Here is a 115343-nt window from a genome sequence, read left to right as displayed (position 1 = left end):
TAAATAACAAGCCGCTGACAAAGAGGCAAACCCAGAACCAATGACAATTATTTTTTTATCCATTATTACTATTTATGTAGTAAACAATTTATACTTAATTTTTATATGCTTAATAGCAAACTCTCAATGCTGGAATAAAAAGTTATGCTCTCATATTTGTTAGCTACATGTTCAATTTGTCTTCCTAAAACATAAAATTTATTTTTAGAATCTCTCAAAATAGTTTGTTGAAATTCAGCCAAATAAGCATCAACCTCATCTGCAGAAGGCTGAACTGTAAAATAGGATATAAAATGAACCTCGTCAAAATAAATTTTCATATCTTCTAAATCTTTCATAGGAACACTTTCTCCTAAATATAAAGTACTATGACCTTTATTAAGAAGAAGATAATTAATAAAAATTAACCCAAGTTCATGTATTTCATTTAAAGGCAAATACAATACAAAAACTTTCTTTCTATCATAATTTATTTTCTGATGCACCGCTTCTATAGCTGTATATAGTTTTTGTCTAATTAAAGAACTTATAAAATGTTCATGTATAGGTTTAAGAGTTGAAGTTTGCCAAAGCACCCCTATTTCGTCTAAAAAAGGAATAAAAACCTCATAGAAAATTTCTTCAAAAGATTTTGTTTCTGTTAACTTATTATAAGTGTCATGAAATAATTTTGCATCAAAATTAAACATCGCATATTTAAACGAAGATATAGCTAAAGAAGAACTGTTTTTATTAGAATATATTTGCTTGACTAAGCTATTCATCTCTTCATTGGAAAGAGAAGATATTTTTGAAATTTTATATCCAAAATTATTAAGAAAGGTAATATTAAGTAATTTTAATAAATCTTCAGAATCATACGATCTTACATTATTCTCATTCCTATCAGGAGAAAAGATAGAATAGCGTTTTTCCCATATTCTTATAGTATGAGCCTTTATCCCTGAAAGGTTTTCAAGGTCTTTTACACTAAAGGAAGTTTTAATATTGTTCATCGTTTTTTAAAATTCGTTAAACAAATATAAAACTATTTTTTAATTATGGTTTAGTTGTATCAATAAATTTAACAAAATCCCCATTAAAAACATTCAAATCAATCATTCCTTCAACACCTTCAACTTTGGCCTTTTCTGTAAATTGCCATAACAACCATTCTTTTTCAGGTTTTTTCTTCCAAATATTATAATTGGCTATCCAAAAAGGATAATCTGAAAACTCTCTCTTCAAAAAATCATTGTAATAACTTTCTCCTGAATAAATAATGGGTTTAATCTTATAATGTTTTTCTATTTTTGTAAGCCAGCGTCTTAAGCCTACCTTCAAACTATCTAAAGATTGCGATTTAGGTAACTTTTCAATATCTAAAACAGGAGGAAAATCGCCCTTGTTTAAATGAACCGTTTTTATAAAATTATTGGCTTGAAGAATAGAATTTTCATTAGGTCTATAATAATGATAAGCACCTCTAATAATGTCATTTTTTTTGGCACCATTCCAATTGCGTTTAAATTCAGAATCGATTTTATCTTTTCCAGCAGTAGCACGAATAAAAACAAATGATAATGCGAAAGTATCTTCTATTTTACCTAATTTATCCCATTCTATTTTGCCTTGGTATTCCGAAACATCTAGTCCAAAAAGACAGTCTTTATGCTCACTCAAAACTTCATAAATTCGAATATCTGCAATTTTTCTTTCTTCTTTAGACAAATCATCAACATTCTTACTTGTTTTAAAACCAAGATAATACAAAACTCCATCTTTAAATTGATAGACTCCTAAACCAAGAATACTAATTAGTAAGAAAAAAAAAGAATAAAATACTATTCTTCCAGAAGACCATCCTTTTTTCTTTTTGATTCTCTTTTTTGGAGTAGCATAAGTATTTTTTGATGGCACAGGAAGTTTATTTTTTTTGAAATGTATTTACCAATAATGAAATAACAATATAACTAAGTATAATTAAAGGTATAGCAATAAAATTAAGCATCAGAATTAAAACAAGTGCAAAAAGTAAAAATAGAATTTGAAGTTTAGCGTCTTGCCAACTGAATTTTTTAAATTTCAATGAAAATAAAGGTATTTCTGCATTTAAAAGATAACAACTTAAAAGTGTAATAACCAACAATAAGTAAGGGTTATTCAAGGCATCTGTCAACCAGTGATAAGTATCTACATATTGTATCATAGGAATACTCATGATAAATAAAGTATTGGCAGGTGTGGGCAAACCAATGAACGAATTGGTTTGTCTAGTATCAATATTAAAATTAGCCAAACGATAACAAGAAGCTAATGGTATTAAAAGACCTAAATAAGGAACGATGCCCATATAGTAAGTTTCTTCAGTAAGCATATACTCCGTTTGATTTTGTTGAATAGTATCAAACAATTTGAACATTAATAAACCGGGTGCAACTCCACTTGTAACCATATCTGCTAAAGAATCTAACTGCAAACCTAAATCACTTTGTGCATGCAGTTTTCGTGCTAAAAATCCGTCCCAAAAATCAAAAAATATCCCTAAACATACAAATAAAAAAGCATGGTCATAATAACCATTAAAAATAGAAATTATAGCGATTAAGCCACTTAATAAGTTTAAAAGTGTGAAAGTATTTGGTATTGTTTTTTTAATGCTCATAATGTAATGCTTAAAAATTGCCCTTTGATTGTTTTCTAACCCTGATGGTAGTAAAAATCCTTTTATTGCTTGAAAAAAATTGAATTTAGTAGCACATTTATCTAGCAATAAAAGATTGTAACGAACAGCAGGAATAGGATTTAAAAAGAGCCTATTGTTTGGTTTTAACTAATTTTAGAACAAATGTAATACAATAAGTTAATACATTTAGAGTTTACTAATTAAGAATTTTATCTCATCTTTGTAAAAAATTTAATTTGCCTTGAAAAAGAACTTATTAGTAGTTTTATTTTTATACGCGTTAACCACAAGTAGTCAGACTTTTAGAAAGTATTCTAATGAGTTTTTAAGCATTGGAGTTGATGCAGCTGCTCTTGGTATGAGTAATGCGGTTACAGCTCATACAGGTGATGTGAATTCAGGTTACTGGAATCCAGCTGGATTATTAAAACTAGAGGACAAACAAATAGCTTTAATGCATGCCAATTATTTTGCCAACATAGCACAATACGATTATGCTGGTTTTGCAATGCCTATAGATGACAGAAGTGCATTGGGCATTTCATTAATTCGTTTTGGTGTAGATGATATCTTAAATACCACTCAATTAATAGACAGCCAAGGCAATATTGACTATAATAGAATTTCTTTGTTTTCTACAGCAGATTATGGTTTAACTGTTTCTTATGCAAGAAGTTTGCCTATAGACGGAATTAATTATGGTGTTAATGCTAAAGTTATTCATAGAATTATAGGTGATTTTGCTAGTTCATGGGGTTTTGGTTTTGATATAGGAATCCAATATGAAAGTGATAGCGAATGGCTTGTAGGTTTAATGCTAAGAGATATTACTACAACTTATAATACATGGTCGTTTAATCAAGAAGAATATGAAAAGATTAAAGATGCAATTCCTGGTGAAAATCAAGAACTTCCAGAAACAAGTGAAGCTACACTTCCAAAAGCACAACTAGGCGTAGCTAAAAAATATATTTTTAGGTATGATTACAGTTTAACGGCTGCTGCCAATTTGAACATGCAGTTTACACAAACAAATGATATTATTTCGAGTGATATTGTGAGTATAGATCCTGCTCTTGGTTTTGAATTTGGATATATCGATTTGGTTTTTTTAAGAGCTGGTGTAGGCAATTTCCAGCAAATTACTCAAATTGACAATTCTAATAAGCTGAGTTTCCAACCAAACATAGGTTTAGGGTTTAAATACAAAGGCATTCAAGTAGATTATGCATTAACCGATTTAGGAGATCAGAGTGCCGCTTTGTATTCTAATATTTTTTCTTTGAAAGTCGATTTTGAGATTTTTAGATAATTTAAAGAGTACAGAGAATAGATAAAAGAAAATAGATTTAAAAAAATGATGCAAAAACTACTTTTCCCTTTTTTTATAATACTCTCTTTTATTGGCTATGGCCAAAATATTCAATTATCAGAAGAAACCGAAGTGAGTATTCTTACTTGTGAGACTGGCAATGTGTCTTATTCTTTATATGGTCATACTGGAATACGAATTAAAGACCAAATTAATAATTTAGATATCGTTTACAATTACGGAACATTTGATTTTGACACTCCTAATTTTATTTTAAAATTTGTAAAAGGCGATTTACAATATTTTATGTCAGTTAGTACTTATCCCAACTTCGAATATGGATATCAATATGAGAATCGTTCCATTTACCAACAAACATTAACTCTTTCTAAAGAAAAAAAACAACTTCTATTCAATTCATTGAATGCAGATTTAAATAGTGAAAAACGATTCTACACCTACAAATTTATTGATAGAAATTGCACCAATATGGTGATTGATAAAATAAACACCTTATTAGAAGATACTATCATAACCACAAAAAAACCAGTAGACATTACCTACAGAGAAATCTTATATCCTTATTCTAAAAATCATTTTTTCGAACAACTAGGAATCAATATTATTTTTGGAACCAAAGTCGATCAAAAAGCGGAACGTTTATTCTTGCCTCTTGAACTATTAAACGTTTTAAAAACCACCAAACTAGAGGACAAACCACTTGTATCTGAAACCAAAACACTTTTTGAAGCAAAACCTGCTAATTATAAACCTTCCCTTTTAAATAGTATTTATACAATAATACTACTGCTGACATTAATTCTTTTAGCCAATAAAAAGTGGTTAAATACAATTTACTTTACCCTTATAGGCTTTGTGGGCATATTTCTATGTTCTGTCGGTTTCTATTCCTTTCACGAAGAAGTTATGTGGAATTACAATGCTCTTTTATTTAATCCACTTTATCTTGTTTTACTATTCTATTATTATAAAAACGACAAGAAAAAAATAATCATTTGGGGTAAAATTATTGTAGCAATACTACTCGCTTACGTAGTGTACATGTTAAATAAAATTCATTTATACCTCATGTCTCCGTTTATTATTACTCATTTTATTTTCCTAAGCAGAATAATACTAAAAAATAAAAAAGCAACACAATTTAAAACAGACTACAACAAGTAACAAAAACTTATTGCCCTCTAGCAAAAAGTATCGTACTCAAAGTCTTCATTACAATATTAATATCTAAGAATAAACTTCTATGTTTTATATAATATAAATCATATCGGAGTTTCATCAAACTATCTTCCAAAGTAGCTCCATAAGGATAATTTACCTGAGCCCAACCCGTAAGTCCTGGTTTAATAACATGTCTGGTTTGATAAAGAGGAATGTTTTTAGCTATTTCATCAACAAAAACAGGTCGCTCTGGTCTAGGTCCAATAATTCCCATTTGCCCCTTTAAAACATTTATAAATTGAGGCACTTCATCTAATCTCACTTTACGTAAAAATTTACCAAAAGGTGTAACTCTAATATCATTCACTTTGGCAAAAACAGCACCTTCTTGTTCCGCATTTACAATCATCGTGCGCAATTTGTAAATTTGAAAAGGAATTCCGTTTTTACCTACTCGTTCTTGTGTATACAATAAAGGACCTTTATTCCAGAAAATATTAAGAAAATAAACAATTGGCATAATAATTAGCAAGCCTACTAATCCTATTATAGAAAGTAAAATATCAAAAAAACGAATGTAAAAAGCATACAACGCGTTTTGATTACTTCTACTAAACGGAAAAAATTTATATAATTCTTTGTCTTCAAATTGAATAGGAAGTCTATTAGTACTATATTCATACACCTCAGAATATTGACGTATAACCACTCCACGTTCTAAAAGTCTTAAAAGTTGAGAATATAAATTAACAGATATCACTTTACTATTTTCATTAGTCACTACAATTTCAGAAATATAATTTTTCAAAAAAACAGCATCTAATTCTTTTACCGCAATCCTTCTTAAATTTGTTTCAATCTTTTTTTCGTCTGTGGGTATATATCCTATTACTTGATAATGCGGATTTACTTTAGTTAGTTCTTCCACTAAAGATTCAATTTTTTTACTACTTCCTACAAATATTACTTTTTTAACAAATCGATTCGCTGCTAAAAAAAAGATATAAAAATTTCTCCACAATAATAGAGCAACTAAAATGGCAAAAAAGAACAATAGAATTTGCAATCTGTTAGAAGGCAATATTGGAGTGTAAAAAGGAGTTAACAAATATAATAGTGTAGTAACTGCTGCCGTTAAAATGGTACTTCTTAAAATTAAAAGTTTATTATTAGCGATTTGCAAATTATACATCTCAAAAATTGTTCCTACACTATTGATATATAAAGCCAAAACTATAGTCCAATAATAATTATCAGCAGTAATCTTAAAATAATTAAAATCAAAATATTTACCAATAAGGAAAAGAATTAACAAGACGAAAAAAACATCAAAAATTCTAAGCAAGATTTTTCTTTCCGATATTTCAAAATGTATTTTTTTTGAGCTCGTCATAATTTAGGGAATTAACCATTTGCAAATTAAAGAATTTTCTATTGCAATAAAGAAGACCATTGCTTTTTTATTACTTCCCAATCCATTTTTTCCACAAGTTCTCTTGCATTTTTTGTCATTATAGTTGAATCCAATGAATTGGAAATAATTTTCTCAATAGCAGTACTCATTTCTGCTACATTAGCATTTTTTACCAATAAAGCATTTTTTGAATGAGTTAACAAATAAGGTATTCCACCTACATTAGTCGAAACAACAAGTAACCCTAATGCCATAGCTTCCATAATACTAACAGGAGTATTGTCAAAATGAGTTGTATTAATAAAAACATCATGTTCAGAAGCTAATTGCCACCATGCTTCTTTTGAAAGCTGACCAGTAAAACTAACATTTACCCCTGATTCATTTGCTTTTTTTTGAGTTAGTATCAAACTACCATCTTTATCAGGACCAACCATCGTTAAAGTAGCTTCAGGATATTTTTTTTGTAATTCATATAAAACTTCAACAGCCATTATTGGATTGTAAATAGAAGCAAACGCTCTTACCCAAAGCAATTTGGGTTTAAAAACTTTTCTTTCTTTAAAAGTATATTTTTCAATACTAATAGCATTTGGAATAAGAATCACATTAGTAAAACCTTTCTTTTCAAATTCACTTTTTAAATAATTAGACGGAGCAACATTAGCATAAGCATTATTAAAAATAAGTTGGCATAAAAAAGGTTTTTTTTGTAATCTATCTGGCAAGTTACCACCATGAAGAATAGGAATATATTTAATTTTAAAGAGTCTTGCTAGCTGACTTATAATAAAAGCATACCAAAAAGCTTTTGTACTATAAGTATCAATAAGTACATAATCTATTCTTCTAGATAGTTTAATAAGTGTATAAACCATATCACCTATTCTAAAGAAAAAATTCTTTTTATCAGAAACAGCATACACATCATAACCTTCCTCTTCAAAAGATTTTCCTAAAGTTTCTACTGTAGTTTTATTCAAACCATGTTTAGACAGTTTATTCCCTATGTAAAGAAGGCTTTTCATGTTCAGTTTCAAATTTAACTTTTAAAAGAGATAGAGCATAAATAAAAGCTGGTGCAGCCAATCGCATAGCTGCATGGTTGATTGTTAGTAGCCAAAAAATTAAAAAAGAAAACAAAAAAATATTTTGCTTGTTGTTTAAATATAAAACTAATGGTGTAATTAATAAAATTAATAAGGCAAATAACCCTAACGAACCATGCTCTGCTAACATTCTAGAAATTTCGTTATGTGATGCTGCTTCTATTCCTGTTGTCTGTTCCCTATATTCTTTATTTTTCCCTACTCCAATTCCAAAAATTGGATTATCCAAGAACATATTAAATTCTGATTCAATTAATCTTTCTCTTCCAGTTAATTGACTTACTTTTTCTCTTCCTCTAGCATCTTGATTAGCATAACGTTTATCTATAAGACCTCCTGTTTGCATTGAGCTATAAAACCAAACTACCATTAAAAAAAAGAAGGATAAAAAAAATGAAATTAATAACCTAAATTTTGCAGTTACTTTAAGTGATAAAAAAACTATTCCAAAAAATAAGATTACCATAATAAAACCCGTTATTACTCCACCTCTAGAAAAAGTTACTATTCCTCTAAAAGTCATAGCAATCAAAAAAACAGCATTTATTATAAAGTTAATTTTATTTTTTTTACTAAAAACAAGTTTAACAAAAAACAAAAAAATACCTAATCCTAATATAGTTGATACTTGATTCGGTCCAAAACCTCCAGATGTTTGAAAATTTGATTCTGTATTCGTAACAACATCTTTTATACTAGGTGTGTAAAGAAACATATATGCTAACATTCCTATTAATGGATATGCCAATAAGTCTATAACAGTTCTAATTTGATTAAATGTTATTTTTCTTTGATAACAATATACAGCTGACACCATTAATGTAACTGGACCAATAATATTGAATGTGATGGCTTTTCGAATATCAGTATCAAAATTTAAAGTAAAAAAAGAAATAAATACACCTGGTAATAGTAGTAAACCATATAACCAATATATAAAACTATTTTTTGAAAAACCTTTAAAATAAACACCTATAAATAAAACACCTATAACACCATATTTAGCATATTGTTCAAAAAAATTTCCATGGGTCATTCGCAAAAAAACTTCAGCACCTACTATATATGCTGCAACATATAGAGCTTCGTTATTTGCATTTTTTCTTAAAAAAACATAACGATATCCTACAACAATAATAGTAATAGCATATACTTTTGAAATAAAAGGAACAAAATAAACTGCTAATCCAATTACTAGATGAATGAGTACAAATTTAATATAATCACTTGTTGCGCTTTCTTTCATATGTTATTGTTCATAAACGGTAAGTAGCTTCTCTATAACTACTTTTGCAGAATAATTATGTGCAACAAAAGTATTCAAATTAGAAGCTAAAAAAATATTCCTTTCTGAATTATTCTCTAAATTTTTAAAAAGTGTCATTAATTCTTTCTCATTACCAGATTCAAAGCAAACACCAGTATCTTCATTTTTAATAATTTGATTACAGTAACCTACATTAGAAGTTATAACCATCAAATTTGCTTTGCCATACTCTAATAAAGTAACTGGAAAACCTTCATAAGTTGAAGTTAACAAACCCACATTCGCTTGACTTAAAATATGTGGTATATCAATACAAGAGCCATAAAGAAAAACAAATTGAGATAAATTTTCGTTAATTATTTTGGATTTCAATTTTGATGAATAATCATCAAAATTGTCTTTACCTATAAAATGTAAAGTCCATCCAAATTTAGCAATACCACTTTTAGAGAAAGATTCCAAAGCCAGCATATGATTCTTAGGTGCTCTTAAATTAGCTAATAATACTATTCTTTTGTCTTTAATCCCTTTTAAGAATGTATTTTTATTTACAATTGTATTTTCTTCTACATAGTTTGGTAAAAAAACAATGTTTGTCGTTTTTAGATTTTTTAAAGCCCAATCTCGTAACTCTAAATTCACCGTAAAAACACCCCTAAAAAAAAAAGAAGCCAATTGAATCATTTTATTTGAAATATTATTTTGGAGTCTGTTTCCAAAATGATCATGCCAAAAAACTTTAATTGACGGAAAGGTAAATTTTAATAGTATAGCAAAAAAATAAGAACTTCCATGAGCGTGAATAATGGTCACTTTATTTTCCACCACAAACTTCCTAAAACGTAATAATGCAACAAAATCTAAAGTTTTATTTTTTTGCAAATAAAGATACTTTACATTAGAATTTAATGTTTTCATTAATTCTCCTTCTAAACGAGTAACTATAATTCCAGAAAAAGCAACTCGATTTGCAAGAGTATTAGCTATTGTAACAGCCATACGTTCAGCACCACCTACTTCTAAACTATCTATTAATTGAATTACTCTTATATCTTGAATTGATTTCACTCTTAAAAATTAATGTTATTGTAAAAATAGAGAAAAGCACTTAGTTAAAATCATCAATTATCTAATAACTTTTTAATTTCAGTTTCAAACTTATCTGTTGTGAATTGTCTAGACCAGTTTTGACCTTCTATAGTCATTTTTTGAAATAACTCTTCATTATTTATCACTTCAAGTATTTGATTTACATCTATTTCAATTTTTTCACACAATAAAACCCCTCTACTACTATGCCCTAACATATAAGGCACACAGGAAATTGGAGTTACTATTGGAACACAACCCCAAAACATAGCTTCAGCCACTACTTTAGGCCAACCTTCACTTTTTGAAGGCAAAACTAAAAAATGACTCTCTTGATAGGCCTTTAAAACCGTTTCTTTAGGTTGATTCCCTTTTAAAACAACCTTTCCTTGTAAATCTTTTGCAACAACATACTGTTCTAATTCACTCCTCAAAATTCCATCCCCATACAATTCTAGTAGTACACTTTTCCCTGTTCTAGCTAATGCTTCAACCAATTGAATCGCATATAAAGGTTGCTTTCCCTTAGATAAAGTACCTATAAATAAAAATTTAATTTCTTTATCTAAACCCCTTATTTGAATTTCTTTCTTATCAGATTCCTTATAAGTAGCCGTAAAAAATGGTCTAACATTTTTTGTTTGATTGGACCATTCTCCATAAACTAATACTTGCATATTTTTAGTTAAAAAAGTATTAGATAAAATCCAGCGTTGTAATTTATAGGTAAATGGTTGTTTCGCATTAGAATCCCAATTTCCTGCATACTTAGCCGTTTTTTTCTTTTTAGGAAAAAAAATTTGAACTACAGCACCAATTAATCCCATATTTCCTGGACAACGTAAATGTATATGATGTGCCTGTTTAATAGCTTTAAAGATTATAAAAAAATTGATAATAGAATAATAAATACTTTTTACAACATTGGTAATCGTTTTAACATTGAATTCTTTTAGAGGAAAAACAGTATGAATTTTAAACTTTACTTCAGAGTTCAATAATCCTTTATCTTCTTGCCAAATAGGACAACAAAATTGTATTTCTTCAGAATACTTAGCCCAAATTTGCATTTCATGTTCATAGGGACTATAAGCAAAATAATTGCCTTTTTTAAGGATTAATGGAGCTGAAGAAATAACTAATAACTGTTTCATTTTAAATATAGCCTCTTGAACCATTATTGGAAAGTTTTATTGCAGGAACTCCAACTAAAACAGAACTTTCTTCTGCACTTGATGTTACTAAAGAACAAGCTCCTATTAAAACATCATCAGCAATTTCAATTTTTCCTGCTACAACTGAATTAGCTCCAATGTAAACATTATTCCCTATTATAGGTATACCTCTCTTTTCTCCTAAACCAGAAACGCCAATAGTTACTCCTTGAGAAATATTACAATTATTACCAATTACTGCTCTAGCATTAATAATAATTCCACCAAAATGACCTATATAAAAGGAATGACCTATTGAGACAGAAGCAGGAATAGAAATTCCAGTCAAAATTTCAATATTTTTTTGCCAAATAAGACAAATCAATTGCAAAAATTGTTTAAGAATAGGAGTTCTCATTCTATATATACTATTAGCAATTCTATATTGAAAAATAGCCCAAAAACCTTGTGTAAAAAATAAGATAGAAATAAAATTTCCTCCATATTTTTTATACTTTTTATAATCGCTAAGAAGAAGTGCAAACATTTTTAATTATTTCAAAAATTGATTATAAAATTGAATATTTTTTTCTACTAAAATAGAAATATCAAACATATCTAGTACTTTCTTTCTTCCTTTTTTTGCCATTTCTATAGCTTTTTCTTCATTTTCTAAAACCCAACAAACTTTTGAAGCAATATCTTCTGGTTTAAATGGATTACACAATAAACCAGTCTCATTATGAGTGATTACCTCTGGTCCTGGACCTAATGCAGTAAATACAACAGTTTTTTCCATAGACATCGCTTCTGGAGCAACCAATCCTAAAGTTTCCATATGCGATGGAAAAACACAAACCGCTGCTTTAGCATAGGCATCTGGAATTTCTTGAAAGGAAACCGCACCATGAAAAATCACATCACTTGCAATAGTTCCTAATTTAGGCAACTCTTTCTCTTGTAGCATTTTTACATAAGAACTTCCATCAGGAAATTTCCAATCTCTGCCATATAAATGTAAAATTACATTTGGAAACTTCTTCTTAATATAAGAAAATGCTTGTATTAAATGACGAACTCCCTTTTTTTCGCATATAGTTCCTGCAAAAGTAACATTATTGCAATCTATTGCAATCGCTTGCGGTTGAAATAATTGACTATTTATTGGATTAAAAATAACTTTAATAGGTTTATTATGATAACTTAAATAATTTGCAGTATGATTTTTCACATACTCAGAAACTGCAATAAATGCATCAGCTTTTTTAAAAGAACGTTTTTCCTGAAAACCTTTCCACCAATTAATAGTTCTATTTTCAGCTTCAGCAAAAAAATGATGACCACCGTGCAAGCGGATAACATATTTTACCCCTTTTATTTTAGGTAAAAAAGCAAAAGTCAATTCGGCTCCTTCTACTATGCTTATTGGGTTTTTAGCATGCAATTCATTAAGATTTTTTGCAATTGCTTTTGAATTGAAATACCAAGCAACACCCTTTAAATTGTTCCTTTTTAAACGTATGACTGTTACACTATTTTCTTCAGTTTGTTCATATATTTCTATATAATTTAATCCTAAAACAGTAACTTGAATCCCTTTTTGAACCAATGCTTCAGCCATAGTCTTTACAAAACTACCTAAACCTCCATGTGGAAAGCCTGCTTTGGGATACTCATTAGTTAAAAAACAGATATGCATTATTTTATCTAAATTAGACTAGTTTTTATTTTATTAGAAGCATTTTTATAATCAGACAATACTGTTTCTTTCCAATTAACCATTGCAATTTCATTAGATTCTTGTTTAATTAAATTTTTCAAATCTTCCTTATTATTCCACCATATAACAGCATTGGGATATTGCATGCTCTTGAAATGCTGAAATTGATAAATTGTTTTAACAGACCAATTGGGGTTAACTTTATTTTCCTGATCATAATTAATATAAATACAAGGCTTTTGAAACATACCAAAATCAAATGCCATAGTGGATCCTAAATTAACTACAATCTCCGAATAATAAACCGTAGATACTAATAATTTTACATCTTCAGGTAATGGATAAATGGTTGTCCAATTGCTATTGGGTTCAAAATTCCATAGTGGTGGAGCTTGTTTAATTAGTGTAGTATGCTTTTTAATTATGGATTCAAATCTCCCTGAAATGTCTACAGGACATCTTCTTAATAAAATTTGATAATCCTTCTCCAATCCGTTTAGAACTATCTCATTTGCTAAATCATCTAAATATTGAGGGTCATCAGGACAAGTTAATACATCATCCCCCGAATAACAAATAATTTTTTTATCACTATCTAAATTATATCGCTCATAGAATTCTTTTTTGGGTATAATATTCTCTGATTTTAAATAACATTCAAACTGAGGTGTACCTGTTATAAAAATTTGTTCCTTTTTTATTTCTGGATAATATAACTCTAATTCCTTTTTCATGTAATCAGACCAAACCAAATATTTATCGGCCTTTAAAGCCATTCTTGCTTTTGGCAAATTATCCCATGAATAAATTACAGTTATAGTTTCAATTCCTAAATCCTGAGCTACAGCAAAAATAGGAGCACATTCTACCCCTCTTTGATGGGAACAAAATATTTTTTCAGGAGCAATACTTAATAGATTTTTTCTTACTTCACTATAAAAACTTGTTGTTCTAATGGATTTTTGATACAATTTTTCAAGTCTTAAAATATTCTCATAACTTGTAAATCCATATGATGCTATTTCAATGAACTTATAAAAAAACTTCTTAAAAAAACCTTTATGATTGGTTTTCCAATTTGTTAAAATAGTTTTGTTGTCAACTAACTTGGCATTATATTTTAAACGAGATAAACAAATTAATTCTCTTAAAAACTTTTCTTTTAAAGATTCAGTATATTTAGGAATACTTTGAAAATTTTGAATTTTAGTAATCTCTTTAACAGCTTCTTCCGTTTTTGCATCAAAAGCATGAAGTACTATCAATTCCTTTTCTCTCCCTTTAAATACGTCGGAATACAGGTAATTACGTATTCCAACTCCATCAGGAAATAAAAGCAATATTCTGTTTTTTTTATTCATTTTTCATATGATTATCAAAAATTATATGAGTAAACTCTCTAGCACCTTTATCATTTAAATGACTACAATTACTAAAAAAAACATCATTCATAGCTTTAGAATAATTATTCAAATCAGGATATCTCATTTTTAAATTATCTATATAAGATAAATCTTTTGTAAAAGAACAAAATGGAGCACAAAATAATACTATTTTAATATTATTTTCATTACACAAGTTAATTATTTCATCTACAAAAATATTATTATCAACAATTTTTTTTGGAAACTTTTCGAAAGTGGTTATATCACCTTTATCAAATTTCGGTATATAACCATAATTAAAATCAACTTTTGGTTTCTTGTTAATTAAACTCATAGAGAATTCTCTAAAACCTATTTTAAAATCTGCTGATTGATATCTATAAAATGGAAAATAGTAATAAAAACAATATCGTTTATCATACTTTTTAAAATGAGCATTAACTACTTCATTTCTAATAAAAGGAAGAGCATCAGAATTAGCAATTGCTGACATTTCATTATATTCATAAAAATGATCTAATTGAAGAAAGATTTTGTTAACCTTATTATTATTCTTAATAAATAATTTCAGCATTAATAAATTATCCGCATAATTAGCTCCTTCAACACCTAAATTTAAATTTTTTTGTTCTGAAAGTGAATCCAAGTATTTTACGTCTATATGATTTGCTACTCTTGATGAGCCTATAAACATGTTGTCGTATTCATTATTATTACTTTTTAAAACATATTGCAATTTATTTCTTGGAATACATTTATAAAAAACATAAGTATAAGTTAAATCGCATATAATTAGGATCAATAAACTAATCCCTATTAACTTGATTGTATATTTTATAAAACTTTTCATTAAAATTGAAAATAAATAAAATCATTAGCTTGAGAGTAAACCCCAAATAAAAACAATGCAATTAGTGCAATACAAATTTTTAAAGTAATATATTTTCCAAAAAATGGATGTTGTTGCTTTCTTGAAAACCATTCCCATACAACAAACATAAAAATTAAAAGTAAATTTTCTACAGCATATCTCTCAATAGATAAAAAATTAACACCTCCTTGTATATTAAATCTAAAAATGTTTGAAATATAGTCAACAGCTATTACAATAGAATTTGCCCTAAAAAAAATCCATGCAAAAACAACAATTAAAAAAGTATAAAGTATTTTAATGAGATCTTTTAAAGTAGGCAAACCAGAATTGTATGCCACAATTTCAATATTATTTCTATTTCTATTTGTTATTAATAATGGAATAAAAAAAAACGCATTTATGAGTCCCCAAAACACAAATGTCCAATTGGCACCGTGCCAGAACCCACTAACAATAAATATAATAAAAACATTCCTTATTTGCTTTAATTTATTCCCATTTGACCCTCCAAGCGGAATATATAAATAATCTCGAAACCAAGTTGAGAGAGAAATATGCCAACGACGCCAAAATTCTGCAATATCTCTTGAAAAATAAGGATAGTTAAAATTCTTCATTAAGTTAAATCCAAAAAACTTAGATAATCCAATTGCCATATCGGAATAACCAGAGAAATCACCATAAATTTGAAAAGCAAAATAAACAGCTCCAAGAAAGAGACTTAATGAATTTAAATTTTCATAATTTTCAAAAATAGTATTTACATATACAGCACAACTATCAGCTATAACAATTTTCTTAAAAAGTCCCCATATAAATAGATGTAATCCATCAATAGCTTGTTCTTTATCAAAAAATCTTCTCTTATAAAATTGAGGTAATAAATTAGTAGCTCTTTCTATTGGTCCTGCAACTAATTGAGGAAAAAAACATACAAAAGCTGAAAAAGCAATAAAATCTTTTGTTGGTTCTAGTTTATTTTTATACACATCAATAGAATAACTTAACGTCTGAAAAGTATAAAAACTAATACCGACTGGCAAAATAATTTTTAAACTGTTTCCTGATATTGATTGTCCAAAAAAAGAAAAAGCAGCTACAAAATTGTCTAGAAAAAAATTATAATATTTAAAAAAACCTAGGAAACCTAAATTAATAACAATACTAACCCACAAATAAGCTTTTCTTTTAGTTATACTTTTTTCTTTTGAAAGTAACACTCCGACAGTATAATCTATTATAGTACTAAAAACAATTAATGATAAAAATCGGTAATCCCACCATCCATAAAAAATATAACTTACAACAACAATAAGTAAATTTTGCAACCTCAAGTTATTTTGAGCTACAAACCAATATAATAAAAATACTATTGGCAAGAATATGGCAAAATCAATAGAATTAAATAACATTAAATATCTCTAAATTGTTTTTGATGGTTTAATAACCAAATCTCATTATTTAAAAGTGACTTCAAAAATAATTGAGCACTATTCCCTTTTCCAAAATCTCCACTCGTTTTAACAACATTATGAGTATCTATTCTTTTTAAAGCATCCGAAATACTTTCTTTAGAATAATTCGTATGAATAATATCTGCGTGAATGGCTCTATTTTGTTGACGTGTTCCAATATTAATAATTGGCAAACCATAATATGGAGCTTCCCTTATTCCTGCACTACTATTTCCTATAATGAATTGTGCATTTTTTAATAATGTTAAAAAATACTCAAAACGTAAAGATGGAAAAATTCTAAACCTTGAATTTTCCTTTAATTTTTCATATGCTTTTAAAATAGCTTTACTTCCTAAATCATTATTAGGAAAAACAACGATATAATTATGCATATCTTGCAATAAAGCTTCTACAAAATTTGTAGCATATTCTTCCATTTGCTTTGCTTCAGTAGTAACTGGATGAAACATTACTACTCCATATTCTTTATAAGGAATTTCATAATACTTTTTAACATCACTTAAGTTAGGCAAATTTGCTGAAAACATAATATCAACATCTGGAGATCCTATAACAAAAATAGAATCTTTTATTTCTCCCATTTGAATAAGTCGTTTTTTTGCTTGATTATTTGAAACAAAATGTACATGACTCATTTTACTTGTAGAATGTCGAATTAACTCATCAATTGTTCCTGAGACTTCTCCGCCTTCAATATGAGCTACTAGAATATTATTTAAACTTCCTACAATTGCTCCTGCTAATGCTTCTACTCTATCTCCATGAATGACAATCATATTTGGATTGCATTCTTTTACATAAGTAGATAAACCTTCAATAGTTTTAGCTAATGTCAAATCCATTGTAGTTTCATGCGTGTGATTTTCAAATGTGTATATATTTGTAAATCCGCAACGTTCTACTTCTAACAAAGTATAACCATATTCTTTTTGTAAATGCATTCCTGTAACAAAAACAAAAGGTTCAAAATTTGAATGTTCTTCCAAAATTTGAAGTAATGATTTTATTTTACCGAAATCAGCTCGAGTTCCTGTAAGAAATAATATTTTTTTTATTTTACTCAAAATCAGAAAAATCTAATTGTTCATCATTTTCGATATCTCTAGTCGCCTTCTTCCCTAATAATGATTCAAAATGTTCGGCTAAGATTTTACCTGTTCCTGGTCTCTTTACCCAAATATTTTCTTTGGTAAAAATTTCATCTTTTTTAATTTTTTTTATAGAACAAACTGTTGCGAAAGCAAAATCGATAGTTACTTGTTCTTCTTTCGCAGGTTTTTTGGTTCCACCTCGCATAAGTGCAATTTCAGCCGAACTAACAATCAATTCCTTACAAGCTTTCTCATCCATACTGCAAATAATATCTGGTCCTGTTCTTTGCATATAATCTGTAAAGTGACGTTCTAAAATAGAAGCTCCAAGAGCAACCGCACCTAAACAAGCATTATTATTTAAAGTATGATCGGATAAACCAAAAACTTTATCTGGAAAAGCATTATGCATCTCTACCATAGCACCAAAACGAACCAAATGAATAGGCGTTGGATATAAATTAGTTGTATGCAATAATGCTACTGGAACTTTATGCTTATCAAAAACAGCAACTGCTTTTTGAATGCTTTCAATAGTATTCATTCCTGTACTTAAAATAACAGGTTTACCAAATGAAGCAATATGCTCTAATAAAGGATAATTGTTACATTCTCCCGAACCAATTTTATAAGCTGGAATATCAAATTTCTTCAATCTTTCAGCAGCAGCTCTTGAAAAAGGAGTAGAAATAAAAATCATGCCTTTACTTTCAACATAGTTTTTTAGTTCTAACTCTTCTTGTTCATTTAAAGCGCAACGCTCCATTATTTCATAGATAGAAACATCTGCATTTCCTGGAATTACTTTTTTTGCAGCACCACTCATCTCATCTTCAACAATATGCGTTTGATGTTTTACAACTTCAACTCCTGCTTTATATGCAGCATCAACCATTTGTTTCGCTACTTGTAAAGAGCCTTCATGATTAATACCAATTTCGGCAATAACTAAAGGAGGAAAATCTTGTCCGATTTTTCTTCCTGCAATTTCTATATAAGGGTTCATTCTCAATTATATTTTTATATATTTACTATACAGGTATTCTGCATATTCAAAGTCTTCTTTTGTATCAATATCTACAGTTGCAAAAATATGATTTATTTGAAAAGGGAAGGCATTTTTACTAATAATGATATCCTCAAGAATTAAATGAGCTTTGGTTATATACAATAGTCCATTTTCGTAAAACAGAGGATCTAAATCTTGGCTTCTTTGACCAAATTCATAATTAAAAGGTTCAAATTTATTGTTTTTAATTTTACCTAATTTGTGATGATCTTGAGAAACGGTAAATAAACTTTCACAATTATTATCTTTAAAAACCTGATAAGCATTTTGCAACAAATCAGCTTGTCTTAATGGATTTGTTACTTGTAGTAAAACAACATTTTCAATTTCTACACTTATAGTTTCCAAAACATGTTTTAATGCTGAAACAGTTGGTTCATTATCTCCCGAAATTTCCTTTGGTCTATCTATAACTTTTGCTCCATATTCTAAAGCTATTTTTTTTATTTCTTCATCATCTGTAGAAACATAAACATCTTTTATAAAGGAATGTTTTTTTGCATATAAAATGCTATGAGCAACAAGAGGAGTATCTCCTAGCAATTTAATATTTTTCTTTGGTAATCTTTTTGAACCACCACGAGCTGGAATTATAGCAATAGTATTAGTACTCATTTAATTAATTTTATGACTGTAGAACAAATTAAAAAATTTTATAATAATTCGTTGCTTAAGTAAGAATTGTTTTTTACTCTGCCTTTTGGGTTTAAAAATAAGCTTAGATATATCTACACTTTTAAATTTATTATTTTCTCTTTTTTTAATATTTTCTTCTTGAATTCCTATCATCCAATTCTCAACTTTATTTCCCATATGGAAAGCAAAGTTATTGTATGTTGCTAATCTCATTCCGCCTGAAATATCTACTGGTTCATCGCAATATAGAAACTCAGAGTTATTACCTACTAAGGTTAAAGAAGGTTCAATAGGAACTGTATTATGAAAAATTAAACGGTTTAAAGTCATGATTTGATGACCACTTCCCAAAATTGCTTTTACTCCATTTTGAGAAATAATTGGCCATTTTAAATTTTCTTCATTTTCTATTTCCCAGTTAATACTCTTTAAATATTTATTATGATCATCAAAATTAGCTTTAATTGATTCAAAAGTTAATTTAACTTTACCTGTAAAAATATTTTGCAAGGTAGATGTTGTTCCATAGCGCATTGATTTTCTAACAGGTATTGGAGATACCGAACCTACATTTTTCATAGAGGCAAATATGTTTTCAATTTCATTTTGCCAACCATATTTAAATAAAATATCTACATCTGATAGTGTTATTAATGGTTCACGACTTCCTTTCGCAGCACCAATTAGTGCGTCCATTTTACCTATATTTTCTTTGTGATGAATCAAAGTGTTTATCTTACCCTTCTTAAAACTTTCATTAAGATAATTTGTTGTTTCTTCACAAGAAGCGTTATTAACAATAGTTATTGCGCATTTATCATTAACTGTTGTTATTGCAGATTCTAAACACAATTTAAAAACTTCAAACACATTTTGATAATATCCTTCTAAATTAGGAATAAATACCACAATTATTAACCTATGTTGGTATTTTAAATCTATTTTTTTTGACTGTTTTTGTGGATTCATTCCAATTCTCATACAAGTATCATTTTTTTAAAAATGGTTCTATTACATCTATATATTGTTGTTCTATTATTTGCCTAGAATAGTGCTGATTATACTTTAATCTATTTTCATTCGCTATTTTTATTAATTCTTCTTTTTCTATATTTTGTAACTTCAAAATTAAATTTTTAAAAGAAGAAAAGTCGTTAATGGAAAACCAAAATTGATTTTTCAAACCATAAAATCGTTCTTCCATTGCTCCAACTTTCGTAGAAATTACTACTCTAGCAGATGCCATAGCCTCTAATCCTGTTAAAGGTCCTGATTCTTCATAAGATGAAATTATTATTGCATCAGACAATTTTATATAGTCTATAATTTCTCTCTGCGTCTTAAATCCTAATAATTTTATATTATCTAATTTTTCAACCCTATCTTTTAGCTTTTTCATTAAAAACCCGTCACCTACTATATCTAATGAGATTGTTTTAATTTTTGAACAAAAATCAATTAACTCTTGAATTCCTTTTTCTTCAGACAATCTTCCTATAAATAATAATTTATTCATTTTTTGAGTTGGATTAACCTTTAGTAGCTCTGTTTCATTTATACAACATTGATCAATTATTAAATAATTACATTCTTTAATAAAATCAAATCTGGTGGCATTACTAATAGAATGATGAATAAAAACTGATACTTTTTCCAACGAATCTTTATACTGACAATCTGTTTTTTTAATAGTATTTGACGGTCTAAAAATAACTGGAATATTATGTTTAGTACTATGTTCAATTATATCTTTAATATAGGTACTTGATGGTTGTGCACAAATAAAAATTAAATCATAATCTTTCAAAAGGGATAAAATTATTTCTTTTGATATTTCAGCAAATCCCCTTTTCCTAGATATTGAATTATTAACATAAAAATGAGGTTGATTCTTAAAACCCGATTTAAAATAACTTAAAAAGGCAAAAAACCTTAAACTAAAATACTTTTTAAAAAGTAAAGAATGTAAACTAATGAATTGTTTTTTATCAATAAAACTAAAAATTTGAGATTTTGATGAACAATTAATAGTAGTCAAAATAGTTACATAAGCTATCTTAGATAATGAATTTGCTATGAAACCAGCTTCAATTTCTCTTCCTCCAAAATCTCCTATTGGACCGATTAATAGTATTTTATTTTTCTTTTGCAATTTCTATAATTTTATCTATATCAAAAAAATATAAATTAATCAATTTTAAATCTTCATCTTCCCAATTCCACCATTTTATATTTTTTAGTTCTTCTATTTTTTCATTAGAAAACCTGAATTTTTTTATTTCAATAGGACAACCCACAGCGATAGCATAATCAGGAATGTTTTTTGAAACTACTGCTCCAGCCCCAATAACTGCTCCATCTCCTATTGTGATTCCATCTAAAATTGTAACATTAGCCCCAATAAAAACATCATTTCCAATTACTATAGGTTTTCTTTCTTCTATCAAATTTTCAGTCGCCACCGTAAAACCATTTTGTTTGGCAGTACTATAAAAATAAGGGCTGGTTGAAACTCCTTCTGTTGGATGAATTCCCCAACCACAAACGAAATTGGGTCCTATGGAACAAAAACGTCCAATTATTGTATTAGACACTTTACTATTAGAAGATATATATGTTCCTTTTCCAATTTTACAATCTATCAATGTATATGGAGAATGGAATTGTGTTATCACATCCCTCTCTACATTTTGTTCCAAATTTTCAATCCAGTGTAACCCAACTTTATCTCTTATTATCAATGATAATTGTGGCACTAATTTTATCAAGATTTTTGAACATATTTTTTTTAACATCAGATTATTTCCAATTAATTTTTTCTTTGATTATTTTTGCTGGATGACCTCCTATTAAAACATTCTCTTTTGTAAAAACACCCCTAACAACAGAATTTGCTGCAATAACTGAACCATCAGGAATCCTTGTTCCTTTGTAAATCTTTACACCACATCCTATCCATACATTATTACCAATTACTATTTCATTGGCTACCTTCTTTTGTCCTTCATACTCAATACGATGAAAATCTTCATCAAGAAACTGACAACCCCATGATATTATACAATTGTCGCCTATAGTAAGACCATGCATGATAATAAATGTTGAATTTACATTAATGTATCCTCCTTTACCTATATTTACAATTGCTTTTTCAGCAATATCAAAACGACATCCTCTCCCAATAGAATAAGAACCATTTATTTGTAATCTTCCACAAATATTTAAAAAAGTTATATCTGACTTATGAGAAAATCCAACATACTCCATTCCAATACTCAACGGGAAATCAGAAAAAATATTGGCAACTCCTTTTATAGTCACACTATGATGAGGAGTAATATTCTTAGAAAAAAACCATTTGTATTTAAAATATTTAATTAATGAAAGTACAAATATGCTTTCTACTTCACTACATTTTCTATATAAGGAAATGATTTTCCTCATCTGAACGAGATTATTGTTAAATAATAGTGTCCTAGTGAAAAATAAGTGTGTGTTTTATATTGCTCTGAAAAAGCATATAAATCTCTTATATATGGAAATTTATTAATTATCTTATTTTTCATTATATAGTTTTAATATTATAATTTAAAAAGTTTCATAATTTTATATAAAAATATAAGTAAAAATGTAGTTAGTTTTCTAATAAAAGGCGAATTATCTATTTCTTTAAGCAACTTTATTCTTTTATTAGATTCTATAAATTTATTAAAAATATAACTATCATTTTCATTATTAAAAATAGTTGGTAAGTATTTGTTTACTACGCTCTTTTTTTCATCCTCTACCATTTTGTAATTTGTTGAGGATATCCCTGTCATATCAAAATTGGTGATAGTAACGTTAATTGAGTGATAAGAAGCTCCATTTAAACCTAGTGCTTTAAAGAAAAACTCCCAATCAGAGACAATCCTATTTTGTTCATTATACAATCCATACACCTCAAACATTTCTTTTTTAATAAAAGTACTAGGATGAGAAATAGTCTTTGATACAATATAACTAAAAGTTAAAACTTCTGGATGTTTCCTAATAAAAGTTTTTCCATTTTCAATATAATGTAAATTACCGCAAATGAAATCAAAATCATTATAAAGATAATCTTCAATTTTTTCAATAACATTATTTTCATAAAGAACGTCTCCAGAATTAAGAAATAAAATATATTTTCCTTTAGCTCTATTTATGCCTTTATTCATTGCATTATAAATACCTTTATCTGTTTCACTAACGGAATAAGAAATAAAATCTTTATATTCTTCTAAAAGAACTTCACTTTGATCCATTGAACCTCCATCAATTACAATATATTCAAAATTCTTACAATTCTGATTTATCACACTTTGAATAGTTTTTTGAAGACCATAATAATTATTATAATTTATAGTTATTATGGAAAGTAATAGTGGATTCATTGCTAAGATTTTATAATTTGTTTTTGTTTGTCAAAAGGAAATACATCAAAAAAAGAAAAAGGATCTCCATTAACAATTTGCAATCCTAATTTAATACTTTCCTCTTTTAAACTTTCATATTGTTGATATAATTCATATTCCCTATATAATCTTTCTTTAGGAAAAGGCTGTTTTTGTTCTTCATAACTAATTTTTATATTTTCTTTTTTCAAATAATATTCTAATGAAGGTTTATCATGCTCATAAAAATGAGTATATTTTTGAATACATTGCCAATCATGATTTACACCTAATAAAATAATTTTAGGAATCTTGCAATAAATGGCTAGTTGTATTCCTACAACTGTGACACTCCATGGTGATAAAATCCTTTTAGTTAAATCAACTGGTAAACTTCCTCCATAAGAATAAAAAAATATTTTTCTATCAGTAAAAATTTCTTTTGCTATTTTCTCATCTCTTTTTTCTATTAACAAAATTGTAGATTTAGGCAAAATATCATTACATCTTCCCCACCAACACTTTAATACTTTCTCTGTTATAGGTGAATGTGAAGCAGCAAAAACATGAACTTTTGGATTGATAATTTCTATTTCTGGATGTTCATAAAAATTACCCATTGTAATTACAAAATCATTTTTAAAAAGAGTTATATCTAAATTATTAATAGACTCAGATGAGCCTAGAACAATGGCTCTCTCAAATGAACTGAATATTTTTTTTAACTCTTCATTTTTAGGAAAAATACTAGGTGATATAAATAAATTCCTTAACTTTTTTTTTATTTTTTTTAATAGAATCATCATATTTCTACTCTTTAAAAAATCCATCAATTAAAGCTACATTAGTTGCTCTATTAATCTTTCCAGAGTTCCAATAATCTCCTTGAAAAACAGTAAAATTAAAGGCTCTGTGAATTAGATCAATTTGATTTACAGCAATTTTCCCATTTTGCACGACAATATCAAGGTAATAATACCCCCCTCTTAACATAAGTCTTTCAATTTCTAAATCAACATATCCACTTTTTAAGACTTTCTTAAAGTTGATTCCCATTTCATCTGAATAAAAATCTGCAATTTTTGTTTCATTATTATCCCTAAAAACAACCCCAAAAACTAATCCCTCAATAGAAATATCTATATCTACATTTATATGAAAACGAAATTTGACAAATTCCCCTGATATTATCTCATTTACATTTTGATTTATTTTATTAAATAATTCAATTTTTGAAAACTTTATTTCACCACTTCCTTTTCTATCTTTTCTATCAACTAAAGAAGTGTCTTTAATTTGTGAACTTCGGGTTAGATAATAATCAACTGCTTTATCAGCCCCATCAGTATAAACAATCTCTCCATTTTCTAAAACAATTCCTTTAGTACATAAACTTTTCACAGCTGCCATATTGTGACTTACAAACAAAACCGTTCTTCCTCCTTCTCTAGAAATATCCTGCATTTTACCAATGGCTTTCTTTTGAAATTCGGCATCTCCTACTGCTAAAACTTCATCAACAACTAGTATTTCAGGCTCTAAAAAAGCAGCAACAGCAAAAGCTAAACGAACCGTCATTCCACTGCTATAACGTTTTGTGGGAGTGTCTATATAGCGTTCACAACCGCTAAACTCAATAATTTCATCTAACTTAGAAGTGATTTCTTTTTTGGTCATTCCAAGTATAGCCCCATTCAAATAAATATTCTCCCTACCTGTTAATTCTGGATTAAAACCCGTTCCTACTTCTAACAAAGAAGCAATTCTACCACGTGACTTAATAACCCCTGTAGTAGGAGCTGTAACCTTAGATAAAATTTTCAATAAAGTAGATTTTCCTGCTCCATTTTTACCAATAATACCAAGCACTTCTCCTTGTTCAACTTCAAAATTAATATCTTGTAAAGCCCATACATAGTCACTATTAGCTTTAGTGCTCCTATCATTAACTTCGCCTACTTTCAAATAAGGATCTTCTTTCCCTCTTATTTTATGCCACAAACGATTCAAGTCATGGCTTAATGTTCCTGTACCAACAGTTCCTAAACGATATTGTTTAGAGATATTTTCAGCTTTTAATATAATATTTTTATCGCTCATTTACTTTTTATTAGTATCGAAACAAGATTAGCTATATAAAATGCAATCTTTCTTCTTCCCTCTTCCCTCTTATTCTTTTCTCTCTCCTTTAAACCGTATCAATAAATTTTTTCTCCGTGTGATTAAAAATAACCAATCCAAAAAGAAAAACAACAACAGTAAATACTAGGGTATAAATTAAACCATTAATAAATAATTGCCCTTCATTTAATAAAATATAGCGTGACGTTTCTACAATATAAGCTAAAGGATTATAATTAATCAACCAGCCAAACTTAGGCAACTTTTCTTTAATCAAATCCATAGGGTACATTACCGCAGAAACATACATTAATAATTGCACACCAAAACTAACTAGAAAAGTAAGATCTCTATATTTTGTTACCATTGACGATATAATCATTCCTAATCCTAAACCTAAAATCCCCATTAATAAAACCAAAAAAGGGAATAATAAAAGAGTAAAACCTAAAGTATTATCTATTCTACCGATTACTAAATAATAAGTATAAAAACCAAAAAAAATTACTAACTGTATGCCTAATTTTACCAAATTTGTAATCACAATAGACATAGGCATAATAATCCTTGGAAAATAAACTTTCCCAAAAATAGAGGCGTTCTTCTTGAAAGTATCTGAAGTTTCATTCAAACACGAAGTAAAGTAATTCCAAATTATTATTCCTGCAAGGTTGAATAAAAAAGAAGGCATCTCACCTGTTTTTATTCCAGCTACATTATTAAAAATAATAGTAAAAGTGATTGCAGTAAGTAGAGGTTGTATCAAATACCAAAGCGGCCCTAATATAGTTTGTTTGTACACAGTTACAATGTCTCTTTTAACAAAAAGAAGTAACAAATCTCTATACCTCCAAACTTCTTTTAAGTTCAAAGAGAAAAATTTATTTTTAGGTCTTATTTCAAATAACCATTCTTCATCAATAGGTGCTGATGTATTCATATTTTAAAGTACATTCATTAGAATCGATTCAAAAATAAACTATTTCAAACTACTAACAAAAAATTACTTAAAAGCAGTAACAATTTTACAAACTAATATGTACACATTGCACACCTACTGCGTTAGTATTTTTTAAAACATACTTTTCGTTTCCCACTTGCTGATAAAAACTAATACCACAAAAACACATCACATTCGCTAAGTTTGCTAAGGGCAAATCAGGAGAAAAAATCAAAGAAGAACTAGACACAGATTGAGTTTCAAAAAACAAACTAGTTTCATAATTTTTAAAACTAAATACATCAAAATCATAGGTACAAACTAAATAAGACAACTTTAAATGGGTTGCTCCTTTAGGAAATACTACACTTTTCAAATCAAATCCAGTTATTATACAAGAAAAATTTATAGGATTTACTGTAATACTAACATTCAGTAAATTACTAAGACGATAATTTTCAGTAAAAAGAAAGTTTAAAAACAATTGCTTTCCTAATGAAGTTGTTAAACCTTGTTCTACCTTACGTTGTCCTCTTTCTGAAATAGAATCTAATACTTTTATTTCTTGCATTAAACGCATCATTCTGGCATGCAAACTAGCGTCTTTATAATCTTTCAACAAAACATATAAAGATTCTTTTATAACACGTTTCAATTGAGAACATCTTCCAAATTCACTACTATTCTCTCTTACCCTAACCATTTTTGGAGAATTTTTAATAGACTTAGCAGTAAATCCTCCACCAGCTTTGCGAGCAACGGCAACACCCTTTCTCACATAAAAATTAATCCCACCTATAGTACCTACAAGATTTATAACTCCTTTTTGCTTTGCCATAATAACTACTATATAAATTAGCTGTTCAAATATAATAAAAATAAATTTATAGCGTATATATAGCGTGTTTATAACGTATTTATAAAGAATATAAAGCGTATCTAACAAATGGCAACAAATTATATACTTAATTGTCCATTCAAAGAATACACTTAACAAACTATTCCTATATTTGCAGAGAAAATTACAATTATGTTCTCCCTATTTAAATCCAAACCCAAATTATACGAAATAATACCTGATAATTATGTAGACATTCATTCGCATATTTTACCAGGAATCGATGATGGAGCTAAAACTATAGATGATTCAGAATATTTAATGAATCAGATGATAGATTTTGGATTTAAAAAAGCAATTGCTACTCCGCATACTATGAATAACGTTTGGGATAATTCCAAAAACAGTATTCAAGCAACAAAAGCAAAAGTGGAAAAAGAATTACCCACTGAAAGCAATAGACTAAAATTAAATTGTGCTTCTGAATATTTTATGGATGATCATTTCCAAAAACGTTTTCAAAATGAAGATTTATTAACCCTAAAAGGAAATCATGTACTAGTTGAAATGTCATATCTAAATGCTCCAATTCAACTTTATGACATTCTTTTTGAATTACAATTAAAAGGCTATCAACCTGTTCTAGCACATCCAGAACGATATACTTTTTTTCATAATAATTTTAAAGAATATGACAAATTAAAGAAAGTAGGTTGTCTTTTTCAAATGAATTTATTGTCTAGCGTAGGTTATTATGGAAAGGGAGTTAGTGATGTAGCTGAAAAACTTTTATCTAAAGATAAGATAGATTTTGTAGGTTCAGATATTCATCATAAAAACCATATTTTATCATTTAAAGATAAAATAATTATTAAGTCATTGGATAAATTTGAAACAGCAATTCAAAACAATAGCTTCTTCATGTAAACTTATTCTCTGTCGCTATTCTTTTTTAAAAATATTAAAAAAAGAATACCATGGCTTTTTTTCAACGGTCTGTCCATAACCATATCCGTATCCATAGCCATAACTTGCTTTTATTTCTGTATCATTAATAAGTATAGACATATTAGGCAACTTATTTTCATTGTATAAACGTTCTGGTAATTCCAGCATTCTTTTATCTAGGAAATTAGCTCTGGTAACATAAATAAAAGCATCTGCATATTTAGCAACTAACAACGTATCTGTTACTAAACTTACTGGAGCTGTATCAACAATAATATAGTCATACTCTTTTTTTAATTCAGCAAACATACTCCCCACTTTTTTATTCATCAATAATTCTGCTGGATTTGGTGGAATAATTCCTGCTGGAAGTACATTTAAATTAGTAAACCCATCAATCTTGGTTATATACTTCTGTAAATCATTAGACTCTTTTGAAGATAAATAATTTGTAACTCCTCTAGATTCTAATTTTAAATATTCATCTAACTTTGGATTACGTATATCTAAACCAACTAGTAGAACTTTCTTTTCTGACAAGGCAATAGTGGAAGCCAAATTAACCGAAATAAACGTTTTTCCTTCTTTAGGATAGGTTGACGTTAAAAAAACAATTTTGGCCTCATCCTCTGGAACATTTGTTAATAAAAATTCTAGATTTGTTCTTACTATTCGAATTGCTTCAGCTGTACTAGTACGACTAGTACTATCTATTATTAATTGACCATCTTCTAATCTTGGAATCTCTCCTAAAAAAGGGATAGTTGTATTTCTCTCTAAGTCTGTTCTCGATTTTATCTTAGTATCTAACAAATCAATTAGATATAGAATCCCAAATGGAATTAAAATTCCTAACAATAAAGCGCCTAAATAAATCATTTTCCGATTAGGAGAAACAGGATTTTTAGAAGCTTTTGCAGCATCTATTACTTTAGCATTTGGAGCAGTAACCGCTAAAGAAATAGCCATTTCTTCTCTTTTTTGCAAAAGATATAAATATAAAGATTCTTTAATATTTTGTTTCCTATCAATATCTCTTGAACTTCTCTCTTGTGATGGAATTTGAGAAATTTTTCCACTTAAAATAGCATTTTGCCTAGCCAAATCATTCTTCTTAATCTGCAATGATGACTTTACTTGATTTAAGCTAGAGCTCACACTACTCTTTAATGTATTTATTTTATTGTCTAAATTTTGTACCAAAGTGTTTTTAGATCCTGCAGTTTTTAAAAGCTTATTTTTCTGTAAAACTAATTGGTTATATTCTGCAATTAAATCTGCCGCTCCTTGATCTTGTGTAATAATATTAACTGGAATTAATTCTTCAGTATCGGAAGAATTAACATAATTAATCATTGTTTCAACAACTCGAAGTTGTGTAGCATTTTCCACTTGCATTCTGTTAAAATCACTCGCATTTTCTAAATAGAGACTAGCTTCAGATACCACATCGGTAATTCTATTACTTTTTTTGAAAATTTCTTTATCCTTCTCTACATCTTGAAGCTCTTCAGAAATAATACTTAATCGTTGCTCTATAAATTTTGAAGTGTTTTCAGAAATATATTTTTTATCCTCAATGGCATCTTTATTATAATTATCAACTAATGCATTTAAAAAATCTTCTGCTTTTTCCTTAACTGGATCTATAATACTTAATTCTATAACACTCGTGTTTTTACTTAGCGCACCAACATGTAATCTACTTTTAAAACTTTCAGTAACTTGGCTGATTGGGTTAACCTGAATACCAATATTATAATCTATTCTTGTATATTCTGGTTTACTAACCAAAATCATAAACTTTTCTTTACCTATTTTAAAAGATTCACCATATTTAAAAGTTCCTAATTTTGCATTTGATTTATCATAAATAGTAAAAGTAGTATTGGTAGCTTTTTCAACTCGGTAAAAATGGTTTTGAGAAACGTAACTATCAGAACTTTCAGATAGTATCATTTTAACTGGTGATTTTTTATATAGTTCTTCCCATTTTACTCTTCCTTGAGTAAGATAAGAAATATTCAATTCTAATTCTCTTACAGTAGTCTCAACTAAAGTTCTAGATTTCACAACTTCAATTTCATTATCTACATTATTTTTTATATTAGACATTAAACCTAAGTCAGAAAAAGCAGAAAGTTCAGAAGCCATGTTTCCTTTTCTATCATCTTTAACCAGTATTGTACAAACTGCTTTATAACTAGCAATTGTATATCTTAGATAAAGAAAAGCACTTAGAAGAGCTAAAAACAAACCTAGTAAAAACCATTTCCAATGCTTTACATATTTTTCAATTTCTTCTTTAAAATTAAAATTAGCTTGATTATGATTTTCCGTTGTATGTAAGTTTTGCATTTTATCTAGTTGTTAAAGCGATAATAGTTATTATTAAAGATATAGCAGAAAGACCAACAGTCAAATTAGGACCTATTAAAGAAGCATTTACTTTAGTCTTATTTGGCTCCACATAAACAACATCATTTTGAGATAAATAGTAATAAGGTGAATTTATAAAATCCGACTTTGTGATATCTATTCGCTCCATTATCTTATTTCCATTTTGTTCTCTAATCAATAAAATATTGTTCCTTTTGCCATAAATAGTTAAATCTCCTGCTAAACTCAATGCTTCAAGTATTGTTATTCTCTCACTTTTAACAGCATAGCTACCTGGCTTTGAGACTTCACCAAGTACCGAGATTTTGAAATTTAAAATTCTTAAATTAACAACTGCATCTTTTACGTGTTCTTTTAGTTCTTCTTTGATTTTTAAAACTGCCTCTGTTTTAGTTAAACCAGCTAAATGAATTGAGCCTAAAATTGGAATTTCAATATTTCCATTAGTATCTATAATATAGGTTTGTATCTTGTCATTTCCTTTAGACTCATCAAAATTATCATCTAATGAAATTGATTTTAAATTATAAGGAGCTGCTATTTCAGGATTTTCTGAAGAAATAATTAGTAAAAGGACATCATCTGCTTGCAAATAAGGTTCATAGGAATTTGTTGCTTCTTCATTTTGTGAATTTTGCATATAAACAATATTCTTTTTAGACGCACAGGAAAAAAAGCAAAATATAGTTATTAAAAAGAAAAGTCTTTTAAATTCTTTCATTAGTTTGTTTGTTTTTACAAATATAAATCAGATAATTTTAAATTAATTATCTAAACGTTCATAAATAGAGTTCATACTTTTAAATTCAGGAATTATTCTCTTCATTTCAGTTACAATTTCCAAATCACTTGAATACTTTGAAATTTCTATTAATCTTGAAATTCTCAAAAGATTATCTTCATAATTTTCATCTAATTCCTGTGAAATCATAATTTTTTCATGATGAGTGGGTAATGTTTTTGAAGCATCATTTAACAGCTCTTCATATAATTTTTCTCCTGGACGTAAACCTACTACTTCTATATCAATGTCTTTATAAGGTTCATATCCTGCTAATTTAATCATCTTTTTAGCCAAATCTATTATTTTTACTGGTTTACCCATATCAAAAATAAAAATTTCTCCTCCTTTACCCATTGAACCAGCCTCTAATACTAGTTGGCAAGCCTCAGGAATAGTCATAAAGTAACGAATAATTTTCGGATGAGTTATTGTAACTGGTCCTCCTTTTTGAATTTGTTCAGAAAAAAGTGGCACGACAGAACCATTTGATCCTAACACATTTCCAAAACGAGTAGTAATAAATTTAGTTATTTTATTTTCGTCATTTTTATATTTAAAATAAAGAGATTGAACATATTTTTCAGCAATTCGTTTACTTGCTCCCATAACATTGCTAGGATTAACTGCTTTGTCTGTAGAAACCATTACAAATTTTTTGACATTGTTTTCTAAAGATAAATCTGCTAAATTCTTTGTCCCTAATACATTAGTAAAAATAGCCTCGCAAGGATTTTCTTCCATTAAAGGTACGTGTTTATATGCTGCAGCATGATAAACCATACTAGGCTCATATTTTTTAAATATTTTATTTAAAGTAGCTTTATTTCTAATATCTCCTATTAGTGAAATAATCTCAATATTTTTTTCAAACTTCAAAATATCTATAGACAGTTTATGCAAAGGAGATTCTGCCTGATCAAAAATAATTATTCTCTTAGGTTTAAATTCTAAAACTTGCCAAACTATTTCACTACCTATCGAACCAGCAGCACCTGTAATTAAAACATTTTTATTTGAAATCTGTTTAGAGATTATCTTGTTATTTAATATTATAGGTTGTCTTTCTAATAAATCTTGAATCTCAAAATTTTTAATTTTTTTAGATATTTCTTTTTCATTTTCCCAATCTGTAATAATTGGTACTACATATACTTTAATATTATTTTCTAAACAGTCATCTACTATTTGTATTTTTTCTTCTTTAGTAAGAGATTTTTCAGCTAGTATTAATGTTTTAGCATTTAACGAACGTAGTAAAACAGATGCTTTTTTATTTTTATATAAAATAGGCAATCCTAAAATACTTTTAGATTTATTATATCTCGATTTATCTAAAAATGCAACAATCTTAAATCTTGATGGAATTTCAGATTTAACAGCATTTGCTACAGCTATAGCATTTGCATCTGAACCATAGACTACAGTTCTAATTAAATTTTTAGAATCAGTTGCATTTATTTCAAAAGCAAATTTTACAATAATTCTAAAAAAGAACAGAAAAGTAAAGGATAAAACAAAACTTATGATTAAACCTGGAAAAAGAAAAATCTTTTTTTGGAGAATAAAAAAACAGCCATAGTTTATAATACTCAATACTAAAAACGAGCAAAAATTTGCAAAAAAAATGTTTACAGCATCTATAAAAGTGGAATGCCTTATAATTCCTGAAAAGGTTTTAAAAACTCTAAAGAAAATTATATTAACAAGAAGTATTAACAAATATTGATTAGGTAATGAAATAGTTTTATAAAAACCTAATGTTAAATTAACTAAGATAATATGAGTCAATAAATTAGCAAAAGTTATAATAATTATATCTATGCAAAAAATAATCCAACGTGGCAAATAGCCAATGGAAAACAACTTTTCATTTAACTTTATCATTTATTGATATTGACATTTATTGTAAAAATACTAAAAAAAATCCCTAATAACAGTAGCTATTCTTTCTTTATCACTCATTGATAAATTTGATCCAGAAGGCAAACAGAGTCCTTTTTCAAAGAGCAATTCTGCTTTATCATTCCCATAATATAAACAGTCTTTAAAAACAGGTTGCAAATGCATAGGTTTCCACAAAGGTCTTGTTTCAATATTTTCCTTTTCAAAGGCTAATCTTAATGCTTCTCTAGTTTCATAATTAGGCAATAAAATAGCACTTAGCCAATGATTTGAATAATAATCGCTATTAGGTTCATTAAAAACAGAAACAGAATCGATAGATGAAAAGATAGACTGATAAAATTGATTCATTTCTCTTCTTTTTCCTACATGATTATCAAGAATTTCCATTTGTCCTCTTCCTATTCCAGCACAAATATTACTCATTCTATAATTGTAGCCAATATGAGAATGTTGATAATGAGGAGCATTATCTCTCGCTTGTGTAGCCAAAAATACAGTGTTTTCTTTTATCTTTTTAGATTTTGTAACTAAAGCTCCACCACCAGAAGTTGTAATTATTTTATTTCCATTAAAAGACAATACTGAAATAGTTCCAAAAGTACCACATTTTTGCCCTTTATATATACTTCCTAATGCTTCTGCACTATCTTCTAAAACAGGAATTTCATATTTATGTGCAACTGCCAAAACTGCATCAACTTTAAAAGGCATACCATATAAATGTACCGCTATAATAGCTTTAGGTTTTTTTCCTTTTTGAATTCTATCTATAATTGCTTCTTCCAAGGCTAGTGGACATATATTCCAAGTTTCTTCTTCGCTATCTACAAAAACAGGAACAGCACCTTGATAAACAATAGGGTTTGCAGAAGCTGAAAAGGTAAACGTTTGACATATAACCTCATCACCTGCTTCAACACCTAATTGAATAAGTCCTAAATGTAAAGCCGCTGTACCAGAACTTAATGCAGAAACATAAGTATCTTCTTTTAAATAATTTTGCAAATCTTGTTCAAAACCAATAACATTTGGTCCCAACGGAGCAATCCAATTCTCTTTGAAAGCTTGTTCAATATATTTTTGCTCATTGCCTCCCATATGAGGAGAAGACAACCAAATTTTCTCTTGGTTCATGTTCTAAAAATTGTTTTAACAATTGTTTGCAAATCTACTAAAATACTTTGCTTGTAATAGTATTCTAAATTCATTTTTACCTTATCTGGAAAAATTACTGTATCATTATACTCTAAAGAATTTTCATATTGATTTAGTAATTCTTCTTCATTAGCATATTTTATAGAAGCCTCTGAAGTTAAACCTGGTTTTAATTCTAAAATCTTTCTATTTTCACCTTCTAATAAGTCATAATATCCTGAAATATCTGGTCGTGGTCCCACAAAACTCATTTGTCCTAATAAAATATTAAGCAATTGAGGTAGTTCGTCTAACTTAGATTTTCTTAAAAAACGTCCTAATGAAGAAATTTTTTTAGAAGTATCATTCATAGATTTTATTTTGAAAATTTTAAAAGGTTTTCCATACTGACCTATTCGTTCTTGAACAAACAAACCAAAAGATTTTGTATCTATTGAAGCTATTATTATACAAATCAAAAGAATCCAAGACATCAAGATCAAACCTAAAAAAGCGAAAAAAAAATCAAAAATTCTTTTTACCATCATTTACCTTTGTCTTTTATTATTTTTCCTGGATTTCCCACAACTACTGCATAATCAGGCACATCACTTATTATGACAGCACCAGCACCAATAGTCGCCCATTTTCCAATTGTAACACCTTGAATTACCGCAGCTCCTATTCCTATATGAACACCCTCTTCTAGAGTAACATTTCCAGCTAGAGAAGCATTTGGAGAAACATGTACATAATCTGCTAAGCAACAATCATGCTCTACGACACTTCCTGAATTTATAATACAATGTTTTCCAATTATAGCATCAGCATTCACAACTGCTTTAGGCATTATTACTGTTCCTTCATCTATTGAAGAAAAATTTGAAACTGAAGCACCTGAATGAATGGCTTTAAAATAGTGAAACTTATTTTTATCAACTATTTTCTTTCTGGTTAAATTATCACCAATAGCTATTATAAATTGGAAATCATCAGAATTTTGAAAATTAACTGTATTAACAACCGGAATATTAGATAAATGATTAGCTTTCGGATTGTCATCAATAATTGCTTTAACAGCAATAGCATTAGAAAACAATATATCTAAAACTACTTTAGCATGACCACTAGCACCAAAAACATAATATTCTATTCCCATATTCTAAAAATTACCTTTAAAAACTTTCATAGTTACTTCTCCTTCTTGAGAAATTCCTTCTCTTACAAAAACTTTCTTTATTGTTAAAAATAGTATTTTTACATCTAAAATAAAACTACAATTGGTAACGTACCAAACATCATACTCAAACTTTTGACTCCAGCTTATTGCGTTTCTACCATTTATTTGTGCCCAACCAGTTATTCCTGGTCTTATATGATGTCTTTGCTTTTGAAAATCGTTATATAAAGGCAAATATTGTGTTAACAACGGTCTTGGACCAATTAAACTCATATCTCCTATAATTACGTTTAGTAATTGAGGAATTTCATCTAGTGATGTTTTTCTGACTAAAGCTCCTATTTTAGTTAAACGTTCACTATCTGGCAATAATTGTCCGCTGTTATCTTTTTTATCATTCATTGTTTTAAACTTAATGATTTTAAAAAGTTTTTCATTTTTCCCAGGGCGCATTTGAAAAAAAAATGGTTTTCCTTGATTGGCAAAAAATAGACCAACTGTTACTAAAATAAAAACTGGACTTAAAAGGATAAATCCGATTAAGGAAGTAAAAAAATCTAATATTCTCTTAAAGAAGGATTTATACATCTATTTACTAATATCTTTATAAAAATGAATTGTTTTATTCCATAGTTGTTTTTGTTCAAATTTTGACAGAATTATATCTCTAGTCACACTTGCCATTTGTTTAATTTTATTTTGATTTTCTATACAAAATTTCATTTTTTCAAAAAGAGCTTTTTCATCCTTTGAAGGAATTAAATAACCATTTACTTCATTGTCAATAATTTCCTTACATCCTATAATATTAGACGATATCGCAGGAACACTCATTGCTGCTGCTTCCATTAATGAAATTCCAAAACCTTCTCTATAAGAAGGGAAAACAAACAAATTCATTAATTTATAAAATGGTCTTATATCTTTTTGAAAACCCGCAATTATAATACTTTTATTTTTATCAATTTCTTTTTTAACCTTGGGCAACAAAGGATCTAGTTCATCTTCATAATTTCCTACTAATACTAATTTAGTATTAGGATACAATTGGTTTACTTTTTTAAAAGCTAAAACCAATTCATTAATTCCTTTATCAGCAACAATTCTACCAATAAATCCAAAAACAAAATCATTTTCTTTAATTTGATATTGCTTTTGTAAATTAATACAATTTACAATTTCCAGATTAAAAAAATCAGAATCTATTCCATTAATACTTCCATTCCATATTACATTTATTTTTTTAGTAGTAACTCCGTCTTCATACATAACTTCCTTAACGCCATTACTAACTGCAAAAATATCAGTAGCTAATTTACATGAAATTCTTTCCATATAAATTAACAACTTTTTCTTAAAACCATTAGCGCCTTGATAACGCAATCCATGCACATAGTAAATTCTTGTAGGAACTTTACAAAACCAGGAAGCAATCATAGACAAAAAACTCCCCTTAGGGGTATTGCCATGAACAATATCTGGTCTGTTTTTAAAAAAATAGGAGATTAGTTTTATAAGGCTAACAAAATCATTAAACAATGCAATTTCTCTTTTCATTAAAATTCCATGTCTGTTTACTTTATATTGCTCTGCGGTTTCAAAAAGACTTTCTTCTGGAGAAGAAATTAGAGTAACCTCAAATTCTTCCTTTAATAAAGAAAGTTGTCCTTTAAAAAAAATAAAAGATAATGGTATAGTGGTAATAATAAATATTTTTTTTTTATTCATCCATTCCTCCTACTTTAGTGCTTTTTATTTTTAAAATAGCATCATGATAAGTATCAATCTGTTTAGTTGAAATAACTTTTTTACCTCTATTTTTTTGGAGAATATCTATCTTTCCAATCAATCCTAATACAACAACAGCCAAAGACTTCAAATACGATTTAAAAATTAACTCATTAAATGAAGTCTCTCCATATTTTCTTATCATATTCCTTTCATTATTATAGGCTCTTAATAACTTTTTTTTAGTTACGTTATTCTCTTCTCTATAAATATATAAAGGTTCAGCAATTGAAATAATCTTTAAATCATCCTTTTTTGAAGTTCGCAACCATAAATCTAAATCTTGGGCAATGCTCAAGGTTTCATCATATTTGTTTCGTTCATACCAAGATTTTTTTGCAAGTAAGGCTGCATGAGTAATGCCTACTTTTCTAGATAAAATATCTTGAAATTTTACAGAATTATAATTCATTCCTCTTATTCCAACGATTTCCAAATTATTCAAGACAGAATAAACTCCAGAAGTAACAATATCTACATTATCATTAATTATAATTTCTAATTGTTTTTCGATTCTATTTGGTAACATTAAATCATCCGCATCCATTCTAAGAATGTAATCATATTTTGCAAGTAAAGTAACTTCATTTAAACGTCTAGCAAGCTTTTTGTTTTTACCATCAGAGAATACTCTAACTCTATCATCTTTGATCGATTTAGCAATTGACAAAGAATTATCTGTTGAGCCATCATCTATTAATAGAAGTTCCCAATCTTGAAATGTTTGTGCAAAAACAGATCTTATTGCATCTGGCAAATATTCTTCAGCATTATAAAATGGAATTGCTATAGTAACTTTCATTATGGAAATAGATTAGGATTAAATTCAAACGGTATCAAATTTGACATCTTAGACAAATAAACTCCAAAAAAAACTAAATGAATAGAAATAAATATAAATTTAGTTGTTACATTATTAAAAAACTTTACATCACTAATTACTAATGGCCATATCAAAATATAGCCTAAAGAAAAATACAATGACATTCTTAAAAAGTTAACATCAGAACCTGTAAGACTAACTACTAGATAAATTATAGAACTAAAAACACAAGTATTTAAATAGATATTAAAATACTTACTATTTTCTTTCTTTATACTTTTCCTAACACTGAGTAATACAAATGTGAGTAGCACAAAAAACAACGTTAATAACAATCCTCCTTGAGCATTTCTTTCTTCATAAACCGAGTATCTATCAATGGTAGAATCATCAAATATTAATAAAAGCCTACTTAAAAACGTCAAAGCAATGAAAGATAATATCGAGTAGTAAAATAGTTTTTTAATTGAAAATTCATTATTTAATATAAAATAAAAAGGAATCATTATTAAAACTGTTTTATGAAATAAGGATGCAATACCTATCCATAATAAATAGTATTTTAAATTTCTTTTAATTAAATAATAATAGGAAATGCCAAAAATTGAAGCGGCTATGCTTTGTCGAGCTCCATTAAATAAAAACAAATAAAAACCTAATGAAACATATATAAAAACAGAAATTCTTAAATCTGACGACATTTTTTTTATAGCGAATAGTGAAAATCCAACAGCAACTAATGCTATAAAAAAAAGGAGAACCCAATATTCTTGTGAAATGTAATAAGCCATTCTTTCAAGAGCGATATAACCAATTTCCAAGGAAGATTTAACTTCAGTAATAGACGCTTCCATATATTTCAAATTCTCGAAATTTCCAACATAGTTATTAGTATCTGTACCAACGTTTGATGAACGGATAGTTGGGAACAGTATCAAAACTGAAGCTGATAAAAAAATAGATAAATTACTATTATTGTTATTCTTATTAAGAAAACTAAAAATAAACAGAACTAAAAATAATATTATAAAATAAATAATCATTTCTATTTTTTCAAATGTTGACTTAAAATTGTTTTTATCACTTCATTATGAGATTCACATCTAATAATATTGTGACTAGAGCGAAGATATTTATCTCCATAAAACAAAGAAACCACATAATTTTTAAATATTCTATTTAAATGGATAAAATACCTATTTAAACCTAAAAATTGAGGGAAGTAAATTGCCTTTTTATTCTCACAAAACTTTTGCCAAGAAGTTAAAATAAAATCTTTATCATAAACTTTTTGTGACCTTTCTTCAAATTGATTTATCAAAAATTGATTTTCACTATGATTTAGTAATTGTATTCCTCTTTCTGAAGCTGTTATTCCTTTATAGCTAACTTCGAATGTATTGTTTGATAACAAATCGACCTCTAATAAAAGGCCTTGATTCCAAGAAGGATTATTTTGTTTATATCCAAACACGGTATTTCCTTGTCCGTAAATAATCTTTTTATTTTTATATTTTTCAATAGTTCCAATACAATGACTGTGTTGACAGGTCACCAAATCGGCACCTTTATCTATAAATTTTTGACATTTTTTTTGAAGTAAAGGACTTGGGTATTCATAATACTCAATTCCTCCATGGTAAATTACTAATAAAAAATCTACCTCAACATTTAATTTTTCAATTGCTTCTAAATCTTCAAAAGGATCTAAATAATTAGAACCATATTCATTTTCTGTTGCAGTATTAAATTCCTGTTCCGCAAATGCAACTATTCCTATTTTAAAACCATTTATTTCTTTAACAAAAGGTTTTTTTGCTTCAGTTATATTCTTTCCAACCCCTAAAACATCAATTCCATTTTTAATACAAGATTCCATGGAAGATTTAACACCTTCCTCACCACAATCTTTTATGTGGTTGTTTGCTAAACTCATTAAATTAAAGCCTGCTTTTTTAAAAATAGATATATAATCTGTTTTACCATGTAAAATAGGCCCTGCTTTCTTTATAGGTTTAGGATTATCCGTTAAAACAAATTCTAAATTCCCTAAGAGTAAGTCTGCTTTCTTAAACTCTTGTATAACATCATTAAATAATAAATTAGGATCTTGTTTATCAAAAATTGTTTTTGTATCCTTAGTTGGACATAAATCACCGCAAATTATAATTTTTGTATCAGTTTTCATTTTACGCTCTACTTTTAATTTTAGCAAAACTATTTTTTAATAATATAAATCTTTTTTCATAAAATCTGTATGACAACTTTGCTACCAAGATAGTAAGTAGTAATACTACTAAATAAACAATTATATAATTAGTAATTGAAGATTCTTTAAACCCAAAACTTGATTTAGCTAGTAAAAATAAAATTAATGGATGGTATACATATATTCCAAATGAAATTTTTCCAATATAGTCAAATATCTTATTATCTAAATCAATAATCATATTTTTTCTTTCAATTTGAGCATAGATTACACAAACTGTTACCATTGCAACTATTTCATTAGCAATTAATGAAGGTACAACAAATAGATTCAACGCTATTAAAAAATAAATACTCCAACATAAAACTTGAATGTATTTATTTGTCAAAAACAGATTAACTTTATTATAATAAAAAATGGCACCAATACAACCAATTATCATTGTATGAAATCTTGTAACACTCAATGCTACTAAAGGAATAGTTAGATTTGTAATCCAAAAAAATAATTTTAGTCCAAATAAAAGTATGACTAAAAAAAAAGATATTTTTAATAATTTATCAGTGCTTATTTTTGCCAACCAAGGCCAAAATAAATAAAATTGTTCCTCTACACCTAATGACCAAAAATGTCCTAAAAAGGGTAACATGTTATTCATTATCATAGGAATATTTGCCAACATAAATATATAAAAAGGAACTACTGCTTTATCATAAGGAACTTCAAAATAATAATATACTATAAAGCACAAAAGAATATATAAGTAATATAATGGCCAAATCCTTAAAGCTCTTCTAATATAAAAATGTTTGATATTTATTATTTGAGTGCTCTTTTTTTCTTGCAACAACAAATAAGTAATTAAAAAACCACTTAGAGCAAAAAAAATACTTACACCATAAGATGCCAGCAATAAACCTTTTGGCTTCCCTCCTGAATTACTTCCGAAAATGGTCGCAATTAGTCCAAACTTATCCAAATCTAAGGTCGTATGAGAAATAACCACTGCAATAGCTGCAATAGCTCTCAATCCATTTAACCCTCTAAAATGTATCACTTTTCCCACTACGTCATTTGCTTATATAATTCTTCAATTTGTTTTGTATTGGAATTAATATCAAATCCTTTTGAAGCTATCACTTCGAATAATTGTTCTTTATTCTTATTCTTTTCTTTACTATTTATTACAGCATCAGACCATGCTTTAACATCAAAAGTATCGAAGAAAGTTACTAATCCAAGATTCATATCTACTGTTTTTGGGAAACCTGTATATAACAAACAAGGCAACCCTACTGCTTGAGCTTCAACAGCAACTAAACCAAAACCTTCTTTTAGAGCTGGAGCTATAAAAACATCAAAACTATTTACTACAACAGGAACATCTTCTCTTATGCCTAAATAAATAATCTTATTTAAGATATCGTATTTTTTTGCTTTATTGAAAATAGCTTCTAAGTAGTCTTCTTGATCCGCTCTTCCTGCAAAAACGAAAACAAAATCAATATTTTCTTTATGAAGTTGATTTAATATATCAATTATAAAAATCACATTTTTATGACTAACTATTCTTCCTATGTTACCAAGAACAATTGTTTTTTCATTAATATCATAACTTTTTCTAAGTGCAATAAGTTCATCATTTGAAACATTCTGGAACAATTTCACATCCACAGCATTATTAATAATAGCTGATTGCTTTGGTGTAAGTACTCTTTTGTAAAACAAGCTTAAATTTGCTTCCTTTGAACATCCCCAAAAATAATCAGCATATTTTGAAATTAGAATTTTTTGAAACTGCAATTCCAATGTACTGGCAAACCTAGATACAAATCCGCCTCTAAACTTCAAATCGGCATGAGAGTGTACAATAACATTCTTTATTCCTGCTTTTTTTGCTGCTAATGCAATAATTCCAGATTTTGCATTCATGTGAATATGAACAATTTCTGGTATTCCTATTTCAATACAAATTTCTTTAAATTTTTTGCTATAATTTTTTGGACCAATATCCCATTGAGTAGGTATGTGTTTAATTTGTGCTCCTTTTAGAAGAATTTCATCATCAAAATCACCTTTAATGATTCCATTTTTAATTTTATAATTCACTAAAAAATCAAAATGAAAATCTTCAGAAATATTTCTATAAATATCCATGAGCATTACTTCTGCACCTCCACGATTCATTGCTCCTGTGACATGTAATACTTTAATTTTACTCATCATTATTTGAATTTGGTAATTGCAACAAATCACCTAAAATTTGATCATATTCTGATGGTGTAAAATCGGGCAATCCACTCTTTGGATAAAATGTCATTTCTCCAAATATAATTTTCTCTTCCACTTCATAAAAATCTACTCGTACAAAAGGAAAATCAGATGACAAATCCTCAGCTATTTTAGTCATCTCTTTCAATTGAATCGGTGGCTCAATTTCTATATCAGGTCTAGGCTTTAAGTCTTTTCCAAAGGGTTGTATATTCCAATCTAAATCATAAAAATTTTGAGCATGATTTAACGTATCTCTTCCTTTATTAGCTTGAATAAAATAAGGTTTACCATTAAAACAGAAAAACTTATAATCCATTAATTGACCACTTTTATCCGTTAAAAAAGCTTCCACAATTAATCTAGGCTTCATATTTTTATAAGGCCATTCTCTACCAGGCCAAAATATGTTATTTGTTAACCAAATATGCATTATTTTTTTCCAAATAAACCAATTAATTTTCTTCTTATTGGTACAAATTAAATTCCATCCACTTCCATGAGTAGCTTTGATTATAAATTTCTCAGGCAAATTAGCGATGTTTAGTTCTTTTACATCTTCGTAAACAGCTAAAGCCTCATTTAACAAATTAGCATACCCTTTCTGTTCTAAATAAGATCTAACTTCATATTTATCTGCACAAATTGTAGTTAATTCATTATGGTAATTAAGTTTAAGCCATTGCAATTTTTCGCTAAATGTACTTGGATTCTCTAAGTTTGGTTTTTTTCCTGAATAATCTTTATATAATTTTACAATAGCCTCATTATCAGAAATTTTATTTAGACTTTTTATTCCTTTTTGTTTTTGATTATTAGACCATAAATACAATAAAAAAGGATTTTTATTTTTTAAATAAACAAGGTATTCTCTGATCATATTGATTTTATTTTTCTGAATAAAAATCTAGCATTCAACCAAATAGCAAATTTAATTTTAGCCAAAAAATCACCTTTCAAAGATAAATAAAAATATTTAGCCTGCCTTCTTATGGAATTTCCTGCATCTATATATTTATAATGTTCATCAGACAATCGCTTTGTAATAATTTCTTTTGCTTCTGGTTTTAATATATCTTGAACATTGTCAAACATTCCGAAAAGTAAATTGAGCTGTTGTCTTAAAAATTCATTTTTATATTTTTCATATAAATTATTCTCTTTAAGATAGTTTTTTACGATATCAAAAACATAAGCCAAATGAAACAGTTTTTCATCTTTTTTTGCAGTTGTAGCGTTTGGTTGTTGTCTATAAAAGCTTAATTTTTCTGGTAATAAACTAATCTTATCAACTTGAGTTATTAGGTGCCAGTGTACTGGAATATCTTGTCTGGTATAGCCTGGTGGGAAAAAGATTTTCAAATCTTTTGCTACTTTCGTTTTAATAAGTTTAATACAAGCAAAAGCTGGTCTTTGTAACAAGCTTATTTTATTATTCTTATCACTATTTTTAAGCTCAGAAGGCACCTTTTTAAGTTGGCTTATTTCATTTCTATCAGAGAATGATAAATAATCAGAGAATACAAGATCGCTATTTTCTTTTTCTGCTAATTGAATAGCTTTTTCAAAATAATTAGGGTCATATAAATCATCTCCATCTAAAAATAAAATATATTTCCCTTTAGCCTCTAACAAAGACTGATTTCTAATAACGGCAAGACCTTGGTTTTTAGTATTTTCAATTAAACGAATTCGTTTATCTTTAAGTGCATATTGTTTTATAATAGTAACCGTTTCATCACTTGAACCATCGTCAATACAAATTAATTCAAAATCTTGAAATGTTTGTTTTATTATACTATCCAAACATTCTTGTATAAAGTCTTCAACATTATAAGTTGCTACTGTTACAGTAAGAATTGCAATATCTTGCATACTTAATTCTTTTTATTTTAATAATTTAACATTACATTAAAAAACTACTTGAATACATTCTTGGTACCTTTATAATAAAACTTACAAAATTTCATTAACTCATTAAAATCACCTTTTCTAATAAAGAAAACCAAATAGAAGACAAACAAAGCTAATACTGCTTTATAATTTGCATATGTTTTAGTATTAAAGCCTAAATTTCTGTAGTAATATTTTGAGAATCTTTTAGGCTTAATTACTATTTTATATTTATCTATAAAAGGTAAAACATTTTCCTTTTTACCTTTCATTAAGGGGTGCCTATGAATCGCAGTAGTTATGGTGGCAATTTCGAAATTGTTTTTTTTTACTCGATTTACATATTCAGTTTCGTCTCCCCAAATGAACATTTCTTTTTTTATAAAACCAATTTTTTCAATAATTTTTCTAGAAATAAAAGTGCCATTAAATGCTGCTACAATACCTTTAAGTAATAATTCTTTATTAACTTCTGCTACTGCACTTTTTTTATTTAAGTTAAATGCTAATAAATCAGAATTATCTATATCTGTTACTAATGCATTAGAAAAAAAAACATTAGATGCAATACTATGCTCCAAAAGCAGTTTTAATTGATCTTGATGAGGTACTCCATCATCATCCATCATCCATAACCAGTCTACATTTGCATCATAAGCTTGTTTCATACCTTCATAAAAACCTCCAGCACCACCATCGTTTTCGGATTTTCTTACATAAATGACATCTATTTTACTCTCATGTGATGCTGTAGATTGAATTTGATTCCGTAATATTTGGTTTACATTTGATTCTTTTTCAGGATATTCAGTAATAAAACCATTACTGAATAATTGATTATAAGTTTCTTCTGAAGAATTATTATCAATTATAAAAAGTTTAGAGGGAGAAAGAGTTTGATTTTTTATTGCCATTAAACAATCTATCAATTGAATTTCTCTGTTATATGTCACTACTATTGCTGCAATATTTAACATTTTTATTCTTTTAAAATTCTTTTTTAACCGCTTCTAAGGCTATTTCTATTACTTGATGCATATCATAGTATTTATATTCGGCTAGTCGACCACCAAATATAACTTTATCTAAAAGTGATGCTTTTTCTTGATACTTAGCTACTAATTCTTGATTTTTATCATCATTAATAGGATAATAAGGTTCATTATCTTTTGAAAATTCATGAGGAAACTCTTTTGTGATATATGTTTTTTCTTGAGTACCAAATTCAAAATGTTTGTGCTCAATGATACGTGTATATTCTATTTCCTTTTCCGTATAATTAACCACGGCATTTCCTTGGTAATTTGATTTATCTAACAAATGATTTTCAAAATGAAGACTTCTATAATCTAGTTCTCCAAATTCAAAATTAAAAAACTCATCAATTTTACCTGTATAAATGGTTTTATTAGCTATTAAATCTAATTCATCCTTATTTTCAAAATAATTTGTGTGCAATCGCACGTCAATTCCTTCTAACAATTTGTCAACTAATTTAGTATATCCTCCAATTGGTATACCTTGATATATGTCATTAAAATAGTTATTATCGTAAGTAAATCTAAAGGGAAGTCTTCTTATTATAAAAGCTGGAATTTGAGTTGCTGGCCTTCCCCATTGTTTTTCAGTATATCCTTTTATTAGTTTTTCATAAATATCTTTCCCTCCTAAAACTAGAGCTTGCTCTTCAAGATTTTTAGGTTCTAAAATATGAGCATATTCCTTTTTTTGCTCTTCAATTTTTGCAATAGCTTCTTCAGGTGTGACAACACCCCAAAGTTGATAAAAAGTATTCATATTAAAAGGTAAATTATACAATTTTCCTTTATAATTTGCAATTGGAGAATTTGTAAACCTATTAAACTCAACAAATGAGTTTACATAATCCCATATTTCCTTATTACTTGTATGAAAAATATGTGCTCCATATTTATGAATATTTATTCCTTCAATATTTTCGGTAAATACATTTCCAGCAATATGATTTCTTTTATCTATTACTAAGCACTTTCTCCCTTTTTTTGTTGCCTCATGAGCAAACACGGAACCAAAAAGTCCAGCTCCAACAATTAAATAATCATACTGCTTCATAAACTATTTTATAATTTTAAGTGTTTTTTTGAAGAATAATTTTTCGTCCTTACTAAGTACAAAAAAGTAAACTAAAAAGATGTAGCATAAGGAATATACAATTGCTTTTACTACAAATAATTCCCAGTTTGACTTTAATAAAGATATAAAATACCTATTCATTATATATATTATTACAAAAGGAACAACAAACGGTAAAATTACTTTTTTAAAAAACAATGGAATGTCTATTTCCAATTTAATATGATAATAAAAATTAAGTACAATATGAAGTAGAAAAAATGCGAAAGCAATACCAATAATCATCCCTATTATTCCATATTTGTCAGATAAAAACTTACCCGAAGTAACACCAATTATCGTAAAAATCAAGAAAAGTATAGATTTAACTCTATGCAAATTTTTAGCTTGTAATATTGCATGTGTATAACCTTGAGTTAACGGGATTAAATAAACGATCATTATTAATGCTGCCACATTAAATGCTTCCAAATATTGTTCCCCTATCCACAAAGTAATAAATTCTTTTCCTAATAATAAGAAACCACACATTATATACAATAATATAACGATTGACAAACGTCCCACTTTTATTAATTGCTTTGTTAAATCTTCTTTACTGATGCCTAATCCAACAGATTCAACCGCCTTTGGCAATAGTATTCCATTTATAAGATTTCCAAAAGTTGTAAAATAAATACCTAACATTACACCTATTGCGAAAATAGCTACGCTAGTTGTATTCGAATTAGTCCCAATTACAAATTGACCCGATCTCCATTGAAACTGAAAAGTTAATGCATAAACAAAAACCCAAATTGAATAACTAAAAATTTCTTTAATAAACTTTATATTAAATTCATATAGTTTTACTTTTACTTTTAATTTAAAAAAAACATAATATATTGTAATAAGTATAAAAAATAAATTTAATAAAGTATCTAAAATAACAATTCCTATAGCTTGGCTTCCAAAATATAATATTAAGCATAAAAGAATTACACGAACTATATATTTGATAATTGTTAAAAGTCTTGGGAAAATAAATTTTTTATATCCTGAACAAATACCCACTAATGCTCCTCCTGGAATTGTAATTGCTAAATTAAATATTAAAATCAAAACCATTATTTTGGCTTTTTCAATTTCTTCTACTGTTAGAGTCGATTTAAAAAATTCATCAATAGAATTATAAAAGAAAGCTCCAAAAACAACTACCAAAAGTCCAATAAAAATGTAGAGTATAAAACTAATTGCAATAAAATTTTCTTCTCCTTTTTTATCTTCTTCAACCCTATATTTAGCAACATATCTTACAATAGTATCATTTAATCCTAAATCTAAAACGGACAAATAACCTACAAAAGCACCAATTAAAGAATATAAACCATATTCAGATGAACCTAGCATTTTTATCATTAATGGCGTAATGATAATTCCAAAAAAATTTGTTAGAAACAGATTTATGTAAGACAACATTAACCCGTATTTTTGTTCTTTCAAAATAATTTAATTTAGCATACATTCAGAAAATTCATAAACCCAACAATGTTACTTTCAACATATATCATTGGCTCTTCAATACTATATCTAACACCTGCTTGAGCTGCTAAATTACATACCACGTCAAAACTATACTGTTTAAATAATAAAGGCAATTGAACTTGGTCTTCTAAGCTTAATTTAAGAAAATGAAAACTATCATTATGCTTATCACTAACTGAAACCTTATGCTCATATATAGATGTAATTCCTAATTGTTTTAATCTAGCTAATTTCAGATTAATATCGTAATAACCATTAATATTATCTATACCAACAACTTGATAACCTAATTTAATTAATTTTTCACAAAGATGATATCCAATAAATCCTGCAGCACCTGTCACTAATATTTTCATTTCTGTCTTTTTTAAGTTTAAAAAGCTAAGAGCAAACAACAAGAATTATTTTCTTAAAGAGTTCGGCAACTACTTTATAATTTACCGTCAACCTTTTTTTTCAAAACTCCTTTAACATCATAAATAATTCCATTTTTATTCAATAATTCGCTAAAATTAATGGATAAAAATTCTTTATGAGAAACGCCTAAAACAATAGCATCAAACTTTTCGTTTGGTAAAACGTTTTTACTATTAATGTTGTATTCATGCTTTACTTCTTCTGGATTTGCCCAAGGATCATAAGTTGTAATGGTAATTCCATATTCTTCCAATGATGAAATTACATCAACTATTTTTGTATTGCGTACATCTGGGCAATTTTCTTTGAAAGTAATACCTAACATTAATACATTAGCTGTATTAACATTAATACCTTTCTTAATCATTAATTTAACAATTTGAGAAGCCACATATTCTCCCATAGAATCATTTAATCTTCTTCCTGCTAATATAATTTCTGGGTGATATCCTTTTTCTTGTGCTTTTTGAGCTAAATAATAAGGATCAACCCCTATGCAATGCCCTCCAACTAAACCTGGTTTAAATGGCAAAAAATTCCATTTTGTACCTGCAGCCTCAAGTACTGCGTGCGTGTCAATTTCTAATAAATTAAAAATTTTAGCTAATTCATTTACAAATGCAATATTGATATCTCTCTGAGAGTTCTCAATTACTTTTGCTGCTTCTGCTACTTTAATTGTAGGCGCTAAATGTGTTCCTGCCAAAATAACACTTTTATATAATTGATCCACTTTTTCTCCAATTTCAGGTGTAGAGCCAGAGGTTATTTTTAATATTTTTTCCACAGTGTGTTCTTTATCTCCAGGATTAATTCTTTCTGGTGAATATCCAGCAAAAAAATCTTCATTAAATTTTAATCCAGAAATTTTTTCTAAAACGGGCACACACTCTTCTTCTGTAACACCTGGATAAACAGTAGATTCATAAATAACTATATCACCTCTTTTTAAAACTTTACCAACAGTTTCACTAGCTTTATATAAAGGAGTTAAATCTGGTCGGTTATGTTTATCTACAGGTGTTGGAACAGTAACAATAAAATAATTGCAGTGAGTAATATCTGAAAGCTCATTAGAACAATAAAGACCTATTTCACCAGAATTATTTGGTAATAAAACTTTATTTAAAACTTCATTATCAACTTCTAGAGTACTGTCAATACCATTATTTAATTCGCTAATTCTATTTTGGTTAATATCAAAACCTACAACAGAAAATTTTGTTGCAAATAGCCTAGCTAAAGGTAAACCAACATAACCAAGTCCAATAATAGCTATTTTATTTCTCATAATTTATGATCCAATTCCTTGATATATAAATCCAATTCTTTCTAATTCTTCTCTATTTAATAAATTTCTTCCATCAAATACAAATGCTGGCTTTAACATAGAGTCATAAATTCTTTGCCAATCATAGGTTTTAAATTCTTCCCATTCGGTTAAAACTGCTATTGCATGAGAATCTTTAACAGCTTTATAAGGATCCAACTCTATTTTAACATATTTATTGTTTTCTTCATTAGATCTTGTTTCAAGATAGTTTAAATCAAAAAGTATTTGTTCCTTTTCTACTTTAGGATCAAATACTGAAATCATTGCTTGTTCACTTATTAAATCATCAGCAACATAAATTGCTGCAGATTCTCTAGTATCATTAGTATCCTTTTTAAATGCCCAACCTAAAAAAGCAATTTTTTTCCCAGAAACAGTATTATAAAGTGTACTAATGATATTTTTTGCAAAACGACGTTTCTGATGATCATTCATAATAATCACTTGTTCCCAATAATCAGCTACTTCATTTAAGCCATATGTCTTTGCAATATATACTAAATTTAAAATGTCTTTTTGAAAACATGAACCTCCAAAACCTACAGACGCTTTCAAAAACTTGGATCCAATCCTACTATCCATTCCAATAGCTCTAGCTACTTCACTCACATTGGCACCTGTTTTCTCACACAATTCACTCATTGCATTAATGGAAGAAACACGTTGCGCTAAAAAAGCATTAGCAGTTAATTTTGATAATTCAGACGACCAAACATTAGTCGTTAAAATCCTATCTGTTGAAACCCAATTAGCATAAATAGTAACTAATTGTTGAATGGCTCTTTCCCCTTCACTAGTTGAATCTCCTCCTATTAAAACTCTATCTGGTTTAAATAAATCTTCAATAGCCGTTCCTTCAGCTAAAAATTCTGGATTAGATAAAATTTGAAAATTAACACCATTTCCAGTATGGTCAAGAATATCTTTAATAGCTTGAGCAGTTCTAACTGGTAAAGTAGATTTTTCCACTACAATTTTATCAGTTTTTGCTACTCTAGCAATCTGTCTAGCGCATAACTCTATATATTTTAAATCTGCTGCCATTCCTTTACCTACTCCATATGTTTTTGTAGGTGTGTTAACCGAAATAAAAATCATTTCAGCTTCATCAATTGCTTTGTCTACTTCTGTAGAGAAAAACAAGTTTCTTCCTCTTGCTTCTTGAACTACTTCATCTAAACCTGGTTCATATATAGGAAGTCTTGTAAGGTCTGTATTATTCCATGCATCTATTCTATCTTGATTTAAATCAACTACAGTAACTTTTATATGTGGACATTTTTGAGCAATAACAGCCATTGTAGGTCCTCCTACATATCCAGCACCTATACAACAAATATTTTTAATCATAACTTATTTTAAATTATCCCAATACCATTGAACTGATTCTTTCAAACCTTCTTCTAATTGATATTTAGGACTATAGCTTAACATTTTTTTTGCTTTTTCTATACTTGCTAAAGAGTGCGGAATATCTCCAATTCGATTAGAACCGTATTTGACCTCAACTTTAGCTATCTCATTATTATATTTAGATAAATATTCTTTCAAATAATACACTAAATCGTTTAACGTTGTTCTCTGACCACATGCAGTATTATAAACTGTATTTAGAGCTTCATTATTTTTCACAGACATTGCTAATTCATTCATTTGTATAACATTATCAATGTAAGTAAAATCTCTTGAATAATTACCATCACCATTAATTACAGGACTTTCCAAATTAATCAATTGCTTGACAAATTTAGGAATTACAGCAGCATAAGCACCATTTGGGTCTTGATTTCTTCCAAAAACATTAAAATAACGTAATCCGATAGTTTCTAATCCATATGTTTTACTAAATACATCAGCATAGAGTTCATTTACATACTTTGTAATGGCATATGGCGATAATGGCTTACCTATTTCATCTTCTACCTTTGGTAAAGCTTCAGAATCTCCATAGGTCGATGAGCTAGCTGCATAAATAAAACGCTTCACTTTTTCATCTTTAGCAGCAACCAACATATTTAAAAAACCAGAGATATTTACTTCATTTGACGTTATAGGATCTGTTATTGAGCGAGGAACACTTCCTAAAGCTGCTTGATGTAAAACATAATCAACATTTTTAACAGCCTTTCTACATATTTCTAAATTTCTTATATCACCCTCAATTAATAAAAAATTCTCATTAGATAAAAATGGCTCAATATTATGCTTATGGCCAGTAGAAAAATTATCCAAACAAATTATTTCATTATCTTTCTTTAAGAGATAATCACATAAATTGGAACCTATAAAACCAGCTCCTCCTGTAATTAATATTTTTTTTTTGCTAATCAATTTATACTTTTTTATGTTTAGAAAACCAATTATTTTCTTTTTATAATTCCTTTAAAAAACTTTCTCCATCCTTTTTCCTTAACCTGTTCATCATGATATGCCTCACCATACACACCATATCCATATCCATAACCGTAATTATAGCCGTAGCCATATTTAGCCTTATTTTGAAAACCATTTAATAATATACTAATATTGTGTAATTCTCCTCTTTTATGTTTTTCATTAACTACAGATAACATTCCTTTTTTAGTATATCCTTGTCTAGTTACATACAATGTTGCATCACAATAATGAGCTAACTCTAATGCATCTGAAACCAAACCAACAGGTGGTGTATCTAATATAATGTAATCGTATTTTTGTTTCAACTCTTCCATCATTTCTCTCATACTATCACCCATCAATAACTCTGCAGGATTAGGTGGTATTGGGCCTGATGGAATAACATCTAAATAAGGTACATGTGTAGTTTGAATAACTTCGTCTAATTTTTTTTGACCAATTAAATAATTGACAACACCTACTATATTATCTATATTAAAATCTCCAAATATTCTAGGCTTTCTTAAGTCCAATCCTACAATAACTGTTTTCTTTTCACTTAAAGCAAACACAGTTGCTAAATTAATAGAGCAAAATGTTTTACCTTCTCCACTTACAGATGAAGTTAACATTAAAATTTTTGACCCTTCACTTTTTTGCTTTTTATATAGGAATTGTAGAGAAGAACGAATTGCTCTAAATGATTCTGCTAATGGTGATTTAGGTTTTTCAAAAACGGAAAGATTATTATCTGTATTTTTTTTGCCTATAACTCCAATAATAGGAATTTTAGTCATTTTTTGTATATCATCTATAACATTGATATTAGTATCAAATAAAACCAAAGCAAAAATAATAAGCAAAGGTATTAATAAACCAAAAATTACAGCTAAAATATAATTAATGCTCGTTTTTGGTCCTCTCAAACCACCACCTACATCTTTAGCAGGATCAATAAACCCAATATCCGAAATATTAGCTGCTTTAACTATTTCTGCTTCACTTCTTTTTTGAAGAAAAGTACTATATATATTATCCTTTAAATTATATTTTCGGAATATTTTAAGGTGTTCTTGTTGTTGCTCTGGTAAAACACTCACTTCAGATTCTGCCTTAGAAATGTTTCTACTAACAATATTTAAATCTATCATTAAAGCATTTTTAGAACTTGAGATATTCTCTAATAATACTTTTTTAATAGCTTCCATTTCCACATCAAATTCAGTAAACATTTTTCCGCTTTTTACAGCATAGTTTAATTCTGATCTTTGCTTAGAGAGCTCAATTAACCTTGAAACATTATTAACAATATTAGGATCTTCTATATTGGCTACTGTTGGAGCTGGCAAATTTGAAAAATCAATACTTTTATCTAAATAGGATTTTAAATTATCTAAATATCTTACTTTTCTTTCTGTTTCATCTTTTTGAATATCATAGTCAGCTATTCTTTGTGTTAACAATCCTCCTCCTCCTTCCAACTCAAACACATTTTTACCTTTTCTAAAATCTTTTAATTCATTTTCTGCTTCTTTAATTTGGCCTTCCATAACCAAAAGTGTACTATCTATAAAATTAATAGTATTAGTTGCAAAAAGGTTTTTGCTATTCAATTCATTTTTTCTTAGTAAATCAACAGTTGTATTTAAATACTCTACTAATCTCTTTTTATTAGAACCTACTAATTGCAAGCTAATTACAGATTGTGCTTTATTATCAGCAGTAACATCAATATTTTTATATTTTGCAACAATTTCATTAAAATCTTCAAATTTTATATAAAACTCATTATTCACATACTCTTTAGCATCTGAATTTAAGTGTAATTTAAAGTGTAAAAACGGAAGATTAACCTCTTCATCGATTTTAAATTTTTTCGAAAAAACAGATTCATCTAAACTTAACTCACTTCTAGAATTATCAACATAATGAATTAAAGTTCTAGATGGAAATTCTTTAAAATCTACACTCAACTCATATTCTGTTGCATTGAGGAATTTAATTTTAAAAGGAACATAAGCAAGTTGCCCTTTATTCTTATCAATTTTAATATAAAATGGCACATTGCCGTAAGCATCTTTATAAAAATATTTTCCCTTTGTTTGATATTGAATATAGTATTCTAATTTATCAACCACTAATTCATTATGCGATCTCGATCTTAATGTTGTTATTACAGTTTGTACTTTGTCCGAAACACCACCCCAATTGAATACTAAACTTGTATTTGAAGTAAAAAAAGGATTGTTTTCATCTTTCACTACAATAACCGATTCCATTCCATATACTTTTTCTTTTCTTATATTAACATTATAAGCAATTAAAAAAGCTATAATTAGAGACAAAACAAACCATTTCCAATAACTAATCACTTTTAAGAAAAATCCTTTAAAATCGAAGTTAGATTGTGATTCAAAAAAAGTAAAATCTTTTGCGTCTAGCATCTTTCTGTTACAAATTTCTAGTTAATAAAATAGTTGTTGTAATTAACGACAAAGCAGTTATAATAGTACTAATAGTTTGCACTCCTGTTGTACCTGTCCCCCAAGATTTTTGCTTAAGAGGTTTTATATAAATATAATCATTAGGCTGTAAATAAAAATAAGGAGATTCAATAGCAGTATCTTTTGTTAAGTCAATCGTATAAGTTTCATATCCTTGTGGATATTTTCGAATAACCTGAACCTGTTTACGATTTCCTGTTAACGTTATATCACCTGAATTAGCAATAGCTTCCATAATTGTTGCTTTGTCTTGATACAACACATTAGTTCCTGGATTATTAATTTCGCCATTAATAGTATAACGAAAACCTGCTAATTTAACTGTTACATAAAGTCTAGCTTCCTGATTGAAATATTCGTCTAGTAATTTTTTCTCAATCGTTTGTCTAATTTCCTCTAGAGTATAACCTAAAACATTTAAATCTCCTAAAACAGGAATTCTAATATTACCATGATCATCTACACTATATCCTGAAAAATATAAACTCTGAGGTGAAGTTTGATTTTGACCTTGATTTGCTGAAGTAGAAGCATTAAACATATCTACTAATTTTTGATCTAATGCCTTAATTGAAACAGTTAAAATATCATTCGTTTGAACTCTATAAGGCTTTGATACAACTTGATTAACTTGGTTTTCTTGATTAGACTTTTCAGTATGTTGTAAATACACTAAATCTTTATTTGGAATACAAGAAGCAAATACTACTGATATTGCAATTATGTATATAAAATTTTTAATTTTCATTTTATCACTTTAAAATAACAAATATAGTTTTTAGGAATTAATCTGTAACGATAATAAGCTAAAAATATATTAAACTTGTTTGATTGATTGTTCAAAAGGAATTCTATGCAATAAACTTCTACCCAAAGTGACTTCATCAGTATATTCCAATTCATCTCCAATTCCAATTCCTCTTGCTATGGTAGATGTTGTAATATTAAATTCTTTCAATTGTTTAAAAATATAAAAATTGGTCGTATCTCCTTCCATCGTAGAACTTAATGCAAAAATTATTTCTGAAATATTTCCTGTTTTTACTTTCTCAATTAAAGGCTTTATGTTCAGTTGTGAAGGTCCAATTCCTTCAATCGGATTAATTTTCCCACCTAGCACATGATAAACTCCTTTAAAAAAGCCAGTGGCTTCGACAGCCATAACATCTCTCACATCTTCCACTACACAAACGGTGGTTTTATCTCTTTTAGTATTGGAACAAATAAGACAAATAGTAGCATCAGAAATATTATAACATTCTTGACAATAATTAATTTCATTTCGCATTTTATCTAATGAAGAAGTCAGCAAATGCGTTTGCTCTAAAGGCTGTCTTAAAAGATGCAAAGCTAAACGAAGAGCAGTTCTCTTACCTATACCAGGTAATTGGGCAATTTCATTAACAGCGTTTTCTAATAATTTTGAAGGCAATTCCATAGTTGCAAAAATACAAAAGTAACACTTTACAATAATTTATTTATTCTATTATCTTTGTTTCTCAATTTTACATTTATGAAACCTATTACAATTATTACAATAATCCTTGCCTATTTTCTTCTTTTAATAGTTTTTTCCTTTTTTGTTAGCAGAAAAGAAGAGAAAACAAATGATTCCTTTTTTAAAGGGAACAAACAATCACCATGGTATTTAGTAGCATTTGGAATGATAGGTGCTTCTCTTTCTGGAGTAACTTTTATATCTGTCCCAGGATGGATTGAAAGTTCTCAATTTAGTTATATGCAAGTAGTTTTAGGATACATTGTAGGTTATTTTGTAATTGCCACTGTCTTATTACCATTATACTATAAATTAAATTTAACTTCAATTTACACCTATCTAGAAAGTAGATTTGGAGGTTATTCCTACAAAACGGGTGCTTCACTCTTTCTACTTTCAAGAGTGGTTGGAGCAAGTTTTAGGCTCTATTTAGTTGCCAATGTATTACAAATTATCTTATTTGACGAATTAGGCATTCAATTCTGGCAAACCGTAACTATAACTGTTTTACTAATTTGGTTATACACATTCAAATCTGGAATTAAAACCATTGTTTGGACAGATACTTTACAAACATTATTCATGTTAATTGCACTTGGAGTAACCATCTATTTTGTAAGTGATTCACTTGGATTAACAAGTAGTACAATTGTCAATTTTATTTCTGAAAGCAGTTTATCAAAAACATTCTTTTTTGAGGACGTTTTATCAAAAGATTATTTTTGGAAACAATTCATTTCAGGAGCTTTTATTGCCATAGTTATGACAGGTTTAGACCAAGATATGATGCAAAAAAACTTAACATGTAGAAGCTTAAAAGATGCACAAAAAAACATGTTTTGGTTTACAATTGTATTAACTATTGTAAATTTAGTATTCTTATGCTTAGGATTATTATTAACCGTTTATGCACAAAAAAATGGAATAGATGCTCACAAAGACGACTTATTTCCTATACTAGCAAAAAACTATTTAGGTGCTGGAATATTTGTTTTCTTCTTACTTGGACTCATTGCAGCTGCTTATAGTAGTGCTGATAGTGCTTTAACCGCGTTAACAACTTCATTTAGTATTGATATTTTAAATATTGAAAAAAAATACAATGCAGAAAAACAAGTTAAAGTTAGAAAAACAATTCACGTTTTAATCTCACTTCTATTAATTCTTGTAATTATCTCCTTTAAGTACTTAATTAATGATGCCAGTGTAATTTCTAAACTATTTACTTTTGCAGGATACACTTATGGACCACTACTAGGTTTATACGCTTTTGGACTATTTACCAAGATTAAAGTACGAGATAAACTTGTTCCTATTATTGCTATACTATCTCCTATTCTAACCTATTTAATTAGCATAGCAACAGCAATATATAGTTTTTTGAATATGGATTTTTCTAATTGTGAAATAAATAAAACAAAATGGGAATGTGCTGTAGAATATGCTACAAATCATTATTACCAATTTGGGTTTGAATTATTATTAATTAATGGATTACTAACATTTTTAGGGTTAATATTGATTCGTAGCAAGCAAAACTAAAGTACAAGCAACCTCACTTTCAATATTATTCTCTTCTAGCAAAGTATAAAATTCTGGATTTTCTGTTCCTGGATTAAAAATAACCCTTCTTGGCTCCAAAGAAATAATATAATCATAATATTCCCTTTGAATTTGAGGATTAATGTATAATGTTACTGTATCTATTCCTTTAAAGGGTATTTTTTCAGTTTCAATTGTAATATCTAAGGCCATCCCTTTTTTTGCCCCTATTGCAACTACTTGATGGCTTTTCCCTACTAAATTATGTATTGCTTTATAAGCATAACGCTCCTTGTTTGTTGTTGCACCAATTACCAACGTTTTCATGTTATAATATTTTAGATAAAATTAGTAAAATAAAATTTTAATTTTAACTTTGAGATAACTTTATTTTAAAGCACTGTTTCTAAAACTAATGTTTCTTTGCAAAAAAACTATGGAACTATTTATTTATGTATTTGCCGCATTATTCTCAGTTTTAAATCCATTAGGAGCTGTACCTGTTTTTGTAGGCCTCACTCAAGATGATAGCAAACAAGAAAGATCAAGAATTTCACTTTGGGCTGCTATTAACGTTGCCATTATTCTCATTATTTCCTATTTCATAGGTAAATATATGCTCCAATTTTTTGGCATTAGTATAAATGCACTCCGAATTGCTGGTGGTTTATTAATTGTTAATTCTGGATTTAGTCTACTTTCAGGAAATGGAAGCAAAAGAAGAGGTGTAAATAAAAGAGTTACTAACGATGCTATGCATAGAAACGATATTGCATTAACACCACTAGCTATGCCTATGCTTGCTGGACCAGGTTCCATGTCGCTACTCATTGCCATGTATCAAGAACAACCCGCAGCTTTGCAAAAAATAACAACTTGCTTAGCTATTCTTTGTGTCTCTTTAACCATTTTTTTCATCTTAAGAAGCGCACATTATTTATCTAGAATACTTGGTGCTGCAGGACTTGTAGCTATTTCCCGAATTATTGGCTTTATAGTAATTGCCATTGGAATACAATACATAAGCAGTTCGGTAGTAAGTATTTTCCAATCCATTTAACATCTGTTTCATGGTTTTTCTTAACAAAGTAAATGAGTATAAACTTATAACCATTTATAAAATTGATTTAAAAAAAACGAAGCATATTACACAAATAAATTAATTTTATTTTAAAAATTAGGAGCAGTACTTTTAGTTTTCAGCACAAAATTCCACCTGCTTTCCGCGTTACACGGTAACTTGCTACAATCAGGGCTAGAATAGAACTTTAGTCATTTCAAACCACAATTATAATCTTGCTCCGCAAAGTCTCCTGACTTTGCGCAAAGAAAGCAATTCTTGGTTTTAATATTAAAATAAATTCCTTTTAAAAACAATATATTATACCTCAAAGTCAGGAGACTTTGCCTTTACTTTGGATTAGATAAAAAATGATTAAATTTATTCAAAGGAAAGCAGAGGTGAACTTTAGACTTTGCTAGTATAAGAACTATGCTCCGCAGTAGTCCTCTGCCTTCTCCTTGAACCCAGTTGAATTGCTTCAAATAGAATGATAGACATAGCGGTCTAATAAAGGCTCTAAAGAAGTTCAACATTTTTGTTTATCCTAATCTCAAAGTTATGAAAAATTATTTATTTCACTCAGGAATTGACATTTCAAAATTAAAGTTAGATGTAAACCTATTAAATTCTCAAACATTACAGTCAGAACATTTTGTGATTAATAATAATCCAAAATCAATAAAGGAATTTGTAAAACTATTGACTAAACGAAAAATTGATGTAAAAGACATTTTGTTTTGTTGTGAAAATACAGGTGTTTACACCAATCATTTAAGTTATATTTTATTAGGTTTGAAATTAGATTTATGGATTGTTCCAGCTATTGAAATCAAACGTTCAAAAGGAATATCAAGAGGTAAAAATGACAAAACAGATGCTAAAGATATTTCATATTATAGTTTTAGAAATATTGATAAATTAAGATTAAACGAGTTGGTAGAAATTGATATACAAAAATTAAAAATGCTTTATACAGAAAGAGAAAAAGCACTTAAATCCTTATTGCTTCTGGAAACAACCAAGGAAAATAGCGAGTTTGTTATTAAAGAGGTTTATAAAGAAGTTTTACCAATCAACCAATCTTTGATAAATAGTATCAAAAAAAGTATCTGTAAAATTGAGAAGAGAATTAAAGAAATAATCAAATCCAATGAAAAATTAAACAATCAATATAAATTAATAAAATCAGTTCCTGGTATTGGTGAGCAAACAAGTCTTTATTTTATTATAGCGACAAAAGCATTTTCCTCTTTTAAAAACTGGAGACAATTTGCTTGTTATTCTGGAGTTGCCCCATTTGAATATAGTTCTGGAACAAGTATAAAAGGAAGAACTAAAGTAAATCATATGGCTGATAAAAAAATGAAGTCATTATTGCAAATGTGTGCCATGACCACATTAAAATATGATCCACAATTGAAGGAGTACTATTCAAAGAAGAAAGAAGAAGGTAAAAACTCAATGCTTGTATTAAACAATATTAGATGCAAACTTATAAGTAGAGTCTTTGCTGTTGTAAACAGAGAAACTCCATATATCAATACTTATAAATTTGCATCATAAAATTTAATCTTTTTTAGTTGTTTTTTATCATAGAATGCGGAGCTGGGCTGGGGCTGGGTACTTGTTAAGAGTTCTGGAATTATAGCAAACCCTTTTTCGTGCATTTCTTCTGTTATGTTTTGCCAATTAATTGATGTGATTTTGTCTTCCATTATTTCACATTTGATAATCCGCCATCTACAACAATTTCTGCTCCGTGAATGTAAGTAGCATCTTCAGAAGCAAGAAAAAGAACTGTCTTTGCAATTTCAGATGGTTCGCCAAAACGTTTGAAAGGTAGTGTTTGTGTAATGCCAGCTACCGCTCCTTCAATTTGGTCAGGTGTTAGTCCTGTATTATTAAAAATATTTGTTTTAATATAACCTGGACTTATTCCGTTTACTCGAATTTTCTTTGCTGTGCATTCAGAAGAAAATGTTTTTATGAATGATTTAACTGCTGATTTTGCTGCTGAATAAATTGAAAAATTCTCTATTCCAAATTCCGTTACAAAAGATGTATTTAAGATTATAGAGCTTTCGGCATTCATTATTGGTAACATTTGTTGAACTGTAAAAAATGTTCCTTTTACCAACATATTAAACAGTTCGTCAAAATGAGTTTCGTCAACCATTTCAATTGGTGCAAATTTGCCATATCCAGCATTTACAAATAAAATATCCAATTTATTTGTATGCTTTTGAACTTGCTTTTGTAAATCCAAAACGTCCGATAATTTTCCAGCATTTGAAACAAGACCGATAGCATTTGAACCTAAACGGTTAACTGCCTTATCTACTGTTTCTTGGCTACGACCTGTAATTATTACAGTTGCTCCTTCGCTAATAAATTCTTGGGCTGTCGCAAAACCCATTCCGTTTGTTCCACCTGTAATTAAAGCTACTTTGTTTTTAAATCTTTGCATTTCTATTTATTTTTAAATTTGAATGCAAAGATTCAGATAGTTGGGGAGTCGTAAAACCCGAAACTTGCTAAATAAACTCTGAATTTGTTTTTGCTTCTTCCCAACCTATGATGGCTGTTTTTCTTGTGTTGCCCCACATATAACCTCCAAATATTCCTGTAGATTGAATAACCCGATGACAAGGAATTAAGAACGCTACGGGATTATTTCCAATTGCCGTACCTACTGCTCTTGAAGCATTTGGATTTTCAATTTTATTGGCAATAGCTCCGTAAGTTGTCAATTGTCTCAATGGGATTTTAAAAGTGTTTGCCAAACTTTAAGTTGAAAATCAGTTCCTCTTAAATGTAATTTTATTTGGTTCAATTTTGTCCAGTCGTGTGTAAAAATATAGAGTGCATTTTGTTGAATTAAATCTACCATTTGTCTAAAAAGAGCATTTGGAAAATGACTTCCCATTGTTTGAAATGCAACAGTTTCATCATCGGAAAATGCCATATAACAAATTCCCTTTTCTGTCGAAGCCATTAGCTCCGCAAAGTCTCCCGACTTTGCGCAAAGAAAGCAATTCTTGGTTTTAATATTAAAATAAATTCCCTTTAAAAACAATATATTATACCTCAAAGTCAGGAGACTTTGCCTTTACTTTGGATTAGATAAAAAATGATTAAATTTATTCAAAGGAAAGCAGAGGTGAACTTTAGACTTTGCTAGTATAAGAACTATGCTCCGCAGTAGTCCTCTGCCTTCTCCTTGAACCCAGTTGAATTGCTTCAAATAGAATGATAGACATAGCGGTCTAATAAAGGCTCTAAAGAAGTTCAACATTTTTGTTTATCCTAATCTCAAAGTTATGAAAAATTATTTATTTCACTCAGGAATTGACATTTCAAAATTAAAGTTAGATGTAAACCTATTAAATTCTCAAACATTACAGTCAGAACATTTTGTGATTAATAATAATCCAAAATCAATAAAGGAATTTGTAAAACTATTGACTAAACGAAAAATTGATGTAAAAGACATTTTGTTTTGTTGTGAAAATACAGGTGTTTACACCAATCATTTAAGTTATATTTTATTAGGTTTGAAATTAGATTTATGGATTGTTCCAGCTATTGAAATCAAACGTTCAAAAGGAATATCAAGAGGTAAAAATGACAAAACAGATGCTAAAGATATTTCATATTATAGTTTTAGAAATATTGATAAATTAAGATTAAACGAGTTGGTAGAAATTGATATACAAAAATTAAAAATGCTTTATACAGAAAGAGAAAAAGCACTTAAATCCTTATTGCTTCTGGAAACAACCAAGGAAAATAGCGAGTTTGTTATTAAAGAGGTTTATAAAGAAGTTTTACCAATCAACCAATCTTTGATAAATAGTATCAAAAAAAGTATCTGTAAAATTGAGAAGAGAATTAAAGAAATAATCAAATCCAATGAAAAATTAAACAATCAATATAAATTAATAAAATCAGTTCCTGGTATTGGTGAGCAAACAAGTCTTTATTTTATTATAGCGACAAAAGCATTTTCCTCTTTTAAAAACTGGAGACAATTTGCTTGTTATTCTGGAGTTGCCCCATTTGAATATAGTTCTGGAACAAGTATAAAAGGAAGAACTAAAGTAAATCATATGGCTGATAAAAAAATGAAGTCATTATTGCAAATGTGTGCCATGACCACATTAAAATATGATCCACAATTGAAGGAGTACTATTCAAAGAAGAAAGAAGAAGGTAAAAACTCAATGCTTGTATTAAACAATATTAGATGCAAACTTATAAGTAGAGTCTTTGCTGTTGTAAACAGAGAAACTCCATATATCAATACTTATAAATTTGCATCATAAAATTTAATCTTTTTTAGTTGTTTTTTATCATAGAATGCGGAGCTGGGTTAGCAGCAGTATCATTTAAATTTTTCTTTTACCTTAAACAAATACGCAAACTGATTTCCTTCACTTTTTAATTCTGTTTCCATCAGTGAAATTTTATTCTCTTTAAACTTAAAAAATAAATCTGAAACATTACGAAGATTGAATTTAGCTATATTTTCTATTAATTCAGCGCTGGTTTGTATAGTTGTTTGAAAAACACTATCGCTAGTTTTTAACTTATGTAATTTTATAGCTTGTTCATATTTATTCTTTAAGTAACGATATTCTTCTTCGATTTCACCAATATTTTTTTGAGTCTTTGAAACGTTGCTAATCCAATTTCTTAATCCCCATATTGAATTATAAGTTTCAGGATCACTTTTAAAATTAAATATTTCTTCCCATGATAAATTTTCTACACTCAAAATTGGAAAATCATTGAAGATTAAATGAAAAGTATCTTGTTTTTTATCTGTAATTCCATCAATATTATAAATAGAGTCTTCACAAGGTATTGCCAAAAATTTAGATTCATCATATTGAGTTGAGAGTATCCTTACTTTTAAATCATGACACAAGTCACATAACATAAAAAAGTCATATAGGCTTTTATTTGTAATTTCATTTAATTTTGATTCAATAACTGGTTTTATTTGAGAATAAATATCTGAATTAAATTTTGTTTTTTTAATGCTTTCGTAATCAAAAATTAATTTTCCTTCATTAATCAAAAATTGAATGTTTGAATTTCTAAAATCTATTTCGTCGGTTTTATTTTTATCATAATAATTGTCAATATCACCAAAATTCTTTTTGACTTGACTATTCATTTCCAATAAACCGTTATAAATAATAAAGTCGTTCAAAGGTACTAAGCCTTTTTGCTCTAAAAGTTCTTCAGTACTTGTAAAAGACTTTTTTTCAAAAACTTCTTTCCACTCAGATAGTCCAACGATGAATATTTTATCAAAGATTAAAAAATCTCTTTTGAGATCATTTATTTCCAAATGATTAAAACTTCTGATTCCTATAAGTTCATTCATGTTGATTTTTGTTGTAGATATTGCTGCTAACGTTTCGCGGCTTTAAGAAGTTGGGGATTTGTAAGTCCGAAACTTTCGATTAAAAACCGAACTTCAAAAGTACAAAACAAACTTTAAATTAAGCCCGAAAACCCCAATTTCTTAAAACCGCTGTTGGCAGTAGTTTTTTTAAGAGAATTATAACTAAATATTTCTAAATTCATCTTATATTTGCATAAAAACTACAAATAACTTCTAAATTTAGAAAAAATGTTATTAGAATTAAGGGTTAGAAATTACATGTCAATAAGAGATTGGCAGAGCTTTTCTATGTTGGCAGAGAATAAGGTTAAAGAGATAAGCGAATCAGTTATTGATATTTCGGAAGTAAGTGTTTTAAAAACTTCAATTATTTATGGAAGAAATGCTTCTGGAAAAAGCAATCTATTAAACGCATTACGAGCATTTCAATATTTAGTTTTTCAATCCGCTGAATTCAAAGTTGATGAAGAAATTGAACCGTATGAACCGTATTTGTTAAACTTGACAAATAGTTCAGAGCCAGTGGAATTTTCAATAGATTTTTTGGCAATAGATGGCTTTAAATATACTTATTCAATCGGGTTTTTAAAACACGAAATAGTTTATGAAAATTTGAAGTTTTATCCAAAAGGTCAATCTGCTATTTTATTTGATAGAAAGATTGGAAAAAAAATTAAATATGGAGAATATTTGACAGGGAAGAAAAAAGAAATTGAAGATTTACTATATCCGAATCAACTTTTCTTATCAAAAGTTGGAACTGAAAAAAATGAACAATTAAAGGCACCTTATAGATTTTTTATAAGTCATTTATTTATATCTACAATTCATGATACCGAATATGATGACGCATTAATTAGAATCTTTACTAATAAAATGAGTAAAGATGCAATACCATTTTTTAAAGAAAATTTGAATCGATTGATGAGAGTAGCTGATACTAGCATTGAGGAGATTACTATTAAGGCAGAGGATATTGATAGGTCACTTTTGCCTAAAGATATGAATGAAAAAGATAAAGATGATTTAATTGAAAAGTATAAATATAAAATAAGAACAATTCATAAACAATTTGATGGAGATAAAGAGATTGGTAAAGTTGAATTTAAATTGTCAGATGAGTCAACAGGAACAATTAAATTATTAGCAGTTGGTGGACTTATTTTAGAAGCTCTAGCCAATGGGCAAGTTTTAATTATTGATGAGTTAGATAAAAGTCTTCATCCGAAATTAACGAGAGCATTAATTAATATTTTTAATTCAAAAAAGAATAATCCTAACAATGCCCAATTAATTTTCGCAACACATGATGTATCATTATTGGATAATGAATTGTTTAGAAGAGACCAAATTTGGTTTGCAGAAAAAGAATATGAAGGATGTAGCCATTATTATTCTGTAGCTGATATTCCTGGTATTCGAGCTAATTCCCCATATGAGAAATATTACATGAGTGGAAGATTTGGAGCTTCACCAGTTATTAATCAAAATGAATTAAATTTTCAATTTTAGTAATGAGAGATATTGGTCGTTTTCGTAAATCAAAAAAAGTAGTTACAATTAATAAAAGAGGTCTTATTCTTTGCGAAGGAGAGACAGAAGAAAACTATTTTACAGGATTAATAACTCAAGAGAAATACAGAAGAAAGTTTGCTTCAATTGATGTAGATATTTATAAACCAAAAAATCATTCACCTTTAGGTTTAGTTAATAAAGCTAAAGATTTGATAAAAATTGCCAAAAGAGATAAAAATAAATATGATTTCGTTTGGGTTGTATTTGATAAGGATGGACATGCTAATATGGCGGATGCTTTTGAAATTGCAAGAAATTCAAATCCTGAAATTAAGATTGCATTTACAATTCCTTGTTTTGAGTTTTTTGTTTTATTGCATTTTGAGAAGAAATCTAAATCATATACAAAATGCGATGAAATTATATCTAGGATTAAAAAAGAGAATTATATAACCGATTATGAAAAGGCTTGTAATATCTTTGAATTATTATTACCCAATATGGAACAAGGTCTTGAAAATAGTAAATGGATAAGTGATAAATTTACAGAAGAAATTGAAGCAGGAGAAAAAACATACAACCTTTCGGTTTATAGTAATATTCATGAATTAATCTACTATTTGTATAGTCTAATTTAATCTGGACGTCATTATTTTGCGTTTTCCTAAAATTACTGTCAACTTGTATATATACGAAACAAACATTCGCTAATCTACCCAAATGTGGGTGTATATACGAAAGTTTTTTATATTTCTCCTTACAAACCTAAACAATCCATTCCATATTCACAATACGTATTTATACGCATTTTTGATGGTTTTTAGTAAGTATTTATACTGATAAAAAGGAATTTTAAAGAAAATATGCATATTACCTTAAAGAAAAATAAATAAAATAACTCATAAACCTACTTGGTTTGTCTTTCAACCTACTTGAATCCTATTTTAACCTACTTAGTTTACCTTTCAAGCTACTTGATTTATCTTTCAACCTACTTGGTTTGCTTTTCAACCTACTTGGTTTGCTTTTCAACCTACTTGATTTACCTTTCAAACTACTTGGTTTGTTCTTCAAGCTACTTGATTTGCATAATCACATACTTGAATAGTTCTTTCAGGAGTATATAAAAAAATCCCTAAGATACTATCATCTTAGGGATTAGAATAGAATACAATATAAACTTACTTTACTCCACAAACCCAACGGCAACAGTGTTATTTGTTTGTGCATCAATTAATATAAAAGCTCCATTTGATTTATTTTCAGCAAAAGCATCCAAATAAATTGGGTTTGCTAATTTCAATTTTACCAAAGCAATAGCATTCAAAGCCATTTCATGAGTTTCTATCTTCTCCAGCGGGCTTTCTGGTTTAATTAAATGTTGAATTTGTTGAATTTTACAAACAGTTGTTCGCGAACCCGATTGAATATGATATTTGCTAGCTAAATTAGCTTGTTTTTCGTCTAACCAAACAATTCTAGCTTGTACTTCTTTTTCAAAAAGTGACTCTTTTGTCTCTTTTACAAAGAGCATTCCTCTACTAATGTCAATATCATCTTTCAAACGAATTTGTATGGAATCTCCAGCATGTGCTTCTTCTAATGTGGAAGTAAACTTTCTAATTTCAACTACTTCAGATGATTTACAAGAAGGTAAAATGGTAAGCAAATCGCCTACTTTTACACTTCCAGAATTAATTCTTCCTGCATAAGCTCTATAATCTACAAATTCTTCATTTTGAACATGATATACTTGTTGTACATCCATTCTAAAAGGCTTTGTATCTTCTACTCTTTTAGAAAAACCATGTAAAACATCCGATAAAGTAGCTTCCTTATACCAAGGCATATTTTTTGATGCATACACCACATTATCTCCTTTTAAAGAACTAATAGGTATAATAGCAATATCTTGTTGCAATGGATCCAATTGCTTAATCATTTTATCAATATCAGAAGCTATTTGTAAAAAAACATCCTCGCTATAATTGACCAAATCCATTTTATTAATACAAAACACCACCGATTGTAAGCGTAACATTCGACTTATAAAATAATGACGATGTGTTTGTTCTAGCAATCCTTTTCTTGCATCAATTAGAATAATAGACAAATCGGAGTTAGAAGCTCCAGTAACCATATTTCGAGTATATTCGATATGTCCAGGACTATCTGCAATAATAAATTTTCGAGTTGCCGATGAAAAATAGATATGAGCAACATCGATTGTAATACCTTGTTCGCGTTCTGCAATTAAACCATCAGTAATTACTGAAAAATCTAAATCTTCAAGCCCTTTTTCTTTTGTTTTTCTTCGAACTAATTCTTCTTGTTCAATAGTTAGTGCATTATTATCATATAAAAAACGACCTATTAAGGTACTTTTCCCATCATCTACACTTCCCGCTGTATTTATCTTAAGTAATTCCATTTTAATTTTTTTATCGATTATCCAATGATTAGATTATTCAAAGAATCCAAAAAGTCCAATCATCTAAAAATCCATTCATCCCATCATCAAAAATATCCCCCTTTTTTTCTTTGTTCCAAAGCTGCTTCAGAACGTTTATCATCAATTCGTGCTCCTCTTTCTGAAGATTTAGAGGCTTTGTTCTCATACATTACATCATCAATAGTAGAGGCATTTGACAATAAAGCAGCTGTACAAGTCATGTCTCCAACAGTACGGAAACGAACTACATCTGTAATTATTTCATCTGTTTCCACCAAATTCAAATAATCGGAATGTGCTAAAACGGCTCCATCTCTTTTTACTAATTTTCTTTCGTGAGCAAAATAAATAGAAGGCAATTCTAAATTTTCTTGCTTTATATAATTCCATACATCTTCTTCTGTCCAGTTACTAATAGGAAAAGCTCTTACGTTTTCACCAAAATTAATTTTCCCATTTAAAATAGTAAACATTTCTGGTCGTTGTTTTTTTGCATCCCATTGACCAAAATCGTCTCTAACTGAAAATATACGTTCTTTAGCTCTAGATTTTTCTTCATCTCTTCTTGCTCCGCCAATACAAGCATCAAAACCAAATTCTTCAATAGCATCTAAAAGTGTTACAGTTTGAAGTGAATTTCTACTTGCATATTTTCCTGTTTCTTCCTGAGCTTTGTTAGAATTAATACTATCTTGAACATATCTAACAATTAGGTCAACTCCTAATTCTTTTATCAATTTATCACGAAAAGTAATTGTTTCAGGAAAATTATGTCCTGTATCAATATGCATAAATGCAAATGGAATTTTAGCTGGATAAAAAGCTTTTTGTGCTAATCTTGCTACTGTAATGGAATCTTTACCTCCAGAAAATAAGAGTACTGGTTTTTGAAACTGCGCAGCAACCTCTCTTAAAATATAAATGCTTTCGTTTTCTAATTCTTCTAAATAATTTGGCATTATACTTACTTTAAATTAATTATTCTTTTCAATATGAATATGCAAACCACATTCTTTTTTACCATTTTCCCACCACCATCTACCTGCTCTAAAGTCTTCTCCTTCACTTAAAGCTCTTGTACAAGGAGCACAACCAATACTTAAATATCCTTTTCTATATAAACTATTTATAGGAATGTTATTTTCTTTTACAATTGCTTCTAATTGAGATAATGAATAATGAAGTAAAGGATTAAATTTCACCAATTTATTCTCTTCATCCCATTCTAAAAATGGCATTGTTTCTCTATTTTGAGATTGCTCTGCTCTTAATCCTGTTACCCAAACAGCAACTCCTTCTAAAGCTCTTTTTAACGGAATCACTTTTCTTACAAAACAACATTTTTTACGACTTTCAATACTATCATAAAACCCGTTTATTCCATCTGAATCGATATAACTCTGAATATCTTTTTCTTCTGGTAAGTAAGTTTTTATTTGGAGTCCTTTATATTTTGTTTGCGTTTTTTGAAACACTTCATACGTTTCACTAAACAACCTTCCTGTATCTAATGTAAAAAAGGAGAAATCATTTGCTAAAGGATATAAAAAATGAGTTAACACTTGATCTTCTATACCAAAAGAAGTAGAAAACACTTTTTTTCCTTCAAGATTATCCTTTACAAATAAAATACTTTCTTCCAAACTTAATCCTTCTAATAGTTGATTAAATTCGGCTAATTTATCTTTTATTTTGTTTATTTTGTCCATTTTGCCCAAGCTCTTTCATGAAAAAAATACAATATCATCTTTGAAAACACCTCAAAACCACCTATAGAAAAAGCAATTTTAAAACTTCCTGTCATAAAATAAGAAACCACCATAGTATCAAGTGTTCCTACAATTCTCCACGTTATAGCCTTATAAGCAGAAACTTTTACTTCTTTTCCTAGTTCGAAAGATTTTTTTGGTTTAATTAAATCTAATATCATAATCTTCAATTTTATTTCATTTTTCAAAGATACTATTAGTCTATCGAATTACTAGGGTATTTTTTAAAAAAATTTTAAAAATTTACTAAATCGTATAAAGTTTTCTTTTCTAACACGCCCAAAGCATTATCTCTCACCTGAATCATAAGCTTATTTAAAGAACATGTTTCCTCACTAGGACAATCATTACATTTTTCATAAAAATTCAAACTTACACAGGGTAATAAGGCGATTGGTCCATCTAAAAACCTTATAATTGTTGCCACAGATATTTCTCGAGGATTCTTTAATAAGTAATAACCTCCTCCTTTTCCTTTTTTAGAACCTACTAAACCAATTCTCTTTAAATCTAATAAAATGGCTTCTAAAAATTTCTTTGATATATTTTCTTTTTCTGAAATCTCAGAGATAAGAACAGGCATTAAATTATCTTGTTTTGCAATATAAATTAATGCCTTTATTCCATATTTTGTTTTTCTAGATAACATATTTTATGTTTTTGGTAAAAAAACTTCGGCCATCATACAACGAGCACTTCCTCCACCACAAGCTTCAATAATATCTAAACTAGCATGCAAAATTTTACAATGCTTTTGAATTTTATCAATTTGCGATTGTGTTAAACTTTCATACGCTGCGTTACTCATTATTAAAAATCGTTCGTCATTTGCACCGCGAACTTGTAGCATATTACCTGCAAAACTATTCACTTGCTCTTCAGTAATAAGAATAATTTCTTTTCCTGATTCTTTTAATTTATAAAGCACCGATTTTCTTTCAGCCTTATCATCTATACAATCTGCACAAATAACAGCAAATGTTTCAGCCACACACATAATAACATTAGTATGATAAATATGTTTACGTTCACCATTAACTGTTTGAAAGGCTTCAAAAATGACAGGTGTATATTCAAAATCTTCACAAAACTCAATAAATAATTCTTCATCTGCTCTTGGAGACAAAGCACAATAAGCAATTTCATTTTCTCTATCTAAAACTATACTTCCCGTTCCTTCTAAATAAAAACCATCTTCCTCAGCGGAAGTATAATCCATGATTTCATTAATAACAAAACCCTTGTCTTCTATGATATCTAATATATCTTCTCTTCTTTCTTTTCTTCTATTTTCTGCAAACATTGGATACAGAGCTACATCACCATTTTCATGAAAAGAAACCCAATTGTTTGGAAAAATACTATCTGGTGTATCTGGATTTACAGTATCATCAACAACAATTACATTTATTCCTACTGCTCTTAGTTTTTCAACGTAAGCATCAAATTCTGCTTGTGCTTTTGCATTAACAGTTGCTGGTAATAATCCGTCTAATACTTTTTGGTAATAGTTATTAACAGCTGTTTGTTCGTTCATTCGGAAAGCTACCGGACGAATCATTACTATGGTATTTGTCGTTTGGTTCATATTTTTGTTGTCGGTTATTAGTTATCGGTTGTGAGTTGTGTGTTCTAGGTTGTATGTTCTAAGTCGTAAGTTGTGTGTTGACTTTGTTTTGTAGTTATTTTCTTTTACTCTTTCTTCCATACTCTTTCGACTTTCGACTTTATGTTTTCCAATTTTCTTCTACGTATTTAATAAAGTTATAAATTTTTGAGCTTAATTCATTATACCTGTTGATTAATTCTAAATCATTTCGCATTACATCTGGATATAATCTATTTATCTTTCCAATGTGAAACACTGTTTCTAAACAACTCGACCATGAGTAAGTTAAGAATTTTATAAAATCGGCTTTGTATCGTTTTCTCCCGTAACCTTCACAATATTTGTTGGAACTGAATCAGCAGACCTTCTTAATTGACTACCTAATTCATACATTTCATATTTCGGTAACTTTAACGAGCATGAATGAGACAAATAAAAAAGTTCTAATCCTAAATTATATACATCTAAATCTTTATAACTCTTCATAAACCTATAACTTACAACTTAGAACATACAACTTCAACTATTCTCTAATCAAAGGCAGTGTCGAACATCTTAAAAGTCCCTCTTGTTTAGATATTTCTGCATAAGGTATTTCTTCAACTGTAATTCCTTTGGATCTCATCCACGCATTTAATCTAGTAAAATTTTGTTCCGAAACTACTACATCTGGTGCTATTGAAAAAATATTAGAATTCATATGATACATTTCTTCTCTATCAATATGAAATAAATTTTCTTTACCAAAAAGATTTACTAAATACATATAATCTGCCTCTTCTCTGAAACCACTTTTATAAATAATTCCTAAATTAGTTCCTAAAGGCTGAAAACAACAATCTAAATGTAAGGCGTTATCTCTTGGTTCAATTTTAGATTTTACTAAATCAAATTCTTTTACGATTTTATGTGGAAATAATTCTTTTATATAATTTACGCCATGCATATTTGTTCTAGCTGTTATGTAATCCTTATAATCAGATCCTTTATAGGTTCCAATAAAAATATAATCGTTCCAAAGCATAACATCTCCACCTTCTATATGAACTTCTTCTGGTGGTTTTACAATTTTATTCGGATCAATTTGATCTAAAACATATTGAATTGCGTCTAATTCTCTTTCTCTATCTGGAAGAATATTTGCTTTAATAAAAACATCATCAATTACAAAACCTATATCTCTTGAAAAAATTTGATTATAATTTGTAATTATTTTAGGTCGAAAAACTTGTACATCATATTTTTGAAACACTTTATTAAAAGCTTCCATTTCTTTAACCATATCTTCTTCCACTGGATAAGTACCTGCTAACAAATGCTCTAAAGATTTTGGATCATAAGCTTCTTCCACTTTTGGCGTTGGACCATTACTAACCGCAGTTCCTAAAACAACTGCTCTAAGCCTTGAAGACTCATTTTTAACATTTAATTGCAACATGATTTTGGCTATTAATTCGTCATTTATCTGACGCTCATATGGCAAAGATAGAAAAAGGAATGTAATTGTATAATTCTAAAAAAATAAATATTTATAAACATATAATTTATACATTTGATAAAAAACTAAACACATTATGGGAATTTCAAACTTTTTTAACTCATTGTTTGGCAAAGCCAAAGTGACTGCTGACGAAACAATTGATAAAGCAGCAGAATTTGCAACTGAAGCTAAAGAATCTCTAGAAGATTTAGCAGAATCCGCATCCAAAAAAATAGACGAATTACATCTTTCTGAAAAAACAGAAGAATTTATTAAGTCAGCTAAAGAAAAACTTGATGAGGCAAGTGTATGGGCTGAAGAAAAATCACAACAAGCTAAAGAAGCTTTTGAAGAAATCATAGAAAAAGTGGAAGAAAAAATAGAAGAACTTAAAAAAGAGAAAGCAGAAAATTCTTCAGAAACTCAAACTAATGAAGAAACTCAAACTAAAGAATAATTTTTTCAAACCTTTTTTAAAAATAAAAAATCCGAGAAAACTCGGATTTTTTATTTTTATCTATTTTGAATTTCTTTAAAAGGTCTATGCGAATGACCTGTATAAACTTGTCTAGGGCGTCCTATAGGTTCTTTATTTAAACGCATTTCTTTCCATTGTGCAATCCATCCTGGTAAACGACCAATAGCAAATAAAACTGTAAACATTTCTACAGGAATACCCATTGCTCTATAAATAATACCTGAATAAAAATCAACATTAGGATATAAATTTCTAGATTTAAAATACTCATCTTCTAAAGCAACTTTTTCCAATTGTTTTGCAATATCAAGTAATGGATCGTCAACACCTAAAGCTTCTAGAACATCATCAGCCGCTTTTTTAATAATTGTTGCTCTTGGATCAAAGTTTTTATAAACTCTGTGTCCGAATCCCATTAAACGGAAAGGATCTTCTTTATCTTTTGCTTTTAAAACAAATTTTGCAACATCACCTCCATTATTATTAATTTCTTCAAGCATTTCTAAAACCGCTTGATTAGCTCCACCATGCAATGGACCCCATAAAGCAGAAACACCAGCAGAAATAGAAGCAAATAAACCAGCATGAGAAGAACCAACTATTCTTACCGTTGAAGTTGAACAATTTTGTTCGTGGTCAGCATGAAGAATAAATAATTTATCTAATGCATCTACTATTCTCTTATCCATTTTATATGGTTCAGTAGGAATTTCAAACATTAAACGCATAAAATTCTCTACATATCCTTTAGTATTATCATAATAATTTAAAGGAAAGCCCATTCTTCTTCTGTATGTCCAAGTTGCAATTACTAGGAATTTACCCATTGTTTTACAAACTGCTTCATACATTTCTTTTTCATTTTCAACATTTACCGATTTTGGGTTAAATGCTGTTAATGCACTTGTAAGTGAAGATAATACACCCATTGGATGTGCTGTTTTTGGAAAACCTTCCAAAATAGTCTTCATTTCTTCATTTACAAGAGTATATTTTCTAATATCATTCTCAAATTTCTCTAATTGAGTTTTATTTGGTAATTCCCCAAAAATTAAAAGATAAGAAACTTCAAGAAAATCTGCTTTATCAGCAAGCTCTTCAATTGAATATCCTCTGTAACGTAAAATCCCTTCTTCTCCATCTAAAAAAGTAATTTCACTTTTGCAAGAACCAGAATTTTTATACCCTGGATCTAATGTAATAGCACCCGTTGCTCCACGCAACTTGTCTATATCAATAGCAACCTCATTTTCAGTTCCTACTATAATAGGAAATTCATACTTTTTGCCATCGATTTCTAATATTGCAGTTTTCGACATATTTTGTATTGGTAATTAAATCTTTTGAAATTATTAATTTAACAAAATTAGGGAATTCCTTATTAAATAAAAAGAAATTGGGTAAGGTTTTCGTTAATAATTCTATAAAGTTTGCAAAGTAAGTATACATTATAGAAATAACGAATTCAATTTAATGTTAAAAAATCCTATTAATTAAAAAACACCTATTAGCTTTAAAACTAATAGGTGTTGACTTAACAAACTATAATCAGAATACTATTGTTTTATAATTTTCTCCACTTTTTCACCTTTTTCGGTTTTAACTTTCAAGAAGTAAATTCCATTTAAAAAGTCAGAAATAGTTACAAAAGTATCTTTATCATTCACCATTTTTGCCATGACCACTCTACCTTGCACATCGTATATTTCAACAGATTCTATAGTTGAATTTGCTTTTACATTCAGTAGATTACTTGAAGGATTTGGATATATTCTTACTGAATCGTCAAAAGTAACTATTAAATTACTTAAAATTTGGAAGGTTGTGTTAGCAAGATTAGTTGCTACTGGTTCATTATAATCGAAATAAATATCAGCTTTATTTGTTACAATATCACTAGAAAGTAAATTATCTTTAGTTTTCATTTTTAGTAAAATATTACCATGTCCACCTGTGTCTAAATAAATTGACTGAAAAATAAATTCTAAAATATTGTTGTTTATTCTTATATCTACATTATGAGATGCATTAAGAAGTTGCATTGTATTAATATCATAATCAGCAGAATTAACTTCTATTCTTATAACTATATTTTCTGCCTGATCTGTTCCTATATTTTCAAAATTGATTACATAATGTAAATAATTTCCAATTACTGTTGGTGAAACCACATCACCTTCTATACATGTAATATCATTAGGATCGAAAGAACCAACAACATTTTGATTAAACACAAATGTATTATCCTCAATAATTCCATCTCCTGTGACAGGATTAATAATTGAAGTAAAACTTAACACATCACCTAGATTAACTGCTGGAGTATCTGTAGGACTATTTACATTTAAAGTTAGATAAATGCTTCTATTTTCAAATGGATGTAAATTGGTATAATTAAATGTTAATAAACCTGTTGCTATAGCATCTGGAGCAATTGTTGAAGTTACAAAATCTAATAAATCATCATCATATGCAAATGACACATCTCCAGATAAAATTTGATTCCCTTTATTTTTATAAACTATTTGATAAACGGCATCAAAACCAGGTCTTGCTGGAATGATTGGAGCAATAACAACTTCTAAATCAGGGAATATTCCATTTGCTGAGATGCAAAAATCCTGAGTGATTGTGCTATTATCTATTACTGGAATATTAAATTCAGATGGTGAAGGAGTAATGTTGTAAATGGCTGGGTTTTCAAAATTTGGATTTAAATTATAGGTTCCTGGTTGGCTTACAAATAAAGCATAATTTCCAATTGTGTTTGAATAAATATATGAATTTGTTGTAACTGCATCATAACTTATCTCAAAACCTAAATAAGGAACAAAAATGTCTGACACATCGCAACCATCATTATCACTATCAAATTGCACTATGCCTTCAACAGTATTATAATCTCCTCCAGGATTAAATGAACAATAAGTATTAACTATTGGATTTGGAGTTGTTGTAAAATAAGTAAAATTATCATTATTATCAATACAGACATATTGTTGTGTATCATTTAGATTATCTGACATTAAATCAACACTTGAATTAATAAATCCGTTTTTAAGGTTAATGAAGTTTAAATTAACATTGTTATTAACTGAAATATCTAATATATTAGCAAATGGCAAATTATTAGGTTCTGTTTGAAAAGCAACAGTTGAAAAATCTACCTCAGTTAAATCATTATTTTGAACTTGTATTCTATATAATATGGGTAGATTAGTTAATTGTAAATCTGTTAATTGATTAAAACCCATTCCCAATGTTCTCATGAAATTTTTATTCTGAAGTGTAAAACTGGCCAAATTATTATTAAAAGCATCAATAGAGGTTATTTTTTCATTACTACTCAAATCTAAACTTACTAATGAATTATTTCTAACAACTAAATTTGTTAAATTAGGACACTGACTTAAATCAAAAGTAGTTAGTTGATTGTATCCAATATTTAAAACCTCTAAATTATTACAATTTGTTAACCCCAAATTTGCAAGAATACCATTTGAACTATAGAAATATTTTAAATTAGGATAAACACTTAAATCTATTGCTGTTAATTGATTATAGTTACAATTAAAATAGCTTAAATTATAAAAATATTCCAAACCTTGTAAATCTTGTATTCCTCCATTAGTAACTGAAGAACCTGAAATATTCAAATGTATAATTGCTGCTGCTTCTGAAAATTGTATTTCTCCATCATTATTAGTATCAATCTTTGTATAGATATTCCATGTAGTTGAATTATTTGGATTTACATTTGAAGCAATTGAATTAGTTGAATCAGCTTCTAGTAATTTTGCTTTCAAATTTGCATCAGTAATATTTACTATTCCTTCAAGACTAACAATTAAATCAAAATTTGCCACTACAAAACAACCTGTATCTGGACTTTCAACCCTAGCATAGATTACTTGAGGATTTGATATGTTAGTATAAGCAGTTGTATTAATTATTGCATTACTATTATTATTAGCATCCATTTCAGACAAATGAAAAGTAACATTCAATGTAGTTTGATTTCCAACTAATAATGGAATTTGCTGACTTAAATCAAAATCTGCAACATTATCATTTGGGTCTTCAAAAACAGTAATATTTGGCGACTGAAAAATAGTTGGCGCATAATGTGTTACCAATTGTAAATAGGTTATAGCAAAATTTGTTGGGTTTGAATTTTCATGCACTCTCACACTAACTGTATTATATACATTATCAGACACAAATTGATTAGGATTTTGTATTGGATTTACTCCGTTTTGAGCATCATTTGAATATTCATAATAAGTAAGTGTATAAAGATTAGAATCGAGTGAACCTAATATTTCTGCATTTTTAGAAGTAAGGTCGAATAATCCAAATCCTGAATTATCATACTCACAAACCACATAATTTGAAGGTGTATTAATAGGTGGTTGTGCATATAAAGTTCCTGTTATAAAAAGTAATAAGAGTATAATTTTTTTCATGACTTTTATGTTTTATATAAATTTAGTTGTATTGTTTAGTTTATGTTTTGGTAATTGAGTAAATGATAGTTTTAAATTAGAATTCGCTAAATAGTTTTTAAAATTTCTTGTAAACGTTCCTTTTTCCTTTGCGAAATAGGAAGATTACTATTGTCTGCCATAACTACATAACCACCGTCTTTTTTAATGTATGATTTCAAATATGCTAAATTGATTAAATGAGATTGATGTATTCTTTCAAATCCATGTTCTGTTAATAACTCCTCATATTCCTTTAGTGTTTTTGATATTAGAACAGTTTTGTTATTTTTAATATAAAATTTAGTATAATTATCTTCACTTTCACATCTAATGATGTCGTTAATTTCAAATAGATGAATTCCATCTGAAGTAGAAAGGGCAATTCTTTTAAAATTATCTACTTTTTTGCGAATGTTTTCTAGAAGTAAATCTATATGAGCATAATCATTTGTCTTTTCTAAAACAGTTTCAATTTTTTTAATTACTTTTTGTAACTCATCTGGATCAACTGGTTTTAATAAAAAATCTAAAGCACTGAACCGAAATGCCTTAATAGCATATTGTTCATGTGCTGTTATAAAAACAATATTCGACTTAATAGTACCATTCTTTAAAGCTAATTGTTCTAAAATATCAAAACCAGTCCCGTCATTTAACTGAATATCTAAAAAAACAACTTGTGGACTTAACTTATCTATTGCATCTATTCCTGTTTGTAAGCTATCTGCTTCTCCAATAATTTTAATATTAGGAGCAAAACGAGCTAACAAACCTTTCATTCCGTCTCTAAGATTCTTATCATCATCTATAAGTATCGCTGTAATCATAATTTAGTTTTTAATAAAATTCTTTTAAGTCTTTAAACTTAATTCTATTATTTTAATTTCATTATTACGATTTAATATATTGCAATGGTAAACTCAGAACTACTTTTGTCCCTTTTGTTTTATCATTACTTATAATTTCTTCAACTGACATGGTTGCTTTTTTATTTGTTGAAGAAGTTATCATTTCTAAACGCTTCTTTATAATATCTAAAGCCATTGATTTATGAGCTAAAACTAAATTTTCTTTATTTTCTTTAGATTTATTTATTCCAACACCATTATCTAAAATTGTACAAATCAATGATTCATTTGCAATTGAAAAATCTATCTCAATATTGCCCATTTCTTTTTTAGGAATGACTCCATGAATAATTGCATTTTCTATAAAAGGTTGAATTAATAAAGGTGGTAAAGCAACATCATCTTCAATTTCTGAACTTTTATTTATTTTAAAATTAAATTTATGATTAAAACGAAGTTGCTCTAGTTCTAAATAATTTTGTAAACTTTCAATTTCTTTATCAATTGGAATTAACGATTCTTTAGAATATTCTAATGTTAATCGCATCAATTTTGAAAACTTTGACAAATATTTTATAGCTGAATCTGTTCCGTTTTGAACAATAAAACTAGAAATTGACCCTAAACAATTAAATACAAAATGTGGGTTCATTTGCAAGTGCAAAGCTTTTTGTTCATATTCAGCTAATTCTTTTTGTAGTGTTAAAGTCCTTTTAAGTTGAATTCTACTATAAATTAAAAAACCTATTCCAAATAATAATAGAATAATTAATCCTATATAAATTAATTTTATTTTAAATTGTTTAGCCTCTTCTTTTAGCAGCAATTCTCTTTTTTCATTTTCTTCTTTTTGAAATAATTCTTTCTTTTCAAACTCATAATTCATTGACGCTTCAACCGATTTTCTTATATTTTCTTCATTTGTCAAACTATCTTTAGCACTACTATAATTTTTATAATGAGTCAAAGCTAAAACTGAATTATTCATCTTTTGATAAATCTCACTTAATAACTTTTCAGAAACGGCTTGTTGCTCTAAAACATCAATTTCATTTGCTAAGTCTAAAGCACTTTTAGTACTTACTAACGCTTTATCAAAATCTTTTTTTTCTAAAAAAAATTGACCTAAGAAAATATAGGTGTCGGCTAAACCAAATTTATCATCAATACTTTGAAATACTAAAATTGAATTCTTCCAGCTTTCTTCAGCTTTATCAAACTGATTATTTGCTTTATAAAACAACCCCATGTTATTATACCATTCCCCTAAAGCTCTTGGGTTTGGATTCTTATCTAAACTTTGTTTGGCTAAATTATAATACTCAAAAGCCTTATCTAAATTTTTCTGATTTAAATAAATATTTGCAATATTAGTTAATGTAATTCCAGAATTAGCATCTTCAAATTTCGTTTGAATCTTGTTAGCTTTTATAAAATATTCTAATGCTTTAAAATCGGAATGTTGAGATTTATAAACAACACCAATATTATTATATAATTTACCACAACTAACTTCTTCTCCTAAATTTTCATATATTTTTAAAGCTTTCAAATAATACCGAAGTGCTTTTGCATAATTACTTTGTTCAGAAAAAACTATCCCTAAACTTCCATAAGATTTTGCTAATCCGAGTTGTATTTCCTTTTGATTTACTGATGATTGAATTTCATCTTCAAAAATATCCTTTGCTTTTATAAAAAAACCAATTGCCTTATTATAATCACCTACGATAATACTTGAAGTACCTAGATTTAACAACGCTTTACCCTCTTCTTCTCTATATTTTATTTTTTGAGCTAATTTCAATGCATCATTAGCATAAATCTCCATTTCACTTGGATTAGAATATTTAAATTGATCCGCAATTGCATTTAAAGATTTTGTTCTACTGATATCATTCTTTGCATTTTTTAAATTATCCTTCAAGCTATCTATAACATTATCTTGTGCTTGAATAAAAATTGAAACTAATAAAAAAAGATATATGACTATTTTTTTCTTCATTCTAAAACTATTGATAAACAAATTTAACATTTAGATTCTAGGAAATAACTACAAATGAGAATTTCACCACTTTGAATGAGAATTTAGTTATCTAAAAAAAAGAACCCTACTAGAATTTAATTCTAATAGGGTTCTTTTAAAATATTTTTTAAAACTTATTTTTGCTTAAATGCATTTATTCCTGGAAAATAAGCTACATCACCTAATTCTTCTTCAATACGCAATAATTGATTGTATTTTGCCATACGATCAGAACGTGAAGCTGAACCTGTCTTTATTTGACCACAATTTAAAGCAACTGCTAAATCTGCAATAGTATTATCTTCAGTTTCTCCAGAACGGTGAGACATTACTGAAGTATAACCAGCATTGTGAGCCATATTAACAGCAGCTATTGTTTCAGAAAGAGTTCCAATTTGATTTACTTTAATTAAAATAGAATTAGCTATTCCTTGAGAAATTCCTCTTGACAATCTTTCTACATTAGTAACAAATAAATCATCTCCAACTAGTTGTACTTTATTTCCAATTTTTTCAGTTAATAATTTCCACCCTTCCCAATCATTTTCATCCATACCATCTTCAATAGAAACGATAGGGTATTTAGCTGCTAATTCTGCTAAATATTCTACCTGTTCAGCAGAAGTTCTAACTTTTCCTGTTGGACCTTCAAATTTTGAATAATCATATTTCCCATCTACATAAAATTCAGCAGAAGCACAATCTAAAGCAATTTTAATATCTTCTCCAAAAACATAACCAGCATTAGTTACTGCAAGTTTAATTGAGTCTAAAGCATCTTCAGTTCCACCAGCTAAATTTGGTGCAAAACCACCTTCATCTCCTACGGCAGTAGAAAGATTTCTATCATGTAACACTTTTTTAAGATTATGAAAAATCTCTGTTCCCATCTGCATTGCATGAGTAAAAGAAGTTGCTTTAACTGGCATAACCATAAATTCTTGAAATGCAATAGGAGCATCTGAATGAGAACCTCCATTTATAATATTCATCATTGGAACTGGCAAAGTATTACCTGAAACACCACCAACATATCTATATAAAGGCAATCCTAACTCATTTGCTGCGGCTTTTGCAACAGCTAAAGAAACACCAAGAATTGCATTTGCTCCTAATTTTGATTTATTTGTTGTTCCATCAAGCTCAATCATAGTTTTATCTATAGCATTTTGCTCAAAAACCGACATACCAACGATTTCTGCTGCAATTGTTACATTTACATTTTCAACTGCCTTTAAAACACCTTTACCCATAAAAGCTTTACCTCCATCACGTAATTCAACAGCTTCATGTTCCCCAGTAGAGGCACCACTTGGAACAGCAGCTCTACCTAAAATTCCATTTTCAGTTATTACATCTACTTCAACTGTTGGATTTCCTCTTGAATCTAATATTTGCCTTGCGTGAACTTTAATAATTATGCTCATTTTTTATAATTTTAATTAGTGTTTTTTATGAATAATAACAAATTTAAAATTTAAACTGTAATAAATTTATCAAATTCTAAAAACTTATAAACGATAACGTTTTAGTTAGCTGAAGATTTAATATTTTCAATAAATTGATCAAATAAATAAGACGAATCATGTGGTCCAGGACTTGCTTCAGGATGATATTGAACAGAAAAACAGTTTTTATTTTTCATTCTCATACCAGCAACCGTTCCATCATTAAGATGTTCGTGTGTTAATTCAAATTCTGGATGATTTGTCAATTCTTCTTTAACTACAGCAAAACCATGATTTTGAGAAGTTATTTCACCTTTACCAGTAATTAAATTCTTTACTGGGTGATTAATTCCTCTATGTCCATTAAACATTTTATAAGTTGAAATTCCGTTAGCCAAAGCAATTACTTGATGCCCAAGGCATATTCCAAACAAAGGTTTGTTATCCATTAAAATATCCTTTGCAACTTTTTGCGCACTATGTAAAGGTTCTGGATCTCCTGGTCCATTTGAAAGAAAATAACCGTCAGGATTAAAAGATTTCAAATCTTCAAAACTAGCATCATAAGGAAAGACTTTTACATAACAATCTCTATTTGCTAAATTTCTCAAAATATTAGTTTTAATACCTAAATCTAGAGCTGAAATTTTAAATTTTGCATTTTCATTACCAAAAAAATAAGGCTCTTTAGTCGATACTTTTGAAGCTAATTCCAATCCATTCATTTCTGGAGCTTTGTTAAGCTTCCCTTTTAAATCTTCAATTGAAGTACCATCTGTAGAAATTATTGCATTCATTGCACCATTATCTCTAATATAACTAACCAGAGCTCTAGTATCAACATCAGAAATAACAATTAGATTTTGTTTTTTTAAGTAATCGAATAGACTTTCTGAGGCATTATCTCGGGAATAAGTAAAGCTAAAATTTTTACATACCAAACCAGAAATTTTGACTCCATTAGATTCTACATCTTCATCATTCACTCCATAATTACCAATATGTGCATTAGTGGTAACCATTATTTGTCCAAAATAAGATGGATCTGTAAAAATTTCTTGATAACCAGTAGTACCAGTATTAAAAGCAACCTCTCCAAAAGTTGTTCCCTCAATACCTATAGATTTACCATAAAAAATTGTACCATCTTTAAGTAATAAGATAGCTTGTGGTCTGTTATTATATTTCATTAGTTGTGTTGTTTCTGCAAATTTAGTGTAAAAAAATGATTTCAAAAAAAGATATAAAAAAAGGATAAACTATTGAAAGTTTATCCTTTTTTATGTTATTAATCATTCTTTCATGATTATTCAGTAGCTTCAGTGTTTTCAGAAGTTTCAGTAGCTGGTGCTTCAGAAGAAGCAACAGGTGCATCAGATTTTTTAGCTCTACTACGACGAGTTGTAGCTTTTTTCTCTTCTTTTTTACCACCATTGTATAATTCATTGAAATCAACAAGTTCGATCATTGCCATATCAGCATTATCTCCTAAACGATTACCCATTTTAATGATACGAGTATATCCTCCAGGTCGATCTCCAACTTTAGCTGAAACTTCTCTGAACAATTCAGTTACTGCATATTTATTTCTTAAATAAGAAAACACAATACGTCTATTATGAGTAGTATCTTCCTTAGATTTTGTAACTAAAGGCTCAACAAATTGTTTTAAAGCTTTTGCTTTTGCAACAGTTGTATTAATACGCTTGTGCTCAATTAAAGAACATGCCATATTAGCCAACATAGCAGCTCTGTGTCCTTTTTGTCTGCTTAAGTGATTGAATTTTTTTCCGTGTCTCATGACCTTACTATTTAACCTTCATCTTGCTACGATCCACTATGGAGAGCAAAATATGAAGTAATTTATTCTTTATCTAATTTATATTTACCTAAATCCATACCGAAGTTAAGACCTTTAGCAGCAACTAATTCATCAAGTTCTGTTAAAGATTTTTTACCAAAATTACGGAACTTCATTAAGTCATTTTTATTGAAAGAAACTAAGTCTCCAAGTGTATCTACTTCAGCCGCTTTTAAACAATTTAAAGCTCTAACAGATAAATCCATATCTACAAGTTTAGTTTTTAACAACTGTCTCATATGTAAAGATTCTTCATCATAAGATTCTGTTTGAGCGATTTCATCAGCCTCAAGTGTAATTCTCTCATCTGAAAACAACATAAAGTGGTGAATCAACGTTTTTGCTGCTTCAGTTAGTGCATCTTTAGGATTAATAGAACCATCCGTAATGATTTCAAAAACTAATTTTTCATAATCAGTTTTTTGTTCAACACGAAAGTTTTCTATACTATATTTCACATTCTTTACTGGTGTGTAAATAGAATCTGTATAAATAGTACCTATTGGTGCGTTTGCCTTTTTGTTTTCTTCAGCAGGAACATAACCTCTACCTTTTTCAATAGATAGCTCCATATTGATAGTCGTTTTACTATCTAAATTACAAATTACAAAATCAGGATTTAAAACTTGAAAACCTGAAATGAATTTTTGGAAATCACCTGCAGTTATTTGTTCTTTTCCAGAGATAGAAATTGAAACAGATTCATTATCTACATCTTCAATTTGACGTTTAAAACGAACTTGTTTTAAATTTAAGATAATTTCTGTAACATCTTCCACAACACCTGAAATAGTTGAAAACTCATGTTCAACACCTTCAATTCTAACAGATGTAATAGCGTATCCTTCTAGAGAAGAAAGTAAAACTCTTCTTAATGCATTACCAACAGTCAATCCGTAACCAGGTTCTAAAGGTCTAAATTCAAATTTACCTTCAAAATCGGTTGAATCGATCATGATAACTTTATCGGGCTTTTGAAAATTAAATAATGCCATATTTCGACTAAAGTCAGTTTTTATTTGTTATACAACTCAACGATTAGTTGCTCTTTAATATTTTCTGGAATCTGAAGTCTTTGAGGAACAGAAACAAAAGTACCTTCCTTTGTATCGTTATTCCATGTAATCCACTCATAAACTTGAGAAGAATTAGATAAAGATCTTTCAATAGCTTCAAGAGATTTAGATTTTTCACGAACAGCTATTTTATCTCCAGCTTTTAAATGATAAGAAGGTACATTTACCAATTCACCATTTACTGTAATATGTCTATGAGATACAATTTGACGAGCAGCTCTACGAGAAGGAGCAATACCCATTCTATAAACTACGTTATCTAAACGAGCTTCACATAATTGTAATAAGATTTCACCAGTTACACCAGAAGCAGCAGAAGCTTTTTCAAATAAATTTCTGAATTGACGCTCTAAAATACCATAAGTATATTTGGCTTTTTGCTTTTCCATTAATTGAACAGCATACTCAGATTTTTTACCTCTTTTCTTTGCTAAACCATGTTGCCCTGGAGGGTAATTTCTTTTTTCGAAGGCTTTGTCTTCTCCGAATATTGCTTCGCCAAATTTACGAGCAATTTTTGTTTTTGGACCAGTATATCTTGCCATTTTAAAAATTATTAAGGTAATGATTATGAATTCAGGTCATATATCCTTCGATAATCGTTATTCTACCTTGTGTTTATACTTAAAAATTAAACTCTTCTTCTCTTAGGAGGTCTACATCCGTTATGAGGCATTGGAGTAACGTCGATAATTTCAGACACTTCAATTCCACCATTGTGAATTGAACGTATTGCTGATTCTCTTCCGTTTCCTGGACCTTTAACGTAAACTTTTACCTTTTTTAGTCCAGCCTCTAGTGCTACTTTAGTACAATCTTCTGCTGCCATTTGAGCCGCATATGGAGTATTCTTTTTAGAACCTCTAAAGCCCATTTTACCAGCTGAAGACCAAGAAATAACTTCACCTTTCTTATTTGTCAAAGAAATAATGATATTATTGAAAGTAGCATTAATATGTGCTTCTCCTGTAGATTCAACGATAACTTTACGTTTTTTTGTTGTTGCCTTAGCCATATTACTTACTTATTATTTAGTTGCTTTTTTCTTGTTAGCAACAGTTTTTCTTTTACCTTTTCTAGTTCTAGAGTTATTTTTAGTTCTTTGACCTCTTAATGGAAGTCCAGCTCTATGACGAATTCCTCTTTGACATCCAATATCCATTAAACGCTTGATGTTTAATTGGATTTCTGAACGCAATTCACCTTCAATCTTGAAATAAGAAACAGCATCACGAATCGCGCTGATTTCATCATCATTCCAATCTTGAACTTTTTTATCTTCACTAACTTGAGCTTTGGCTAAAATATCTTTAGCTCTGCTACTGCCAATACCAAATATGTATGTTAAAGCAATAACTCCTCTTTTCTGTTTAGGTATATCTACCCCTGCAATTCTTGCCATAATTATCCTTGTCTTTGTTTAAATCTAGGATTCTTTTTGTTAATCACGTATAATCTTCCTTTTCTACGTACTATAATGCACTCGGCACTTCTCTTTTTTACTGATGCTCTTACTTTCATTTTACTAGCTTTAGTATCTATATGTAATTCTTGCTTTTGTTAAATCGTAAGGGCTCATTTCAAGTTTTACCTTATCTCCTGGTAACAATTTAATGTAATGCATACGCATTTTACCAGAAATATGAGCAATTACAACATGTCCGTTTTCTAATTCTACACGAAACATAGCATTAGATAATGCTTCTACTATTGTTCCGTCTTGTTCTATTGCTGATTGTTTTGCCATAAAAAATAATTTAAGCTACTGCTTTTCTATTTTTACCTGTCTTCATCAATCCATCATAGTGCTTATTCAATAAATAAGAATTTATTTGTTGAATAGTATCAATTGCAACTCCTACCATAATTAATAAAGAAGTACCTCCATAAAAATAACCCCATGCACCTTGCACTTTCAATAAGCTAACTACAACAGCAGGAAAAACTGCTATTAAAGCTAAGAATAAAGATCCTGGAAAAGTAATTAAAGACATAATTTTATCTAGGTAATCTCCAGTTTCAACACCTGGTCTAATACCAGGGATAAAACCACCACTTCTTTTCAAATCATCAGCCATTTTATTAGTTGGAACAGTAATTGCGGTGTAAAAATACGTAAAAATAATAATTAACAATGCAAATACTATATTATAAACTAATCCAAAAGGATTATTAAACATTCCAGCTAAAGATTGAGCTGTATCAGATTTAGACAATCCTGAAACTGCAGCAGGGATAAACATGATTGCTTGAGCGAAAATAATTGGCATAACACCAGATGCATTAAGCTTAAGTGGGATGAATTGTCTTGACCCCATCATGTCTTGTTCAAAATCACCAGAAACAGTTCTCCTTGCATATTGAACAGGAATCTTTCTTACAGCCATTACAAGTAATATACAAGCAATAATAATAATAAACCAAAGAACTACTTCAAGTACAATCATCATAATACCACCATTAGCTTGAATTGTTCTAGAACTGATTTCTTGTATAAATGCTTGTGGCATTCTTGCTATAATACCAACCATAATTAACAAAGAAATACCATTTCCAATACCTTTATCTGTAATTTTCTCTCCTAACCACATAGCAAAAATTGTACCTGTAACTAAGATTAAAACAGAAGAAAATAAGAATGAAAACGATGTAAATCCTAATAAAAAAGCATCTGGAGGTAAAGTCGTATATAAATTATATATATAACCTGGCCCTTGTACCAATGTTATTAAGATAGTTAACCATCTTGTTATTTGGTTGATTTTCTTTCTACCACTTTCACCATCTTTTTGTAATTTTTGTAAATAAGGTATAGCAATACCCATTAATTGAACAACAATAGATGCTGAAATATAAGGCATGATACCTAATGCAAATACAGAGGCTTGTGAAAACGCGCCTCCTGTAAATACATTAATTAACCATCCAATACCTTGATCAGTTTGATTAGTAAGATTTCCTAATTTAGTAGCGTCAATACCAGGAAGTGTTACTTGTGCACCAAAACGATACACTAATAACAAGCCTAGAGTTAATAAAATTCTATTTTTTAACTCTTCAATTTTCCAAACATTAACTAATGAATCTATAAATTTCTTCATTTTACTAAAAGGATTATAAAGTTACGACTTCTCCACCAGCAGCTTCAATAGCCGCCTTTGCAGTAGCAGTAAATTTGTGAGCACTTACTTTAAGTTTAGCCTTTAGCTCACCTCTTCCTAAAATCTTTACTAAGCTATTTTTTGTAGCCAAACGACTATCTATTATTACTGATAAATCTAAAGAATCAGTAATAACACCATTATCAACTAGAGATTGAATAGTATCAAGATTAATTCCTTGATATTCAACTCTATTAATATTTTTAAAACCAAACTTAGGTACACGTCTTTGAAGAGGCATTTGACCTCCTTCAAAACCAATTTTCTTTGAATAACCAGAACGAGATTTAGCTCCTTTGTGTCCTCTAGCAGCAGTACCACCTTTACCAGAACCTTCTCCTCTACCTAATCTTTTATTTTGGTTGTGAACTGAACCTTCAGCTGGTTGTAAGTTACTTAAATTCATAACGAATATTATTATTTAGTTTCTTCAACAGAAACTAAGTGTTTAACTTTATTTACCATTCCAAGGACAGCAGGACTTGCGTCATGCTCAACAACTTGTCCTAATTTTCTTAACCCCAAAGATTCTAATGTTCTCTTTTGAGTTTCAGGACAATTGATTTTACTTCTAACTTGTTTTACAAAAATTTTTGCCATCTTTCCTTGAATTTTTAACTTTTAAATACTTTATCTAGAGAAACTCCTCTTTGCTTAGCAACAGTTAAAGCACTTCTCATTTGTAATAAAGCATCAAAAGTAGCTTTAACAACGTTATGAGGATTTGATGAACCTTGAGATTTTGACAATACATCATGTACTCCAACTGATTCTAATACCGCACGCACAGCACCACCAGCAATCACTCCAGTACCATGAGAAGCAGGCATTAAAAACACTCTTGCTCCACCAAATTTTCCTTTTTGCTCATGAGGAACAGTTGCACTGTTCAATGGAATTCTAACAAGATTCTTCTTAGCGTCTTCCACTGCTTTTGCAATTGCTTCAGAAACATCTTTAGACTTTCCTAACCCATGACCAACAACACCATTCTCGTCTCCTACTACAACAATAGCAGAAAATCCAAATGCTCTACCACCTTTAGTAACTTTCGTCACACGGTTTACACTTACCAAACGATCTTTTAATTCAAGACCACTTGGTTTTACTAGCTCTACATTTTTATACTTTTGATACATAATTTCTTAGAATTTAAGTCCAGCTTCTCTTGCTCCTTCAGCTAATGATTTTACACGACCATGGTATAAATATCCACCTCTATCAAAAGAGATATTAGTTACACCTGCTTTAAGAGCCTTTTCAGCTACTAATTTTCCTACTGCATTAGCAGTTTCAATATTTGTACCTTTAGTTACTTCTTTATCACGAGAAGATGCTGCAACTATTGTAACACCGTTAACGTCATCTATGATTTGAGCATAGATTTCTTTATTAGATCTAAATACAGCTAGTCTTGGTTGAGCAGCAGTTCCGCTAACAACCTTTCTAATTCTGAATTTTATTCTTTGTCTTCTTTCAGTTTTTGTTAATGACATAGTCTTAATTTTTAAGCCGATTTACCTGCTTTTCTTCTTAATACTTCACCTACAAACTTAATTCCTTTTCCTTTATAAGGTTCTGGTTTACGGAAAGCTCTGATTTTAGCAGATACTTGACCTAATAATTGTTTGTCAAATGATGATAATTTTACTATTGGATTTTTACCTTTTTCAGATATAGTTTCAACTGTAACTTCTGATACAACTTCAAGAACAATGTTGTGAGAAAAACCAACTGCTAAATCAAGTTTTTGACCTTGATTAGAAGCTCTGTATCCAACACCTACAAGTTCTAATTGTTTTGTGAAACCTTCTGAAACTCCTATAATCATATTGTTTATAAGAGAACGATAAAGTCCATGTTTCGCTCTTTCATTCTTATGATCTGATGAACGCTCAACGATAACTTGGTTATCTTCAACTTTCACTGTAACATCAGAAAATTCCTGAGAAAGCTCGCCTAATTTTCCTTTAACTGTAATAACAGCATCTTTCACCTCTACGGTTACTCCTGCTGGAATTGCAACTGGATTTTTACCTATTCTTGACATTCTTTCGTCTTTATTATTAATATACGTAACAAATTACTTCCCCACCAACATTAAGCTGTTTAGCTTGCTTACCAGTCATAACACCTTTAGAAGTTGAAACAATAGCAACACCTAAACCATTTAAAATTCTAGGTAATTTAGTAGAGCCAGCATATTTACGTAAACCTGGTTTACTAATTCTTTGGATATCCTTGATAACAGACTCTTTAGTCTCTTTATCATATTTAAGTGCAATTTTGATTGTCCCTTGGACTGAACTATCATCAAATTTGTAACTTAAAATATATCCTTGATCAAATAAAATTTTTGTGATTTCTTTTTTCAAGTTAGAAGCTGGAATCTCAACAATCTTGTGATTTGCTCTAACTGCATTTCTAACTCTAGTAAGAAAATCTGCAATTGGATCTGTATACATATGTATAAATTTGCGGCTACGGTTTTCATAGGGTACTCACCAAATGAACCTTTAACCAATTAAAATTATTTTTTGGATTGCAAAGGTATAAAAAAATTGCGATATTACCAAGATGCTTTTTTAACACCTGGAATTAATCCTTGGTTAGCCATTTCACGGAAAGTAACACGAGAAAGACCAAACTGACGCATATAACCTCTTGGTCTTCCAGTTAACTTACAACGATTGTGCAAACGAACAGGAGATGCGTTTTTAGGCAATTTTTGTAATGCTTCATAATCTCCAGCTTCTTTTAAAGCTTTTCTTTTATCTGCATATTTAGCTACTAATGCTTCTCTTTTCGCCTCACGGGCTTTCATTGATTCTTTAGCCATATCTTAATTCTTTTTAAAAGGTAAACCTAATTCTGACAATAATGATTTTGCTTCTTTATCTGTATTTGCAGAAGTAACAAAAGTAATATCAAAACCAGAAATTTTATTTACTTTATCAATATCAATTTCAGGGAAAATGATTTGTTCTAAAACTCCTAAGTTATAATTACCTCTTCCGTCAAAACCAGTTGATTTAATACCTCCAAAATCTCTTACACGAGGTAAAGAAGAAGTAATCAATCTATCTAAGAATTCATACATTCTTTCTCCACGTAAAGTTACTTTAGCACCAATCGGCATACCTTTTCTTAATTTAAAAGACGCAACATCTTTCTTAGAAATTGTAGCTACTGCTTTTTGTCCAGTAATTTTTGTTATTTCTTCAACAGCATAATCAACTAATTTTTTATCAGATACTGCTGCACCAACTCCACGGCTTACAATGATTTTTTCAAGTTTTGGAACTTGCATTACATTTTTGTAACCGAACTCTTCAGTAAGAGCAGAGATTACTCTACTCTTATATTCTTCTTTTAATCTAGGTATATAAGCCATTACTATAATACTTGATTAGATTTTTTTGAAACCCTTACTTTCTTATCTCCTTCTATTTTATAACCAACTTTAGTAATTGATTTCGATTTCGGATCAATTAAAGATAAGTTAGAAATATGTATTGGAGCTTCTTTCTTAACGATACCTCCTTGAGGGTTTTTTGCACTTGGTTTTGTATGTTTTGAAACCATGTTTATTCCTTCAACTATCGCTTTATTTTTGTCACGGATTACGCGTAAAATTGTTCCTTCTGACCCTTTATGGTCACCAGCAATCACTTTTACTACATCTCCAGATTTGATTTTTAGCTTTGTCATCATCTTTAGAATTAAAGCACCTCTGGTGCTAATGATACAATTTTCATGAATTGTTTTTCACGAAGTTCTCTTGCAACTGGACCAAAAACACGAGTTCCTCTCATTTCACCTGCAGCGTTTAACAATACACATGCGTTATCGTCAAAACGAATATAAGATCCATCAGCTCTTCTCACTTCTTTTTTAGTACGTACAACAACTGCAGTTGAAACAGCACCTTTTTTTACGTTTCCGTTTGGTGTTGCATCTTTTATTGAAACTACAATCTTATCTCCAACAGAGGCATAACGACGTTTCGTTCCTCCTAAAACACGAATAGTTAAAACTTCTTTAGCTCCCGTGTTATCTGCTACTTTTAATCTTGATTCTTGTTGTACCATGGTTACTTAGCTCTTTCAATGATTTCAACTAATCTCCAACATTTTGATTTACTTAAAGGTCTTGTCTCCATGATCTTTACAGTATCACCAATGTTACAGTCATTTGTTTCGTCGTGTGCAACATATTTTTTTGTTTTTAACACGAACTTACCGTATAAAGGGTGTTTTACTCTTCTTGTCTCAGAAACAACAATAGATTTCTCCATTTTGTTGCTAGTAACTACACCAACTCTTTCTTTTCTTAAATTTCTTTTTTCCATCTTTCAGCAGAATACAATTATTGTAACTCTCTTTTAGTTATTTCTGTTGCAATTCTAGCAACAGCTCTTCTAATAGTTTTTATTTGAAGAGGATTCTCTATTGGAGAAATAGTATGAGCTGTTTTTAATTCAGCATACGTTCTCTTTAACTCACTAAGTTTTTGTTGTAACTCAGCTGCAGATAGATTATTTATTTCTGATTGTTTCATAATATTTTTTGATTATGCTTCGAAATCTCTAGCAACGACAAACTTAGTTTTAACTGGAAGTTTTTGTGCAGCAAGACGTAAAGCCTCTTTAGCAACTGATAGAGGAACACCTCCAACTTCAAACATAATTCTTCCAGGTTTTACAACTGCAGCCCAATACTCAACTGCACCTTTACCTTTACCCATACGTACTTCAAGAGGTTTCTTTGTTATAGGTTTATCTGGAAATATTTTAATCCATAATTGACCTTCTCTTTTCATAAAACGAGTTGCAGCAATACGAGCTGCTTCTATTTGACGAGAAGTAATGAAAGTTGATTCTAAAGATTTTATTCCAAACATACCATTAGAAAGCTCGTGTCCTCTTTGAGAAACACCTTTCATTCTACCCTTCTGTACCTTTCGGTATTTTGTTCTTTTAGGCTGTAACATTTTTTCTTAAGTTTAAAAAATTACTTTCTTTTGCTTCTGTTTGGCTTACCATCTCTTTTTGGAGACCCTGAAGATTTAGACTTTTGTTTGTCCATACCTACTAACGGAGAAAGATCTCTTTTACCATAAACCTCACCTTTCATTATCCATACTTTGATTCCCATTCTACCATAAGTAGTGTGAGCTTCAGCTAATGCATAATCAATATCAGCTCTGAAAGTTGACAAAGGAATTCTACCATCTTTAAAGCCTTCAGATCGTGCCATTTCAGCACCATTTAAACGCCCTGAAATTAAAACTTTAATACCTTCAGCGTTCATTCTCATTGCAGCCGCAATAGCCATTTTAATAGCTCTTCTGTATGAAATCCTGCTTTCAATTTGACGTGCGATACTGTTTGCAACTAAATAAGCATCAATCTCAGGTCTTTTAATTTCAAATATGTTGATTTGAATTTCTTTGTCAGTAATTTTCTTAAGTTCTTCTTTTAACTTGTCTACCTCTTGACCACCTTTACCGATAATAATACCAGGTCTAGCAGTAGTGATAGTAACGGTTACAAGCTTCAAAGTTCTTTCGATAATTACTTTAGATACACTAGCTTTTGATAAACGCGCATGGATATATTTTCTGATTTTAAAATCTTCTGCGATTTTATCACCATAATCATTTCCTCCATACCAGTTTGAGTCCCATCCTCTGATGATACCAAGTCTATTTCCAATTGGATTTGTCTTTTGTCCCATACTGTTTATTAATTGCTTTGTGTGTTATTGTTTGAACCCAACACGATAGTAACGTGATTTGAGCGTTTTCTAATTCTGTGTGCACGACCTTGTGGCGCTGGACGTAATCTTTTCAACATCATTCCACCATCCACTCTAATCTCTTTTACAAACAAGCCTGCTTCTTCTACACTAGTTTCTGCATTTTTCTGCTCAAAATTATTGATAGCAGATAATAACAATTTTTCTAATTTTCTAGAAGCTTCTTTACTATTAAATCTTAATATATTAAGAGCTAATTCTACTTTCTGACCTCTAACTAAATCTGCTACAATGCGCATTTTTCTTGGTGAAGTAGGGCAGTTATTTAATTTAGCAAAAGCCACTTGTGTTTTTGCTTCTTTAATCTGCTCTGCTCTTTCTCTTTTACGAACTCCCATAGCTTCTTATTATTTTTTACCTTTATTTTTTGCACCAGCGTGACCTCTAAAAGATCTTGTTGGTGAAAATTCCCCTAATTTATGCCCTACCATGTTTTCTGTTACGTAAACTGGTACAAATTGACGACCATTATGCACTGCAATAGTTTGACCAACAAAATCTGGAGTAATCATAGAAGCTCTTGACCAAGTCTTGATAACAGCTTTATTATCTTTCTCTATATTTTCTTGAACTTTTTTCTCTAATTTATAGTGAACATAAGGTCCTTTTTTTAATGAACGTGCCATGTTTATCTAATTATTTCTTTCTACGTTCTACAATATACTTATTACTTGGGTTAACTTTAGAACGAGTTCTATAACCCTTAGCAGGTAAACCTTTTCTTGAACGTGGATGACCTCCAGAAGAACGTCCTTCTCCACCACCCATTGGGTGATCAACCGGGTTCATCGCAACAGGTCTTGTTCTAGGTCTTCTTCCTAACCATCTTGATCTACCAGCTTTACCAGAAACAATCAATTGATGATCAGAATTTGATACAGCTCCAATAGTAGCCGAACAAGTTAACAAGATTAATCTCGTCTCACCTGAAGGCATTTTTATTGTTGCATATTTACCATCTCTTGCCATTAATTGCGCAAAAGTACCTGCAGAACGAGCAATAACAGCTCCTTGACCAGGTCTTAATTCGATACAAGAAATAACTGTACCTAAAGGAATTTTACTTAAAGGCAATGTGTTTCCAATTTCTGGAGACGCATCTGCACCAGAAACTACGGTTTGTCCAACTTGTAAACCATTTTGAGCGATAATATAAGTCTTTTCTCCATCAGCATATGCTAATAATGAAATAAAAGCTGAACGATTTGGATCGTATTCAATAGTTTTAACAATAGCAGGAACCCCTACTTTTGTTCTCTTAAAATCAATGATACGATATTTTTGTTTATGACCACCACCAATATAACGCATGGTCATTTTTCCTTGACTATTTCTACCTCCAGAGTTTTTTTTCGGTGCGATCAAAGAACGCTCCGGCTTATCAGTTGTAATAGTGTCAAAGCTATTCACAACTCTAAAACGCTGACCCGGGGTAATAGGTTTTAATTTTCTAACTGACATTTTCTATTAGATATTATTATAAAAATCTATTGTTTCTCCTTCTTGAACTTGAACAACTGCTTTTTTATAAGCGTTTGTTTTCCCACTGATCAAACCACTTTTAGTATATTTAACCGATCTATCAGCTCTGTAATTCATTGTATTTACACCAACAACATTCACACCATATGCAGCTTCAACTGCATTTTTGATTTGAATTTTATTTGCTTTTTTATCAACTACAAAACCAAAACGGTTAAAAATTTCACCATCTTTAGTTATTTTTTCAGTTATAATAGGCTTAATAATGATACTCATAACCTTATTTATTTACTTAAATTATCTTCTATTCCGCTTAAAGCACCTTCTAAAACCACCAAACTATTAGCGTTTAAAATACTATAAGTGCTTAATTCTGAAGAAGTTACCACTGAAGACGTCTTTAAATTTCGTGACGACAAATATACATTTTTATTCGAATCACCCAACACAAATAAAGATTTTTTATTATCTAAACCTAAAGCTTTCAATACATTAATGAAATTTTTAGTGTTTGGCGTTTCAAATGTAAAGTCTTCTAAAACTATCAAACTTGACCCTTTTGCTTTTAACGAAAGAGCAGATTTTCTAGCCAATCTCTTTAAATTTTTATTTAATTTAAAAGAATAACTTCTTGGTCTTGGTCCAAAAACCGTACCTCCACCTTTAAACAAAGGGTTTTTTGCACTACCTGCACGAGCAGTACCAGTTCCTTTTTGTTTTTTAATCTTACGAGTACTTCCAGCAACTTCAGCTCTTTCTTTAGCTTTATGAGTACCTTGTCTTTGATTTGCTAAATATTGTTTAACATCAAGATATACTGCGTGATTATTTGGCTCTATTGCGAATACTGAATCAGAAAGTTGAACTTTTCTTCCAGTATCTTTTCCGTTGAAATCTAATACTTTTACTTCCATTATTTCTGAATGATTACATAAGAGTTTTTATGTCCTGGAACACATCCTTTAACAACTAAAAGATTTTTATCAGCAACAACTTTTAAAACTTTAAGATTTTGAACTGTAACATTCTCTCCACCCATTCTTCCAGCCATTCTCATGCCTTTGAATACTCTTGATGGATAAGAAGACGCACCAACAGAACCTGGAGCTCTTAATCGGTTATGTTGACCATGAGTTGCTTGACCAACACCACCAAACCCGTGACGCTTAACAACCCCTTGAAAACCTTTCCCTTTAGAAACACCTTGAACATCTACAAATTCTCCTTCAGTAAATAAATCTACTGTAAGAACTTCACCTAATTTGTGTTCTTCTTCAAAATACTTGAATTCAATAACTTTCTTCTTAGCAACTGCTCCTGCTTTCTTGAAGTGACCTTCTTCTGCTTTTACTGTATGCTTTTCAGTTTTGTCATCGAAACCAAGCTGAAGAGCACTATACCCGTCAACCTCTTTGGTTCTGACTTGGGTAATAACACATGGTCCAGCCTCAATAACAGTACAAGGAATATTTTTCCCGTTCTCATCAAAGATACTAGTCATGCCAATTTTTCTTCCGATTAACCCAGACATATAAAACTAATTAATTAATTAAACTATTTTCAATATTATACATATATAATGTACACATTCCTCATTTTGAGGGTGCAAATATATAATTATTTTTTAATTCTTGCAAAAATAATTAATCTCCTCTTAACATTAAAAGAAATATCATTTTTACATCATTAAAAAAACCGTAGTGCTTTCACACTAACGGTTTTATATTTATACTGCTTTTGCAGTGAGAAACTAAACTTTTATTTCTACTTCAACTCCACTAGGCAATTCTAATTTCATTAAAGCATCAATTGTTTTAGATGAAGAACTATAAATATCTAACAATCTCTTGTAAGAACTTAGTTCAAATTGCTCTCTAGACTTTTTATTCACGTGTGGTGAACGTAAAACAGTAAAGATTTTCTTGTTAGTAGGTAATGGAATAGGTCCAGTAACTACAGCTCCTGTACTTTTTACAGTCTTAACGATTTTTTCAGCAGATTTATCCACTAAATTATGATCGTATGATTTTAATTTTATTCTGATTTTTTGACTCATTTTCTTAAAAATTAAGCGTTACCTTTTGCTTTTTTAATTACCTCTTCTGAAATATTAGATGGCGTTTCAGCATAATGAGAGAACTCCATAGTAGAAGTTGCTCTACCTGATGACAATGTTCTTAAAGTTGTTACATATCCGAACATTTCTGATAAAGGCACATCTGCTTTAATAGTTTTAGCTCCAGCTCTATCACCCATATCATTAACTTGACCACGACGACGATTTAAGTCACCCACGATATCACCCATATTTTCTTCTGGAGTAATAACTTCAATTTTCATAATTGGCTCTAGAATAACCGCTCCAGCTGCTTTTGCTACTTCTTTATAACCTAATTTAGCAGCTAATTCAAAAGATAAAGCATCAGAATCCACAGGGTGGAAAGATCCATCCGTTAATGTTACTTTCAAACTATCCACTGCATAACCAGCCAATGGACCTGTTTTCATCGCTTCACGGAATCCTTTTTCAACTGCAGGAATATATTCTTTAGGAACGTTACCACCTTTTACAGCATTAACAAATTGTAATCCCATTGGTACTTTACCATCTACTTCTTCTGCTGGTTCTAAAGTAAACACAATATCACCAAATTTACCACGTCCACCAGATTGCTTTTTATAAACCTCTCTATGGGTAGCAGATTTTGTGAATGCTTCTTTATATTCTACTTGTGGCTCACCTTGGTTCACCTCAACTTTAAACTCACGTTTCATACGATCCACTAAGATATCTAAGTGAAGCTCGCCCATACCAGAAATAATCGTTTGACCTGAAGCTTCATCAGTTCTAACTGTAAACGTTGGATCTTCTTCAGCTAATTTAGCCAAAGCCATCCCCATTTTATCTACGTCAGCTTTTGTTTTTGGTTCAATTGCAATACCAATTACAGGATCAGGGAATTTCATTGACTCAAGAATAATTGGGTGTTTCTCATCACACATCGTATCTCCAGTCTTGATATCTTTAAATCCTACAGCAGCTCCAATATCTCCAGCCTCAATATATTCGATTGGATTTTGTTTGTTAGCGTGCATTTGATAAATACGAGATATACGTTCTTTATTTCCTGAACGAGTGTTCAAGATATATGAACCTGCATCTAAACGACCTGAATAAGCACGGAAGAAAGCTAAACGACCAACATAAGGGTCAGTAGCAATTTTAAATGCTAAAGCTGCGAACGGCTCTTTCGGATCAGGACGACGTAAAATTTTCTTTTGATCTTCTTCTAATAAATCAGCATCATCAGGATGAATTCCTTCGATACCTTCTTTATCCATTGGAGAAGGCAAATATTTACATACTGCATCCAACATAAACTGTACTCCTTTGTTTTTAAAAGAAGAACCAGCAATCATAGGAATGATAGCCATGTCAATTGTAGCAGCACGTAATGCATTATTAATTTCATCCTCTGTAATAGAGTTTTCATCCTCCATATACTTATCTAAAAGATTCTCGTCATAAGTAGCGATTTCTTCAATAAGAATTGAGCGGTAATGCTTTACATCATCAACCATATCAGCTGGAATATCAATAATATCAAAAGTAGCTCCTTGTGTTTCATCATGCCATACAATAGCCTGATTTTTCACTAAGTCAACTACTCCTCTAAAATCATTTTCTTCACCAATTGGTAATGTAATAGCAACTGCATTTGACTTCAACATATCCTTCACCTGATCACAAACTGCTAAAAAGTTAGACCCTTGACGATCCATCTTATTAACAAACCCCATACGAGGCACTCTATATTGATCTGCAAGTCTCCAGTTTGTTTCTGATTGAGGTTCAACACCATCAACAGCACTAAACAAAAACACTAAACCATCTAACACACGTAATGATCTGTTTACTTCTACAGTAAAATCAACGTGACCAGGAGTATCAATAATATTAAAATGGTATGGTTGTGATTCTGGCAATATTTTACCTTGTTGAGTAGGAAAATTCCACTCACAAGTTGTAGCAGCCGAAGTAATTGTGATACCTCTTTCTTGCTCTTGAGCCATCCAGTCCATTGTCGCAGCACCATCATGTACTTCACCAATTTTATGTGATTTCCCAGTATAAAAAAGAATACGCTCTGTTGTTGTTGTTTTACCAGCATCAATGTGAGCTGCAATTCCTATATTTCTAGTATATTTTAAATCTCTAGCCATTTCTATTATTTTATGAATTAAAATCTAAAGTGAGAGAATGCTTTATTAGCTTCTGCCATTTTATGAGTATCCATTCTTTTCTTAACAGCAGCTCCTTCTTCTTTAGCAGCAGCTAAAATCTCAGAAGCCAACTTATTAGCCATCGATTTTTCATTTCTTCTTCTTGCATAAAGAATCATCCATTTCATAGAATAAGAAATTTTTCTATCTGGACGAATTTGCATTGGAATTTGGAATGTAGCTCCACCCACTCTACGTGAACGCACTTCTACGTGAGGCATAACATTTGTTAATGCATCTTTCCATACTTCTAAAGCAGTTTTTTCTGCATCTTGCTTTTTTGCTTCTACGATATCTAATGCATCATAAAACACTTTAAAAGCTGTTGATTTTTTACCATCCCACATCAAGTTGTTCACAAAACGTGTTACTAACTGATCGTTAAATTTTGGATCTGGTAAAAGAGGTCTTTTTTTGGCCTGTCTTTTTCTCATGTCTTTACTTTAAAAGATTTTAAATTACTTTTTCTTTCCAGCTGTTGCTGCTGCTTGTCCTGGTTTTGGACGTTTTGCACCATACTTAGATCTACGTTGTGTTCTTCCTGCAACACCTGCAGTATCTAATGCACCACGAACGATGTGGTAACGTACACCTGGTAAATCTTTTACTCTCCCACCTCTAACTAATACTATCGAGTGCTCTTGTAGATTATGTCCTTCTCCAGGGATGTAAGCATTTACTTCATTACCATTTGTTAAACGAACACGGGCAACTTTACGCATTGCCGAGTTTGGTTTCTTTGGTGTTGTAGTATAAACACGCGTACAAACCCCTCTTCTTTGAGGACAAGAATCTAAAGCAGCCGATTTACTCTTCTTAGTTATTTTGGCTCTTCCAGTTCTTACTAATTGTTGAATTGTTGGCATAATTGTTTATAATAATTACTTATAAATTTAACTCCCTAACACTATTTAGGGGGTGCAAATGTAATTATTATTTTTTACAAAACAAATCTAATTTGTTTATTTTCAAGTCTATTAAAACCATCACAAACCCTAAAACTCAACAAACCACATCTCATAGCCCTGATGGGAGCGGCACCTTGTATAGCGGACAGCAGGAACATAGTTTACAAAAATGACTACAGAATCGCTCCAAATTAAAATTTATTTTACAATTTTACGTTACTTTACAACAATGAAAAAAATTTACATTTTATTATTTTCAATAAGTAGCCTTTTTTTACAAGGACAACAATTTCATCTTACTATTACTGGATATTCTCCAAAAGACAAAGAAATAATTGATAGTATTAGCTACATAAAAACTCATGAGAATGTTGCTTCCATAGTAGGCTACATTAAAAAATTTGACTCAATTTTGAATAAAGTTGGCTATTTAGAATTTATATTAAAAGATCAGAAAAAAATAAACGACAGTACTTTTAATTACACTTATTATATAGGTGACAAAGTAGAGAGAATTGGAATAATCGCTAACAATCTTTCAATTGAAAAGAAAACAGAATTATCTATTTCAAAAGATACTTTATTTTTCCCTTTTGAAGAAACAGAGAGTTGGATATTAAACAAATTACAAATTCTAGAAAAAAAAGGTTATTCGCTGGCAAAACTCAAACTAATAAATCAAGAAAAAAAGAAAAACACACTATATTCAAATCTTGATATACAATTAAACTCTCAAAGAATAAGTGATGACCTTATACTGTTAGGATATGAAAATTTTCCAAGAAATATAAAACATCAATTTACACGAAAAATAAAAAACAAAGTTTTCAATCAAAATCTTGTAGCAAGAATTTACAATGATTTAAACAGCTTAACATTTATCACACAATTAAAATATCCCGAAATATTATTTACAGAAAACAAGACAAGCATTTTTGCTTATGTAAATAAATCAAAACCTAATAAGTTTGATGGATACATTGGTTTTTCAAATGACAAGAATCAAAAACTTGTTTTTAACGGATATCTCGATTTACTACTTATAAACACCTTAAACTCAGGTGAAAAATTTAAGATTTTTTGGAAGAACGATGGAAATCAACAAACTTTATTTGATTTAAGTACAGAACAACCCTATATCTTTAAAACACCTTTAGGCATAAAATCTGAATTAAATATTTTCAAACAAGATAGTACTTTTCAAAACACACAGATACATTTAAATTTAGGTTATTATTTTTCTTTTAACCAAAAAACTTTTATAGGATTCCAAAATACTACATCTGTGGATATCCAAAATACAAATGCCCAAAACCTAACAAATTTCAAAAATCAATTTTACACAATAATTCATGAATACAAAAAAGCCAATATTCTAAATTACCTATTACCCGATAAAACAAATTTACAAATTACACTAGGAACAGGAACTAGAAAAAATAATCAAGAAAAAACTAACCAGTTTTTTAGCAAACTCGAATTAAGTCATTTAATCAACTTAAACAACAAAAATAATATACTATTAAAAAACCAAACTTTTTATCTCAATAGTGAAAACTATCTTATTAATGAACTATATCGGTTTGGAGGTATTAATTCCATAAGAGGTTTTAGAGAAAATTCACTTCAAACAAATTTACTTACAGGATTAATGACAGAATATAGATATATAATTACCCCTAATCTTTTTATACATTCAATATTAGATTACGCATACTATGAAGACAAAACTACGGAGACAAAAAACAAACTACTTGGTTTAGGCATAGGATTTGAATTATTAACCAACAACGGATTATTACATTTTGTATATTCCAATGGATCAACTGAAAATCAAAACATTAAATTATCCAATTCTGTTATACAAATTAGTTTTAAAGCAAAATTTTAGGATAAGTAATGTTAAATGTTAAAAAAAGATTAAATAATATTAGGATAACAAAGTTTTTTTTTTGAATTTTGGTCAACTAATTCAAATTAACTTATATGAGATCTAAATTTAACGTATTACTAACAGTATTAGTAGTGATGTTAGGGCAAATGATTTTTGCTCAGGTAAAAACTGTTTCTGGAACAGTTGTAGATCAAAACGGACTTCCGTTACCAAGTGTAGCTATTCAAGAGAAAGGCTCAGGTAATGGTACACAGACCGATTTTGATGGTAATTTTAAAATCGAAGTAAGACAAGGTTCTACACTTGTTTTCAGTTATGTAAGCATGAAGACTCAAGAAGTTGTTGTTAATTCAACTACTTTAAAAGTTACTATGCAAGAAGATGTAACGACTCTAGAAGGAGTTGTAGTAACGGCTTTAGGAATTAGTCGTGAAAAAAAATCATTAGGTTATGCAACACAAGAGGTTAAAGGTGATGATATTGCTGATACACCTGTAACAAACTTTGCAGATGCATTATCTGGAGAAGTAGCTGGATTAGACGTTCAGTCATCTGGAACTATGGGTGGTTCAACAAATATCATTATTAGAGGGTACAATTCAATTACAGGAAACAACCAAGCTTTAATTGTTATTGACGGAACTCCAGTTAACAATGACACAGGTAATAGTGCCAATCAAAGAACAGGTCGAGGCGGTTACGACTATGGAAATGCTGCGATGGATATCAATCCAGACGACATCGAATCACTTAACGTATTAAAAGGTGCGGCTGCAACAGCATTATATGGCTCTAGAGCTAGTAATGGTGCAATAATTATCACAACAAAAAAAGGTAAAAAAGGAAAAGGAATTGGCGTTTCTTTTACTAGTTCTATTACAGCTGGTACTGTAGACAAAGAAACATTACCAAAATATCAAGATAAATATGGTGCAGGTTATGGCCCATATTATGATGATCCAAGTGGTTACTTTAGTTATTTTGACATCAATGGAGATAGTACTGATGATTTAGTAGTTCCTTTCACGGAAGACGCATCCTATGGGGCAGCTTTTGATCCAAATTTAAATGTATACCAATGGACATCTATCTTTCCTGAATTACCAGGTTATTTACAAGCAACGCCTTGGGTAGCTGCTAAAAATACTCCAAATTCAGTTTTTGAAACAGCTTTAACTTATACAAATTCAGTTTCTTTTGGAAAGAGTACAGATTCTGGTGATTTCAGATTAGGTTTTACCAATAAGATTCAAGAAGGTGTAATGCCAAATAGTCAACTTAAAAGAAATAATTTAACTTTTTCTGCATCACATAACTTTACAGATAAATTAAAAGGTTCTGTGGATTTTTCATATATCAATACAAATGGTAAAGGTAGAAATGGAACAGGATATGATTCTAGAAATCCAATGCAATCTTTCCGTCAGTGGTTTCAAACAAATGTTGATATGCAAGAACAGAAAGATGCATATTTCAGTACTGGTCAAAATATCACTTGGAACGTTAATTCTTCTGATGATAGATCTCCAATCTATACAGATAATGTTTATTGGACTTTGTTCAAAAATTTTCAAAATGACAAAAGAGACCGTTACATTGGAAACTTTACATTAAATCAAGAAGTAACTAAATGGTTTAGTCTTTTAGGAAGATTTACTTATGATTCTTATTCAGAAATAAGAGAAGAAAGAATAGACGTTGGCTCAGTTGATGTTTCTTCATATAATGTATCAAATAGAAAAATTTCGGAGGTAAATTATGATTTAATGGGAACATTTAATTATGACATATCCGAAGATTTTACTGTAGATGGTTTAGTTGGATTGAATGTTCGTGTTAATAAAGCAAATTTATTAACAATTGGAACAAATGGAGGATTAGTTACTCCAGGATTATTCACCTTATCAAATAGTGCTAATCCATTAACTTCTGCAGATTATGGAAAAGTTGATTTCACTAAAAAAGTTGACGGTTTGTTTGCTAAAGTAGGATTGGGATACCAAGGCACTTATTACTTAGATGCAACAATTCGTAGAGATAGATCATCTGCTTTACCTATAGATAATAATACTTATTATTATCCATCTGTATCAACAAGTATTGTTTTCTCTAACCTAGTTAAACAAGATTGGTTAAACTTTGGTAAAATTAGAGCTAATTATGCAGAAGTAGGTAATGATACAGATCCTTACAATGTATTTAATACTTATGTTGTAAATCCTGGTTTTGGAGGTTCTGCAAGTGCTTCTAATCCAGCTACTTTCAATAATCCAAATTTAAAACCTGAAAAAACTCAAGATTTAGAACTTGGAATGGAAATGCAATTATTCAACAATAGATTTGGTTTTGATTTCTCATACTATAATAGAAAAACAGTTGATTTAATTACTCCATTAACTGTATCCCCTAGTTCAGGAGCTACAAATTTATTCTTGAATGCTGGTGATATAGAAAATAAAGGGATTGAATTTATTGTTAATGGTACTCCAATTAAAACAGAAAATTTCTCTTGGGACATTAAAGTGAATTTTGCTCAAAACAGAAGCGAAGTTGTTAAGTTAGCTGCTGGAACTGAATATATTCCTTTAGCTGGCGTACAAGGAGGTATATCACTTGGAGCAACTCTAGGTGAGCCTTTTGGGGTTATTAGAGGTAGTGATTATGTTTATGTTAATGGACAACCTTTAGTTTACACGGCAGCTGATGCACCTTCTGCATCATGGATAGGGAAATATGCAAGAACATCTTCAACTAATAATATCATAGGAAATATTAATCCTGATTGGACAGGTGGAGTTAAAAACAATTTAAAATATAAAAACTTAAGTTTTAGCTTTTTAATTGATATACAAAAAGGCGGTGATGTATTTTCTCTTGACACATGGTATGGTTACGCAACTGGTCTTTATGACTTTACTGCTGGAACAAACCATTTAGGAAATCCAGTTCGTGACCCTATTTCTGCAGGTGGTGGTGTAATACTAAATGGAGTTAATGCTGATGGATCTGCAAACACAACAGTTGGTGATGCTACAACTTATGTTAATCCATGGGGTTATGCTAGAACTCCAAATGCTGCTCACGTTTATGATGCTTCATTTGTAAAATTAAGAGAGGTATCATTCGGGTATAAACTTCCTAATAAGTTAGCTGAAAGCTTGTCTTTACAAAATTTAACTTTCTCTATTATAGGAAGAAACTTATGGATTATTGATAAAAACACTCCATTTTCAGATCCTGAAGCTGGACTAAGTGCTGGAAATATCCAAGGGTATCAATCTGGAGTTTATCCATCCGTTAGAGAGGTTGGAGCAAGCTTAAAATTAGAATTCTAATACAAAATACTATGAAAAAATATTTAATTTTATTATCATCTGTGCTAGTTATCGGCTGTGCATCTGATGAAAGATATGAAGATTTAAACAAAGACCCAAATAATCCAACAGAAGTTTCTGCTGATGCTTTATTTACTGCCTCTGCAAAAAGTCTTTTTGACCAAATGGAAAGCACAAATGTAAATACAAACGTTTACAGATTATTTGCACAATATTGGACTGAGACAACATATATTGACGAATCAAACTATGATTTAAATACAAGAAACATTCCTGCAAATCATTTTTCTGAAATGTATAGAGATGTATTATATGATCTAAAAGATGCAAAATCAAAAGTAAATAGTGACAACAAAATAGCTATGATTTCAGTTTTAGAAGTATATACTTGGCAACAATTAGTAGATACTTTTGGAGATATTCCATATAGTGAAGCCTTAAAAGGTTCTGAAGCACCAACTCCATCTTACGATGATGCTCAAACAATTTACGAAGATTTAATTGTAAGAATAAACGATGCAATAAATCAATTTTCTATTACTGGAGAATCTGGATTCACTTCTGCTGATGTAATTTATGGAGGCGATATTAATCAATGGTTAAAATTTGCTAATTCAGTTAAGCTAAAATTAGCTATGAGAATTGCTGATGTTGCAGCTTTAAGCACATTATCACAAACAAATGCTGAACAAGCAGTTGCTGCAGGTGTGTTCACATCAAATTCTGACAATGCTACAATTAGCTACGAAACTTCACCTCCAAATACAAATCCATTATGGGTAGATTTAGTTCAAAGTGGAAGAAGTGATTTTGTTATTGCTAATACATTAGTAGATTATATGAACACTTTATCTGATCCAAGAAGAGCTGCATATTTTGATGATAATTTAGGAGCTGGTACATACGTAGGTGGTCCATATGGTGACAACAACTCTTTCCCAAGTTATACTCATATTAATGATATGATACAAGCACCTGATTTCAGAGGAGTTCTTTTAGATTTTTCAGAGGTTGAATTTCTTTTAGCTGAAGCTTCTGAAAGAGGTTATGCTGTTGGTGGTACTGCTGAAACGCATTACAATGCTGGAATCACAGCTTCAATGGAAGACTGGGGAGTTTCTACAATTGACGCAACTGCCTACTTATTAAACCCTTCTGTAGCATATACAACTGCAACAGGAACTTGGAGAGAGAAAATTGGTTTCCAATTTTGGTTAGCTATGTATAATAGAGGTTTTGAAGGATGGTCAATCTATAGAAAATATGATGCACCAGTAATGAATACTGCTGCTGTATCATTACTTCCTGTTCCAAAGCGTTACACTTACCCTTTAAATGAGCAAACATTAAATTTAACTAACTATACAGCTGCTGCTGCTGCAATAGGAGGTGATGAATTAGCTACACCAATATTTTGGGATGTAAACTAATTTCATAAAATTATAATTATATTAAAACCACCTCAAATGAGGTGGTTTTTTTATACATTTGCATCATGGAAAAAGAAAATCAAATATTTGGAATTAGAGCAATAATTGAAGCCATTCAGGCTGGAAAAGAAATTGATAAAGTTTTTATTCAAAAAGAAAGTCAAGGAGACCTAATGCAGGAATTGATGAAAATTATGAAAAAAAACAATATTAATTTTTCATATGTTCCCATTGAAAAGCTAAACCGATTAACTTCTAAAAATCACCAAGGTGCAGTAGCAACTATTTCACCAGTTTCTTTTCATGATTTAGAAACTTTAATTACTACCGTAATTGACGCTGGCAAAAAACCTCTTTTTCTTATATTAGATCAACTTTCTGATGCTCGCAATTTTGGAGCAATTATTAGAACTGCCGAATGTACTGGTGTGAATGGTATCATTGTTCAAAAACAAGGTTCTGCACCCGTAAATGGTGATACAGTTAAAACTAGTGCTGGTGCTGTTTTTAATGTTCCTATTTGTAAAGTGGAACATATTAAAGATGCAATTTATTATTTACAAGCTAGTGGTATACAAACTATTGCTGCAACAGAAAAAACTGAGAATACAATTTATGATATTAATTTCACACAACCAACTGCAATTATAATGGGTAGTGAGGATCGAGGAGTAAATCCTTCTGTTTTAAAGATAGTAGACCATAAAGCAAAGCTTCCTATGTATGGAACTATTGAATCTTTAAATGTTTCTGTTGCTTGTGGTGCTTTTCTATATGAAGTTGTGAGACAAAGATTATAATGTCTTCAATATATTAATAGAAAAACAGATTTAAATTATTATAATTAACTATTTCTTGATTCCAATAAAATCATAGATTACTTTTAATGAAGAAGAAAAATATTCTTTTATAATTTCTTCAGGTTTTGGAGGTGGATTAAAATTTCCTTTTTCATCAAAATTTTTTATAAAAGCATCATTTTCAGGATTAAATTCTGGTTTTTCCCATTCGTATACAACTGGTTTGGCAAATTGAGATGTTCTCATAACCAAAGCCATTGCCAAACCTGTCAAAAAACCGCTTAAGTGACCTTCCCATGAAATTCCTTTTTCTATATCTGGAAACATATACCAAACCATTCCTCCATATAAAAGAATTATTAAAAATGACACAGCCATTAGTCGGTAATATTTTGTAAAAATTCCTTTAAAAAAAATAAAGCTTACTAAAACATATATTAAACCACTTGCTCCTATATGATAACTTGGTCTTCCCAATAACCAAGTACCTAAACCTGAAAATAAAATTCCAAATACGATGACTAAGGCAGTCTGTTCTCTGTAAAAAAATCGAAGTATTCCTAATAAAACGAATAATGCTAATGAATTATTCAGTAAATGTTGAAAACTACCATGTAAAAAGGCACTAAATAAAATTCCTTTTAATCCAAAACTTTGTCTCGGATAAATCCCAAAATGTGAAAAACTTATTTTAAAATGTATTTCTATCCAGAAAATTATCCATAAAGCCAAGACAAACAACATAGGCAAAATAATAACTGAATAGCCAAAATAAAAAGGATTATCTATGGTAGTTTTTTTCATATCATGTAAATGTCAAAGATAAGACCAAAAAAACAAATATGCTTTTTTGTCATAGAGTTAACTAATTTTGTCATAATAAAAACATTTCCTAATCATATATTTTTGTATCATAAACAAAATGAATTACATTTATTGCGTGGAAAAATTAAGAAAAATATTAAATGAGAAAGTAAGTATTTCTGACAGTGATTGGCAATTCATTTCGTCTAAACTACATATAAAGGAATACAAAAAGAAAGACTTGCTTATTACCACAAATACAATTGAAAATAAAATCTATTTCATCTTAGAAGGTGTTTTTCGATTATTCATTGAACTTCCTGAAAAAGATGTAACTATTGATTTTGGATTTCCAAGTAAATTTTTAAGTAGTTATTCTTCTTTTTTAACTCAGACTCCAAGTGTTGCATGTATTCAAAGTTTAACCAGATCAAAAGTAATTTGTATTTCTCGTGCAGATTTACACGAAATTTACAAACATACAAATGCTGGTGAGTCAATAGGAAGAGTATTTGCAGAAGATTTTTTCTTATATAAATCCAAAAGAGAATTAAGCTTTATGAAAGACTCTCCTACAAATCGCTATTTAAATTTAGTAAAAGAACAGCAACAATTAATTCAAGAAATTCCACAAAAATATCTTGCATCCTATATAGGTATTACTCCACAAGCATTAAGTAGAATACGAGCAAAAATTTAACTAAACGCAATTTATTAACCCAAGTTCATTGTTTGCAATACTCCAAGTCATTTACTTTGCCTTAGAAATTTAAATCAAAAAATTATGGAAGCAAGTAATTTTAGTAACTCAGAAAAAATGAGTCTCAAAGCAAAGAATAATCATTTTGAAACAATTACGTTAAATAAGCCTACGAGTGCATTTATTGGAGCCTCATGGATTGCTCTTTTGACTGGCATGGTCTCTTATTGTATTGGTCTTTGGAACGCACAAATGGAGCTTAACGAAAAAGGATATTACTTTTCGATCTTATTATTTGGACTCTTTTCTGTAATCTCTGTACAAAAATCAGTACGAGACAGACTTGAAGGAATACCAGTAACAGATATGTATTATGGAATTAGCTGGTTTACAACATTAATTTCAATTCTACTCTTGATAATTGGACTTTGGAATGCTAATTTACAATTAAGTGAAAAAGGATTTTATGGTATGGCATTTTTGTTAAGTCTATTTTCAGCTATAACTGTTCAAAAAAACACCCGCGATTTGTTACTATCTAATAAATCAGAAAAAAGTAACGAATAATAATCATCTATTTTGAAAACAAAAAGGTTTGAAAGTAAATTTTCAAACCTTTTTACTTTAGTTAAAAATGAAAAAAATGTACTTTTACACTATGGAAGCACCATTAGCAGAACGTATTCGTCCAAAACATTTATCGGAATATATTAGTCAGTTACATTTAGTAGGTGAACAAGGTTCGTTAACACATCAAATAAGTAAAGGAATTATTCCTAGTCTTATTTTATGGGGACCACCTGGAACTGGCAAAACTACTCTTGCGCAAATAATGGCTCAAGAAAGCAAACGTCCTTTTTATCAGTTGAGTGCTATTCACTCTGGTGTAAAAGATATTAGAGAAGTCATTGATAAAGCAAAACAAAGTGGTGGTTTATTTACTGCAAAAAATCCAATTTTATTTATCGATGAGATTCATCGTTTTAGCAAATCACAACAAGATTCTTTGCTAGCTGCCGTTGAAAAAGGTTGGATTACATTAATTGGTGCAACAACAGAAAACCCAAGTTTTGAGGTAATTCCAGCACTGTTGTCAAGATGTCAGGTTTATATTTTAAATGCATTCACCAAAGATGATTTAGAATTACTTCTAAAAAGAGCCATTGCAACTGATGAAATTTTAAAAACCAAGAAAATCGAATTAAAAGAAACAGAAGCTTTATTAAGACTTTCTGGTGGAGATGGAAGAAAATTACTTAATATTTTTGAATTAGTAGTTAATGCATCTGATGATGATTTAATTGAAATAACAAATGATAGAGTTACTCATCTTGTTCAGAAAAATACTGTTCTTTATGACAAAACGGGAGAACAACATTATGATATTGTTTCAGCTTTTATAAAATCGATACGTGGAAGTGATCCAAATGGTGCTGTGTATTGGCTTGCACGAATGATTGAAGGGGGCGAAGATGTAAAATTTATTGCTAGACGAATGCTTATTTTAGCAAGTGAAGATATTGGTAATGCAAATCCTACTGCGTTAATAATGGCAAATAATACATTTCAGGCTGTAACAACCATTGGTTATCCAGAAAGCAGAATTATTTTAAGTCAGTGTGCAATCTATTTAGCTTCATCTGCAAAAAGCAATACAAGTTATATGGCTATCAATAAAGCGCAACAATTAGTTAAACAAACTGGAGATTTATCTGTTCCAATACATTTGCGAAATGCTCCTACAAAATTAATGAAAGAATTAGGCTATGGTGAAGAATATAAATACTCACATGATTTTCCCAATAACTTTGCGGAACAAGACTTCTTACCAAAAGAACTTAATGGAACAAAACTTTTTGAACCAGGTGACAATGCACGTGAACGGGAATTAAGAACTTTCTTAAAAAATCGATGGAAAGATAAATACGAGTATTGAAGTTCGTAGTTAGAATAAAATCAAATTATGACTATACTTCTAAGACTATTTAAAAAATCATTAAAACTTCACCTCTATTTTTTCAATAATTAATTTATCATTTTTATAATATTCATAAAACCAAGATTCTTCTTTTTTATAAAAAAGACCATTATCCATCATTCCTCTTTCAGCAAGATAAAGATTATCAATAGATGTTTTTTGTAATTTAAAAATAACATTAGGAATAGCATTTACTAATTTAAATCCTATGTTTGTTGGCAAAGCATATAATAAATTTTTATTCTCTAATTCCTTACCAACAGGAATTAAATCTTCTAAAACCTTAGGTTTTTCTAACGCTTGTTCCACTTTGGATGAAGCAACTAAATTTTCAGTTGTCAAATTTAATTTCCCTTTTAGAGAAGTTAGCGCAGTTCTTAAAGCCTGATTGTAAGCTCTATCGAAATCTTTCTCCCTACTAGTTCCTTCAATACTTGTAGCCAAAACTTTATTTTTACAGTCTTTTACCTCAACCGTGTTTTTGGTAACAAACATAGAATTATTTTCTACAACATTAACGTATAAAGCAAAACATCTATTCTTTAACAATTCCTCAGGTAGGTCGTCTGTATCATAAAAAACAGTAAAACCTTCCGATTCGAAAAATGACTTGGTTAAACTATTTAAATTATATTTATTAGCCTCTTTAAAAAAAGAAAATTGTTCAGGTACAACAACATATTTATATTTTTCTTGTGCTTGTGTTAATAAAGAAAACACAATCGCTACAATAAATGTCATTTTTCTCATATTATAAAAAAAATTTAAGTTCAATTAATTGATTAATTTGGGTTACATTTCTTTCAATTTTAATTTTTTTTTCATTAAAAAAGATTGCGTCAATTCCAAAGTCTAAAGCTCCTACAATATCAGCTTCAAGACTATCTCCTATCATTATACTGTCTTCTTTATTAGCCTTTGCTGAAGATAATGCAAATTCAAATATATTTGGATGTGGCTTTTTTACTCCAGCCAACTCCGAATTAGTTATAGTACTAAAGTAATGAAAAATATTCGCATTTTTCATTTTTTTATCTTGTACATGATGAAAACCATTTGTAACAATATGCAAATTATATTTAGGTCGCAAGTATTCTAAAATTTCAATTGTTCCATCAAATAAATGATTGCTATTTGGCAAATGTTCAATATAATCATTGGAAATTTGATTTACTATTTCTTCAGAAATGGAAACATCTAGAATATCAAAAACATCATTTAAACGTTTAAAACGAAGTTCTTCTTGTGAAATTTTATTTACCTGATAAAGTGACCAATAATATTGATTTTTAGGAATATAATGCTCTAAAAAATCAGTTACTGTAAAATTAAAATTATGTTGCTTAAAAATAATATCAAATGCTACTTCTGAATTCTTATCGAAATCCCAAAGTGTATGATCTAAATCGAAAAAAAGGTGTTTCTTATTTTTAAAAATCATTTTATATACTTCTATGGTTTGAAATCAATCAAAGCTACATTACTTAATAAAATGGCATTTAGTCATTTATTGAAAATTAAAATGATGAAAACTAACTACGAAAAAAGTTTAAAAAAAGCCCAAAAAGATGGGTTTCAAATTAATTTCCAGCTGTAATAACTGTATTTTCTATGTGATAAATCCAATCTTCCACATCACTATCATTATATCTAAATGTGCCTTTTAAAGTAACAAACTGATCCGTTTTTAATTTTGGCAATTCTCCCTTAAATTTAATTCCCATTAAAGTTTCTGGTCCTGATTTTCCACAGAAAAAACAAGCTGCAAATACATTTTTACTAATTGCATAATTTTTATTATCTATTGGAATAATAAAACCACTAATAGTAACTTGTTTACCTTGTAATGATTTTAACTTTGGGTTAATTACAGGAAACATAATTTCACCATATACTTTATCTGGTTTTTTTAAATAATCTATCTTACCTAATAAACTCCAAGTTAAAGTGTCTGTTAAAACAATGTTTGTGTCATTTTTTAGAGTAATATTTTCATCTTTTTTATCAAAACTAAATAAAAAAACTACTACTAATAAAGCTATTGAAAATTTAATATAATTATGCATTTGCTAATGTTTTTGAAATATTTAATTGATATGCTTTTATGGCCGGAATTAAGGCTGCTAAAACACCCACAAAGATGGTTAATAAAAATAAAACTCCTTCTTTTTCCCAAATAAATTCATATGGATTAAAACTGAATTTAAAATCTTTTTCTGCTGACCTTGAAATAAACATTAATCCTATTCTTCCTAAAATTGTGCCAAAAATAAAACCAACAACACAAAGCAATAAACTTTCTATCATAACTAAAGTTAAAAGTTGATAACGTTTTGCTCCATTTACTCTTAATAAGGCAAATTCATTTTTACGTTCTTTTAAAGTATTGAATAAAGCAATAAATATTGAAATCCCAGAAATTAGCATGATACCATAAGCTAAATAACGTAATGCATCAATTCCTATTCCAAACATTGAAACTAGACGATTAACTTCTATAGCTGGTGAAACAACTTGCATTTTAGTATTTTGTGCTATGATTCTCGGCCAAGTAACAATTCCCATTTTATTTCTAAATTGCAACAAAACGGCTGTTATTTCCATTCCTTTTTCATCTAGAGTCATTTCTTCTTCTTCATGTGCATGTTCATCATGATCGTGTTCATGTTGAAAATGTTCATCACCATCTTCATGTATATGACCTTCTTCGCCATGCTCAGGATTATGTAATTCTTCTTCTTCATGATTACCATGCATTTGCCAAACACTTGGAATAGTGCATAAAATAAGGTTATCTATCACTCTACCTGTCACTTCAGC

The 115343-nt window shown here is 29.2% G+C and carries 122 protein-coding genes and 2 pseudogenes (2 of these 124 running past the window's edge); 17 read left to right on the top strand and 107 right to left on the bottom strand.

The annotated features are described in order from the left end of the window. The 4 genes in view from ACULEV_RS03085 to ACULEV_RS03070 are tightly spaced (at most 43 nt apart) and all read right to left on the bottom strand, a layout consistent with a single transcriptional unit that may run on beyond the window. Window positions 1-63, bottom strand: the start of a protein-coding gene (locus tag ACULEV_RS03085) for a phytoene desaturase family protein (RefSeq protein WP_445457210.1). Its footprint begins 1401 nt before the window's first position; the window shows 63 of its 1464 coding nt (coding positions 1-63); it begins with the start codon at window positions 61-63; its stop codon lies off the left edge, out of view. A gap of 38 nt (window positions 64-101) precedes the next feature. Further along, window positions 102-995 carry a MerR family transcriptional regulator gene (locus tag ACULEV_RS03080; RefSeq protein ID WP_445457209.1) on the bottom strand — a complete coding sequence of 298 codons (894 nt, stop codon included), beginning with the start codon at window positions 993-995 and terminating at the stop codon, window positions 102-104. 43 nt (window positions 996-1038) lie between these two features. Then, window positions 1039-1899 carry a glycoside hydrolase family 25 protein gene (locus ACULEV_RS03075; RefSeq protein ID WP_445457208.1) on the bottom strand — a complete coding sequence of 287 codons (861 nt, stop codon included), beginning with the start codon at window positions 1897-1899 and terminating at the stop codon, window positions 1039-1041. Window positions 1900-1906: 7 nt separating this feature from the next. Then, entirely contained in the window at window positions 1907-2644 is a 738-nt protein-coding gene (locus ACULEV_RS03070) for a CDP-alcohol phosphatidyltransferase family protein (RefSeq protein WP_445457207.1), read from the bottom strand. A 262-nt stretch (window positions 2645-2906) separates the two neighbouring features. On the opposite strand from ACULEV_RS03070, the gene ACULEV_RS03065 reads away from it, so the two are divergent. Both ACULEV_RS03065 and ACULEV_RS03060 read left to right on the top strand, forming a co-directional pair. Next, window positions 2907-3977, top strand: coding sequence for a putative type IX sorting system protein PorV2 (locus tag ACULEV_RS03065; RefSeq protein ID WP_445457206.1), 1071 nt, complete (start codon window positions 2907-2909; stop codon window positions 3975-3977). A 45-nt stretch (window positions 3978-4022) separates the two neighbouring features. Continuing rightward, window positions 4023-5162, top strand: coding sequence for a lipoprotein N-acyltransferase Lnb domain-containing protein (locus ACULEV_RS03060; protein ID WP_445457205.1), 1140 nt, complete (start codon window positions 4023-4025; stop codon window positions 5160-5162). 7 nt (window positions 5163-5169) lie between these two features. Here ACULEV_RS03060 and ACULEV_RS03055 read toward each other — a convergent pair whose 3' ends face one another. The 22 genes from ACULEV_RS03055 to ACULEV_RS02950 all read right to left on the bottom strand — a co-directional run bounded on the left by ACULEV_RS03055 (window position 5170) and on the right by ACULEV_RS02950 (window position 27759). Further along, window positions 5170-6552, bottom strand: coding sequence for an exopolysaccharide biosynthesis polyprenyl glycosylphosphotransferase (locus ACULEV_RS03055; protein WP_445457204.1), 1383 nt, complete (start codon window positions 6550-6552; stop codon window positions 5170-5172). A gap of 38 nt (window positions 6553-6590) precedes the next feature. Further along, the gene (locus ACULEV_RS03050; RefSeq protein WP_445457203.1) at window positions 6591-7601 is read right to left on the bottom strand and encodes a glycosyltransferase family 4 protein; all 1011 of its coding nucleotides are present in this window, start codon (window positions 7599-7601) and stop codon (window positions 6591-6593) included. Further along, window positions 7573-8928 (bottom strand): O-antigen ligase family protein, encoded by a 1356-nt coding sequence (locus tag ACULEV_RS03045; protein WP_445457202.1) that lies wholly within the window; start codon window positions 8926-8928, stop codon window positions 7573-7575. The genes ACULEV_RS03050 and ACULEV_RS03045 overlap by 29 nt, the downstream gene beginning before the upstream one ends. A gap of 3 nt (window positions 8929-8931) precedes the next feature. Beyond that, entirely contained in the window at window positions 8932-10017 is a 1086-nt protein-coding gene (locus ACULEV_RS03040) for a glycosyltransferase (protein WP_445457201.1), read from the bottom strand. Between the two features lie 53 nt (window positions 10018-10070). Beyond that, on the bottom strand, window positions 10071-11192 hold the full coding sequence (locus tag ACULEV_RS03035; RefSeq protein WP_445457200.1) for a glycosyltransferase family 4 protein: 1122 nt from the start codon (window positions 11190-11192) through the stop codon (window positions 10071-10073). A gap of 1 nt (window position 11193) precedes the next feature. Next, the gene (locus ACULEV_RS03030; RefSeq protein ID WP_445457199.1) at window positions 11194-11739 is read right to left on the bottom strand and encodes a serine O-acetyltransferase; all 546 of its coding nucleotides are present in this window, start codon (window positions 11737-11739) and stop codon (window positions 11194-11196) included. A gap of 6 nt (window positions 11740-11745) precedes the next feature. Next, the gene (locus tag ACULEV_RS03025; protein ID WP_445457198.1) at window positions 11746-12891 is read right to left on the bottom strand and encodes a glycosyltransferase family 4 protein; all 1146 of its coding nucleotides are present in this window, start codon (window positions 12889-12891) and stop codon (window positions 11746-11748) included. Window positions 12892-12899: 8 nt separating this feature from the next. Next, window positions 12900-14273: a hypothetical protein gene (locus ACULEV_RS03020; RefSeq protein WP_445457197.1), complete on the bottom strand. Its 1374-nt coding sequence runs from the start codon at window positions 14271-14273 to the stop codon at window positions 12900-12902. Next, window positions 14266-15099, bottom strand: coding sequence for a hypothetical protein (locus ACULEV_RS03015; RefSeq protein WP_445457196.1), 834 nt, complete (start codon window positions 15097-15099; stop codon window positions 14266-14268). The genes ACULEV_RS03020 and ACULEV_RS03015 overlap by 8 nt, the downstream gene beginning before the upstream one ends. 47 nt (window positions 15100-15146) lie before the next feature. Continuing rightward, window positions 15147-16583 carry an MBOAT family O-acyltransferase gene (locus tag ACULEV_RS03010; RefSeq protein ID WP_445457195.1) on the bottom strand — a complete coding sequence of 479 codons (1437 nt, stop codon included), beginning with the start codon at window positions 16581-16583 and terminating at the stop codon, window positions 15147-15149. Next, window positions 16583-17704 carry a UDP-N-acetylglucosamine 2-epimerase gene (neuC, locus tag ACULEV_RS03005; RefSeq protein ID WP_445458514.1) on the bottom strand — a complete coding sequence of 374 codons (1122 nt, stop codon included), beginning with the start codon at window positions 17702-17704 and terminating at the stop codon, window positions 16583-16585. The genes ACULEV_RS03010 and neuC overlap by 1 nt, the downstream gene beginning before the upstream one ends. A 1-nt stretch (window position 17705) precedes the next feature. Continuing rightward, complete coding sequence (gene neuB / locus ACULEV_RS03000; RefSeq protein WP_445457194.1) at window positions 17706-18746, bottom strand: N-acetylneuraminate synthase; 1041 nt, start codon at window positions 18744-18746, stop codon at window positions 17706-17708. Between the two features lie 6 nt (window positions 18747-18752). Continuing rightward, on the bottom strand, window positions 18753-19424 hold the full coding sequence (locus ACULEV_RS02995; protein WP_445457193.1) for an acylneuraminate cytidylyltransferase family protein: 672 nt from the start codon (window positions 19422-19424) through the stop codon (window positions 18753-18755). Further along, window positions 19425-20426, bottom strand: a complete 1002-nt coding sequence (locus tag ACULEV_RS02990; protein WP_445457192.1) for a glycosyltransferase — start codon at window positions 20424-20426, stop codon at window positions 19425-19427. It lies immediately after the preceding gene. 7 nt (window positions 20427-20433) lie between these two features. Further along, a complete protein-coding gene (locus ACULEV_RS02985; protein WP_445457191.1) occupies window positions 20434-21597 on the bottom strand; it encodes a glycosyltransferase in 1164 nt (387 codons plus the stop codon). Continuing rightward, on the bottom strand, window positions 21581-22213 hold the full coding sequence (locus ACULEV_RS02980; RefSeq protein WP_445457190.1) for a CatB-related O-acetyltransferase: 633 nt from the start codon (window positions 22211-22213) through the stop codon (window positions 21581-21583). Before ACULEV_RS02980 ends, ACULEV_RS02985 begins: the two co-directional genes overlap by 17 nt. Before the next feature lie 31 nt (window positions 22214-22244). After that, on the bottom strand, window positions 22245-22889 hold the full coding sequence (locus ACULEV_RS02975; protein ID WP_445457189.1) for an acyltransferase: 645 nt from the start codon (window positions 22887-22889) through the stop codon (window positions 22245-22247). Between the two features lie 137 nt (window positions 22890-23026). After that, window positions 23027-23860 (bottom strand): glycosyltransferase family 2 protein, encoded by an 834-nt coding sequence (locus ACULEV_RS02970; protein ID WP_445457188.1) that lies wholly within the window; start codon window positions 23858-23860, stop codon window positions 23027-23029. A gap of 2 nt (window positions 23861-23862) precedes the next feature. After that, entirely contained in the window at window positions 23863-24666 is an 804-nt protein-coding gene (locus tag ACULEV_RS02965) for a hypothetical protein (protein ID WP_445457187.1), read from the bottom strand. A gap of 4 nt (window positions 24667-24670) precedes the next feature. Next, entirely contained in the window at window positions 24671-25960 is a 1290-nt protein-coding gene (locus ACULEV_RS02960; RefSeq protein ID WP_445457186.1) for an ABC transporter ATP-binding protein, read from the bottom strand. A gap of 88 nt (window positions 25961-26048) precedes the next feature. Then, window positions 26049-26921 (bottom strand): ABC transporter permease, encoded by an 873-nt coding sequence (locus tag ACULEV_RS02955; RefSeq protein WP_445457185.1) that lies wholly within the window; start codon window positions 26919-26921, stop codon window positions 26049-26051. Window positions 26922-27006: 85 nt separating this feature from the next. After that, window positions 27007-27759: a hypothetical protein gene (locus ACULEV_RS02950; protein WP_445457184.1), complete on the bottom strand. Its 753-nt coding sequence runs from the start codon at window positions 27757-27759 to the stop codon at window positions 27007-27009. 192 nt (window positions 27760-27951) lie between these two features. On the opposite strand from ACULEV_RS02950, the gene ACULEV_RS02945 reads away from it, so the two are divergent. Continuing rightward, window positions 27952-28686, top strand: a complete 735-nt coding sequence (locus ACULEV_RS02945; protein WP_445457183.1) for a tyrosine-protein phosphatase — start codon at window positions 27952-27954, stop codon at window positions 28684-28686. A 15-nt stretch (window positions 28687-28701) separates the two neighbouring features. Here ACULEV_RS02945 and ACULEV_RS02940 read toward each other — a convergent pair whose 3' ends face one another. The 25 genes from ACULEV_RS02940 to recR form a co-directional block, all read right to left on the bottom strand. Beyond that, window positions 28702-31065: a GumC family protein gene (locus ACULEV_RS02940; RefSeq protein WP_445457182.1), complete on the bottom strand. Its 2364-nt coding sequence runs from the start codon at window positions 31063-31065 to the stop codon at window positions 28702-28704. 1 nt (window position 31066) lies between these two features. After that, window positions 31067-31747, bottom strand: coding sequence for a polysaccharide biosynthesis/export family protein (locus ACULEV_RS02935; protein ID WP_445457181.1), 681 nt, complete (start codon window positions 31745-31747; stop codon window positions 31067-31069). A 123-nt stretch (window positions 31748-31870) separates the two neighbouring features. Beyond that, window positions 31871-33775: a polysaccharide biosynthesis protein gene (locus ACULEV_RS02930; RefSeq protein WP_445457180.1), complete on the bottom strand. Its 1905-nt coding sequence runs from the start codon at window positions 33773-33775 to the stop codon at window positions 31871-31873. 30 nt (window positions 33776-33805) lie between these two features. Beyond that, window positions 33806-34930, bottom strand: coding sequence for a DegT/DnrJ/EryC1/StrS family aminotransferase (locus ACULEV_RS02925; protein ID WP_445457179.1), 1125 nt, complete (start codon window positions 34928-34930; stop codon window positions 33806-33808). After that, window positions 34927-35475 carry a sugar transferase gene (locus tag ACULEV_RS02920; protein ID WP_445458513.1) on the bottom strand — a complete coding sequence of 183 codons (549 nt, stop codon included), beginning with the start codon at window positions 35473-35475 and terminating at the stop codon, window positions 34927-34929. Before ACULEV_RS02920 ends, ACULEV_RS02925 begins: the two co-directional genes overlap by 4 nt. Further along, the gene (locus tag ACULEV_RS02915) at window positions 35475-36089 is read right to left on the bottom strand and encodes an acetyltransferase (protein ID WP_445457178.1); all 615 of its coding nucleotides are present in this window, start codon (window positions 36087-36089) and stop codon (window positions 35475-35477) included. The genes ACULEV_RS02920 and ACULEV_RS02915 overlap by 1 nt, the downstream gene beginning before the upstream one ends. A 3-nt stretch (window positions 36090-36092) precedes the next feature. Next, window positions 36093-36698 carry a sugar transferase gene (locus ACULEV_RS02910; protein WP_445457177.1) on the bottom strand — a complete coding sequence of 202 codons (606 nt, stop codon included), beginning with the start codon at window positions 36696-36698 and terminating at the stop codon, window positions 36093-36095. Further along, window positions 36699-37838, bottom strand: a complete 1140-nt coding sequence (locus ACULEV_RS02905; RefSeq protein WP_445457176.1) for a glycosyltransferase family 4 protein — start codon at window positions 37836-37838, stop codon at window positions 36699-36701. Further along, window positions 37831-38700: a glycosyltransferase family 2 protein gene (locus ACULEV_RS02900; protein ID WP_445457175.1), complete on the bottom strand. Its 870-nt coding sequence runs from the start codon at window positions 38698-38700 to the stop codon at window positions 37831-37833. Before ACULEV_RS02900 ends, ACULEV_RS02905 begins: the two co-directional genes overlap by 8 nt. Next, window positions 38700-39764, bottom strand: coding sequence for an EpsG family protein (locus tag ACULEV_RS02895; protein WP_445457174.1), 1065 nt, complete (start codon window positions 39762-39764; stop codon window positions 38700-38702). Before ACULEV_RS02895 ends, ACULEV_RS02900 begins: the two co-directional genes overlap by 1 nt. 2 nt (window positions 39765-39766) lie before the next feature. Then, window positions 39767-40909 (bottom strand): CapA family protein, encoded by a 1143-nt coding sequence (locus ACULEV_RS02890; RefSeq protein ID WP_445457173.1) that lies wholly within the window; start codon window positions 40907-40909, stop codon window positions 39767-39769. Between the two features lies 1 nt (window position 40910). Then, window positions 40911-41996: an acyltransferase family protein gene (locus ACULEV_RS02885; RefSeq protein ID WP_445457172.1), complete on the bottom strand. Its 1086-nt coding sequence runs from the start codon at window positions 41994-41996 to the stop codon at window positions 40911-40913. Beyond that, window positions 41996-43156 carry a glycosyltransferase gene (locus ACULEV_RS02880; RefSeq protein WP_445457171.1) on the bottom strand — a complete coding sequence of 387 codons (1161 nt, stop codon included), beginning with the start codon at window positions 43154-43156 and terminating at the stop codon, window positions 41996-41998. The genes ACULEV_RS02885 and ACULEV_RS02880 overlap by 1 nt, the downstream gene beginning before the upstream one ends. Continuing rightward, entirely contained in the window at window positions 43146-44081 is a 936-nt protein-coding gene (locus ACULEV_RS02875) for an ATP-grasp fold amidoligase family protein (RefSeq protein ID WP_445457170.1), read from the bottom strand. The genes ACULEV_RS02880 and ACULEV_RS02875 overlap by 11 nt, the downstream gene beginning before the upstream one ends. After that, on the bottom strand, window positions 44078-45076 hold the full coding sequence (locus ACULEV_RS02870) for a glycosyltransferase family 2 protein (RefSeq protein ID WP_445457169.1): 999 nt from the start codon (window positions 45074-45076) through the stop codon (window positions 44078-44080). Before ACULEV_RS02870 ends, ACULEV_RS02875 begins: the two co-directional genes overlap by 4 nt. Before the next feature lie 44 nt (window positions 45077-45120). Next, on the bottom strand, window positions 45121-46071 hold the full coding sequence (locus ACULEV_RS02865) for a glycosyltransferase (protein WP_445457168.1): 951 nt from the start codon (window positions 46069-46071) through the stop codon (window positions 45121-45123). A 10-nt stretch (window positions 46072-46081) separates the two neighbouring features. Next, window positions 46082-47185: a UDP-galactopyranose mutase gene (gene glf, locus ACULEV_RS02860; RefSeq protein WP_445457167.1), complete on the bottom strand. Its 1104-nt coding sequence runs from the start codon at window positions 47183-47185 to the stop codon at window positions 46082-46084. 3 nt (window positions 47186-47188) lie between these two features. Then, the gene (locus ACULEV_RS02855) at window positions 47189-48688 is read right to left on the bottom strand and encodes an oligosaccharide flippase family protein (protein ID WP_445457166.1); all 1500 of its coding nucleotides are present in this window, start codon (window positions 48686-48688) and stop codon (window positions 47189-47191) included. An 11-nt stretch (window positions 48689-48699) separates the two neighbouring features. After that, the gene (locus tag ACULEV_RS02850; RefSeq protein ID WP_445457165.1) at window positions 48700-49086 is read right to left on the bottom strand and encodes a GDP-mannose 4,6-dehydratase; all 387 of its coding nucleotides are present in this window, start codon (window positions 49084-49086) and stop codon (window positions 48700-48702) included. A 74-nt stretch (window positions 49087-49160) separates the two neighbouring features. Further along, complete coding sequence (locus tag ACULEV_RS02845) at window positions 49161-50438, bottom strand: nucleotide sugar dehydrogenase (RefSeq protein ID WP_445457164.1); 1278 nt, start codon at window positions 50436-50438, stop codon at window positions 49161-49163. Between the two features lie 3 nt (window positions 50439-50441). Continuing rightward, complete coding sequence (locus tag ACULEV_RS02840; protein WP_445457163.1) at window positions 50442-51830, bottom strand: UDP-glucose 6-dehydrogenase; 1389 nt, start codon at window positions 51828-51830, stop codon at window positions 50442-50444. A gap of 3 nt (window positions 51831-51833) precedes the next feature. Continuing rightward, entirely contained in the window at window positions 51834-52811 is a 978-nt protein-coding gene (locus ACULEV_RS02835; RefSeq protein ID WP_445457162.1) for an SDR family oxidoreductase, read from the bottom strand. A 29-nt stretch (window positions 52812-52840) separates the two neighbouring features. Next, window positions 52841-55300, bottom strand: a complete 2460-nt coding sequence (locus ACULEV_RS02830) for a polysaccharide biosynthesis tyrosine autokinase (protein WP_445457161.1) — start codon at window positions 55298-55300, stop codon at window positions 52841-52843. 7 nt (window positions 55301-55307) lie between these two features. Next, on the bottom strand, window positions 55308-56108 hold the full coding sequence (locus ACULEV_RS02825) for a polysaccharide biosynthesis/export family protein (RefSeq protein WP_445457160.1): 801 nt from the start codon (window positions 56106-56108) through the stop codon (window positions 55308-55310). A gap of 69 nt (window positions 56109-56177) precedes the next feature. Beyond that, entirely contained in the window at window positions 56178-56798 is a 621-nt protein-coding gene (recR, locus tag ACULEV_RS02820; protein ID WP_445457159.1) for a recombination mediator RecR, read from the bottom strand. A gap of 75 nt (window positions 56799-56873) precedes the next feature. On the opposite strand from recR, the gene ACULEV_RS02815 reads away from it, so the two are divergent. Further along, window positions 56874-58400: a sodium:solute symporter gene (locus ACULEV_RS02815; RefSeq protein WP_445457158.1), complete on the top strand. Its 1527-nt coding sequence runs from the start codon at window positions 56874-56876 to the stop codon at window positions 58398-58400. Here ACULEV_RS02815 and ACULEV_RS02810 read toward each other — a convergent pair. Continuing rightward, window positions 58371-58727 carry a CoA-binding protein gene (locus tag ACULEV_RS02810; RefSeq protein ID WP_445457157.1) on the bottom strand — a complete coding sequence of 119 codons (357 nt, stop codon included), beginning with the start codon at window positions 58725-58727 and terminating at the stop codon, window positions 58371-58373. The two genes, ACULEV_RS02815 and ACULEV_RS02810, sit on opposite strands and share 30 nt — an antisense overlap. Window positions 58728-58836: 109 nt before the next feature. Here ACULEV_RS02810 and ACULEV_RS02805 point away from each other — a divergent pair, with 109 nt between their 5' ends. Together ACULEV_RS02805 and ACULEV_RS02800 are read left to right on the top strand one after the other, a co-directional pair. Continuing rightward, a complete protein-coding gene (locus ACULEV_RS02805) occupies window positions 58837-59460 on the top strand; it encodes a MarC family protein (protein WP_445457156.1) in 624 nt (207 codons plus the stop codon). A 561-nt stretch (window positions 59461-60021) separates the two neighbouring features. After that, window positions 60022-61026: an IS110 family transposase gene (locus ACULEV_RS02800; protein ID WP_445454988.1), complete on the top strand. Its 1005-nt coding sequence runs from the start codon at window positions 60022-60024 to the stop codon at window positions 61024-61026. Here ACULEV_RS02800 and ACULEV_RS02795 read toward each other — a convergent pair. The 3 genes and pseudogenes from ACULEV_RS02795 to ACULEV_RS02785 form a co-directional block, all read right to left on the bottom strand. Next, window positions 61008-61178, bottom strand: coding sequence for a hypothetical protein (locus ACULEV_RS02795; RefSeq protein ID WP_445457155.1), 171 nt, complete (start codon window positions 61176-61178; stop codon window positions 61008-61010). The two genes, ACULEV_RS02800 and ACULEV_RS02795, sit on opposite strands and share 19 nt — an antisense overlap. After that, window positions 61178-61930: an SDR family oxidoreductase gene (locus ACULEV_RS02790; RefSeq protein WP_445457154.1), complete on the bottom strand. Its 753-nt coding sequence runs from the start codon at window positions 61928-61930 to the stop codon at window positions 61178-61180. The genes ACULEV_RS02795 and ACULEV_RS02790 overlap by 1 nt, the downstream gene beginning before the upstream one ends. Window positions 61931-61997: 67 nt before the next feature. Further along, a pseudogene (locus ACULEV_RS02785) lies at window positions 61998-62461 on the bottom strand (methylated-DNA--[protein]-cysteine S-methyltransferase); the annotation flags it as partial. A gap of 322 nt (window positions 62462-62783) precedes the next feature. Between ACULEV_RS02785 and ACULEV_RS02780 the strand changes: the two are divergent. Further along, on the top strand, window positions 62784-63788 hold the full coding sequence (locus ACULEV_RS02780) for an IS110 family transposase (protein ID WP_445454988.1): 1005 nt from the start codon (window positions 62784-62786) through the stop codon (window positions 63786-63788). Window positions 63789-63847: 59 nt separating this feature from the next. Here ACULEV_RS02780 and ACULEV_RS02775 read toward each other — a convergent pair whose 3' ends face one another. Continuing rightward, window positions 63848-64858 (bottom strand): hypothetical protein, encoded by a 1011-nt coding sequence (locus ACULEV_RS02775; protein WP_445457153.1) that lies wholly within the window; start codon window positions 64856-64858, stop codon window positions 63848-63850. Window positions 64859-65107: 249 nt separating this feature from the next. Here ACULEV_RS02775 and ACULEV_RS02770 point away from each other — a divergent pair, with 249 nt between their 5' ends. Continuing rightward, on the top strand, window positions 65108-66391 hold the full coding sequence (locus tag ACULEV_RS02770) for an AAA family ATPase (protein WP_445457152.1): 1284 nt from the start codon (window positions 65108-65110) through the stop codon (window positions 66389-66391). A gap of 2 nt (window positions 66392-66393) precedes the next feature. Continuing rightward, a complete protein-coding gene (locus tag ACULEV_RS02765) occupies window positions 66394-67032 on the top strand; it encodes an RloB family protein (protein ID WP_445457151.1) in 639 nt (212 codons plus the stop codon). A 548-nt stretch (window positions 67033-67580) separates the two neighbouring features. Here ACULEV_RS02765 and ACULEV_RS02760 read toward each other — a convergent pair. The 8 genes and pseudogenes from ACULEV_RS02760 to ACULEV_RS02725 form a co-directional block, all read right to left on the bottom strand. Next, entirely contained in the window at window positions 67581-68825 is a 1245-nt protein-coding gene (locus ACULEV_RS02760) for a sulfate adenylyltransferase subunit 1 (protein ID WP_445457150.1), read from the bottom strand. Between the two features lie 86 nt (window positions 68826-68911). After that, window positions 68912-69805 (bottom strand): sulfate adenylyltransferase subunit CysD, encoded by an 894-nt coding sequence (gene cysD / locus ACULEV_RS02755; RefSeq protein ID WP_445457149.1) that lies wholly within the window; start codon window positions 69803-69805, stop codon window positions 68912-68914. A gap of 15 nt (window positions 69806-69820) precedes the next feature. Then, window positions 69821-70555 carry a phosphoadenylyl-sulfate reductase gene (locus tag ACULEV_RS02750; protein WP_445457148.1) on the bottom strand — a complete coding sequence of 245 codons (735 nt, stop codon included), beginning with the start codon at window positions 70553-70555 and terminating at the stop codon, window positions 69821-69823. After that, window positions 70543-70776, bottom strand: coding sequence for a DUF2061 domain-containing protein (locus tag ACULEV_RS02745; protein ID WP_445457147.1), 234 nt, complete (start codon window positions 70774-70776; stop codon window positions 70543-70545). The genes ACULEV_RS02750 and ACULEV_RS02745 overlap by 13 nt, the downstream gene beginning before the upstream one ends. Window positions 70777-70850: 74 nt before the next feature. Next, window positions 70851-71264, bottom strand: a complete 414-nt coding sequence (locus ACULEV_RS02740; RefSeq protein ID WP_445457146.1) for an RrF2 family transcriptional regulator — start codon at window positions 71262-71264, stop codon at window positions 70851-70853. Between the two features lie 3 nt (window positions 71265-71267). Then, window positions 71268-72203 (bottom strand): citrulline utilization hydrolase CtlX, encoded by a 936-nt coding sequence (ctlX, locus tag ACULEV_RS02735; RefSeq protein ID WP_445457145.1) that lies wholly within the window; start codon window positions 72201-72203, stop codon window positions 71268-71270. 139 nt (window positions 72204-72342) lie between these two features. Next, window positions 72343-72710, bottom strand: a pseudogene (locus tag ACULEV_RS02730) (four helix bundle protein). A gap of 37 nt (window positions 72711-72747) precedes the next feature. Then, entirely contained in the window at window positions 72748-73662 is a 915-nt protein-coding gene (locus ACULEV_RS02725; RefSeq protein ID WP_445457144.1) for a dimethylarginine dimethylaminohydrolase family protein, read from the bottom strand. A 136-nt stretch (window positions 73663-73798) separates the two neighbouring features. Here ACULEV_RS02725 and ACULEV_RS02720 point away from each other — a divergent pair, with 136 nt between their 5' ends. Beyond that, window positions 73799-74161, top strand: a complete 363-nt coding sequence (locus ACULEV_RS02720) for a hypothetical protein (RefSeq protein WP_445457143.1) — start codon at window positions 73799-73801, stop codon at window positions 74159-74161. 56 nt (window positions 74162-74217) lie between these two features. Here ACULEV_RS02720 and ACULEV_RS02715 read toward each other — a convergent pair whose 3' ends face one another. From ACULEV_RS02715 to rpsL, 38 genes are all read right to left on the bottom strand, one after another. After that, the gene (locus ACULEV_RS02715) at window positions 74218-75501 is read right to left on the bottom strand and encodes a citrate synthase (RefSeq protein ID WP_445457142.1); all 1284 of its coding nucleotides are present in this window, start codon (window positions 75499-75501) and stop codon (window positions 74218-74220) included. 237 nt (window positions 75502-75738) lie between these two features. After that, on the bottom strand, window positions 75739-78648 hold the full coding sequence (locus tag ACULEV_RS02710; RefSeq protein WP_445457141.1) for a DUF7619 domain-containing protein: 2910 nt from the start codon (window positions 78646-78648) through the stop codon (window positions 75739-75741). Between the two features lie 86 nt (window positions 78649-78734). Then, window positions 78735-79496 (bottom strand): LytR/AlgR family response regulator transcription factor, encoded by a 762-nt coding sequence (locus ACULEV_RS02705; protein WP_445457140.1) that lies wholly within the window; start codon window positions 79494-79496, stop codon window positions 78735-78737. Window positions 79497-79560: 64 nt separating this feature from the next. Further along, the gene (locus ACULEV_RS02700) at window positions 79561-81522 is read right to left on the bottom strand and encodes a tetratricopeptide repeat-containing sensor histidine kinase (RefSeq protein WP_445457139.1); all 1962 of its coding nucleotides are present in this window, start codon (window positions 81520-81522) and stop codon (window positions 79561-79563) included. Window positions 81523-81677: 155 nt separating this feature from the next. Continuing rightward, window positions 81678-82970, bottom strand: coding sequence for a phosphopyruvate hydratase (gene eno / locus ACULEV_RS02695; RefSeq protein WP_445457138.1), 1293 nt, complete (start codon window positions 82968-82970; stop codon window positions 81678-81680). A gap of 101 nt (window positions 82971-83071) precedes the next feature. Further along, window positions 83072-84181 (bottom strand): glutamine-hydrolyzing carbamoyl-phosphate synthase small subunit, encoded by a 1110-nt coding sequence (carA, locus tag ACULEV_RS02690; protein WP_445457137.1) that lies wholly within the window; start codon window positions 84179-84181, stop codon window positions 83072-83074. Window positions 84182-84297: 116 nt separating this feature from the next. Further along, window positions 84298-84792 carry a 50S ribosomal protein L17 gene (gene rplQ / locus ACULEV_RS02685; RefSeq protein WP_445457136.1) on the bottom strand — a complete coding sequence of 165 codons (495 nt, stop codon included), beginning with the start codon at window positions 84790-84792 and terminating at the stop codon, window positions 84298-84300. Window positions 84793-84854: 62 nt separating this feature from the next. After that, window positions 84855-85847 carry a DNA-directed RNA polymerase subunit alpha gene (locus tag ACULEV_RS02680; protein WP_445457135.1) on the bottom strand — a complete coding sequence of 331 codons (993 nt, stop codon included), beginning with the start codon at window positions 85845-85847 and terminating at the stop codon, window positions 84855-84857. Between the two features lie 20 nt (window positions 85848-85867). Continuing rightward, a complete protein-coding gene (gene rpsD / locus ACULEV_RS02675) occupies window positions 85868-86473 on the bottom strand; it encodes a 30S ribosomal protein S4 (protein WP_445457134.1) in 606 nt (201 codons plus the stop codon). A gap of 86 nt (window positions 86474-86559) precedes the next feature. After that, entirely contained in the window at window positions 86560-86943 is a 384-nt protein-coding gene (gene rpsK / locus ACULEV_RS02670; RefSeq protein ID WP_130734256.1) for a 30S ribosomal protein S11, read from the bottom strand. Between the two features lie 12 nt (window positions 86944-86955). Then, window positions 86956-87330 (bottom strand): 30S ribosomal protein S13, encoded by a 375-nt coding sequence (gene rpsM / locus ACULEV_RS02665; protein WP_445457133.1) that lies wholly within the window; start codon window positions 87328-87330, stop codon window positions 86956-86958. A 2-nt stretch (window positions 87331-87332) separates the two neighbouring features. Next, on the bottom strand, window positions 87333-87449 hold the full coding sequence (gene ykgO / locus ACULEV_RS02660) for a type B 50S ribosomal protein L36 (protein WP_002987490.1): 117 nt from the start codon (window positions 87447-87449) through the stop codon (window positions 87333-87335). Window positions 87450-87459: 10 nt separating this feature from the next. Further along, window positions 87460-87675 carry a translation initiation factor IF-1 gene (gene infA / locus ACULEV_RS02655; RefSeq protein ID WP_045968400.1) on the bottom strand — a complete coding sequence of 72 codons (216 nt, stop codon included), beginning with the start codon at window positions 87673-87675 and terminating at the stop codon, window positions 87460-87462. A 10-nt stretch (window positions 87676-87685) separates the two neighbouring features. Then, complete coding sequence (gene secY / locus ACULEV_RS02650) at window positions 87686-89029, bottom strand: preprotein translocase subunit SecY (protein ID WP_445457132.1); 1344 nt, start codon at window positions 89027-89029, stop codon at window positions 87686-87688. A 13-nt stretch (window positions 89030-89042) separates the two neighbouring features. Next, window positions 89043-89495: a 50S ribosomal protein L15 gene (gene rplO / locus ACULEV_RS02645; RefSeq protein ID WP_445457131.1), complete on the bottom strand. Its 453-nt coding sequence runs from the start codon at window positions 89493-89495 to the stop codon at window positions 89043-89045. An 11-nt stretch (window positions 89496-89506) separates the two neighbouring features. Next, window positions 89507-89689 (bottom strand): 50S ribosomal protein L30, encoded by a 183-nt coding sequence (gene rpmD / locus ACULEV_RS02640; RefSeq protein ID WP_445457130.1) that lies wholly within the window; start codon window positions 89687-89689, stop codon window positions 89507-89509. Window positions 89690-89703: 14 nt separating this feature from the next. Next, window positions 89704-90228 (bottom strand): 30S ribosomal protein S5, encoded by a 525-nt coding sequence (rpsE, locus tag ACULEV_RS02635; RefSeq protein WP_140962411.1) that lies wholly within the window; start codon window positions 90226-90228, stop codon window positions 89704-89706. Window positions 90229-90234: 6 nt separating this feature from the next. Continuing rightward, the gene (gene rplR / locus ACULEV_RS02630; protein ID WP_445457129.1) at window positions 90235-90585 is read right to left on the bottom strand and encodes a 50S ribosomal protein L18; all 351 of its coding nucleotides are present in this window, start codon (window positions 90583-90585) and stop codon (window positions 90235-90237) included. Window positions 90586-90596: 11 nt separating this feature from the next. Next, window positions 90597-91139 (bottom strand): 50S ribosomal protein L6, encoded by a 543-nt coding sequence (rplF, locus tag ACULEV_RS02625; RefSeq protein WP_445457128.1) that lies wholly within the window; start codon window positions 91137-91139, stop codon window positions 90597-90599. A 16-nt stretch (window positions 91140-91155) separates the two neighbouring features. Then, window positions 91156-91554 (bottom strand): 30S ribosomal protein S8, encoded by a 399-nt coding sequence (gene rpsH / locus ACULEV_RS02620; protein ID WP_140962408.1) that lies wholly within the window; start codon window positions 91552-91554, stop codon window positions 91156-91158. Between the two features lie 104 nt (window positions 91555-91658). Next, on the bottom strand, window positions 91659-91928 hold the full coding sequence (rpsN, locus tag ACULEV_RS02615) for a 30S ribosomal protein S14 (RefSeq protein WP_140962407.1): 270 nt from the start codon (window positions 91926-91928) through the stop codon (window positions 91659-91661). 3 nt (window positions 91929-91931) lie between these two features. Further along, window positions 91932-92483 carry a 50S ribosomal protein L5 gene (gene rplE / locus ACULEV_RS02610; protein WP_445457127.1) on the bottom strand — a complete coding sequence of 184 codons (552 nt, stop codon included), beginning with the start codon at window positions 92481-92483 and terminating at the stop codon, window positions 91932-91934. Between the two features lie 2 nt (window positions 92484-92485). After that, complete coding sequence (rplX, locus tag ACULEV_RS02605; RefSeq protein WP_445458512.1) at window positions 92486-92800, bottom strand: 50S ribosomal protein L24; 315 nt, start codon at window positions 92798-92800, stop codon at window positions 92486-92488. Between the two features lie 11 nt (window positions 92801-92811). Further along, window positions 92812-93180, bottom strand: coding sequence for a 50S ribosomal protein L14 (rplN, locus tag ACULEV_RS02600; protein ID WP_007803649.1), 369 nt, complete (start codon window positions 93178-93180; stop codon window positions 92812-92814). A gap of 2 nt (window positions 93181-93182) precedes the next feature. Further along, on the bottom strand, window positions 93183-93440 hold the full coding sequence (gene rpsQ / locus ACULEV_RS02595) for a 30S ribosomal protein S17 (protein ID WP_045968420.1): 258 nt from the start codon (window positions 93438-93440) through the stop codon (window positions 93183-93185). 17 nt (window positions 93441-93457) lie between these two features. Further along, complete coding sequence (rpmC, locus tag ACULEV_RS02590) at window positions 93458-93649, bottom strand: 50S ribosomal protein L29 (RefSeq protein ID WP_445457126.1); 192 nt, start codon at window positions 93647-93649, stop codon at window positions 93458-93460. Window positions 93650-93661: 12 nt separating this feature from the next. Next, entirely contained in the window at window positions 93662-94081 is a 420-nt protein-coding gene (gene rplP / locus ACULEV_RS02585; RefSeq protein WP_140962404.1) for a 50S ribosomal protein L16, read from the bottom strand. 20 nt (window positions 94082-94101) lie between these two features. Continuing rightward, entirely contained in the window at window positions 94102-94827 is a 726-nt protein-coding gene (gene rpsC, locus ACULEV_RS02580; RefSeq protein WP_445457125.1) for a 30S ribosomal protein S3, read from the bottom strand. A gap of 8 nt (window positions 94828-94835) precedes the next feature. Then, the gene (gene rplV, locus ACULEV_RS02575; RefSeq protein ID WP_445457124.1) at window positions 94836-95246 is read right to left on the bottom strand and encodes a 50S ribosomal protein L22; all 411 of its coding nucleotides are present in this window, start codon (window positions 95244-95246) and stop codon (window positions 94836-94838) included. Between the two features lie 9 nt (window positions 95247-95255). Further along, entirely contained in the window at window positions 95256-95534 is a 279-nt protein-coding gene (gene rpsS, locus ACULEV_RS02570; RefSeq protein ID WP_045968430.1) for a 30S ribosomal protein S19, read from the bottom strand. Between the two features lie 10 nt (window positions 95535-95544). Next, window positions 95545-96369: a 50S ribosomal protein L2 gene (rplB, locus tag ACULEV_RS02565; RefSeq protein WP_445457123.1), complete on the bottom strand. Its 825-nt coding sequence runs from the start codon at window positions 96367-96369 to the stop codon at window positions 95545-95547. Between the two features lie 6 nt (window positions 96370-96375). After that, on the bottom strand, window positions 96376-96666 hold the full coding sequence (gene rplW / locus ACULEV_RS02560) for a 50S ribosomal protein L23 (protein ID WP_445457122.1): 291 nt from the start codon (window positions 96664-96666) through the stop codon (window positions 96376-96378). An 8-nt stretch (window positions 96667-96674) separates the two neighbouring features. After that, window positions 96675-97304, bottom strand: coding sequence for a 50S ribosomal protein L4 (gene rplD / locus ACULEV_RS02555; protein ID WP_445457121.1), 630 nt, complete (start codon window positions 97302-97304; stop codon window positions 96675-96677). After that, complete coding sequence (gene rplC / locus ACULEV_RS02550; RefSeq protein WP_445457120.1) at window positions 97304-97921, bottom strand: 50S ribosomal protein L3; 618 nt, start codon at window positions 97919-97921, stop codon at window positions 97304-97306. The genes rplD and rplC overlap by 1 nt, the downstream gene beginning before the upstream one ends. 219 nt (window positions 97922-98140) lie before the next feature. Then, window positions 98141-98446 carry a 30S ribosomal protein S10 gene (gene rpsJ / locus ACULEV_RS02545; protein WP_045968439.1) on the bottom strand — a complete coding sequence of 102 codons (306 nt, stop codon included), beginning with the start codon at window positions 98444-98446 and terminating at the stop codon, window positions 98141-98143. Between the two features lie 11 nt (window positions 98447-98457). Next, window positions 98458-100614 carry an elongation factor G gene (fusA, locus tag ACULEV_RS02540; RefSeq protein WP_445457119.1) on the bottom strand — a complete coding sequence of 719 codons (2157 nt, stop codon included), beginning with the start codon at window positions 100612-100614 and terminating at the stop codon, window positions 98458-98460. Between the two features lie 17 nt (window positions 100615-100631). Then, window positions 100632-101108, bottom strand: a complete 477-nt coding sequence (gene rpsG / locus ACULEV_RS02535) for a 30S ribosomal protein S7 (protein WP_445457118.1) — start codon at window positions 101106-101108, stop codon at window positions 100632-100634. Window positions 101109-101132: 24 nt separating this feature from the next. Further along, on the bottom strand, window positions 101133-101540 hold the full coding sequence (gene rpsL / locus ACULEV_RS02530; protein WP_445457117.1) for a 30S ribosomal protein S12: 408 nt from the start codon (window positions 101538-101540) through the stop codon (window positions 101133-101135). A 271-nt stretch (window positions 101541-101811) separates the two neighbouring features. On the opposite strand from rpsL, the gene ACULEV_RS02525 reads away from it, so the two are divergent. The 4 genes from ACULEV_RS02525 to rlmB all read left to right on the top strand — a co-directional run bounded on the left by ACULEV_RS02525 (window position 101812) and on the right by rlmB (window position 109041). Then, window positions 101812-103473 (top strand): hypothetical protein, encoded by a 1662-nt coding sequence (locus ACULEV_RS02525; RefSeq protein WP_445457116.1) that lies wholly within the window; start codon window positions 101812-101814, stop codon window positions 103471-103473. 95 nt (window positions 103474-103568) lie between these two features. Continuing rightward, window positions 103569-106811, top strand: a complete 3243-nt coding sequence (locus tag ACULEV_RS02520; RefSeq protein WP_445457115.1) for a SusC/RagA family TonB-linked outer membrane protein — start codon at window positions 103569-103571, stop codon at window positions 106809-106811. An 11-nt stretch (window positions 106812-106822) separates the two neighbouring features. Next, a complete protein-coding gene (locus ACULEV_RS02515; RefSeq protein WP_445457114.1) occupies window positions 106823-108241 on the top strand; it encodes a SusD/RagB family nutrient-binding outer membrane lipoprotein in 1419 nt (472 codons plus the stop codon). A 65-nt stretch (window positions 108242-108306) separates the two neighbouring features. Further along, complete coding sequence (rlmB, locus tag ACULEV_RS02510) at window positions 108307-109041, top strand: 23S rRNA (guanosine(2251)-2'-O)-methyltransferase RlmB (protein WP_445457113.1); 735 nt, start codon at window positions 108307-108309, stop codon at window positions 109039-109041. Window positions 109042-109089: 48 nt separating this feature from the next. Here the strand turns inward: rlmB and ACULEV_RS02505 are convergent, their stop codons facing one another. Further along, the gene (locus ACULEV_RS02505) at window positions 109090-109845 is read right to left on the bottom strand and encodes a rhomboid family intramembrane serine protease (RefSeq protein ID WP_445457112.1); all 756 of its coding nucleotides are present in this window, start codon (window positions 109843-109845) and stop codon (window positions 109090-109092) included. 118 nt (window positions 109846-109963) lie between these two features. Between ACULEV_RS02505 and ACULEV_RS02500 the strand changes: the two genes are divergently transcribed. The 3 genes from ACULEV_RS02500 to ACULEV_RS02490 all read left to right on the top strand — a co-directional run bounded on the left by ACULEV_RS02500 (window position 109964) and on the right by ACULEV_RS02490 (window position 112481). Next, complete coding sequence (locus ACULEV_RS02500) at window positions 109964-110545, top strand: Crp/Fnr family transcriptional regulator (protein WP_445457111.1); 582 nt, start codon at window positions 109964-109966, stop codon at window positions 110543-110545. Between the two features lie 117 nt (window positions 110546-110662). Then, a complete protein-coding gene (gene yiaA, locus ACULEV_RS02495) occupies window positions 110663-111112 on the top strand; it encodes an inner membrane protein YiaA (RefSeq protein ID WP_445458511.1) in 450 nt (149 codons plus the stop codon). A gap of 91 nt (window positions 111113-111203) precedes the next feature. Further along, a complete protein-coding gene (locus ACULEV_RS02490; RefSeq protein WP_445458510.1) occupies window positions 111204-112481 on the top strand; it encodes a replication-associated recombination protein A in 1278 nt (425 codons plus the stop codon). Between the two features lie 60 nt (window positions 112482-112541). Here ACULEV_RS02490 and ACULEV_RS02485 read toward each other — a convergent pair whose 3' ends face one another. The 4 genes from ACULEV_RS02485 to ACULEV_RS02470 all read right to left on the bottom strand — a co-directional run. Further along, window positions 112542-113273 (bottom strand): hypothetical protein, encoded by a 732-nt coding sequence (locus tag ACULEV_RS02485; RefSeq protein WP_445457110.1) that lies wholly within the window; start codon window positions 113271-113273, stop codon window positions 112542-112544. 1 nt (window position 113274) lies between these two features. Next, on the bottom strand, window positions 113275-113964 hold the full coding sequence (locus tag ACULEV_RS02480) for a YjjG family noncanonical pyrimidine nucleotidase (protein ID WP_445457109.1): 690 nt from the start codon (window positions 113962-113964) through the stop codon (window positions 113275-113277). A 139-nt stretch (window positions 113965-114103) separates the two neighbouring features. Continuing rightward, window positions 114104-114589: a hypothetical protein gene (locus tag ACULEV_RS02475; protein ID WP_445457108.1), complete on the bottom strand. Its 486-nt coding sequence runs from the start codon at window positions 114587-114589 to the stop codon at window positions 114104-114106. Next, window positions 114582-115343 carry the 3' portion of an ABC transporter permease gene (locus ACULEV_RS02470; RefSeq protein WP_445457107.1) on the bottom strand. The gene runs 537 nt beyond the window's last position, so 762 of the gene's 1299 nt are visible here — the last part of the coding sequence; its start codon lies off the right edge, out of view — the gene reads right to left on this strand; the stop codon is at window positions 114582-114584. The genes ACULEV_RS02475 and ACULEV_RS02470 overlap by 8 nt, the downstream gene beginning before the upstream one ends.

The sequence above is a fragment of the Flavobacterium sp. HNIBRBA15423 genome, from assembly GCF_052655965.1.
Note: the sequence above shows the minus strand (reverse complement) of the source record. Positions and strands in the feature narration are given on the sequence as shown.

What these genes read in the sequence shown, in the direction of transcription:
- ACULEV_RS03080 (WP_445457209.1), bottom strand. Translation starts at nt 995, where the DNA reads ATGAACAATATTAAAACTTCCTTTAGTGTAAAAGACCTTGAAAACCTT.
- ACULEV_RS03070 (WP_445457207.1), bottom strand. Translation starts at nt 2,644, where the DNA reads ATGAGCATTAAAAAAACAATACCAAATACTTTCACACTTTTAAACTTA.
- ACULEV_RS03060 (WP_445457205.1), top strand. Translation starts at nt 4,023, where the DNA reads ATGATGCAAAAACTACTTTTCCCTTTTTTTATAATACTCTCTTTTATT.
- ACULEV_RS03055 (WP_445457204.1), bottom strand. Translation starts at nt 6,552, where the DNA reads ATGACGAGCTCAAAAAAAATACATTTTGAAATATCGGAAAGAAAAATC.
- ACULEV_RS03050 (WP_445457203.1), bottom strand. Translation starts at nt 7,601, where the DNA reads ATGAAAAGCCTTCTTTACATAGGGAATAAACTGTCTAAACATGGTTTG.
- ACULEV_RS03045 (WP_445457202.1), bottom strand. Translation starts at nt 8,928, where the DNA reads ATGAAAGAAAGCGCAACAAGTGATTATATTAAATTTGTACTCATTCAT.
- ACULEV_RS03035 (WP_445457200.1), bottom strand. Translation starts at nt 11,192, where the DNA reads ATGAAACAGTTATTAGTTATTTCTTCAGCTCCATTAATCCTTAAAAAA.
- ACULEV_RS03030 (WP_445457199.1), bottom strand. Translation starts at nt 11,739, where the DNA reads ATGTTTGCACTTCTTCTTAGCGATTATAAAAAGTATAAAAAATATGGA.
- ACULEV_RS03025 (WP_445457198.1), bottom strand. Translation starts at nt 12,891, where the DNA reads ATGCATATCTGTTTTTTAACTAATGAGTATCCCAAAGCAGGCTTTCCA.
- ACULEV_RS03020 (WP_445457197.1), bottom strand. Translation starts at nt 14,273, where the DNA reads ATGAATAAAAAAAACAGAATATTGCTTTTATTTCCTGATGGAGTTGGA.
- ACULEV_RS03010 (WP_445457195.1), bottom strand. Translation starts at nt 16,583, where the DNA reads ATGTTATTTAATTCTATTGATTTTGCCATATTCTTGCCAATAGTATTT.
- neuB (WP_445457194.1), bottom strand. Translation starts at nt 18,746, where the DNA reads ATGAACCCTTATATAGAAATTGCAGGAAGAAAAATCGGACAAGATTTT.
- ACULEV_RS02995 (WP_445457193.1), bottom strand. Translation starts at nt 19,424, where the DNA reads ATGAGTACTAATACTATTGCTATAATTCCAGCTCGTGGTGGTTCAAAA.
- ACULEV_RS02990 (WP_445457192.1), bottom strand. Translation starts at nt 20,426, where the DNA reads ATGAGAATTGGAATGAATCCACAAAAACAGTCAAAAAAAATAGATTTA.
- ACULEV_RS02975 (WP_445457189.1), bottom strand. Translation starts at nt 22,889, where the DNA reads ATGAGGAAAATCATTTCCTTATATAGAAAATGTAGTGAAGTAGAAAGC.
- ACULEV_RS02970 (WP_445457188.1), bottom strand. Translation starts at nt 23,860, where the DNA reads ATGAATCCACTATTACTTTCCATAATAACTATAAATTATAATAATTAT.
- ACULEV_RS02965 (WP_445457187.1), bottom strand. Translation starts at nt 24,666, where the DNA reads ATGATGATTCTATTAAAAAAAATAAAAAAAAAGTTAAGGAATTTATTT.
- ACULEV_RS02960 (WP_445457186.1), bottom strand. Translation starts at nt 25,960, where the DNA reads ATGAGCGATAAAAATATTATATTAAAAGCTGAAAATATCTCTAAACAA.
- ACULEV_RS02955 (WP_445457185.1), bottom strand. Translation starts at nt 26,921, where the DNA reads ATGAATACATCAGCACCTATTGATGAAGAATGGTTATTTGAAATAAGA.
- ACULEV_RS02950 (WP_445457184.1), bottom strand. Translation starts at nt 27,759, where the DNA reads ATGGCAAAGCAAAAAGGAGTTATAAATCTTGTAGGTACTATAGGTGGG.
- ACULEV_RS02945 (WP_445457183.1), top strand. Translation starts at nt 27,952, where the DNA reads ATGTTCTCCCTATTTAAATCCAAACCCAAATTATACGAAATAATACCT.
- ACULEV_RS02940 (WP_445457182.1), bottom strand. Translation starts at nt 31,065, where the DNA reads ATGCAAAACTTACATACAACGGAAAATCATAATCAAGCTAATTTTAAT.
- ACULEV_RS02935 (WP_445457181.1), bottom strand. Translation starts at nt 31,747, where the DNA reads ATGCAAAATTCACAAAATGAAGAAGCAACAAATTCCTATGAACCTTAT.
- ACULEV_RS02930 (WP_445457180.1), bottom strand. Translation starts at nt 33,775, where the DNA reads ATGATAAAGTTAAATGAAAAGTTGTTTTCCATTGGCTATTTGCCACGT.
- ACULEV_RS02925 (WP_445457179.1), bottom strand. Translation starts at nt 34,930, where the DNA reads ATGAACCAAGAGAAAATTTGGTTGTCTTCTCCTCATATGGGAGGCAAT.
- ACULEV_RS02920 (WP_445458513.1), bottom strand. Translation starts at nt 35,475, where the DNA reads ATGGTAAAAAGAATTTTTGATTTTTTTTTCGCTTTTTTAGGTTTGATC.
- ACULEV_RS02915 (WP_445457178.1), bottom strand. Translation starts at nt 36,089, where the DNA reads ATGGGAATAGAATATTATGTTTTTGGTGCTAGTGGTCATGCTAAAGTA.
- ACULEV_RS02910 (WP_445457177.1), bottom strand. Translation starts at nt 36,698, where the DNA reads ATGTATAAATCCTTCTTTAAGAGAATATTAGATTTTTTTACTTCCTTA.
- ACULEV_RS02905 (WP_445457176.1), bottom strand. Translation starts at nt 37,838, where the DNA reads ATGAATAAAAAAAAAATATTTATTATTACCACTATACCATTATCTTTT.
- ACULEV_RS02900 (WP_445457175.1), bottom strand. Translation starts at nt 38,700, where the DNA reads ATGAAAGTTACTATAGCAATTCCATTTTATAATGCTGAAGAATATTTG.
- ACULEV_RS02895 (WP_445457174.1), bottom strand. Translation starts at nt 39,764, where the DNA reads ATGATTATTTATTTTATAATATTATTTTTAGTTCTGTTTATTTTTAGT.
- ACULEV_RS02890 (WP_445457173.1), bottom strand. Translation starts at nt 40,909, where the DNA reads ATGAAAACTGATACAAAAATTATAATTTGCGGTGATTTATGTCCAACT.
- ACULEV_RS02880 (WP_445457171.1), bottom strand. Translation starts at nt 43,156, where the DNA reads ATGATGAGTAAAATTAAAGTATTACATGTCACAGGAGCAATGAATCGT.
- ACULEV_RS02875 (WP_445457170.1), bottom strand. Translation starts at nt 44,081, where the DNA reads ATGATCAGAGAATACCTTGTTTATTTAAAAAATAAAAATCCTTTTTTA.
- ACULEV_RS02870 (WP_445457169.1), bottom strand. Translation starts at nt 45,076, where the DNA reads ATGCAAGATATTGCAATTCTTACTGTAACAGTAGCAACTTATAATGTT.
- ACULEV_RS02865 (WP_445457168.1), bottom strand. Translation starts at nt 46,071, where the DNA reads ATGTTAAATATTGCAGCAATAGTAGTGACATATAACAGAGAAATTCAA.
- glf (WP_445457167.1), bottom strand. Translation starts at nt 47,185, where the DNA reads ATGAAGCAGTATGATTATTTAATTGTTGGAGCTGGACTTTTTGGTTCC.
- ACULEV_RS02850 (WP_445457165.1), bottom strand. Translation starts at nt 49,086, where the DNA reads ATGAAAATATTAGTGACAGGTGCTGCAGGATTTATTGGATATCATCTT.
- ACULEV_RS02845 (WP_445457164.1), bottom strand. Translation starts at nt 50,438, where the DNA reads ATGAGAAATAAAATAGCTATTATTGGACTTGGTTATGTTGGTTTACCT.
- ACULEV_RS02840 (WP_445457163.1), bottom strand. Translation starts at nt 51,830, where the DNA reads ATGATTAAAAATATTTGTTGTATAGGTGCTGGATATGTAGGAGGACCT.
- ACULEV_RS02830 (WP_445457161.1), bottom strand. Translation starts at nt 55,300, where the DNA reads ATGCTAGACGCAAAAGATTTTACTTTTTTTGAATCACAATCTAACTTC.
- ACULEV_RS02825 (WP_445457160.1), bottom strand. Translation starts at nt 56,108, where the DNA reads ATGAAAATTAAAAATTTTATATACATAATTGCAATATCAGTAGTATTT.
- recR (WP_445457159.1), bottom strand. Translation starts at nt 56,798, where the DNA reads ATGGAATTGCCTTCAAAATTATTAGAAAACGCTGTTAATGAAATTGCC.
- ACULEV_RS02815 (WP_445457158.1), top strand. Translation starts at nt 56,874, where the DNA reads ATGAAACCTATTACAATTATTACAATAATCCTTGCCTATTTTCTTCTT.
- ACULEV_RS02810 (WP_445457157.1), bottom strand. Translation starts at nt 58,727, where the DNA reads ATGAAAACGTTGGTAATTGGTGCAACAACAAACAAGGAGCGTTATGCT.
- ACULEV_RS02805 (WP_445457156.1), top strand. Translation starts at nt 58,837, where the DNA reads ATGGAACTATTTATTTATGTATTTGCCGCATTATTCTCAGTTTTAAAT.
- ACULEV_RS02800 (WP_445454988.1), top strand. Translation starts at nt 60,022, where the DNA reads ATGAAAAATTATTTATTTCACTCAGGAATTGACATTTCAAAATTAAAG.
- ACULEV_RS02795 (WP_445457155.1), bottom strand. Translation starts at nt 61,178, where the DNA reads ATGGAAGACAAAATCACATCAATTAATTGGCAAAACATAACAGAAGAA.
- ACULEV_RS02790 (WP_445457154.1), bottom strand. Translation starts at nt 61,930, where the DNA reads ATGCAAAGATTTAAAAACAAAGTAGCTTTAATTACAGGTGGAACAAAC.
- ACULEV_RS02780 (WP_445454988.1), top strand. Translation starts at nt 62,784, where the DNA reads ATGAAAAATTATTTATTTCACTCAGGAATTGACATTTCAAAATTAAAG.
- ACULEV_RS02775 (WP_445457153.1), bottom strand. Translation starts at nt 64,858, where the DNA reads ATGAATGAACTTATAGGAATCAGAAGTTTTAATCATTTGGAAATAAAT.
- ACULEV_RS02770 (WP_445457152.1), top strand. Translation starts at nt 65,108, where the DNA reads ATGTTATTAGAATTAAGGGTTAGAAATTACATGTCAATAAGAGATTGG.
- ACULEV_RS02765 (WP_445457151.1), top strand. Translation starts at nt 66,394, where the DNA reads ATGAGAGATATTGGTCGTTTTCGTAAATCAAAAAAAGTAGTTACAATT.
- ACULEV_RS02760 (WP_445457150.1), bottom strand. Translation starts at nt 68,825, where the DNA reads ATGGAATTACTTAAGATAAATACAGCGGGAAGTGTAGATGATGGGAAA.
- cysD (WP_445457149.1), bottom strand. Translation starts at nt 69,805, where the DNA reads ATGCCAAATTATTTAGAAGAATTAGAAAACGAAAGCATTTATATTTTA.
- ACULEV_RS02750 (WP_445457148.1), bottom strand. Translation starts at nt 70,555, where the DNA reads ATGGACAAAATAAACAAAATAAAAGATAAATTAGCCGAATTTAATCAA.
- ACULEV_RS02745 (WP_445457147.1), bottom strand. Translation starts at nt 70,776, where the DNA reads ATGATATTAGATTTAATTAAACCAAAAAAATCTTTCGAACTAGGAAAA.
- ACULEV_RS02740 (WP_445457146.1), bottom strand. Translation starts at nt 71,264, where the DNA reads ATGTTATCTAGAAAAACAAAATATGGAATAAAGGCATTAATTTATATT.
- ctlX (WP_445457145.1), bottom strand. Translation starts at nt 72,203, where the DNA reads ATGAACCAAACGACAAATACCATAGTAATGATTCGTCCGGTAGCTTTC.
- ACULEV_RS02725 (WP_445457144.1), bottom strand. Translation starts at nt 73,662, where the DNA reads ATGTTGCAATTAAATGTTAAAAATGAGTCTTCAAGGCTTAGAGCAGTT.
- ACULEV_RS02720 (WP_445457143.1), top strand. Translation starts at nt 73,799, where the DNA reads ATGGGAATTTCAAACTTTTTTAACTCATTGTTTGGCAAAGCCAAAGTG.
- ACULEV_RS02715 (WP_445457142.1), bottom strand. Translation starts at nt 75,501, where the DNA reads ATGTCGAAAACTGCAATATTAGAAATCGATGGCAAAAAGTATGAATTT.
- ACULEV_RS02710 (WP_445457141.1), bottom strand. Translation starts at nt 78,648, where the DNA reads ATGAAAAAAATTATACTCTTATTACTTTTTATAACAGGAACTTTATAT.
- ACULEV_RS02705 (WP_445457140.1), bottom strand. Translation starts at nt 79,496, where the DNA reads ATGATTACAGCGATACTTATAGATGATGATAAGAATCTTAGAGACGGA.
- ACULEV_RS02700 (WP_445457139.1), bottom strand. Translation starts at nt 81,522, where the DNA reads ATGAAGAAAAAAATAGTCATATATCTTTTTTTATTAGTTTCAATTTTT.
- eno (WP_445457138.1), bottom strand. Translation starts at nt 82,970, where the DNA reads ATGAGCATAATTATTAAAGTTCACGCAAGGCAAATATTAGATTCAAGA.
- carA (WP_445457137.1), bottom strand. Translation starts at nt 84,181, where the DNA reads ATGAAATATAATAACAGACCACAAGCTATCTTATTACTTAAAGATGGT.
- rplQ (WP_445457136.1), bottom strand. Translation starts at nt 84,792, where the DNA reads ATGAGACACGGAAAAAAATTCAATCACTTAAGCAGACAAAAAGGACAC.
- ACULEV_RS02680 (WP_445457135.1), bottom strand. Translation starts at nt 85,847, where the DNA reads ATGGCATTATTTAATTTTCAAAAGCCCGATAAAGTTATCATGATCGAT.
- rpsD (WP_445457134.1), bottom strand. Translation starts at nt 86,473, where the DNA reads ATGGCAAGATATACTGGTCCAAAAACAAAAATTGCTCGTAAATTTGGC.
- rpsK (WP_130734256.1), bottom strand. Translation starts at nt 86,943, where the DNA reads ATGGCTAAGGCAACAACAAAAAAACGTAAAGTTATCGTTGAATCTACA.
- rpsM (WP_445457133.1), bottom strand. Translation starts at nt 87,330, where the DNA reads ATGGCAAGAATTGCAGGGGTAGATATACCTAAACAGAAAAGAGGAGTT.
- ykgO (WP_002987490.1), bottom strand. Translation starts at nt 87,449, where the DNA reads ATGAAAGTAAGAGCATCAGTAAAAAAGAGAAGTGCCGAGTGCATTATA.
- infA (WP_045968400.1), bottom strand. Translation starts at nt 87,675, where the DNA reads ATGGCAAAACAATCAGCAATAGAACAAGACGGAACAATAGTAGAAGCA.
- secY (WP_445457132.1), bottom strand. Translation starts at nt 89,029, where the DNA reads ATGAAGAAATTTATAGATTCATTAGTTAATGTTTGGAAAATTGAAGAG.
- rplO (WP_445457131.1), bottom strand. Translation starts at nt 89,495, where the DNA reads ATGAATTTAAGTAACTTACAACCAGCTGAAGGTTCAGTTCACAACCAA.
- rpmD (WP_445457130.1), bottom strand. Translation starts at nt 89,689, where the DNA reads ATGGCAAAAATTTTTGTAAAACAAGTTAGAAGTAAAATCAATTGTCCT.
- rpsE (WP_140962411.1), bottom strand. Translation starts at nt 90,228, where the DNA reads ATGTATCAAAAGTATAAAAATGTAGAGCTAGTAAAACCAAGTGGTCTT.
- rplR (WP_445457129.1), bottom strand. Translation starts at nt 90,585, where the DNA reads ATGTCATTAACAAAAACTGAAAGAAGACAAAGAATAAAATTCAGAATT.
- rplF (WP_445457128.1), bottom strand. Translation starts at nt 91,139, where the DNA reads ATGTCAAGAATAGGTAAAAATCCAGTTGCAATTCCAGCAGGAGTAACC.
- rpsH (WP_140962408.1), bottom strand. Translation starts at nt 91,554, where the DNA reads ATGTATACAGATCCAATTGCAGATTTTCTTACTAGAGTTAGAAATGCA.
- rpsN (WP_140962407.1), bottom strand. Translation starts at nt 91,928, where the DNA reads ATGGCTAAAGAATCAATGAAAGCCCGTGAGGCGAAAAGAGAAGCATTA.
- rplE (WP_445457127.1), bottom strand. Translation starts at nt 92,483, where the DNA reads ATGGCTTATATACCTAGATTAAAAGAAGAATATAAGAGTAGAGTAATC.
- rplX (WP_445458512.1), bottom strand. Translation starts at nt 92,800, where the DNA reads ATGACAAAGCTAAAAATCAAATCTGGAGATGTAGTAAAAGTGATTGCT.
- rplN (WP_007803649.1), bottom strand. Translation starts at nt 93,180, where the DNA reads ATGGTACAACAAGAATCAAGATTAAAAGTAGCAGATAACACGGGAGCT.
- rpsQ (WP_045968420.1), bottom strand. Translation starts at nt 93,440, where the DNA reads ATGGAAAAAAGAAATTTAAGAAAAGAAAGAGTTGGTGTAGTTACTAGC.
- rpmC (WP_445457126.1), bottom strand. Translation starts at nt 93,649, where the DNA reads ATGAAACAATCAGAAATAAATAATCTATCTGCAGCTGAGTTACAACAA.
- rplP (WP_140962404.1), bottom strand. Translation starts at nt 94,081, where the DNA reads ATGTTACAGCCTAAAAGAACAAAATACCGAAAGGTACAGAAGGGTAGA.
- rpsC (WP_445457125.1), bottom strand. Translation starts at nt 94,827, where the DNA reads ATGGGACAAAAGACAAATCCAATTGGAAATAGACTTGGTATCATCAGA.
- rplV (WP_445457124.1), bottom strand. Translation starts at nt 95,246, where the DNA reads ATGGGAGTTCGTAAAAGAGAAAGAGCAGAGCAGATTAAAGAAGCAAAA.
- rpsS (WP_045968430.1), bottom strand. Translation starts at nt 95,534, where the DNA reads ATGGCACGTTCATTAAAAAAAGGACCTTATGTTCACTATAAATTAGAG.
- rplB (WP_445457123.1), bottom strand. Translation starts at nt 96,369, where the DNA reads ATGTCAGTTAGAAAATTAAAACCTATTACCCCGGGTCAGCGTTTTAGA.
- rplW (WP_445457122.1), bottom strand. Translation starts at nt 96,666, where the DNA reads ATGAGTATCATTATTAAGCCTATTATAACTGAAAAAATAACTAAAGAT.
- rplD (WP_445457121.1), bottom strand. Translation starts at nt 97,304, where the DNA reads ATGGAAGTAAAAGTATTAGATTTCAACGGAAAAGATACTGGAAGAAAA.
- rplC (WP_445457120.1), bottom strand. Translation starts at nt 97,921, where the DNA reads ATGTCTGGGTTAATCGGAAGAAAAATTGGCATGACTAGTATCTTTGAT.
- rpsJ (WP_045968439.1), bottom strand. Translation starts at nt 98,446, where the DNA reads ATGAGTCAAAAAATCAGAATAAAATTAAAATCATACGATCATAATTTA.
- fusA (WP_445457119.1), bottom strand. Translation starts at nt 100,614, where the DNA reads ATGGCTAGAGATTTAAAATATACTAGAAATATAGGAATTGCAGCTCAC.
- rpsG (WP_445457118.1), bottom strand. Translation starts at nt 101,108, where the DNA reads ATGAGAAAAAGACAGGCCAAAAAAAGACCTCTTTTACCAGATCCAAAA.
- rpsL (WP_445457117.1), bottom strand. Translation starts at nt 101,540, where the DNA reads ATGCCAACAATTCAACAATTAGTAAGAACTGGAAGAGCCAAAATAACT.
- ACULEV_RS02525 (WP_445457116.1), top strand. Translation starts at nt 101,812, where the DNA reads ATGAAAAAAATTTACATTTTATTATTTTCAATAAGTAGCCTTTTTTTA.
- ACULEV_RS02520 (WP_445457115.1), top strand. Translation starts at nt 103,569, where the DNA reads ATGAGATCTAAATTTAACGTATTACTAACAGTATTAGTAGTGATGTTA.
- ACULEV_RS02515 (WP_445457114.1), top strand. Translation starts at nt 106,823, where the DNA reads ATGAAAAAATATTTAATTTTATTATCATCTGTGCTAGTTATCGGCTGT.
- rlmB (WP_445457113.1), top strand. Translation starts at nt 108,307, where the DNA reads ATGGAAAAAGAAAATCAAATATTTGGAATTAGAGCAATAATTGAAGCC.
- ACULEV_RS02505 (WP_445457112.1), bottom strand. Translation starts at nt 109,845, where the DNA reads ATGAAAAAAACTACCATAGATAATCCTTTTTATTTTGGCTATTCAGTT.
- ACULEV_RS02500 (WP_445457111.1), top strand. Translation starts at nt 109,964, where the DNA reads ATGAATTACATTTATTGCGTGGAAAAATTAAGAAAAATATTAAATGAG.
- yiaA (WP_445458511.1), top strand. Translation starts at nt 110,663, where the DNA reads ATGAGTCTCAAAGCAAAGAATAATCATTTTGAAACAATTACGTTAAAT.
- ACULEV_RS02490 (WP_445458510.1), top strand. Translation starts at nt 111,204, where the DNA reads ATGGAAGCACCATTAGCAGAACGTATTCGTCCAAAACATTTATCGGAA.
- ACULEV_RS02485 (WP_445457110.1), bottom strand. Translation starts at nt 113,273, where the DNA reads ATGAGAAAAATGACATTTATTGTAGCGATTGTGTTTTCTTTATTAACA.
- ACULEV_RS02480 (WP_445457109.1), bottom strand. Translation starts at nt 113,964, where the DNA reads ATGATTTTTAAAAATAAGAAACACCTTTTTTTCGATTTAGATCATACA.
- ACULEV_RS02475 (WP_445457108.1), bottom strand. Translation starts at nt 114,589, where the DNA reads ATGCATAATTATATTAAATTTTCAATAGCTTTATTAGTAGTAGTTTTT.